The sequence below is a fragment of the Streptomyces olivoverticillatus genome (assembly GCF_014203555.1).
Lineage (GTDB): Bacteria > Actinomycetota > Actinomycetes > Streptomycetales > Streptomycetaceae > Streptomyces > Streptomyces olivoverticillatus.
Window position 1 is genome coordinate 1 of record NZ_JACHJH010000010.1, and the last position, 106,332, is coordinate 106,332.

General features: G+C 70.4%; 68 protein-coding genes, 1 tRNA gene and 4 pseudogenes. 44 read left to right on the plus strand and 29 right to left on the minus strand.

Annotation, left to right across the window (positions count from 1 at the left end; all coding sequences use genetic code 11):
• Together FHS39_RS24345 and FHS39_RS24350 are read right to left on the minus strand one after the other, a co-directional pair.
• The coding region (locus FHS39_RS24345) for a condensation domain-containing protein (protein ID WP_184351653.1) at positions 1-2,372 on the minus strand (2,372 nt) is incomplete at its 3' end.
• A 134-nt stretch (positions 2,373-2,506) separates the two neighbouring features.
• On the minus strand, positions 2,507-2,725 hold the full coding sequence (locus FHS39_RS24350) for an MbtH family protein (RefSeq protein ID WP_045934445.1): 219 nt from the start codon (positions 2,723-2,725) through the stop codon (positions 2,507-2,509).
• Positions 2,726-2,933: 208 nt separating this feature from the next.
• Here FHS39_RS24350 and FHS39_RS24355 point away from each other — a divergent pair, with 208 nt between their 5' ends.
• From FHS39_RS24355 to FHS39_RS24380, 6 genes are all read left to right on the plus strand, one after another.
• Positions 2,934-3,872: a TauD/TfdA family dioxygenase gene (locus FHS39_RS24355; RefSeq protein ID WP_045934444.1), complete on the plus strand. Its 939-nt coding sequence runs from the start codon at positions 2,934-2,936 to the stop codon at positions 3,870-3,872.
• A gap of 53 nt (positions 3,873-3,925) precedes the next feature.
• On the plus strand, positions 3,926-4,918 hold the full coding sequence (locus FHS39_RS24360) for a TauD/TfdA family dioxygenase (protein WP_343069723.1): 993 nt from the start codon (positions 3,926-3,928) through the stop codon (positions 4,916-4,918).
• 232 nt (positions 4,919-5,150) lie between these two features.
• Positions 5,151-6,818, plus strand: coding sequence for a poly(ethylene terephthalate) hydrolase family protein (locus FHS39_RS24365; RefSeq protein WP_184351654.1), 1,668 nt, complete (start codon positions 5,151-5,153; stop codon positions 6,816-6,818).
• Between the two features lie 25 nt (positions 6,819-6,843).
• Positions 6,844-16,890 carry an amino acid adenylation domain-containing protein gene (locus tag FHS39_RS24370; RefSeq protein WP_184351655.1) on the plus strand — a complete coding sequence of 3,349 codons (10,047 nt, stop codon included), beginning with the start codon at positions 6,844-6,846 and terminating at the stop codon, positions 16,888-16,890.
• Entirely contained in the window at positions 16,887-18,155 is a 1,269-nt protein-coding gene (locus FHS39_RS24375) for an MFS transporter (protein ID WP_343069724.1), read from the plus strand. Before FHS39_RS24370 ends, FHS39_RS24375 begins: the two co-directional genes overlap by 4 nt.
• Positions 18,156-18,356: 201 nt before the next feature.
• Positions 18,357-18,764: a cupredoxin domain-containing protein gene (locus tag FHS39_RS24380; RefSeq protein WP_343069725.1), complete on the plus strand. Its 408-nt coding sequence runs from the start codon at positions 18,357-18,359 to the stop codon at positions 18,762-18,764.
• A gap of 2 nt (positions 18,765-18,766) precedes the next feature.
• Here FHS39_RS24380 and FHS39_RS24385 read toward each other — a convergent pair whose 3' ends face one another.
• Both FHS39_RS24385 and FHS39_RS24390 read right to left on the minus strand, forming a co-directional pair.
• On the minus strand, positions 18,767-19,528 hold the full coding sequence (locus tag FHS39_RS24385) for a class I SAM-dependent methyltransferase (RefSeq protein WP_184351656.1): 762 nt from the start codon (positions 19,526-19,528) through the stop codon (positions 18,767-18,769).
• Between the two features lie 4 nt (positions 19,529-19,532).
• Positions 19,533-20,114, minus strand: coding sequence for a histidine phosphatase family protein (locus tag FHS39_RS24390; protein ID WP_184351657.1), 582 nt, complete (start codon positions 20,112-20,114; stop codon positions 19,533-19,535).
• A gap of 300 nt (positions 20,115-20,414) precedes the next feature.
• Here FHS39_RS24390 and FHS39_RS24395 point away from each other — a divergent pair, with 300 nt between their 5' ends.
• Both FHS39_RS24395 and FHS39_RS24400 read left to right on the plus strand, forming a co-directional pair.
• Positions 20,415-20,639, plus strand: a complete 225-nt coding sequence (locus tag FHS39_RS24395) for a CbtB domain-containing protein (protein WP_045933402.1) — start codon at positions 20,415-20,417, stop codon at positions 20,637-20,639.
• 21 nt (positions 20,640-20,660) lie between these two features.
• Positions 20,661-21,422 carry a CbtA family protein gene (locus FHS39_RS24400; RefSeq protein WP_184351658.1) on the plus strand — a complete coding sequence of 254 codons (762 nt, stop codon included), beginning with the start codon at positions 20,661-20,663 and terminating at the stop codon, positions 21,420-21,422.
• Positions 21,423-21,486: 64 nt separating this feature from the next.
• Here FHS39_RS24400 and FHS39_RS24405 read toward each other — a convergent pair whose 3' ends face one another.
• Both FHS39_RS24405 and FHS39_RS24410 read right to left on the minus strand, forming a co-directional pair.
• On the minus strand, positions 21,487-22,473 hold the full coding sequence (locus FHS39_RS24405; protein WP_184351659.1) for a DUF1259 domain-containing protein: 987 nt from the start codon (positions 22,471-22,473) through the stop codon (positions 21,487-21,489).
• Between the two features lie 138 nt (positions 22,474-22,611).
• Complete coding sequence (locus FHS39_RS24410) at positions 22,612-23,592, minus strand: helix-turn-helix transcriptional regulator (protein ID WP_184351660.1); 981 nt, start codon at positions 23,590-23,592, stop codon at positions 22,612-22,614.
• A 489-nt stretch (positions 23,593-24,081) separates the two neighbouring features.
• On the opposite strand from FHS39_RS24410, the gene FHS39_RS24415 reads away from it, so the two are divergent.
• From FHS39_RS24415 to FHS39_RS24460, 10 genes are all read left to right on the plus strand, one after another.
• Positions 24,082-29,406, plus strand: coding sequence for a type I polyketide synthase (locus FHS39_RS24415; RefSeq protein WP_184351661.1), 5,325 nt, complete (start codon positions 24,082-24,084; stop codon positions 29,404-29,406).
• Positions 29,407-32,715 carry a type I polyketide synthase gene (locus FHS39_RS24420; RefSeq protein WP_184351662.1) on the plus strand — a complete coding sequence of 1,103 codons (3,309 nt, stop codon included), beginning with the start codon at positions 29,407-29,409 and terminating at the stop codon, positions 32,713-32,715.
• Entirely contained in the window at positions 32,696-40,792 is an 8,097-nt protein-coding gene (locus FHS39_RS24425) for a hybrid non-ribosomal peptide synthetase/type I polyketide synthase (RefSeq protein WP_184351663.1), read from the plus strand. The genes FHS39_RS24420 and FHS39_RS24425 overlap by 20 nt, the downstream gene beginning before the upstream one ends.
• Positions 40,789-42,039 (plus strand): crotonyl-CoA carboxylase/reductase, encoded by a 1,251-nt coding sequence (gene ccrA, locus FHS39_RS24430; protein WP_343069726.1) that lies wholly within the window; start codon positions 40,789-40,791, stop codon positions 42,037-42,039. The genes FHS39_RS24425 and ccrA overlap by 4 nt, the downstream gene beginning before the upstream one ends.
• Positions 42,026-43,264, plus strand: a complete 1,239-nt coding sequence (locus FHS39_RS24435; protein ID WP_221463205.1) for a cytochrome P450 — start codon at positions 42,026-42,028, stop codon at positions 43,262-43,264. Before ccrA ends, FHS39_RS24435 begins: the two co-directional genes overlap by 14 nt.
• Positions 43,258-43,524: a ferredoxin gene (locus FHS39_RS24440; RefSeq protein ID WP_343069727.1), complete on the plus strand. Its 267-nt coding sequence runs from the start codon at positions 43,258-43,260 to the stop codon at positions 43,522-43,524. The genes FHS39_RS24435 and FHS39_RS24440 overlap by 7 nt, the downstream gene beginning before the upstream one ends.
• Positions 43,521-44,084, plus strand: a complete 564-nt coding sequence (locus tag FHS39_RS24445) for a carboxymuconolactone decarboxylase family protein (RefSeq protein ID WP_045933407.1) — start codon at positions 43,521-43,523, stop codon at positions 44,082-44,084. Before FHS39_RS24440 ends, FHS39_RS24445 begins: the two co-directional genes overlap by 4 nt.
• 78 nt (positions 44,085-44,162) lie before the next feature.
• Positions 44,163-45,137: a hypothetical protein gene (locus FHS39_RS24450; RefSeq protein ID WP_184351664.1), complete on the plus strand. Its 975-nt coding sequence runs from the start codon at positions 44,163-44,165 to the stop codon at positions 45,135-45,137.
• Positions 45,138-45,216: 79 nt separating this feature from the next.
• Positions 45,217-46,491, plus strand: a complete 1,275-nt coding sequence (locus FHS39_RS25910; protein ID WP_221463206.1) for an MFS transporter — start codon at positions 45,217-45,219, stop codon at positions 46,489-46,491.
• Positions 46,481-46,918, plus strand: coding sequence for a hypothetical protein (locus FHS39_RS24460; RefSeq protein ID WP_343069728.1), 438 nt, complete (start codon positions 46,481-46,483; stop codon positions 46,916-46,918). Before FHS39_RS25910 ends, FHS39_RS24460 begins: the two co-directional genes overlap by 11 nt.
• A 15-nt stretch (positions 46,919-46,933) precedes the next feature.
• On the opposite strand, the gene FHS39_RS24465 is transcribed toward FHS39_RS24460, so the two are convergent.
• Positions 46,934-47,269: a thioredoxin family protein gene (locus FHS39_RS24465; RefSeq protein ID WP_184351665.1), complete on the minus strand. Its 336-nt coding sequence runs from the start codon at positions 47,267-47,269 to the stop codon at positions 46,934-46,936.
• 219 nt (positions 47,270-47,488) lie between these two features.
• Here FHS39_RS24465 and FHS39_RS25190 point away from each other — a divergent pair.
• Both FHS39_RS25190 and FHS39_RS26100 read left to right on the plus strand, forming a co-directional pair.
• Positions 47,489-47,835, plus strand: a pseudogene (locus tag FHS39_RS25190) (ornithine decarboxylase); the annotation flags it as partial.
• Positions 47,836-47,883: 48 nt separating this feature from the next.
• A pseudogene (locus FHS39_RS26100) lies at positions 47,884-47,976 on the plus strand (fluoride efflux transporter CrcB); the annotation flags it as partial.
• Positions 47,977-48,645: 669 nt separating this feature from the next.
• Here the strand turns inward: FHS39_RS26100 and FHS39_RS24475 are convergent.
• Together FHS39_RS24475 and FHS39_RS24480 are read right to left on the minus strand one after the other, a co-directional pair.
• Positions 48,646-50,640, minus strand: coding sequence for a hypothetical protein (locus FHS39_RS24475; protein WP_184351666.1), 1,995 nt, complete (start codon positions 50,638-50,640; stop codon positions 48,646-48,648).
• Positions 50,641-51,213: 573 nt separating this feature from the next.
• Entirely contained in the window at positions 51,214-52,962 is a 1,749-nt protein-coding gene (locus tag FHS39_RS24480) for an eCIS core domain-containing protein (protein ID WP_246470467.1), read from the minus strand.
• Between the two features lie 713 nt (positions 52,963-53,675).
• Here FHS39_RS24480 and FHS39_RS24485 point away from each other — a divergent pair.
• The 14 genes from FHS39_RS24485 to FHS39_RS24550 all read left to right on the plus strand — a co-directional run bounded on the left by FHS39_RS24485 (position 53,676) and on the right by FHS39_RS24550 (position 74,683).
• Positions 53,676-54,941, plus strand: a complete 1,266-nt coding sequence (locus FHS39_RS24485; RefSeq protein WP_184351668.1) for an NHL repeat-containing protein — start codon at positions 53,676-53,678, stop codon at positions 54,939-54,941.
• Positions 54,942-54,993: 52 nt separating this feature from the next.
• Positions 54,994-56,538, plus strand: coding sequence for a hypothetical protein (locus tag FHS39_RS24490; RefSeq protein WP_184351669.1), 1,545 nt, complete (start codon positions 54,994-54,996; stop codon positions 56,536-56,538).
• A gap of 108 nt (positions 56,539-56,646) precedes the next feature.
• Entirely contained in the window at positions 56,647-57,042 is a 396-nt protein-coding gene (locus FHS39_RS24495; protein ID WP_184351670.1) for a hypothetical protein, read from the plus strand.
• Entirely contained in the window at positions 57,039-57,197 is a 159-nt protein-coding gene (locus tag FHS39_RS24500; RefSeq protein WP_184351671.1) for a DUF6760 family protein, read from the plus strand. Before FHS39_RS24495 ends, FHS39_RS24500 begins: the two co-directional genes overlap by 4 nt.
• A gap of 2,288 nt (positions 57,198-59,485) precedes the next feature.
• Positions 59,486-59,917, plus strand: coding sequence for a phage tail protein (locus FHS39_RS24505; RefSeq protein ID WP_184351672.1), 432 nt, complete (start codon positions 59,486-59,488; stop codon positions 59,915-59,917).
• Positions 59,918-59,942: 25 nt separating this feature from the next.
• Entirely contained in the window at positions 59,943-60,665 is a 723-nt protein-coding gene (locus FHS39_RS24510; RefSeq protein ID WP_184351673.1) for a CIS tube protein, read from the plus strand.
• A complete protein-coding gene (locus FHS39_RS24515) occupies positions 60,662-62,458 on the plus strand; it encodes a VgrG-related protein (RefSeq protein WP_184351674.1) in 1,797 nt (598 codons plus the stop codon). Before FHS39_RS24510 ends, FHS39_RS24515 begins: the two co-directional genes overlap by 4 nt.
• A 23-nt stretch (positions 62,459-62,481) precedes the next feature.
• Positions 62,482-62,883 carry a GPW/gp25 family protein gene (locus FHS39_RS24520; RefSeq protein WP_086570433.1) on the plus strand — a complete coding sequence of 134 codons (402 nt, stop codon included), beginning with the start codon at positions 62,482-62,484 and terminating at the stop codon, positions 62,881-62,883.
• A gap of 37 nt (positions 62,884-62,920) precedes the next feature.
• Entirely contained in the window at positions 62,921-65,068 is a 2,148-nt protein-coding gene (locus FHS39_RS24525; protein WP_184351675.1) for a baseplate J/gp47 family protein, read from the plus strand.
• Between the two features lie 17 nt (positions 65,069-65,085).
• Positions 65,086-65,646, plus strand: a complete 561-nt coding sequence (locus tag FHS39_RS24530; protein WP_184351676.1) for a phage tail protein — start codon at positions 65,086-65,088, stop codon at positions 65,644-65,646.
• Positions 65,643-68,939 (plus strand): putative baseplate assembly protein, encoded by a 3,297-nt coding sequence (locus FHS39_RS24535; RefSeq protein WP_184351677.1) that lies wholly within the window; start codon positions 65,643-65,645, stop codon positions 68,937-68,939. Before FHS39_RS24530 ends, FHS39_RS24535 begins: the two co-directional genes overlap by 4 nt.
• Complete coding sequence (locus tag FHS39_RS24540; RefSeq protein ID WP_184351678.1) at positions 68,936-71,887, plus strand: beta-propeller fold lactonase family protein; 2,952 nt, start codon at positions 68,936-68,938, stop codon at positions 71,885-71,887. Before FHS39_RS24535 ends, FHS39_RS24540 begins: the two co-directional genes overlap by 4 nt.
• A 46-nt stretch (positions 71,888-71,933) precedes the next feature.
• Positions 71,934-72,554, plus strand: a complete 621-nt coding sequence (locus FHS39_RS24545) for a Pvc16 family protein (RefSeq protein ID WP_184351679.1) — start codon at positions 71,934-71,936, stop codon at positions 72,552-72,554.
• Positions 72,551-74,683 (plus strand): AAA family ATPase, encoded by a 2,133-nt coding sequence (locus tag FHS39_RS24550; protein ID WP_184351680.1) that lies wholly within the window; start codon positions 72,551-72,553, stop codon positions 74,681-74,683. The genes FHS39_RS24545 and FHS39_RS24550 overlap by 4 nt, the downstream gene beginning before the upstream one ends.
• Before the next feature lie 38 nt (positions 74,684-74,721).
• Here the strand turns inward: FHS39_RS24550 and FHS39_RS24555 are convergent, their stop codons facing one another.
• The 6 genes from FHS39_RS24555 to FHS39_RS24580 all read right to left on the minus strand — a co-directional run bounded on the left by FHS39_RS24555 (position 74,722) and on the right by FHS39_RS24580 (position 81,083).
• Positions 74,722-75,153, minus strand: a complete 432-nt coding sequence (locus FHS39_RS24555) for a hypothetical protein (RefSeq protein WP_184351681.1) — start codon at positions 75,151-75,153, stop codon at positions 74,722-74,724.
• 6 nt (positions 75,154-75,159) lie between these two features.
• The gene (locus tag FHS39_RS24560; protein WP_184351682.1) at positions 75,160-76,485 is read right to left on the minus strand and encodes a phage tail sheath family protein; all 1,326 of its coding nucleotides are present in this window, start codon (positions 76,483-76,485) and stop codon (positions 75,160-75,162) included.
• A 35-nt stretch (positions 76,486-76,520) separates the two neighbouring features.
• Positions 76,521-76,961 carry a phage tail protein gene (locus FHS39_RS24565; RefSeq protein ID WP_184351683.1) on the minus strand — a complete coding sequence of 147 codons (441 nt, stop codon included), beginning with the start codon at positions 76,959-76,961 and terminating at the stop codon, positions 76,521-76,523.
• A gap of 26 nt (positions 76,962-76,987) precedes the next feature.
• Positions 76,988-78,445, minus strand: a complete 1,458-nt coding sequence (locus FHS39_RS25595) for a phage tail sheath C-terminal domain-containing protein (RefSeq protein WP_184351684.1) — start codon at positions 78,443-78,445, stop codon at positions 76,988-76,990.
• Between the two features lie 473 nt (positions 78,446-78,918).
• Entirely contained in the window at positions 78,919-79,548 is a 630-nt protein-coding gene (locus tag FHS39_RS24575; protein ID WP_184351685.1) for a LysE family translocator, read from the minus strand.
• Positions 79,545-81,083, minus strand: a complete 1,539-nt coding sequence (locus FHS39_RS24580; protein WP_184351686.1) for a DUF885 family protein — start codon at positions 81,081-81,083, stop codon at positions 79,545-79,547. Before FHS39_RS24580 ends, FHS39_RS24575 begins: the two co-directional genes overlap by 4 nt.
• Before the next feature lie 41 nt (positions 81,084-81,124).
• Between FHS39_RS24580 and FHS39_RS24585 the strand changes: the two are divergent.
• The 4 genes and pseudogenes from FHS39_RS24585 to FHS39_RS24595 form a co-directional block, all read left to right on the plus strand.
• Positions 81,125-81,958, plus strand: a pseudogene (locus tag FHS39_RS24585) (aminotransferase-like domain-containing protein); the annotation flags it as partial.
• A gap of 42 nt (positions 81,959-82,000) precedes the next feature.
• Positions 82,001-82,161 (plus strand): annotated as a pseudogene (locus FHS39_RS25600) (IS110 family transposase); the annotation flags it as partial.
• 249 nt (positions 82,162-82,410) lie between these two features.
• On the plus strand, positions 82,411-82,779 hold the full coding sequence (locus FHS39_RS24590) for a hypothetical protein (RefSeq protein WP_343069729.1): 369 nt from the start codon (positions 82,411-82,413) through the stop codon (positions 82,777-82,779).
• Between the two features lie 116 nt (positions 82,780-82,895).
• Positions 82,896-83,261 (plus strand): hypothetical protein, encoded by a 366-nt coding sequence (locus FHS39_RS24595; protein ID WP_184351688.1) that lies wholly within the window; start codon positions 82,896-82,898, stop codon positions 83,259-83,261.
• Positions 83,262-84,164: 903 nt separating this feature from the next.
• On the opposite strand, the gene FHS39_RS24600 is transcribed toward FHS39_RS24595, so the two are convergent.
• The 4 genes from FHS39_RS24600 to FHS39_RS24615 form a co-directional block, all read right to left on the minus strand.
• Positions 84,165-84,956, minus strand: coding sequence for an IS4 family transposase (locus FHS39_RS24600; RefSeq protein ID WP_184351689.1), 792 nt, complete (start codon positions 84,954-84,956; stop codon positions 84,165-84,167).
• Between the two features lie 102 nt (positions 84,957-85,058).
• Positions 85,059-86,546: a carboxylesterase/lipase family protein gene (locus FHS39_RS24605; protein ID WP_184351690.1), complete on the minus strand. Its 1,488-nt coding sequence runs from the start codon at positions 86,544-86,546 to the stop codon at positions 85,059-85,061.
• A 343-nt stretch (positions 86,547-86,889) separates the two neighbouring features.
• The gene (locus FHS39_RS24610; RefSeq protein WP_184351691.1) at positions 86,890-87,543 is read right to left on the minus strand and encodes a DUF2867 domain-containing protein; all 654 of its coding nucleotides are present in this window, start codon (positions 87,541-87,543) and stop codon (positions 86,890-86,892) included.
• Positions 87,544-87,556: 13 nt separating this feature from the next.
• Positions 87,557-87,844 carry an antibiotic biosynthesis monooxygenase family protein gene (locus FHS39_RS24615; RefSeq protein WP_184351692.1) on the minus strand — a complete coding sequence of 96 codons (288 nt, stop codon included), beginning with the start codon at positions 87,842-87,844 and terminating at the stop codon, positions 87,557-87,559.
• A 980-nt stretch (positions 87,845-88,824) separates the two neighbouring features.
• Here FHS39_RS24615 and FHS39_RS24620 point away from each other — a divergent pair.
• Positions 88,825-89,871, plus strand: coding sequence for an integrase core domain-containing protein (locus FHS39_RS24620; RefSeq protein ID WP_221463207.1), 1,047 nt, complete (start codon positions 88,825-88,827; stop codon positions 89,869-89,871).
• A gap of 986 nt (positions 89,872-90,857) precedes the next feature.
• Here the strand turns inward: FHS39_RS24620 and FHS39_RS24625 are convergent.
• Positions 90,858-90,931, minus strand: a tRNA-Pro gene (locus FHS39_RS24625).
• Between the two features lie 269 nt (positions 90,932-91,200).
• On the opposite strand from FHS39_RS24625, the gene FHS39_RS24630 reads away from it, so the two are divergent.
• Positions 91,201-94,440 carry an amidohydrolase family protein gene (locus FHS39_RS24630; RefSeq protein ID WP_246470468.1) on the plus strand — a complete coding sequence of 1,080 codons (3,240 nt, stop codon included), beginning with the start codon at positions 91,201-91,203 and terminating at the stop codon, positions 94,438-94,440.
• A gap of 124 nt (positions 94,441-94,564) precedes the next feature.
• Positions 94,565-95,209 carry a GNAT family N-acetyltransferase gene (locus FHS39_RS24635; RefSeq protein ID WP_184351694.1) on the plus strand — a complete coding sequence of 215 codons (645 nt, stop codon included), beginning with the start codon at positions 94,565-94,567 and terminating at the stop codon, positions 95,207-95,209.
• Here the strand turns inward: FHS39_RS24635 and FHS39_RS24640 are convergent.
• Complete coding sequence (locus FHS39_RS24640) at positions 95,206-96,369, minus strand: MBL fold metallo-hydrolase (RefSeq protein WP_184351695.1); 1,164 nt, start codon at positions 96,367-96,369, stop codon at positions 95,206-95,208. The genes FHS39_RS24635 and FHS39_RS24640 overlap by 4 nt on opposite strands.
• Before the next feature lie 205 nt (positions 96,370-96,574).
• Entirely contained in the window at positions 96,575-97,228 is a 654-nt protein-coding gene (locus FHS39_RS24645; RefSeq protein ID WP_184351696.1) for an alpha-ketoglutarate-dependent dioxygenase AlkB family protein, read from the minus strand.
• A gap of 155 nt (positions 97,229-97,383) precedes the next feature.
• On the opposite strand from FHS39_RS24645, the gene FHS39_RS24650 reads away from it, so the two are divergent.
• Entirely contained in the window at positions 97,384-97,944 is a 561-nt protein-coding gene (locus FHS39_RS24650) for a carboxymuconolactone decarboxylase family protein (protein ID WP_184351697.1), read from the plus strand.
• Between the two features lie 6 nt (positions 97,945-97,950).
• Here FHS39_RS24650 and FHS39_RS24655 read toward each other — a convergent pair whose 3' ends face one another.
• Genes FHS39_RS24655 through FHS39_RS24665 form a run of 3 tightly spaced genes read right to left on the minus strand, consistent with a single transcriptional unit; the run spans position 97,951 to position 99,976 of the window.
• On the minus strand, positions 97,951-98,784 hold the full coding sequence (locus FHS39_RS24655; RefSeq protein WP_184351708.1) for an SAM-dependent methyltransferase: 834 nt from the start codon (positions 98,782-98,784) through the stop codon (positions 97,951-97,953).
• 53 nt (positions 98,785-98,837) lie between these two features.
• Positions 98,838-99,104, minus strand: coding sequence for a DUF397 domain-containing protein (locus FHS39_RS24660; protein WP_045934435.1), 267 nt, complete (start codon positions 99,102-99,104; stop codon positions 98,838-98,840).
• Positions 99,105-99,109: 5 nt separating this feature from the next.
• The gene (locus tag FHS39_RS24665) at positions 99,110-99,976 is read right to left on the minus strand and encodes a helix-turn-helix domain-containing protein (protein WP_045934436.1); all 867 of its coding nucleotides are present in this window, start codon (positions 99,974-99,976) and stop codon (positions 99,110-99,112) included.
• A gap of 134 nt (positions 99,977-100,110) precedes the next feature.
• Between FHS39_RS24665 and FHS39_RS24670 the strand changes: the two genes are divergently transcribed.
• Positions 100,111-100,596, plus strand: coding sequence for an ATP-binding protein (locus tag FHS39_RS24670; RefSeq protein WP_045934437.1), 486 nt, complete (start codon positions 100,111-100,113; stop codon positions 100,594-100,596).
• A 23-nt stretch (positions 100,597-100,619) separates the two neighbouring features.
• Here the strand turns inward: FHS39_RS24670 and FHS39_RS24675 are convergent, their stop codons facing one another.
• Positions 100,620-101,420, minus strand: a complete 801-nt coding sequence (locus tag FHS39_RS24675; protein WP_184351698.1) for a GDSL-type esterase/lipase family protein — start codon at positions 101,418-101,420, stop codon at positions 100,620-100,622.
• 156 nt (positions 101,421-101,576) lie between these two features.
• Between FHS39_RS24675 and FHS39_RS24680 the strand changes: the two genes are divergently transcribed.
• Positions 101,577-102,365, plus strand: coding sequence for a tyrosine-protein phosphatase (locus tag FHS39_RS24680; RefSeq protein WP_184351709.1), 789 nt, complete (start codon positions 101,577-101,579; stop codon positions 102,363-102,365).
• A 49-nt stretch (positions 102,366-102,414) separates the two neighbouring features.
• On the opposite strand, the gene FHS39_RS24685 is transcribed toward FHS39_RS24680, so the two are convergent.
• The 3 genes from FHS39_RS24685 to FHS39_RS24695 form a co-directional block, all read right to left on the minus strand.
• Positions 102,415-103,812, minus strand: coding sequence for an aspartate aminotransferase family protein (locus tag FHS39_RS24685; protein ID WP_184351699.1), 1,398 nt, complete (start codon positions 103,810-103,812; stop codon positions 102,415-102,417).
• Positions 103,809-105,767, minus strand: a complete 1,959-nt coding sequence (dxs, locus tag FHS39_RS24690) for a 1-deoxy-D-xylulose-5-phosphate synthase (protein WP_184351700.1) — start codon at positions 105,765-105,767, stop codon at positions 103,809-103,811. The genes FHS39_RS24685 and dxs overlap by 4 nt, the downstream gene beginning before the upstream one ends.
• A 58-nt stretch (positions 105,768-105,825) precedes the next feature.
• Positions 105,826-106,332 (minus strand): flavodoxin-dependent (E)-4-hydroxy-3-methylbut-2-enyl-diphosphate synthase (locus FHS39_RS24695; protein WP_184351701.1); only part of this gene is annotated, 507 nt, incomplete at its 5' end.

Genomic DNA, 106,332 nt, shown 5'->3' on the forward strand with positions numbered 1-106,332 from the left:
CCCACACGGTCCGTCCACGGCCGCAGCTCGCTCAGCTCCAGCCGCTCACCCGCAAACACCACCGCGCGCAGACCCAGCCTGTCAATCCGCGGATCACCCTCACCCGCCAGGACCGACAGCGAACGGAACGCCGACGGCGTCTGGCACAGCACCGTCGCCCCGGACTCCACCAGCACATCCAGGAACTCCTCCGGCGAACGCGTCACCCCCGCCGGAACCACCACAAGCCGCCCACCATGCAGCAGCGCACCCCACATCTCCCACACCGACACGTCGAACGCATAGGAGTGGAACAACGGCCACACATCCTGCTCGCCAAACCCATAACGCTCCTGAGCACTGGCAAACAACCGCAGCACATTCGAATGCGTCAGGCTCACACCCTTGGGCTTACCGGTCGAACCAGACGTGTAGATCACATAGATCAAGTTGTCCGGACCCGTCAGCGGAGCCGGATCGGTGCCGGGCCGGGCCGCAATCGCAGCAGCATCCCGCTCACCGTCAATGACGACGAGCTCACCGTCGAAGAACCCGCCCACACGACCCGCCAGCCCGGTCTGCGTCACCACGATCAGCGCATCCGCGTCACCGACGATGTGCCCCAGACGCTCATCAGGGTTCACCGGGTCCAACGGCAGGTAGGCAGCACCGGACTTCAACACACCCAGCAACGTCGGAATCAGATCAATGCCCCGCTCCAGCGAAACACCAACCAACACCTCCGGACCCGCGCCCAGCGCACGCAGATGGTGGGCGAGACGGTTGGCCCGCTCATTCACCTCCGCATACGTCAGCGCACCATCGCCACACGTCACCGCGACGCTCTCCGGCGTCCGAGCCGCCTGCGCCGCGAACACCTCATGCACACACTCGCCCACAGGGAACTCGACCGTGGCATTCCACTCACCCACCAGCCGATCGAGCTCCGCACTGGACAGCGACTCCACCGTGGACAGCCGTGCCTCGGGCGTGGCGGTGAGGCCGTCGAGCAGGCGGACGTACTGGTCCGCCATGCGCTCGATGGTCTCCCGGTCGAACAGCGAGGTGGCGAAGATCAGCCGGGCGTTGAGCGCGCCGTCCCGCACGTCCTCCACGTCGAGCGTCAGGTCCGACTTGACGATCCGCTCGCCCGTCATAGCCTCCACTTCAAGGCCCGGCAGCTCCAGGCCGGCGCCCTGTCGCTCGCGCATGATGAAGTCGGCCTGGTAGAGGGGGCTGCGGGAAAGGTCGCGCTCGGGCTGCAGCTCGTCCACCAAGCGGGCGAAGGGGACCGCTTGGTGCTCGTACGCGTCGAGGATCGTGCCGCGTCCCGAGGCGAGCAGCTCGCCGAACGAGGGGTCGCCGCTCCATGTGGCGCGGGCGACCAGCACGTTGATGCCGTATCCGATGAGCCGCTGGAGTTCGGGGCGGCTGCGCCCGGACACGGTCGTGCCCACGGGGATGTCCGTGGTCCCGGTGTACCGCGACAGCAGGACCTGGAAGGCCGTGAGGAGCACGACGAAGCGGGTGACTCCGCGCTCCGTGGCCAGTTCCCCGACACGTTCGGCCAGGTGGGCCGGGATGTCGAAGGCGACGCCCTCGCCGCTCGGGTCGCGCAGGGCGGGCCGCTGCCGGTCGGTCGGCAGTTCCAGGACCGGCAGGTCGGCCAGCTGCCGCCGCCAGTAGGCCAGCTGGCGATCGAGGGTCTCGCCGGTGAGCTCACGGCGCTGCCAGGCCGCGTAGTCCGCGTACTGGAGGGGAAGAGGATCCAGCGCGGGCTCGTGCCCCTGGGTGTACGAGGTGTACAGGCTGCCCAGCTCGTCCGCGAAGACGCCCATCGACCAGGCGTCGCAGGCGATGTGGTGGAACGTCACGACAAGCAGGTGATCGTCGGCGGCCAGCGCGAACAGCTTGGCCCGCACCGGCCATTCCCGGGTCAGGTCGACGGGGGTGGCCGCCTCGTCCTCGGCCAGCGCCCTCGCCCGGTCCTCCAGCTCGGCGGCCGGGGTTCCGGAGAGCTCGACCACCGGCAGCTCCAGCGGCCGCGGAGCGTCCACCACCTGCACGGGCTCGTCTCCCGACAGGACGTACCTGGTCCGCAGGACCTCGTGCCGCGCCACGACCTGGTTCCAGGCCGTGCGCAGCGCCTCGACGTCCAGAGGGCCCCGCAGGCGTGCCGCCAGTGGTACGAGGTATTCAGGGCTGTCGGGCGCCATCTGGTTGAGGAACCACATCTGCTGCTGCCCGAACGACAGCAGCAGCGGCTGGTCGCGGTCGACTCGCGTCACCAGCGAACGACGGCCTCCCCGCTGGCCGGACAACCGGCGCCGCAGCAGCTTCTCCCGCAGCTCGTCCTTGCCCTGCCCGCTGGACGGCATGTCACCGGTGCTCATGCTTCCTCTTCCCCTCAACAGCCTTGTTCAGCAATCAGTTCGTGGACGGGCGGACGTGGTGGTGGCGCGCGTCGCGACGCAATCGTTTGCGCCGCGACGCAATCGGGACGCACGCCGGGTAACGGAACGGTTCGTCAGCCGGCCGCGGCTTCGGCCATCCGCCGGCGGAGGCTCAGGGGGCGCATGTCCGTCCACACCTCGTCGATGTGGGCCAGGCATTCCTCCTTGGTGCCGCGGGTGCCCTCCGCCCGCCAGCCGTTCGGCATCTCGCGGTCCGCCCACCAGATCGAGTACTGCTCCTCGTCGTTGAGGACGACGAGGTAGATCTGCGCGTCGGTGTTCTGCTCGGACATGTCACTCCCGGATTGAAATGAGTGTTGATCGGCCACACTTGATCGGCCACACTGTGCGGCGCGCTGCTATAGGCCGTCTATATCGCTCGCCGAAAGGCTCCGGGCCGGGCGTGTAGAGGGAATATAGGTACGGCTGCCAGGCTGTTTGCGTGGGTACTTTCGGGCACCACCGCAAGCAGGTGCAGGCAGAGGAAAGAGGTCGGGCTTGATGCAGAACGGTCACGAGTGGAGGCCGCTGGAGATAGGCCCGGCGGACGTACGGGCGGAGGCCAGCGCCGAAGGGCTTTCCGGATACCTGAAGTCGTCGGTCGATCTCGGCGACCTATTGGTCAAGGAGAAGGCCCTGGTATTCCGGGGGTTCGGCGTCGAGGAGGATTCCCTCGGTCCGATCATCGACGAGTTGCTGCCCAATCGCGCGGCCTATGTGCACGGAAATTCTCCGCGCACAAAGGTGGGGCAGAACGTGTACACCTCCACGGAGTATCCGGCGGAGTTCGTCATTTCCATGCACAACGAGCTCTCCTACGCGCACCGGTGGCCGACCCGGCTGCTTTTCTTCTGTGCCGTGGCGCCTGCCACGGGCGGCGCCACACCGGTGGTCGACGGAGTGAAGTGGCTGGCCTCCCTCGACGACGAGGTGCGGGAGGCTTTTGCCGGCGGTGTTCGCTACACCCAGAACCTGCACGGCGGCCGAGGCCTGGGCAAGAGCTGGCAGCAGACCTTCGAGACCGAGGACCGCGAGGAAGTGGAGCGGTTCCTCACGGAGGCCGAGGCGAGCTGGGAATGGCTTCGGGGCGACGCCCTGCGGGTCACGCACGAGCGGCAGTCCACGCTGCGGCACCCGGTCACAGGTGTCGAGGTCTGGTTCAACCAGTCGGATCAGTGGCATCCCGCGACGCTGGGCGAGGACGCGGCCGCCCTGGCCAAGGTGCTTCCCGCCGACGAACTTCCCCAGACGGTCAGCTTCGCCGACGGCAGTCCGATTCCCCCGGAGTACGTCCTCCAGGTGCGTGATCGCGGCCTGGCCGCCGCCGTCGACGTCGACTGGCGCGCCGGTGACCTGATGCTGATCGACAACGTGCTCGTCGGCCACGGCCGGCAGGCGTTCACCGGCGAGCGCCGGGTGCTCGTCGCGATGTCCAGCTGACCATCCAACGGAATCCCGGCCAGGGTTCAGGCCCGGAAGGAGAGACGTCCATCGTGGAATCAGTATCGGAGACGCCCCGCCCCGAGACCCGAGGAGAGTTCGACCTGACCCTCTCCGACCGGGAGCACCACGAGTTCCGGCTGCTGGCGGAGGAGCTGGCCGCGAGCGCGCCGACCGTCATCGACGACCCCAAGTGGGTGGCGACGGCCCGCGAGCTCTCCGCCGGCCTGCCCCTGCGGATCCGGCAGACCGTGCACGCCTACCGCCATGACCCCGGGGAGAGCGGCACCCTCGTCCTGCGGAACCTGCCGGTGGACGAGAGCACCCTGCCGCCGACGCCCACGGTCCCGGAGTCGGTGGAGCGGGAGGCGACCGTTCCTGCGGCCATCGCCGCACTGATCACCTCGCAGATCGGGGAGATGGCGGCCTACCGGGACGAAAAGTCCGGCGCCCTGGTGCAGAACGTGGTGCCCGTCCCGGGCCGGGAGGGCTCGCAGAGCAACGCGGGCTCCACTCCGCTGGAACTGCATGTGGAGAACGCCTTCCACCCGCACCGGCCGGACTTCGTCGGGCTGCTCTGCCTGCGCAGCGACCACACCAATGCGGCGGGCACCCCCGTGTCCTCCATTCGGCACACGCTGCGGCGGCTGGCACCCGGCGTCAGGGACGTGCTGTTCCAGGAGCGCTTCACCACGACTCCGCCGCCGTCCTTCCACGCCGGCGACGCGGCCGCCGCGCACGCGGTACTCACCGGGGACGCCGACGATCCGAACGTCAAGGTGGACTTCCACGCGACGACGGCCGTCGACCCTGAAGCCGCGAGGGCGCTGGATCGGCTGCGGGAGGCCTTCATCGAGGCAGCGACGACGCTGGTGCTGCGCTCCGGCGAAATGGCGTTCGTCGACAACCGCATAGCGATCCACGGACGCACGGCATTCACCCCCCGCTATGACGGCCGCGATCGCTGGCTGCACCGGACGTTCGCGCTGCTGGACAACCGCCGCACCAGAGGAAGCAGGCCGGGGAACGGCAGCGTCCTCGCCTGACCGGGGATGGCCGAGGTCTCTCTCCCGCCCGGGGCTGCTGCACGAGAAGCAATGACATCGTGAACGGAACAACAACCGCATGAGATCTGCCTTCCGGGCGCGCCCGCACCGCGGTATCGCCTTTCTGGCCTTCGCCATGCTTGTCCTGACGGGACTCATGGCGTTCCCCGCTTCGGCACGGCCCGTCGGCCCTCGGGCCGTGCCGAACCCCCTGGAAGCCGGCCCGTACGAGGTGCGGTCCCAGACCTATGACCTGGGCGACACCGCTTTTCAGCCGGACGGATTCCCGGGCAAGGTCGAACTGCGGGGTGTGGTGCATGCGCCACGCAATGCGCGGGGGCAGAGGCTTCCGGCAGTGTTGTTCCTGCACGGCAGACACGAGGCGTGCGGCGCGGCCGACGGCGAGGCGACCTACGGCCAGTGGCCGTGCCGCAAGCCGTTCACGGCCATCCCCAGCTACCGGGGCTACGACTACGCGGGCAAGCTCCTTGCGAGCCACGGATACGTCGTGATCTCCATTTCCGCCGACGGCATCGGCGCCGCGGACCATGCGGACGCCACCTTCGGCCAGACGGCCCGCGGCCGGCTCATCCAGAAGCATCTGGACCTGTGGAAGCAGTGGACGAGCCATGGCGACGGCCCCTTCGGCACGGAATTCCAGGATGCGATCGATTTCCGGCGCATCGGCACGATGGGCCACTCCCGGGGCGGGGAGGGAATCGTCAGCCAGTTGAAGGTCAATGCCGCGGCCGGAAGCCCCTACGGGATACAGGCGGTCCTCGCGCTCGCCCCGACGGACTTCCTGCGCCAGGTCGTGACCGGGGTGCCGATGGGGGTCCTGCTCTCGATGTGCGACGCGGACCAGCCGGACCTTCAAGGCGTGCACTACTACGACGACGCAAGTTATGCCGAGCGTGGGGACCCGGCCCCCAAGTACCAGGTCGCCATAGCGGGAGCCAATCACTACTTCTACAACACCGCCTGGTCGCCCGACAGTGGCGAACCCGGCGCGATGGACGACTGGGACCGTGCCGTCAAGATGGGCGGCAAGGGCGGGGCGTGCGCTTCCGGCAGTGGGGAACGCCTCACGCAGAAGCAGCAACAAGCGGTGGCCGCCTCCTACATCACCAGCTTCTTCCGGCTGCAGCTGGGCGGTGAAAGCCAGTTCGCCGGGCTCTGGGAGGGACGTGATGCCCTCCCGTCCTCCGCCTCCTTCGCCAAGGTGTCCACGACTTTCCATGCGCCCGATCGGCCCGGAAAGCGGCTCGACATCAACAGGCTGAGGTCGGACGACGATCTGCGCCGGAATGCGGCCGGTGGCGGGGTCACACTCGAGGGTTTCAGCGATCCCGGTTTCTGCGGGGGCGAGTCGCACGCCAAGAGGTGTCTGGGCGGCGACTACACGAAGGAGCCGTACAGGCTGGAGCCGCACGGCTACATGCAGATCCTGGACACGGAACCCCCGGGCACCAACCTCTTGCAGCTGCGCTGGGACCGTCCGGGTGCATTCCTGCGCAACGAGCTGTCCGAGGGCTCGCGCGATGTCGCCCCCTACCGCAACCTGACCTTCAGGTCTGTGGTCGACTTCTCGGATCCCAGAAACGCCGACGCGACGCGCATTCCCCTGCGCGTGGTCCTTGCCGACTCCAAGGGACGACAGGCATCGGTCCGCACCACCGGCTACGGCCAGGACCCGACCGTTCCCGATCTGCTCACCACGGTCACCGACCCGAAGTCGCACAGCACGCTGCCAATACGGCGGTTGCTGCTGAGCCAGGTGCGCATCCCCGTGCAAGCCTTCCGGTCGATCGACCTCGGCGACATCCGGTCGGTGACCGTGGTGTGCGACGGAACGGAGCGGGGCGCCCTGGACATCACCGATCTGTCTTTCAGTGAATGACCCCGAGCCGCAGAAAGGCGGACACGTGACGAACAAGGAACTTGCTCTGACCAGCGGCCAGCTGGGTGTCTGGTTCGGACAGCAACTCGGAGTACCGAGCCAGTCATACAACGTCAGTCAGTACACCGAAATTCGCGGCTCGGTCGACGAGACGTTCTTTGTCGCTGCGGTTCGCCAAGTGGTCCGTGAGGCCGAAGCCCTGCGCGTCGCCTTCCACGAATCCACCGAAGGGCCCCGGCAGGTTGTTCTGCCGATGGAGGACTGGAAACCCCCACAGCTGGACTTCAGCCGAGAGGCGGATCCGGAGGGCGCGGCACTCGGCTGGATGCGGGCCGAATTGGACGCCCCCGTCGAGCTGATCGGCGGCGAACTGTTCACCATGGCCCTGCTCACACTGGCCGAGGACCGCCACTGGTTCTTCCAGCGCGCCCATCACGCGGTGGCCGACGGCTACAGCGGCGCCCTCCTGCTCCAGCGGGTGGCCGACGTCTACAGCTCGTTCGTCGCCCGGCAAGCCCGCTGGGACCGACAGTTCGGCAGCCTGGACGAGCTGCTGACCGATGAGGCCGACTACCGCGCTTCCTCGACATTCGCAGCGGACCGGGAGCACTGGCTCACCCGATCGTCGGGACGCGAAGCGCCGGTCACCCTGGTCGAGCGCACCCACCAGGCCTCACCCCATCCCCTGCGTTGCTCGGCTCACGTCCGGGCCGAGGTGCTCGACCGGATCCGTGCCTTCGCCCGTACCGAACGCACCAGCTGGACCACGGCCGTCACCGCCGCCATCGCGGCGTATTTGCACCGGCTCACCGGAGCACATGAGCTGACCCTCGGATTCCCGGTCACGGGGCGTTCCACGGCGGTGGAACGACAGACGCCGGGGATGCTCACCAACGTCCTGCCGCTCTACTTCAACGTGTCGGGCGATATGCCGGCGGGCGACCTGGTACGGCAGGCATCCGTGGAAATGCGTCAGGCTCTGCGCCACCAGCGCTACCGCAATGAGGATCTGCGACGGGACCTCGGCACCCACACCGAAGGCCCCGGTGGATTCGGGCCGCTCGTCAACATTCTGGCCTTCGACCAGGAACCGAATTTCGGCGGGCACGTCGGGGTGGTGCACTACCTCAACAACGGTCCGGTGGAAGACCTGCAGATCGTGGTGCAGCCGGACTCGGACGGCGGCGGGCTGCTCCTCACGTTCAACGGCAACCCCGCGAGTTACGAGGCGGAAGAACTCTCCGCGCACCTCACCCGTTTCCTGGGATTCCTCGACGGGTTCTCGCGCGACCGTGACCGGCACATCGAATCGGTCGAACTGCTCTCTGCCGAGGAACAGGAGCAGATCCTGGGGTCCTGGGCCGGGCAGCCGGTCGAAGAGCCGGCCGGGACGCTGCCGGAAATGTTTGCGGCTGTGGCGGCCCGTACTCCTCGGGCAATTGCGCTGGAAACCTGCGACGAGACGCTCACCTACCGGGAGCTGAATGCGCGGGCCAACCGGCTGGCACACCACCTCATCGCCCAGGGCATCGGCCCCGAGTCGGTCGTGGCCGTCTCACTCCCCCGGTCCGTGGAGATGGTCATCGCCGTCCTCGCCATCGTCAAGGCCGGCGGCGCATACCTGCCCGTCGACCCCGACTACCCCCGGGACCGCGTGCGCCACATGCTCGACGATGCCGCACCCAAGGTCGTGATCGACTCGGCGCTCATGGCGTCGGACACCTTGGCGATAGAGCTCGAGCGGTATCCCGATACCGATCCCGAACTGCGGGGACGGCTCCACCCGCAGCATCCGGCCTACCTCATCTACACCTCCGGCTCCACCGGACGCCCCAAGGCAGTGGCCGTCACCCACCAGGGTCTCCCCAGCCTCGCCGCCGACCACCTCGACCGTTACGCCGTCACGCCGGATTCCCGCATCCTCCAGTTCGCCTCGCTCAGCTTCGACGCGGCGGTCGTCGACCTGATCAACGCGCTGCTCGGCGGTGCGACCCTGGTCCTTCCGCCGCCGGGCCGCCTGGTGGGGCACGAGCTCGGGGAATTCCTCGGCAAGCAGAAGATCACCCACGCGATGATGCCGCCGGCCGTCCTCGGCACCCTGCCGGCCGGCGAGTATCCCTCGCTGCAGGTCCTCATCACCGGTGGGGACGTCCTTCCGCCGAGCCTGGCGGCACAGTGGGCGCCGGGCCTGCGCATGTTCAACGTCTACGGGCCGACCGAGTCGACGGTCGACGCGGTGGTCAGCGAGGTGACGCCGGACGGGACGGGGTCCGTGCCGATCGGGCGACCGATCCGGAACACCCAGGTCTATGTGCTGGACCAGGCCCTGCGCCCGGTGCCGCCCGGCGTCCCCGGCGAGCTCTGCCTGGCGGGTCCGGGCCTGGCGCGCGGCTACGTCAACCGTCCCGGCCTGACCGCCGAGCGCTTCGTGGCCAACCCGTTCGGTGCCCCGGGCGGCCGTATGTACCGGACCGGGGACATGGTCCGCTGGCGCACCGACGGCGTGCTGGAATTCCTCGGCCGGACGGACGACCAGATCAAACTCCGCGGCTTCCGAGTGGAGCTCGGCGAGGTCCAGACGGCTCTGGCAAATTGCCCGGGAGTGTCGCAGGCCGCGGTGATGCTGCGCGAGGACCGGCCCGGGGATCGACGCCTCGTCGGATACGTCGTGGCGGACGACAACGAAACGATGGACATCGGAAATCTGCACCGGCAATTGCCCGAGTACATGGTGCCTTCGGCGATCGTCACCCTCGAAGCCCTGCCGCTGACCCCGAACGGCAAGCTCGACCGCCGCGCACTTCCTGCACCCCAAGCCACAACGCAGGGGGGAACCGCACCTCGCACCGGGCACGAAGAAACCCTCGCCGCCCTCTACCGCGACGTCCTCGGGCTGCCCGCCGTAAGCATCGAGGACAACTTCTTCGAGCTCGGCGGTCACTCGCTCCTCGCGACCCGCCTCACCAGCCGAATCCGCACCACCCTCGGCATCGAACTCCCCCTGCGGACCATCTTCGAAGCACCCACCATCGCCCAACTCGCACAACACCTCGACACCGCCGACCACGCCCGCCCCGCCCTCACCACCCAGCCCCGCCCCAACCCCCTCCCCCTCTCCCACGCCCAGAACCGACTCTGGCTCCTCCATCAGGTCGAAGGGCCGAGTGCCACTTACAACCTCGCCCAGGCCATACGCCTGACCGGTCCGCTCGACACGGGCGCTCTGGAGGCTGCGCTCGGCGACGTCGTGGCCCGTCATGAGGCCCTGCGCACGGTCTACCGCACGGTGGCCGACGACCCGAGTCAGCTGATCCTGGACACCGACCAAGCGAAGCCGGTTCTGGAACGGGCGCAGGAAGGGCAGACGGTGGAATCCGTAGCCGCCCTGCCTTTCGACTTGGCGGTGGCCCCGCCGGTGCGGGCCGTGCTGTTTGCGATGGACACCGACGAGCACGTATTGCTCCTCGTCATCCACCACATAGCTGCCGACGGCTGGTCCCTGGAACCACTGGGACGAGACCTCTCATCGGCGTACACGGCACGGATTCACGGTGAAATGCCCAGCTGGGAGCCACTCCCGGTGCAGTACGCCGACTACACCCTCTGGCAACGGGACTTGCTGGACGGCGAGCGGGGTGAAGCGGTCGCACAGCTGGACTTCTGGCGCAGTGAACTGGCGGGGATTCCCGACGAGCTGGCATTGCCGACGGACCGGGTTCGGCCTGCGGTGACAAGTCACCGTGGTGCGCTGGCCCATTGGCAGCTGGAGCCCGAAGTGTCCGAGGCACTCGGAGCGCTCGCACGCGAGACCGGCGCCAGCCTCTTCATGGTCCTCCAAACCGCACTGGCAGCACTGCTCACGCGACTCGGCGCAGGAAACGACATCCCCATCGGCACACCCATAGCCGGACGAACCGACGCCGCACTCGACAACCTCATCGGCTTCTTCGTCAACACCCTCGTCCTGCGCACCGACACCACCGGAAACCCCACCTTCCGAGAACTCCTCACCCGCACCCGCGAAACAGACCTCCGCGCCTACGCACACCAAGACCTCCCCTTCGAACGCCTCGTCGAAGAACTCAACCCCACCCGCTCACTCGCCCGACACCCCCTCTTCCAAGTCATGCTCAACCTCCAGAGCGAGACTTCCCACCCCATCGAGCTTCCCGGAATCAGTGCGGAGATCGAGCCGATCAACGCCATTGCGGCGAAGTTCGACCTTTCCTTCACTGTGGTCGAGTCCGGACGTGAAGGGCTTCTCGGCGCGATCGAGTACGCGACCGACCTTTTCGACGCACCCACCGCACAGGCCCTGGGCGAACGCCTCGTACGCCTGCTGAAGCACGCGGCCACCGACCCGGACGCGCCCCTTTACACCCTCGAATTGCTCGCTCCCGAGGAACGTGAGCACATTCTGTGGGGCTGGGCCGGACAGTCGACCGAGACCCCGGCCGGGACACTGCCCGAACTGTTCGCGGCCGCGGCGGCTCGCCGGCCGGAGAACACGGCAGTGGTGTTCGGAGACGAGACCGTCTCCTATGAGGAGTTGAACGCGCGGGCCAACCGCCTCGCCCACTACCTCATCGCCCAGGGCATCCGCCCCGAATCGGTCGTGGCCGTCTCACTCCCGCGCTCCGTGGAGATGGTCATCGCCATCCTGGCCATCGTCAAAGCCGGCGGCGCATACCTGCCCATCGACCCCGACTACCCCCAAGACCGCGCGCACTACATGCTCCACGACTCCCACGCGGCCCTCACCATCGATATCAACACCTTCGACCTGGACCTCACGCAATACCCCGACCACAACCCCGACCTGCGGGACCGGCTGGCGCCGGACCACCCGGCCTATGTGATCTACACTTCCGGGTCCACCGGCCGGCCCAAGGGCGTGGCGGTGCCGCACCGCGGCATCGTCAATCGATTGGCCTGGATGCAGGGGCAGTACGGCCTCACGACCGAGGACCGGGTCCTCCAGAAGACACCGTTCACCTTCGACGTCTCGGTGTGGGAATTCTTCTGGCCGATTCTCCAGGGCGCCACTCTCGTGGTCGCACGTCCGGAAGGTCACAAGGACCCCGCCTACCTGGCTCGACTCATCCGCGAGGAGCGGGTGACCACCGCGCACTTCGTGCCCTCCATGCTCCAGGTCTTCCTGCGTGAGCCCGAGGTGACAGCCGGCCGCCACGCTTTGCAACGCGTCATCTGCAGTGGTGAGGCACTTCCCATCGAGGTCCAGAACGAGTTCCTGACCGTCCTCGACGGCGTCCAGCTGCACAACCTCTACGGCCCCACCGAGGCTTCCGTCGACGTCACATTCTGGGAATGCCTTCCGGAATCCGGCGCAACCTCCGTGCCGATCGGGCGGCCGATCTGGAACACCCAGGTCTACGTGCTGGACCAGGCCGTGTGCCCGGTGCCGCCCGGCATCCCCGGCGAGCTCTACCTGGCGGGCGTCGGCCTGGCACGCGGCTACGTCAACCGCCCCGGCCTGACCGCCGAGCGCTTCGTACCCAACCCGTTCGGCACCCCCGGCAGCCGAATGTACCGGACCGGCGACATGGTCCGCCGGCGCACCGACGGCGTACTGGAATTCCTCGGCCGAGCGGACGACCAAGTGAAACTCCGCGGCTTCCGTATCGAGCCCGGCGAAATCCAGGCTGTACTCGCCGCCTGCCCGGGCGTGGCCCAAGCCGCCGTCGTCGTACGCGAGGACCGGCCCGGAGATCAGCGTCTGATCGGCTATGTCGTTCCGGACCATGTCGACGCGGTCGACACCGGAAATCTGCGCCGTCAATTGCCCGAGTACATGGTGCCCTCGGCGATCGTCACCCTCGACGCACTGCCGCTGACCTCCAACGGCAAACTCGACCGCCGCGCACTCCCCGCACCCCAAGCCACGACGCAGGCAGGCACCGCACCCCGCACCGGGCACGAGGAAACCCTGGCCGCCCTCTACCGCGACATCCTCGGACTGCCCGCCGTGAACATCGAAGACAACTTCTTCGAACTCGGCGGACACTCGCTCCTCGCAACCCGCCTCACCAGCCGAATCCGCACTACCTTCGGCATCGAGCTCCCCTTGCGGACCATCTTCGAGGCACCCACCATCGCCCAACTCGCACAACACCTCGACACCGCCGACCACGCCCGCCCCGCCCTCACCACCCAGCCCCGCCCCAACCCGCTCCCCCTCTCCTACGCCCAGAACCGACTCTGGCTTCTGAACGAGATCGAGGGGCCGAACGCGGCCTACACCATTCCGGTCGCGATCAGGATCTCCGGTTCGGTCGACGTACCGGCGCTCCAGGGTGCGCTCGAGGATCTCGTCGCCCGTCATGAAAGTCTGCGCACGGTATTCGGTCGTGCCGACGACCAGCCGTTCCAGCTGGTTCGCGATCTCGACGACGCGCGTCCGGTGCTGGAATGCGTCGAGGCCACCGAGACCGGCCTGGACCTCCTGCTGACCGAGTACCGCAACCGGCCTTTCGATTTGACAGTTGATCTGCCGGTGCGAGCCGTGCTGTTCACGGTGGACGCGAACGAGCATGTACTGCTCCTCGTCATCCACCACATCGCCGCCGACGGCTGGTCCCTGGCACCACTGGGACGAGACCTCTCATCGGCGTACACGGCACGGATTCACGGTGAAATGCCCAGCTGGGAGCCACTCCCGGTGCAGTACGCCGACTACACCCTCTGGCAACGGGACCTATTGGAAGGCGAGCGGGCGGAGGCCGAGGCCCAGCTGGCCTTCTGGCGGGGCGAGCTGGCAGACCTGCCGGACGAATTGACGCTGCCCGTGGACCGTATGCGTTCAGCGGTGGCAAGTCATCGTGGTGCGCTGGCCCATTGGCAGCTGGAGCCCGAAGTGTCCGAGGCACTCGGAGCGCTCGCACGCGAGACCGGCGCCAGCCTCTTCATGGTCCTCCAAACCGCACTGGCAGCACTGCTCACGCGACTCGGCGCAGGAAACGACATCCCCATCGGCACACCCATAGCCGGACGAACCGACGCCGCACTCGACAACCTCATCGGCTTCTTCGTCAACACCCTCGTCCTGCGCACCGACACCACCGGAAACCCCACCTTCCGAGAACTCCTCACCCGCACCCGAGAAACAGACCTCCGCGCCTACGCACACCAAGACCTCCCCTTCGAACGCCTCGTCGAAGAACTCAACCCCACCCGCTCACTCGCCCGACACCCCCTCTTCCAAGTCATGCTCAACCTCCAGAACAATGCCGAGGCGACTCTGGACCTGCCCGGGGCGGACGTGACGACGCTGCCGCTCACCGGCGGAGCGGCGAAATTCGACCTTTCCTTCACCGTCGTCGAATCCGGGCGACAGGGCCTGCTCGGCACCATCGAGTACGCGACCGACCTTTTCGACGCACCCACCGCACAGGCCCTGGGCGAACGCCTCGTACGCCTGCTGAAGCACGCGGCTGCCGCCCCCGACACGGCCATCGACGCCATCGAACTGCTCGCTTCGGAGGAACGGAGCCGCATTCTCGACGCATGGAGCGGTCCGGTCGGTGAAACGCCGGAGGGTACGCTGCCCGACCTCGTCGAGGCCGCGGTGGCTCGTACCCCTCAGGCGGTCGCGCTGGAAATCGGCGATGTGGCGCTCACTTACCAGGAGTTGAACGCGCGGGCCAACCGCCTCGCCCACCACCTCATCGCCCAGGGCATCCGCCCCGAATCGGTCGTGGCCGTCTCACTCCCCCGGTCCGCCGAAATGGTCATCGCCATCCTGGCCATCCTCAAAGCCGGCGGCGCATACCTCCCCATCGACCCCGACTACCCCCAAGACCGTGTGCACTACATGCTCCACGACTCCCACGCGGTCCTCACACTGGACACCGACACCCTCGACCTGGACCTCACGCACTACCCCGATCACAACCCCGATCGGACCGGCCTGCTGACGCCGGACCACCTCGCGTACGTGATCTACACCTCCGGGTCCACCGGCCGGCCCAAGGGCGTGGCGATCCGGCATCGTGGGGTCGTCAGCTATCTCGCCTACCTGCACGGCCTGACCGGGCTCGGGGCGGACGACCGTGTGCTGAACCTGGCCTCGCTCTCCTTCGACCCCTCCGTCCGCGACATCTTCGGCACGCTCACGGCAGGCGCCCGGCTCGTCCTCGTCCCGCCGCAGGCCGCAAAGGATCCGTACGCCCTGCTGACGGCGCTGGCCCGGTACCGGGTGACCGTGCTGTTGTCCCTGGTCCCCACCATGCTCAGCGCGCTGGCCGACGCGGCCGAGGACAGGACCGCCGTGCCGCTGGAGACCCTGCGGCTCGGCCTCGTCAGCGGTGAGGCGCTGACCGGTGCGCACATCTCCCGGGCTGCGTTGGTCGGGGCGGACTGGCAGCTGGTCAACATGTACGGACCCACCGAGTCCACCATGACCGCGACCTACCAGCCCGTCGACCTCGGGACGGCCCGGAATGCCCGGGTGCCCATCGGACGGCCGATCGTGAACGCCCGCTGCTACGTGCTCGACGCCGGGCTGAGGCCCGTGCCGCCGGGCGTGCCGGGTGAACTCCACCTGGCCGGCGAGGACCTCGCGCGCGGCTACGCCAACCGGCCCGGACTGACGGCGGATCACTTCGTCCCCGACCCGTTCGGTGCGCCGGGCGGCCGTATGTACCGGACGGGCGACGTGGTGCGCTGGCGCCGCGACGGAGTGCTGGAGTTCATCGGACGCGCGGACGACCAGGTGAAGATCCGTGGCATCCGCGTGGAACTCGGTGAGATCCAGGCCGTGTTGGCGAGCTGTCCGGGAGTGTCCCAGGCCGCGGTGGTCCTGCGCGAGGACCGGCCCGGGGACCGCCGGCTGGTCGGCTACGTGGTGCCGGACGGCAACGAGCCGGTCGACACCGGCAGGCTCCGCCGCGAACTGCCGCCGCACATGGTGCCGTCGCCGATCCTCACGCTGGACGCGCTGCCGCTGTCCCCCAACGGCAAGCTGGACCGCCGCGCACTGCCCGCCCCCGCGCTCGTCGCCGGTACGGGACGCGAACCGGCCACCGAGCGCGAAGCGGCCCTGTGCGGCATCTTCGCCGAGGTGCTCGGTCTGTCCGAGGTCGGCGTGGACGACGGCTTCTTCGACCTGGGCGGCCACTCCCTCCTCGCCACTCGCCTGGTGAACCGGGTGCACGGCGCGCTGGGCGTGGAGCTCCCGATCCGTGCAGTGTTCGAGGCGCCGACCGTGGCCGGGCTGGCCGAGTGGATCGACAGCGAGGGTGCTCGGAGCAACGCGCTGAACGTGCTGCTCCCCATCCGTACCTCCGGCAGCGCCACCCCGCTGTTCTGTGTGCACCCCGTGGGCGGCCTCGGCTGGTGCTACGCGCGGTTCGTCCCGTACCTGGGGGCCGACCAGCCCGTCTACGCGCTCCAGGCCCGTGGCATCACCGAGCCCGACGCGCTGCCGAAGAACATCGAGCAGCTGGTCGACGACTACATCGAGCAGCTGCGCGAGGTCCAGGCGTCCGGTCCGTATCAGTTGCTGGGCTGGTCGTTCGGCGGCAACGTCGCGCACGCGATGGCCGTGCGGCTGCAAGCGCTCGGGGAGCAGGTCTCGTTGCTGGCCATGCTCGACTCCTGCCCGAGCGACCTGCTGGAGCGGCTCGATCCGGATGCCGAGCGGGACCGGATGAACGCGCTGATGGCCGAGTTCGGCGGCGGGGTCGAGTCCATGGAACAGAGGCTGGCCGAGGACTCGGAGCTGGCGGGGGTGATGCGGCGGGAGCTGAGCGTCCTCCAGGGGCTGACCGACGCCGAGATCGAGGCAATGCGGGACTCTTCCGTCAACAGCAGCCTGATCCTGCGGGAGTACCGCACCCAGCGGTTCGACGGCGACCTCCTGTACTTCACCGCGCTGCTGGAGCGCCCCGAAGGCTCCCCCGACTCCAGGGCCTGGGAGCCGTACGTCACCGGCTCGATCGAGGACCATCCCGTCGAGGCCAGCCACGCGGGAATGATGGACCTTGCTCCGGTCGCCGAGGTCGCCCGCGTGGTCGCCGAGGTGCTCCGCCGCTCGGACAGGAGCGGCACGTGAGCGGGGGCAGCACGAATCTGGTCGGCACAGGCACACCGGCCCCGGAAGTGCGCCCGTTGCGCAAGAACCGCGAATTCCGGCTGCTGTGGACGGGCGTCGGCATCTCGCTGCTCGGGTCCCGGGCCGGCGCGGTCGGCTACGGGCTGCTCCTGCTCCGGCAGACCGGGTCGGCCGCCCAGGCCGGCCTGGTGGCCTCGGCGGCGCTCCTGCCCAGTCTGCTCGTCCAGCTGCCGGCGGGTGTGCTGGTCGACCGCTGGGACCGTCGCACGCTGATGATCGGCTGTGACGTCGGGCGCGTCCTCGCGCTCGTCAGCGTCCTGGTGGCGGTGGCCACCGGCCACATCTGGCCGGCCCATCTGGCGGCGGTGGCCTTCGCCGAGGGCAGTCTGGCCCTGGTCCACCAGCTCGCGGAGCGGGGTGCCGTCCGCAACGTGGTCGCCGCCGAGCACCTCGGGGCCGCCTTCGCCCAGAACGAGGCGCGCGGGCGGGCCGCCGGGCTGCTCGGCGGGCCGCTCGGGACCGTCCTGTTCACGGTGGACCGGTGGTGGCCCTTCCTGTTCGCGGCCCTCAGCTACGTGCTGTCGCTGGCCGCTCTGCTGGCCATCAGGACGGACTTCCAGGAGCGGCGCGGCGCCGCGGAGGCCCGCACGATCAGGACGGAGCTGGCGCAGGGCGTCGAATGGCTGTGGCGGCAGCGCTTCCTGCGGATCGCGCTGGCCACCGTGGCCGGCTCCAACGTCCTGTTCCAGGTCCTCATCCTGACCGTCCCCTTCATCCTGCTGGAGGAGCACGGGCGCTCGCCGGGGACGGTGGGTGTGGTGCTGGCCGTCAGCGGGGTCGGGGGCATGCTCGGGGCGCTCAGCGCCCGCTGGTGGATGCCGAAGCTGAGTCTGCGGGCCGTCCTGATCGGCAGCACCGCGCTGTGGACGGCCCTGATGCCGTGCATGGCGTTCGCGCACGACCCGCTCGCGCTGGGCGCGCTCTTCGCGGTGATGAACTACGTCGGCGGAGTGCTCAACGTGCTGGCCGCCGTCTACCAGATCCGCATCACGCCCGACGCCCTGCAGGGCCGGGCAGGAGCCACCGCCGGCCTGCTGGTCAGCGGCGCGAGCGCCCTGGGTGCGCTGCTGGGCGGCTTCCTCCTGGACGCCTGGGGCTCCCAGCGGGTCTCGCTCGCGGTGGGCCTGGCGATGGCGGCCATCACCGCGGCGGCAGCGGCCGCACCGAGCGTACGGAGCGCTACCTACGGCGCCGCGACGGACTGAGACCCGCCCCGTACACCGGGGCTTCGGGCGGGCTGCGCACTCCACGGATTGCACGGCGTATCCTCGGAATTGTCTGGATGCGCGACCCGCGTCCTGGCGGGTGCGCGTAGATCCTCTGGACCCGCTGGACCCGCACAAGAATTGGATTGGGTCGACATCATGACTCGCGCAGACACAAGGATGTGGGCGCGTAGGCGCCCTGTGACCACCTTGCTGGTGGCTGCCGGTACTGCTGCTGCGATGTCCGCCCTGGGCGGATGGTGCGGTGGCGGAGACGGTGATCACGCCGACGGGCATGCGTATGCAAAGGCTCCTGCCGCCGTCGCGATGGCGCCCGCGGCGCCTAACGTGTCAGCGGCTGCCAATCACGTGACGATCGCCGGCTTCGCGTTCGCGCCGTCGACACTGACCATCAGCCGTGGCACGACAGTGACCTGGACCAACGACGACTCGGCTCCGCACACGGTGACCAGCAGCGCCTCCGGCCCGCTGCACTCGTCGACGCTCCACCGTGGCGACACCTACAGCTACACGTTCAACTCCACTGGGACGTTCGGCTACTACTGCATGATCCACCCGGACATGCACGGCACAGTCGTAGTGAAGTGAGGTCAGGGACGAGCAGCCACCAGAAGGTCGACCACATAGACCTCTTCCACCGCCTCGTCAGGGAAAGCATCACGCAGCCGCCGACGTTCATCGGCTAGAAAGGCCCGCACGTGGGCCGCGTCGTGGACGAGGAACGCCGAGCGGCTGGTGATGTTGGCGAGGTGTGTGTCGAGGGAGACCACACGGCTCCAACGCATCTGACGGCGCATGACCCGCAGTCCTGTCAGGCCCGCCAGTCGTACGGCCTCGCTGTCGTTGGGGCGGACCGCAGGGGCCGGCTTCACTCCGCAGTGGTCCGCGATGCGCTCGTGCTGCGCATGGATCCACGGCACGTCGAAGGCAGTGGTGTTCCACCAGATCGCCAGCGCGCCGCCGGGACGGAGGACGCGCAGCGCCTCCGGGACGGAGCGGTCGGTGTCGGTCCACCGCCAGGACTGCGCGTAGGTGACGAAGTCGTGGGAGCCATCGGCGAGTGGGAGGGCGTTGCCGTCGCCTCGCACGATCGGCAGATCCGGGAGTGCCTCGTGGAATTCGGCGGCCATGGCCTCACCAGGCTCGACGGCCATCACATCGGCGCCGCGCTCACTCAGGAGCGCAGTGGCGATTCCGGCGCCCGCGCCGACGTCGGCGACGCGGGCACCGGCCAGGGGACGGCCCGTGAACTCCTCGATGCAGTCGAAGAGGTCGGGGGGACAGGAAGGCCGACTTGCCGCGTACTGGGCGGCGGCCGCATCGAACGACTGGGCGCGCGGACGGGAGGACATCTCTTCAGGCTCCCCCGCCTCGGGCCAAAGGCAGCCCGCACTGCAGGTTCCACCGTCTGGAGCGCCCACTGAGCTTGGTCAGTGACAGCGGCTGTACGTCGAGCCGCCAGAAGGCGGTCACCGGCAGGTCGAGCGCGTGCACAACCGCCGCCCGGATCACAGCGGGTTCCGCTACGGCGAGTACGTGGCCCGCGTCGGCGCCTTGGGCTTCGAGCCAGGTGCCGATGCGGTCGATCAGGGCTGCCACGGATTCGCCACCGTGAGGGGCAGCGGTGCAGTCCGAAAGCCAGGTGGCGACGGCCTCGGGGGCCGTTGCGGTCACCTCGTCCAGGGTCAGGCCCTGCCATGCCCCGACGTCCAGGTCGTGCAGCTCGGACGCCGGGCGGGCGTCCAGGCCGAGTGCGGCAGCCGTTTCGCGACTGCGTGCCGTCGGTGCGCACAGGTGCCGGTCGGCTCGGGGCAGCGAGTGCGCGGCGGCGCGTGCCTGTCGCAGTCCGGCCGGGTCGAGGGACGCGCCGTCGTCGAACCGGTGCTCTCGTGCGGCCTGGTTCATCGCCGGTGACACGAGCATCACGCGCACGGTCATGCCGATTCCTCCCCGTTGTTCCGTCAGGCGTTGGATTTAAGTCGGATTCAAGCAGACCGTGCTGCTCATCAGGGGCGTGCGCGGGCATGACGTACGCCGTAGTCAGACCGGCCAGTACGCGGTACGGTCACGTGGACATTGACGACGGGGGACGGAAGCCGGTGGAAATCCGGCACGGTCGCGCCACTGTGTAACCGGCTGTCGTCGCGCGAACGCGCGGTGAGGTCAGGGGAGTCAGACCCGCTCTTCGTCGTCCAGGACCCGAGTAATGGGACGCGATTTTCCCCAGGAGGTTTCGCCATGGCGCAGTCCGCTGCCCCCGCATCCATCTCTTCCGCCGCACCGGCGGTCGCCCCGATATCGCTGAAGGCGATCGCCCCGTGGGCGGTCTTCTTCGGCATCCTTATGCTGATCCTGCTCTATTTCGTCGGCGCCGAGCAGGGCGCCACCTCGCTGCTGTCCGGTGAGAACGTGCACGAGTGGGTGCACGACGGTCGCCACCTGCTCGGCTTCCCCTGCCACTGACACCCGCAGGGGGTACACCCGATGAATCCCGTTTCCGTACGGGCGTTGCTCGTGCGCGGCATGCTCGCCGGGCTCGGTGCCGGAATCCTCGCGCTGGTCGTGGCGTATCTGCTGGGCGAGCCCCATGTGGACGCGGCCATCGCCTTCGAGGAGACCCACAGCCACGACCACGGCCCGGAAGTGGTCAGCCGCACCCTGCAGTCGACCGCCGGCCTCGCCACCGGCGTTCTCGTCTACGGGGTGGCGCTGGGCGGCATCGCGGCCCTGGCGTTCTGCGTGGCGCTGGGCCGCATCGGCCGGTTCGGTGCACGGGCCACGGCGGCTCTGGTGTCCGCGGGCGCCCTGGTGTCCGTCTATATGGTGCCGTTCCTGAAGTACCCCGCCAACCCGCCGTCGGTCGGTGAGCCGGACACCATCGGCAAGCGGACCACGCTCTACTTCCTGATGATCGCGCTCAGCGTGCTGCTGAGCGTCGCCGCGGTCGTCCTCGGCAGGAGACTGGCTCCGCGCCTGGGCAACTGGTACGCCGCGGTGGCGGCTTCGGCCGCCTTCGTCGTCGCGGTGGGCCTGGCGTATGCGTTCCTGCCCGCGATCAACGAGGTGCCGCCGGACTTCCCGGCCGTCGTGCTGTGGCGCTTCCGCCTCGCGGCCCTGGCCGTCCAGTGCACCCTTTGGGCCGGCTTCGGCCTGCTCTTCGGGTATCTGGCCGAGCGGCTTCTGCTGCCTCGGGCTGCTTCGGAACGGCAGACCGAGGCAGTGGCGCGAACGGCGGCCGCGAGCTGATCCGGCACCCGTCCCATGGGCCCGTCGTGCGTCATGCAGAGGCGACGGGCCCATAGGCGTCGGATCAGGACTTGGGCGGTGCGGGGTGGGCGGCGTCGACTGCCGGGCGCAGGGCCTTGGCGAGGGTTGCACCGTCTCCGGTGGCGAAGAAGTGCATGTAGAACAGCCGGGGCTGCTCGTTCAGCGTGTGGTGGTGCAGTTCGACGATGTCGATGCCGCCCTTGCGCAGGGCCTGGATGACGTGCTGGATCTCGTCGGCCGTCATGGCGAAGTCGCCGTTGATGGCAGCCTTTTTGTCGCCCATGGGCTGGAAGTTGACGCCGGTGGTGACGCCCAGCCCGGGCGCGAGGATGTGGGTACCGTCCGTGACGGAGTCCTTGCGGGACATCGTGAACTTGTAAATGCCGCCGTCCGCCGTGCCCTTGCGGCCGAGCGCGGAGTCGATGGCGGCGGTGTCCAGGTCGATGGGCGGCTGGCTGGACGGCGGCGGTGAGGCAGGCGGCAGGGCAGTGGTCGCGAGGGCCGTGTTCAGCTTGCCTGCGAGATCTGCCGGGTCGCCCATGGCATGGATGTGGGTCCACCAGACGGCCGGGGACTGCTCCAGCAGGTGCTTGTGAACGGCGGTCTGCTCAATGCCTGCTTTCTGCAGGGCGTCGGTGATCTTGGGGAGCTCGTCCTCCGTCACCACCAGGTCGCCCATGAGCAGAGTGCCGTCGTGGTACTTGGCGAAGGCCGCATAGCCCCCGAGCGCCAGGCCGGGCTTGATGTCGACGCCGTGACTGTTGACGTTCAGATCCTTACGCGGCAGGGGCACCCGGTAGACGGTCTTGTCCATCAGAGTCCCGCTGCGGTCCAGCGCGTCGGCCACCGGCTTCCAGTCCTTCTCGCTGGTGGTCTCCGGAGCACTGCCACCACCGCCACCGCCACTGGACTGCGTGCTGCTCGGCTGCGCGTCCACAGCGGCAGGCTCCTTGCCCTCGGCGCTGCACCCGGCCAGCGTGAGCGCGGAAAGCGCGGTGAAAACAGCCACTGCGAGCCTGGCAGGGGGCATGGCGAGACTCCTCCTCGGGGGCGGACTCGGGGGCGGACACCCACGTGCCCCTCCACGTAACCGTGCCCACAGAACGAGGTCCACCGGAGGCGGCCCATTCGGGCGCAAGGGGCTCTGCGTGCCCCTGTGCGCAGGCCGCTACCGCCGTCGGGACTGGGTCTCCCGGTAGAGGTAGCCGGCCTGGAACCTGCTCGTCGCTCCCAGGATCGTCATCACCTCGGCCACGTGCCGCTGACAGGTGCGTTGCGAGATGCCGAGCCGCTTGGCGATCGACCGGTCGTCGAGCCCGGCGGCGAGCAGGGACATGATGGTGGCCCGGACTCCGTCGATCGTGTCCTTCGCGGCGTCGTCCGGTGCGGGTCTGGAGAAGGGTTCCGCGGCCAGCCAGGTGCGTTCGAAGACCTGCGTCATGAAGTTGAGTACGTGGCGGTCCCCGACGATCAACGCGGCGCTGCTGTTGTCCTGGACTTCGAGCAGCCCGCAGCTGTCGTCGAAGATGATCATCCGAGTGAGCTCGCCCGGGACGATACGAACCTGTGCGCCCTGCGCCGTTAATCGCTCGGCATATGCGGCAGTCGGCCGGCTGTAGCGCGCCGAGTGCTGATAGAGCATGCGCAGCGACACCCCGCGCCGTATCAGCGACTCATCGCGGCCCACGGCCTCGGCGAGGGATTCCTCGGGTCGGCCGCCCCCCGGCTGGGCGGTCAGCACCTGGGTGGTCGCTCTGCCTGCCAGCTGGCCGATGACTTCGAGCACCGTCGTCAGATCGGTCACCAGCTCAATCGAACGTGAACCGCGGCCGGTCGTCGCACGGTTCACGAACCAGTCGGACAGCTCCTTGAACCCGGCACGCAACTCGTCGACCGCCACTCGCTGTTCGTGCGCCTGCTGCTCCAGCGGCGCCAGCACCCTTGCCGCCGCCCGCTCCGGATCGACACAGGTCAGGGCAGTCCCGCAGTTGACGCACGGCTGGAGCAGCTGCAGCGCGACCAGTTCCCTGACGGCGGACTTGACCCGCTCCGGCGCGATGCCGAGTTCGACGTGAACGTGGTTCGGGTCGATCTCCACCTGGGCAGAGGCGTGCACGTAGAGAAGAAGTGCATCCTCACTGGCGATCATGTGCGGCATCCGGAGAATCCAACTGGTCGTCGAGTTCAAGGCGGTGAGTTCAAGGAGGTTGAACGAGCAGGTATTTCGCCTGGATCAATTGAGCAGGGGGTTGTCGCATATCCGACAGTCGGGGATACGACACTACCAGGCGAGGGTTATCCCGAGCTAGCCTCGCACGTGGCAGTGTGCGGCGCAGCTGTCGATGCCTGCGACAAGCCCTGCCCGGTGCGGAACGCGTCCACGACCGGAATGCCGGCCGCCGCATCTTCGACACTGATGAAGCGTCCTGCGGGCAGGTCTGCTCAATATCAAGAGCGTTGGCCGTCCTGCTGGACGGATCACGATACGGGGGTAAACGTGACAGGTTTGACAGCGATATGTCCCTCTCTTGGCTGCGGCAATGAAGACACCGGTTGGGGAGGAAAGCTAGCCGGCACCGAGAAGTCCTGAGCCGTCGTACGGCCGTACTTTCGATGCCGGTTAGTCACGGGGGAGTTCGTGTTCAGAGGTGAGGAATTAGCCGACCGTATTCGGTCGGAGGTAGCCGGTCTGCTGAACGTCGACCCGGCAACAATTGGTGACGACGACCGGTTTGCGCAGCGCGGGTTGGATTCGCTTCGTGCTGCGAGCCTGGTCAAAGTGCTGTCGGACGAACTGGGCAGGAAGTTGTCCCCAGTGCTGCTGTGGCGGTACCCGACCGTCGCGGCGTTGGCAGCATGCCTGGCATCCGGCGCCGACCTGGTGCCTTCAGAACCGGTTGCCGGCAAAGAACGCGGCAGACCCGGCGTGGCGGTCAACGAGCCGATCGCTGTTGTCGGGCTGGCCTGCCGGCTGCCCTCGGCGCCGGATGCCGCTGCCTTCTGGCGTTTGCTGGAGACCGGCGGCGATGCCATTCGCGGCGTTCCCTCCGGCCGGTGGAACGTCGACGAGCTGTCCGACCCGCGGCTGGCTTCGGTGGCGTCAGCGGTGACCGGTGAGGCCGGCTTCCTGGACCACCCGGTCGACGGGTTCGATCCGCTCTTCTTCGGCATATCGCCGCGCGAGGCACAGGAGATGGACCCGAACCAGCGGATGTTCCTCGAAGTCGCGTGGGAAGCGCTGGAAGACGCCGGCTTGGCCAACGAATCGCTTGAGGGCAGTCGCACCGGTGTCTTCGCCGGTGCGATCTGGAACGACTACGCCGGCCTGGCCGAGGAGGGCCGGCAGCCGCTTTCGTTCTATTCCGGAACCGGCCGGGCGCTGAACATGGTGGCGAACCGGCTCTCGTACGTCCTCGGACTGCGCGGGCCGAGCGTCCTGGTGGACAGCGCTTGCTCGGCGTCGCTGCTCGCGGTGCACCTGGCCTGCCAGAGTCTGTGGACTGGCGACTCGACGACGGCACTGGCCGGCGGCGTGAACCTCATGCTGAGCCCGGTGACCACGGCGGCGCTGGCGAACATGGGTGGGCTCTCCCCGAATGCGCGGTGCAAGGCGTTCGACGCGGCGGCCGACGGGATCGCCCGCGGCGAAGGCTGCGGCGTCGTCGTGCTGAAGCCGCTGTCGCGCGCGCTCGCCGACGGCGACCACGTCTGGTGCACGATCCGCGGGTCGGCGGCGAACAACGACGGGAGCAGCAACGGGCTGACCGCGCCGAGTCCGGTCGCGCAGGAGGAGGTGCTGCGTGCCGCGTACGCGCGTGCCGGCGTGTCACCCGCCGACGTGCACTTCGTCGAGGCGCACGGCACCGGGACCAAGCTCGGCGACCCGATCGAGGCGGCCGCGCTCGGCGCGGTCTTCTCGCCCGGTCGCCCGGCGGACAGCCCGTTGCGGATCGGCTCGGTCAAGACGAACATGGGGCATCTGGAAGCCGCCGCCGGCGTCGCCGGACTGATCAAGACGATTCTCGCCCTGCGGCACCGGGCGCTGCCGGCAAACCTGCACTTCCGCACCCCCAATCCGCACATCCCGTTCCGGGACTGGGGCCTGCGCGTGCCCACCGCCATGGAGCCATGGCCCAAGGACCGTCCGCTGCTGGCCGGTGTGAACTCCTTCGGCTGGGGCGGCACCAACGTGCACGTCGTGCTGGAGGGCCGGCAGGAACCCGCCGCGCCTGCCCCGAGTCGGCCTGATTTCGGTGATGCGATCGCAGATGATTCCAAAGTTGCGTTCGTCTGTTCGCCGCACGGTCATCAATGGACCGGCATGGGGCGGAATCTCTTCCGCACGGAACCGGCCTTCAGGGCCGCCGTGCAGCGGATCGACGCCGAGTTCTCGCCGCTGGCCGGATGGTCGATAGCCGACGAGCTGTTCGCCGCGGACGCCGCAGACCGCGTTCACCAGGTCGCCGTCGCGCAACCCGTGCTGTTCGCCGTTCAGCTGGGGCTCGCCGCTGTGCTCCGGGCGCGCGGAGTGGAGCCGGACATGGTGGTCGGCGCGTGCTTCGGCGAGATATCCGCCGCGGCGATCGCCGGAATCCTCGACACTTCCGACGCCATCCGGCTCATTCACCACTACAGCCAGGCACAGCATCGGCTGGCCGGCCAGGGCGGCGGAATGGCGGTCGTGGAACTGCCGGCGGCCGAACTCGCCGAATTCCTCACGGAGCAGGTCGTCGTCGCGGCCGAGTACGGTCCCCGGTCGACCGGGCTGTCCGGCGATGCATCCGCGCTGGAAGCCGTCCTCGCCCAGTTGAAGGAACGGGGCGTGCTGTGCGGGATGGTGCGTATCGACGTCGCCGTGCACAGCCCGGCGGTCGATGCAGTGACCGCAGACTTCGAGAACGCGACAGCCGGTATCACCCCGAGACCGGGCCGCATACCGCTGACGTCCACGATGACCGGCCGACAGGTGCCCTGGCATGACGTGGACGCCGCCTATTTCGCCCGTACTCTGCGTGCGCCGATTCGGCTGTGGGATGCCACCAGGGCGCTCCTCACCGATGGGGCCGACGTACTGCTGGAACTCAGCGCGCATCCGGTGCTCGGCTCCGCACTGCGCCAGACGGTGGCGGATTCCGGCCGGGACGCGGTGGTGCTCGGCAGCATGTGCCGCGGTGAGGACGACCGCGTCGGCGTGCTCGACACGCTCGCCGCCTTCGGACGGCTCGACAGCCCGCAGGCTCCCCGGCCCGAACTGGTCACCCTGTCCGCCAAGTCGCCATCGGCGCTGCGGGAGCTGGCCGACCGGGTCGCTCGGGCCGCCGAAGCCGGCGAGAACGGGCTGGACGCGAACGGGCTGGAACCGCGCGACCTGGCCGGTGCGCTGGCCCGCCGTGCCGATCAGCCGCACCGGTTCGCGGCGGTGGCGACCACGATGAACGATCTCGTGACCGAATTACGCGAGTTCGCGGACGGCACACGTGCCCACGGTGCGGTGTCCGGACGAGCCGCCGAGGCGCGGGAGAAGCTCGCCTTCATCTGCTCCGGGCACGGCTCGCAATGGCTCGGCATGGGGACCGAACTGCTCCGCAGCGAACCGGCCTTCGAGTCGGCGGTGCGCACGTGCGACGCGGCGATCCGGCGCTACGCCGACTGGTCGGTGCTCGCGGAGCTGACCGCCGGCCCGGAGGGCTCGCACCTGAACCGGGTCGATGTGGTGCAGCCGGTCGTCTTCACCGTCCAGGTCGCGCTGGCGGCACTGTGGCGCTCCTGGGGAATCGAGCCGGACGCGATCGTGGGCCACAGCATGGGGGAGGTCGCGGCCGCGCACATCGCCGGTGCGCTGTCCCTGGACGACGCGGCCCGGATCATCTGCCACCGCAGCCGGCTGCTGCAGCGCGCCACCGGGCAGGGAGGCGCGATGCTGGTCGCCGAACTCGGCCTCCAGCAGACGGCCCGGGTCCTGACCGGCCATGAAGAGGCCGTCTCCGTCGCGGTGAGCAACAGCCCGCAGTCGACGGTGCTGTCCGGGGACCGGGCGGCACTCGCACGGATCGGGCGGCTGCTCGACGCCGACGACGTGTTCTGGCGGTGGATCAAGGCAGCGGACGCCGCCGGACACAGCCCGCAGATGGATCCGCTGTGCACCGAGCTCCAGCCGCTGCTCAAGGGCATCACCCCGAAGGCCGCCCGCATTCCGTTCTACTCCACGGTGACCGGCGAGCCGGTCGACGGCACCGAGCTGGACGAGCGGTACTGGGCGCGCAACCTCCGCGAGCCGGTGCTGTTCTCCGGCCAACTCATCCGGATGATGACGGACAGGGTGCGCACCTTCGTCGAGGTGAGCCCGCATCCGGTGCTCCTGCCTTCGGTGCTGCAGACGGCCGCGCATGCCGGCGTGGAGGTGACCACCCTGGCGTCGCTGCGCCGGGACCACCCGGAGCGTGCCGCGCTGCTCTCCTCGTTGGGCAGCCTCTACGTGCTCGGCCGTTCGCCGTCGAAGCTCCGGGTGGTGACCCCTGGGCGGCATGCGGCCCTGCCCACCTATCCGTGGCAGCGGGAGCGGTACTGGCTCGCCCCTTCCGGCGACGGCGCGATGCGACCGCGCACGTCCAATGGCGCCCTGCTGGGCGAACGGGTCGACTCGGCGATCGAGCCGGGCACCCACTACTGGCAGATGGACTTCGACGAGAACACCGCGGCCGCAACGGACTACCGTGTTGCCCGCACGGCGGTGCTGCCGGGTGCGGCCTATGCCGAGATGGCGCTCAGCGCCGCCGCACAGACCGTTCCCGCGGCGCGGCACACCGTGAGGGATCTGCGTTTCCTCAGGCCGCTCGCCCTTTCCGGCGACGGCCGGCGCCGGGTGCAAGCGGTGCTCGTCTCCGGGCAACAGCACGTCTTCCGGGTGTTCGAGCAGCGCGACGCGGACATGGATGAGGTCGCCTCCGCGGTACTCGTGGCCGGACCACCCCACGAGGCACCCGACGCCCTTTCCGTGGAGCAGATCAGCACGCGTTTGACGGACACCATCAGCGGCGCCGACTACTACCGGAACCTTGCTGCCCGCGGCCTCGAATACGGCTCCTCGTACCAGGGAATCGAGCACATCGCGGCCTCCGACCGGGAAGCGCTGGCACGATTCGATCTGACTGCTGCCCGTGCTCGTGCGGCAATCCCCGGGGCGCCGCATCCCCCGGCATTGCTCGACATCGCGTTGCAGGCGGCCGTCGCGCTCGCCCTGGGTGAGCGGTGGGGCGCCGGGCATTCGCTTGCGCCCATGGTCTCCCACATCGACGAGCTCGACTGGTGGCGGACGTCGGTCACCGCCGGATGGGTGCACGCTGTGGTGACGCCGCTTCCCGGCGATCCGGACCGTCTGCACGCCGGCCTTCGGGTCTTCGCCGACGACGGCACGGCCGTCCTCACCGCGACCGGTGTGCTGCTCACCCGTGTCGCACAGCTCAGTCAGCCGGCGACAGCGGACACCGTCGGTGAGCAACCGGCGCAGGGTGACGGCGCAGTGCCGGTTCGCGAGATGCTCTCCGGGCTGCACAAAGCGGACGAGCGCCGCGCGGTGCTGCAGTCGATGCTCTGCGAACACGTCGCGCGCATCGTGAAGATCGCGGCGGCCCGGATCGAGCCGGAAATCCCCTTGAGGGAACTCGGATTCGACTCGGTGATGGCGCTGGAACTGCGCAGCGCTCTTCAAGGAGCTTTCGGGATGCAGCTGCCCGCGACGACGTTCTGGAACTATCCGACCGTTGTCGAGCTGGCCGCGTTCCTGGCCCGGAAGATGGGGATCCCGATCGACGGCGAAATCTCCGCCGGTCCGGTCGATGCCCCCGACGTGAAAGCCGATTCATCGTCAGTCGGCGGTGTGAGCGAAAGTGTCGATTCCATGACCGAGGAAGAGCTGCTCGAACGGGAAACCGCGGAGCTGATGAGCCGAGTGGATGCCATATAGATGTCCACGGCACCCGGTACTACCGAAACGGAAAGTTCCAGCCTGTCCAAGGCCTTGGCCGCGCTCAAGGAGTTGCGGGGCAGGATCGACACGCTGGAGCAGGCCAAGCGAGAAGGCATCGCCATCGTCGGAATGGGTTGCCGCTTTCCCGGTGGTGTCACCTCACCGGAGGAATTCTGGCGGCTGCTGGAGAACGGGGTGGACGCCATCACCGAGGTCCCCGCGTCGCGGTGGAACCTCGACGACTTCTACGATGCAGATCCCGAAGTGCCCGGCCGCATGCGCATGCGGTTCGGCGGGTTCATCGGCGACGTCGACCGGTTCGACCCGTACTTCTTCGGCATCTCGCCGCGCGAGGCCGCGCGCATGGACCCGCAGCAGCGGCTGTTCCTCCAGGTCGCCTGGGAGGCACTGGAGGATGCCGGGCAGACGCGGGACGGTCTCAAGGGCAGCGTGACCGGGGTCTACCTCGGCACAAACTGCCTGGACTACCTGCAGATGCAGATGGCGGAGCCCGAGGACATCGACGGCTACACCATCACCGGCGGCCTCAACTGCGTGATCCCCAACCGGCTGTCCTATCTGTTCGACCTGCGCGGTCCGAGCATCACCGTCGACACGGCCTGCTCGTCATCGCTGGTGGCCGCGCACCTGGCCTGCCAGAGTCTGCGCAGCCGGGAATGCGACATGGCAGTGGTCGGCGGGATCAACCTGATCATGTCGCCGGTCACCACGATGACGCACGTCAAAGGCCTGCCGATGGCGGAGGACGGACGGTGCAAGACCTTCGACGCGCGCGCCGACGGCTATGTGCGCGGCGAGGGCGTCGGCGCGGTCGTACTCAAGCGGCTCTCCGACGCGCAGGCGGCGGGCGACCGGGTGGTGGCCGTCATTCGCGGGACGGCCGTCAACCAGGACGGACTGACCAACGGGCTCACCGCGCCGAACGGCCGGGCGCAGCAACTGGTGATCAGGAGGGCACTGGATAACGCCCGCCTGTCGCCGGCGCAGGTGACGTTGATCGAGGCGCACGGCACCGGCACGGAGCTCGGCGACCCGATCGAGGTCGAGGCCCTGGACGAGGTCTACGGCCGGCGGACCGAGGCCGGGGACGCGTGTGCGCTCGGCGCGGTCAAGACGAACATCGGTCACACCGAGGCGGGTGCGGGGATCGCCGGCCTGATGAAGGTCGCGTTGAGCGTGCAGCACCGTGCGATCGCGCCCAACCTGCACTTCGAGAACCTCAACCCGCACATCTCGCTGGACGACAGCAGGCTGTTCGTACCGACCGCGCGGCTGCCCTGGCACGTCGACGACGAGCGCAGGCACGGTGCGGTCAGCTCCTTCGGCGCGGGCGGGACCAATGTCCATGCGCTGGTCGGACCGGCGCCCGCCGTCGCCGCCGGGTCACCGGACGAGGCGGGCACGGGTCCGGTGGTGATACCGATCTCCGCGCGTACGGCCGGGGCGTTGCCGCCGATGATCGAGGCGTATCGCGACTACCTCGCCTCACCCGCGGGCACGGTGCACTCGCTCCGTGACATCGCCTTCTCGGCTGCGCGCCGCCGGACCCCGCACGAGCACCGGGCCGCTGTGGTGGCGCGGTCGGCCGAGGAGGCGGCGGAGCGGCTCACCCGGTGGCTCGCGGACGGCGCAAGCCCGGGGGTGGTGACCGGCCGCACGTCGAGCGAGGTCGGTTCGGGGACCGTGTTCGCGTTCCCGGGTCAGGGGTCGCAGTGGCCCGGCATGGGGCGCGAGCTGATGGAGCAGTGCCAGGTCTTCCGTACGGCGGTCACCGCATGCGACGAAGCGATGCGCCGGTGGCGGGCAGGCTCGGTGATCGACGAGATCCATCGGCTCGGAGCCGGCAAGGAGCCGGACCGGATCGATGTCATCCAGCCGGCGCTGTTCGCCATCGCGGTCGGACTGGCCGCCCGGTGGCGGTCGCTCGGCGTGCACCCGACCGCGGTGGTCGGACACAGCATGGGCGAGGTGGCCGCCGCACACGTCGCCGGTGCGCTGAGCCTCGACGACGCGGCGCGCATCATCTGCCGGCGCAGTGCGCTGCTGCGCAAGGTCAGCGGGCAAGGCGCGATGCTGGTCGTGGGGCTCTCCATGGACGAGGCCGACGAGGCGATCTCCGACTGCCGCGACCGGGTGTCCGTCGCGGTGAGCAACAGCCCCATGTCGACCGTTCTCTCCGGCGATCCGGTCACCCTGAGCACCCTGGCGGAACTGCTTCGGGAACGGAATGTGTTCTGCCGCCACGTGAGTGTGGACGTCGCGTCGCACAGCCCGCAGATGGATCCGCTGCGCGACGAGCTCTCGGCGGAACTGGCCGGGCTGAAACCGATGAAATCGACCATTCCGATCCTGTCCACCGTCACCGGCGAACTGTGCGACGGAAGCAGCTTCGACACCGATTACTGGATTCGGAATCTGCGGGCACCGGTGCTCTTCTGGCCGGCGGTGCGGTCACTGGCCGAGCAGGGCAGCGGCGTGTTCGTGGAACTGAGCCCGCATCCCATTCTGCTGCCGGCCGTCGAGCAGGGGCTGGAACGGCTGGGCCGCGAAGGCGTGCTGCTGCCGTCCATGCGGCGCGACGAGCCGGAGAACCACGCCATGCTGGAGGGCCGTGCGGCGCTGTACGCCCATGGCGGCCCACTGCCGGACGATCTCGCGCCGACCACCGGACAGCTGGTGCCGCTGCCGGCCTACACCTGGCAGCAGGAGCGGTTCTGGTTCCGTGCGCGGGCCAATGCAAAGGCCGCACCCGCCGGCCCGGTACGAGCGGCCCTCCCGGCATCTGCGCCGGCACCCGCCGAACAGCCGGGCAACAGCTTGATCGCGCGGCTGCGGACCGAGCCTGCCGCGGTGCGGCGCGAGACGATGTTCGCGTTCGTGCTCGGCGCTGTGGCCGAGATCCTCGAGTACGAGCCGGACCGCCTCGATCCCCGGTCGGGGTTCTTCCAGCTCGGCATGAACTCCGCCATGGCGACGCAGGTCCGCGCCAGGCTGGAGGCCGGACTGGAGCACAGACTGCCCGCTCCGGTGATCTTCGAATATCCCACGGTGGAAGCGCTGGCGGACTACCTGCTCACGCTCGTCCACCCGGCGAACGACCCTGCGCCGTATTCCGGCCGATCGCCCGAAAGCAAGACCCTGGACCGGACGCGCAGCCTCGCGGAAACGGCATCGGACGCGGACATAGAAAACATGCCGGAAGAGGAACTCATTGCGTTTCTGGCCGAGGAAATCGGAGCGCCGCTCGCAGGGCAGGAAGGACGCGATGACCAGCAGGAGCGATGACACGAGGCAGTCGGTCCTGGCGCAAAGCCTGCTGGAGATCCGGCGGTTGCGGGCCGAGCTCAAGAAGGCCGAGCAGGCGACCGGCGCACCGATCGCCATCGTCGGAATGGCCTGCCGCATGCCGGGCGGGGCGCAGAACCCGGACGAGTTCTGGGAGTTCCTCCGCGCCGGTCGCGACGGCATCTCGGACATTCCGGCGGAACGCTTCGATGCGGATGCCTACTACGACCCGACGCCGGGCACGCCCGGGAAGATGGCAACCCGGCGTGCGGGTCTCCTGCCCGCAGTCGACCGGTTCGACGCCGGCTTCTTCGGGGTTGCGCCCCGCGAGGCCGCATGGCTCGACCCCCAGCAGCGCCTGGTGCTCGAAGTCGGCTGGGAGGCGCTCGAACATGCGGGGACGAACGCGGCAGCGCTGCGGAGCAGCGCCACCGGCGTGTTCCTCGGCATCACCAACAGCGACTACGGCCAGCTGCTGATGCAGCAGATGGACCCGCCCGACCTGGAGGCGTACGGGCTGACCAGCAGCGCGTCGACGTTCGCCGCGGGGCGGCTGTCGTACTGGCTGGGCCTGTCCGGGCCGAGCATGTCGGTCGACACCGCGTGCTCGTCGTCGCTGGTCGCCGTGCACCTCGCCTGTCAGAGCCTGCGTTCCGGCGACTGCACGACCGCGTTGGCCGGAGGGGTGAACGTGCTGCTGTCACCCGAGTGGTTCGTCGTCCTGTCCAAGGCGAACATGCTGGCGCCGGACGGACGGTGCAAGACCTTCGACGCCGCCGCCGACGGCTATGTGCGCGGCGAGGGCGCCGGGATGCTCGTACTGAAGCGGCTGTCCGACGCGGTCGCCGACGGCGACCGGATCCACGCGGTGATCCGCGGCTCCGCGGTCAACCAGGACGGGCGGAGCAGCGGGATCACCGTACCCAACGGCAAGGCCCAGCAGGACGTCGTGCGCCGCGCACTGCGCGCCGCATCGGTCACCGCCGCCGAGGTCGACTACGTGGAAGCCCATGGCACCGGCACGCCGCTCGGCGATCCGATCGAGCTGCGGGCGCTTGAGGCGGTGCTCGGCGAGCGCGGCGACAGGGGGCCGCTGCGGGTCGGCTCGGTGAAGACGAACGTCGGCCACCTCGAACCGGCCTCCGGCATCGCCGGGTTGATCAAGCTGGTGCTCGCGCTGGAGCACGAGGAGATCCCGCCCCACCGCAACCTCGGCATGCTCAACCCGGAGATCTCGCTCGACGAGCCGGCCATCGAGATTCCGACCGATGTGACACCGTGGCCGCGCACGGGCAAACCCCGTATCGCGGGCGTGAGTTCCTTCGGCGCGAGCGGCACGAACGCGCACGTGATCGTCGCGGAGGCACCGGAGACCCGCCCGGGGGCGGCGCCGACCCGGCCGATGCACCTGCTCACCCTGTCGGCGAAGAGCCCAGCAGCGCTCACCGACCTGGCGGCGCGCTATCAGCGCACGCTGGCCCGGGCGGCGGAGGGTGCGGCATCGGACACGGCTGTGGCGGACATCTGCTTCACCGCGAACACCGGCCGCGAGCACTTCCCGCACCGGCTCGGAATCGTCGGCGCGACGGCGGCCGAGCTGGCGGACTCGCTCACCACAGCCGCCGGCGAGGACTGGGCCGCCGCCGGCGTACGGCGCGGCCACGCGTCGTACGGCAGCCGCCCCAAGGCGGTGTTCCTGTTCACCGGGCAGGGAGCGCAGTACCCGGCCATGGCCAGGACGCTCTATGAGACCGAGCCGGTGTACGCCCGGGTGATCGACCGATGCGACGAGGTACTGACACCGGTGCTGGGGCGTTCGCTGCGCTCGGTGCTGGACGGTGAGGACGGCGACAGCGCGCTCATCCACCGGACCGAGTACACCCAGCCGGCGTTGTTCGCGGTGGAATACGCGCTCGCGCAGTTGTGGAAGTCGTGGGGGATCGAGCCCGCGGCCGTGCTCGGGCACAGCGTCGGCGAGCTGGTCGCGGCCTGTGTCGCCGGCGTGCTGCCCGCGGAGGACGGGCTGGTGCTCGCGGCCCGCCGTGGCCGGCTGATGGCGGAACTGACCGAGCCGGGGTCCATGGCCACCGTCTTCGCCCCGGCCGAGGTGGTCGGCGAGGCGGTCCGGCCGTTTGCCGCCGAGGTGTCGATCGCTGCGGTCAACGGGCCGCAGAGCGTGGTCGTCTCCGGGGCGGGCGGAGCGGTCGGCGAGCTGCTGGCCGAGCTCGCCGGGCAAGGCATCAAGTCCAAGCTGCTGGCCGTTTCGCGCGCGTTCCACTCGCCGCTGATGGAGCCGATGCTGGACCGGTTCGAGCGCGAAGCGGCCACGATCGCGTACGCGGCTCCGCGCATTCCGCTCATCTCCAACGTCACCGGCAAGCCACTGACCGGCGAGGGGGCATTCACCGCGCAGTACTTGCGCGAGCACGTGCGCGCCCCGGTTCAGTTCCTCGCCGGTATGAACGAGCTGTACGGGCAGAGCTACCGGACGTTCGTGGAGGTGGGACCGGCGCCGACGCTGCTCGGCATGGCGAAACGGTTCGCCCCGGACCCCGGCGCGCATGCCGAAGCCGCCGCGTTCCTGCCGTCGCTGCGTCCCGGCCGTCCCGACTCGCGGGTGCTGCTGGACAGCCTCGGCGAGCTCTACGTCCGTGGCTTCGCGGTGAACTGGACCGGCCTGGCCGGCGGCGAGGACCGCCGGAAGGTGGCCTTGCCGACCTATCCGTTCCAGCGAAGCAGGCATTGGTTCCGGCCGAGCAGCCGGACTCCGGCGTCCGCCGCGACGGCGCCCGCCGGGCCGTCTACGCTGCTCGGCCGGCGCATCCCTTCACCGCTGGACAGCATCCAGTTCGCGTCGCGCCTGGACGCCGACGTGCACCCCTGTCTCGCCGACTGCGTGGTGGACGGCCTCACCGTGGTCAACATCGGCGTCTACCTGGACGCGGCTCTGGCAGCAGCGCGCGAGATCGGCCGCTGCGGGCCGCTGGTGCTGACCGACTGTCTCGTACCGCAGAGCCTGATTCTCGACCCGGAACAACGACGGCCGGTGCAGCTGGTGCTCCAGCCGCAGGACGACGGGAGCGCCGCGTACCGCTACTACGCGGCGGACCAGGCCGACGGCGAGGACCGGTGGGTGCTGCACGCACAGGGCAGAGTCGCCCCCGCCGCAGCCCTTGGTGCGTCCGCCACTCGCGCGCCGGATCCGCGATCGGTGGCGGCGCGGCTCGCCGACGAATTGCCGGGAGTGGACTTCTACCGGCAGTTGTGGCAGCGCAAGAGCCATCTCGGACCGTCGGTGCAGTGGATCGACCACGTCTGGCACACGCCGGGTGAAGCCGTGGCCCGGATGCGGGCGCCGCAGCCCGGGGAGACCGATCCGTACCAGCTGCACCCCGGCCTCACCGACGCGTCGTTCCAGCTGCTCTTCGCCTGTCTGCCGCCGGACACTCCGGCGGACGCGGTGTTCATGCTGGTCGGAATCGACCGGTTCGCCTTCCACGGATACGACGGCGCCCGCGAGTTGTTCTGCCACGCGAGACTACTGCCCACCTCGGATCCGGCCGGGATGCTGATCGCCGAGGTGCGGCTGCTGGATGCCGACGGGCGACTGACCGCGGAGATCGGCGGGGTGTGTCTCAAGCGGGCCGACCGGTCCTCCCTGCTGCGCACCGCACCGGTGCCGACCGCCGGGCGGCCGGCGGCGGACGAGCCTGTCGTGACCAGAGGCATCTCCACCGCCGAGCCGGACGTGCAGGCGCTGGTGACCAGTACGGTGGCCGGTGCGTTGCGTGCGCCGGAGGCCGAGCTCGACCTGCACGAACCGCTGCCGAACCTCGGGCTCGACTCGCTGATGGCGCTGGAGGTCAAGAACGCGCTCTCCATGCGGCTGGGCATCTCGCTGCCGCTGGCAGCCTTCCTGGAGGGCCGCAGCATCGCCGAGCTGGGCGCGTACGTACGCTCCCTGGTCGACGGTGCGGACACGGGATCCGAGGAAGCGACGCAGGACGGGCCGCCCGACACGAGCGGCCGGGTGCTCGTGCACGACCACGCGGCCCGGTTCGAGCCGTTCGCCATGACCGACCTGCAGCAGGCCTACCTGGTCGGGCGGTCGGGCGCGTTCGAACTCGGCAACGTGTCGACCTACTTCTTCATCGAGGTCGACGTCGACGATCTCGATCTCGACCGGCTGACCGCCGCTTTTCAGCGCATGGTCGGCAGACACGACATGCTGCGCGCGGTCGTCGACCCGGATGGAACGCAACGGGTGCTCGCGGACGTGCCGCCCTACCAGCCGCACGTCGTCGATCTCACGGGATGCACCGAGCAGGAGCGCGAGCAGCGGCTGGCGGAGATCCACCGCGAGATGAAGCACCAGGTGTTCGACACCGCCGTGTGGCCGCTGTTCGACATCCGCGCGACACGCGTCGACGGCTGTCGGACCCGGCTGCACGTCGGGCTGGACGCATTGATCATCGATGCCTGGAGCACGTCACTGCTGTTCCGGGAGTGGGCGGCCGCGTACCGGGATCCGGACCGGCAGCTTCCCGAGCCGGCGATCACCTACCGGGATTACGTCCTCGCGACCAGGGAGCTGCAGCAGTCGCCGGACCATGCGGCGTCGCTGGAGTACTGGCGGGAACGCGTGAAGACGCTGCCGCCCGCGCCGGAACTGCCGCTGGCGACGAATCCGTCGTCGCTCGCCGAGCCCGAGTTCACGCACCGTTCCGCACGCATCGAGGAAGACGGCTGGGTGCGCTTCAAGCACCATGCGGCGAACGCGGGAGTGACCCCATCGGCCGCACTGTGCACCGCGTATGCACAGGTGCTCGCCGCGTGGAGCAAGTCGAGCCATTTCACGCTCAACCTGTTGGTGTTCAACCGCATGCCTCTGCACCCTGATGTGGAGAGCGTGGTGGGCAACTTCAGTGCGACGACCTTGCTGGAGGTGCGCCACTCCCCCGCCGAGGCCTTCACCGCACGTGCCGAGAAGCTGCAGAAGCAGCTGTGGCAGGACCTGGAACACAGCCGGGTCAGCGGAGTGCAGGTGCTCCGCGAGCTGAACCGGGCCCGCGGGAACGCGGCGGCGGCCGGCATGCCGGTGGTGTTCGCCAGCACCGTCAACTTCGCCGCGCGGGACGGAGCGACCTCGGCCGGAGGCTTCGCGCAGCATCTGCTGGACATGGGGGTGAACGGACGGGAGGTGTCCAGCCAGATCCGCACCCCGCAGGTGTGGCTGGACCACCAGGTCGTCGAGGACTCCGGGGGCCTGCTGCTCAACTGGGACTTCGTCGCGGAGTTGTTCCCCGTCGGCATGATCGACGCGATGTTCGACGCCTACGTCGATGTGCTGACGAGTCTGTGCGAGGACGAGAGCGCCTGGCAGCGACCGGCCGCGGTGCTCGTCCCCAGCGGCCAGCTGGAGGTCCGGCGGCAGGTCAATGCGTCGGCCGCGCCCATGACCGACGCCTTGCTGCATGAGGCTTTCGCCGAGCACGCGGCGAGCGATCCGGACCGGACCGCGGTCATCGCACCGGGCCGGACCCTGAGCTACGGCGAGCTGGACGGGCTGTCCAACCAGCTGGCCCGCCGGCTGCGGGCCAGCGGTGCGGCACCGGGTGTCCTGGTCGGTGTGGTCATGGAGAAGGGCTGGGAGCAGGTCGCCGCGGTCCTCGGCGTCACCAAGTCCGGTGCGGCTTACGTACCGATCGACGCCGCCGTACCGGCCGAGCGACTGCGGCTGCTGCTCGCCGACGCCGGAATCGCCCTCGTACTGACCCAATCGTGGGTCGCCGAGCGCTCCGACTGGCCGGACGGCATCACGCGGCTGTCGGTGGACGGTCCGGGTGCACTGGCCGAGAGCGACGAGCCGCTCGCGCCGCCGGCGACCACGGCGACCGACCTGGCGTATGTGATCTACACGTCCGGTTCCACCGGTGTGCCCAAGGGCGTGATGATCGAGCACGCCGGCGCGGTGAACACCATCCGGGACGTCAACGAGCGGTTCGGGATCACGAGCCGGGACCGGGTGCTCGCGCTGTCCGCGCTGAACTTCGACCTGTCCGTGTACGACGTCTTCGGCATCCTGTCCGCCGGCGGTGCACTGGTGCTCCCCGCCGCGGACGCGCACCGCGAACCGGCGGCCTGGGCACGGCTCGTCGAGGATCACCAGGTCACGGTGTGGAACACCGTGCCGGCGCTGATGGAGATGTACACCGAGCACGTGCTGGCCGGTGCGCGTGATGTGGCGCCGCCCCTGCGCGTGGTCATGATGAGCGGGGACTGGATCCCGGTGGCACTGCCCGGCCGCATTCGCCGGCTGCTGCCGGATGCCGGGATCTGGAGCCTGGGCGGGGCCACCGAGGCGTCCATCTGGTCGATCGTCCACAAGATCGAGCGGGTGGACCCGGCCTGGGCGAGCATCCCGTACGGCGTACCAATGCGCAATCAGCAGTTCCACGTGCTGAACGAGGCGTTGCAGCCGTGCCCGGACTGGGTGCCCGGCCACCTCCACATCGCGGGCGCCGGCCTGGCCCGCGGCTACTTCGGCGACCAGCGGAGGACCAGGGCCGCCTTCATCCGGCACCCGGCCACCGGGGAGCGGCTGTACCGCACCGGCGACCTCGGCAGATACCTGCCCGACGGCACCATCGAGTTCCTCGGGCGCGAGGACTTCCAGGTCAAGATCGGGGGCTACCGGATCGAACTGGGCGAGGTCGAGGCCGCGCTCACCCAGCAGCCCGGCGTCCGTGCCGCGGTCGCCGTCGCGGCCGGCGCACCCAGGGGCGCCAAGCGCTTGGTCGGATATGTCGTCGCCGACCGCGACTCGGAGCTGACCGAGTCCGGCCTCCGGCACGTGCTCGGGCAGGTGCTGCCCGAGTACCTGGTGCCCCAGCGCATCGTGCTGCTCGACGAGCTTCCGCTCAGCGCCAACGGGAAGGTCGACCGGGCGGCACTCCCCCATCCGGACGGCCAGGTCGGCGCAGAACGGCGCACGCAGCCGCGCAACGATATCGAGGAGCAACTGGCGGCGATCTGGGCCGAGTTCTTCACGACGGAGTCGGTCGGCGTCACCGACGACTTCTTCGACCTCGGCGGCGACTCGATGCTCGCCGTGCGACTGATGGCGCGGATCAAACAACACTTCGGCCGCTCGCTGCCGCTGGCCGTCCTGTTCACGCACCCGACGATCGAGCTGCTGGCCACGACGCTCGGCGAGACCGACGGGGAACACCGCCGCAGCGCCTTGGTGCCGATCCGGACCGGCGGCACCGAGGCCCCGCTGGTGCTCGTGCATCCGGTCGGCGGCGATGTGCTCTGCTACGCGGAGCTGGCCGGGCTGCTGGGCGCCGACCAGCCGGTCTACGCGCTGCAGGTGCCGGACACCGGGACGCCACTGGCCACCGTTGCCGACCTCGCCGCGCACTACGTGGAGGCGGTCACCACGGCCCTCCCGGACGGCCCGTACCGGCTCGGCGGCTGGTCCATGGGCGGCGTGATCGCGCTGGAGGTCGCCCGCCGGCTCTCCGCGGCCGGCGCGCAGGTCGGCCTGGTGGCGGTGATCGATCTCCTGGAACCGCCGGGGCCGGCGCCCGGCGAGGTCACCGAGGCCGGGCTGCTGTCCTGGTTCGCGGGGGACCTGGCCGGGCTCGCGGACAGCGGCTGGAACCTGCCGCCGGAGGCCTTCGGCGCGTCGCACGGCACCGATGCGCTGGCCGTGCTGCACGAGCGGGCCCGGGCCGCGGACGTCCTGCCGCACGACATCGACGCGGAGACCCTCGGCCGGGTGGTGCAGCGCTTCTGCACCAACGCCCGGGCCCTGCGGGCACATCGGCCGCAGCCGTACGAGGGAACGGTCCGGTTCTTCCGGGCCAAGGACGGCGGTGCGTCGGTGGAGACCGCGAAGCGGTGGCTGGGCCTGCTGCCCGGCGACGCCGAGGTGGTGGACGTGCCCGGCGACCACTACAGCGTGATGCGCACCCCGCAGCTGGCCGTGCTGGCCGACGAGCTCGGTCACGCCATGACCGTTCCCGAAGGTAGCCCGAATCCGATCACGTCATCCGGGCTGGAGGCCCTGTGAGCAAGCGGCTGTACGAGTTGGGGGAAGACCTGCGGCTGGGCGAAGTCCCGGAGCAGATGTACGCGTCGGTCATCCGTCCGGAGCGGTACGGCCGACCGGCGGACGCGTTTCGTACCGAGGTCGTGGACATGCCGCCGGTAGGCCGAGGTCAGGTCGTGGTGCGCATGATGGCGGCGGGGGTGAACTACAACAACGTGTGGGCGGCGCTGGGCGAACCGGTTGACGTCATCGCGGCCAGACGGCACGCCGGTGACACCGAGGACTTCCACATCGGCGGGTCCGAAGGCTCCGGCGTGGTGTGGGCGGTCGGCGAGGGCGTACGGCAGGTCCGGGCCGGCGATCACGTGGTGCTCTCCGGCTGCCGCTGGGACGAGTCGGCGCCGGACATCCGGGCCGGTGCCGACCCGATGACCTCGTCCACCCAGCGGGTGTGGGGGTACGAGGAGAGCTGGGGCGCGTTCGCGCAGTTCGCCGTGGTCGACGAGTACCAGTGCCACCCGAAACCCGAGCGGCTGACCTGGGAGGAGGCCGCCTGCTACCTGCTCGCCGGCGCCACCGCGTACCGGCAGCTGCTCGGCTGGCAGCCCCATGTGGTGAAGCCGGGCGATCCGGTGCTCATCTGGGGCGGTGCCGGCGGCCTCGGCACCATGGCGATCCAGATCGTCAAGGCCTACGGAGGTGTTCCGGTCGCCGTCGTCTCCTCCCCCGAACGCGCCGACTACTGCATGCGGTTGGGCGCCAAGGGCGTGATCAACCGGCGCGAATTCAGCCACTGGGGGCGGCTGCCGGACATCGGCGATACCGCGGCAACCGCCGCCTGGCTGAAAGAGGTCCGGCGGTTCGGCAAGAAGATCTGGGAGATCCTCGGCGAGAAACGCGCGCCGAAGATCGTGCTGGAGCACAGCGGCCAGGACACCATTCCCACCTCGATGTATCTGTGCGACACCGCGGGCATGGTGGTGATCTGCGGCGGCACGACCGGCTTTCACGCCGATGTGGACCTCCGGTACCTGTGGATGCGGCAGAAGCGGCTGCAAGGCTCGCATTTCGCCAACTTCGCGCAGTGCCGGGCTATCACCGAACTGGTGTCGGCCGGACTCGTCGAACCGTGCCTGTCCTGGACCGGGAACTTCGACGACCTCGGCAAGGCACACCAGATGATGTACGACAACACGCATGCGATGGGCAGCATGGCCGTTCTCGTCAACGCGCCGCGGCCGAACATGACCTCCATTGACGTGGCATGAGGCAGGAGCGGAGTTTCTGATGACAGATGCGGAAACCGGTGCAGGGGCGTTTCCCATCGGCCGGTCATGCCCGTTCGATCCGCCGAAGGAATACGCGGCACTGCGTGCCGACCGGCCCATCACCCGGGCGCCGCTGCGCACCGGCGGCAACACCTGGGTGCTCACCAGTCACGAACTGGTGCGCCGAATTCTCACCGACTCCCGGCTGACCGCCTACCGGCCGCCGGGAGCGCTGCGCATGCAGGACCCGGACGAGCTTCCGCCGCCGGAGAAGATCCCGCTGGTCGCATTGGACCCGCCGGAGCACACCGTGCACCGCCGCATGGTGGCCAACGAGTTCACGGTCAAGCGCATCCGGGGCATGCGCCCGTTCATCCAGCAGGTGGTGGACAACTGCATCGACGCGATGCTCGCCAACGGCCGTTGCTCCGCGGACCTGTTCACCGCACTGGCCGTTCCGGTACCGTCCCAGGTGATCTGCGAGCTGCTCGGCGTGCCCTACGCGGACCGCGAGCGCTTCCTGCGCATCGCCGACGTGCTGGTCGACGGGGGCAGCACCGAACAACAGGTGGCCACGGCCATTGACGAGCTGCGCGAGTTCCTCGCCGAACTGGTCGCCGGCAAGGCGCGGGCTCCGGAGCAGGACCTTCTCAGCCGGCTCATCGTCAAGTACCAGGAGGCGGATACGTATCAGCCGGACCAGGTGATCAGCACCGCCCAGGTGCTGCTCAACGCCGGACACGAAACCACCACCAGCATGATCGGCCTGGGCACGCTCGCGCTGCTCGACAACCCGGACCAGCTGGCCGCGTTCAAGGCGAACCCGTCGCTGGCCCCTCAACTGGTCGAGGAACTGATGCGGTTCCTCACCATCACCGACACGGTGTGCTTTCGCACCGCCACCGCCCGGATCGACATCGGCGGCGTGACCATCGAACGGGGCGATGCGATTCTGCCGTTGTCCGCCGCGGCCAACCGCGATCCCGCGGTGTACGAGAATCCCGATGCGCTGGACATCCACCGCAGTGCGCGCAAACACATCGCATTCGGCTATGGAATCCATCAGTGCCTCGGGCAGAACCTGGCGAGGCTGGAACTGGAGATTGTGTTCACCACGCTCTTCGCCAGGATTCCGGACCTGCGACTGGACGCGCCGCTGGCCGGTCTCCCGTACAAGAGCGACGGGATGATCTACGGCGTGACCAGGGTGCCGGTGGCGTGGTGAGCGCCGGCCGCCGGACCGTGCGGGTCACCGCCGACCTCGATCGGTGCATCGGCTCCGGACAGTGCGTTCTCACCGAGCCGAGGGTGTTCGACCAGAACGATCACGATGGGCGGGTGGTGCTGCTGACCGACGACCTCGACGCGGAAACCGCGCCCACGGCCTCCCTGGCGGTGGAGACCTGCCCGGTACAGGCACTCTCGGTGGTGCCGACAAATGAAGACACGACGTACACACGACGTACAACGGAAAGGGAATCATGACGGAGTCGAAGTTCGTCTCGCACACCCCGGAATCCGCACCGGAAGGCAGCAGTCGGATGCTTGCCGGTGCCCAGCAGAAGTTCGGGTTCGTCCCGGCACCGGTGGCCAAAATGGCGTCCTCGCCGGAGCTGCTCGCCACCTTCCAGCAGAACCTCGGGGCGTTCGACAAGACCTCGCTGACGGCGATGGAGCGCGAGGTGGTGGTGCTCACCATGGCCACCTTCGTGGAGTGCCACTACTGCGTCGCCATGCACTCGACCATGCTGGCCGGGCAGCAGGCCCCGGAGGAGCTGATCGAGGCGCTGCGTGCGGGCGAGCCGCTTCAGGACGCCCGGCTGGAGGCCATACGGAAGTTCGCGCTGGCCGTGCTGGAGACCAAGGGTGGCGTGGCCGACCAGGACATCGACGCGTTCTTCGCGGCCGGCTACACCCAGCAGAACGCCCTCGAAGTGGTGCTGGGTATCGGCACGTACACCATGTCGACCTTCGCCAACCGGCTGACCCGCGCCGAACTGGACGCGCCGTTCGAGAAGTACCGCTGGGAGGGCAACTCCAACTGATCGGCCGACGCACGGCGTAGACGCGGTGGGGCGGCCGGCAGCGGCCGCCCCACCGGAGACTCACGGGGGATTGTTGAATTGCTGAAGAAGTCGATAGTGGTGCGGGCCGTGATGTCCGCAGTGTTGTTCGTTTCGGCTGTGGCGTGCGCCCAGGCGGGCGCGGCGCCCGCCACTCATGGCGCGGGCGACGATGACGTCATCGTCGAGAACCGGCTTTCGCTGGGCAACGGCTATGTGCAGTCGGTGTATTCACGCGGTGCGCACGGCGCGCCCAGAACGATCGGGATCACCGTCGACGAGGCGGCGATGAAATCTCTGCCGACCACTCCCACGCACGACGGCAACACCTGCTTCGACACCGACGGGAACGGCAGCATCGACCCGGCCACCGAATGCAAGGGCGGGCACGAACGGGTGCTGTGGTTCCCCAAGCTGGAGGGGCTGCCGTTCCAATGGATGATGTTCAACTGGCAGCCGATGGGGCACGGTCCGACGCACGTCTTCGACAAGCCGCACTTCGATCTGCACTTCTTCATCCAGGACTACTCCGCGCGCAATGCCATCCGTACCGGACCGTGCGGTGCGTTGCTGGTGAACTGTGACGACCATAAGAAGGCGATACTGCCGGTGCCGGATCCCTTCTCCCCGCCCGGGTTCGGTATGCCCGGGGACGCCGGCCGCATGGGCAATCACCTCGCCGACCTGAACGCGCCGCCGGTCAATGGCGGCCCGTTCACGCAGGCGTTCGTCTATGGCACCTACAACGCGCACATCTCCTTCTGGGAAACGGTCTTCAACAAGGAATGGCTTGCCCCGACCAAGCCGAAGCGTGACTGCATCGACCTCAGGCAGGCACCGCAGGTCGAGCAGAGCGGCTACTACCCGCGCAAGTCGTGCGTGTCCTACCGGCAGGGCCCGCGTGACTACCTGATGACGCTGGAGGACTTCGTCTACCGCAGCGCACCGGCGGGCACCCCGGCGCCGCAGTGGGGGGCCACGAAGGGGACCGGCACCGCGCAGCCCGAAGACGGTCACAGTCATTCGGCGCACTAGCTCCGCGTCGAGACGGCGCCGGCCCACGGAGTCCGGACCGCCGTCCTCTCGTCACGCCGACCCGGAGCTGATCGCTTCCGTGCAGCGCAGGACGATCGCCGGACTGTTCGCCGCGCAGCTCGTCGGCGGTATCGGCGTCGGCATCGGCGTCGCGGTCGGAGTGCTGTTCGCGGCGCGGCTGGCCGGCGAGTCCGTCGCCGGTCTGGCCGGTGCCACGCTGGCCGTCGGCTCGGCGCTGCTCGCCCTTCCGGTCGCCGCCTGGATGCGGATGCGGGGCAGGCGGTTCGGCCTGGCGATGGGCTATCTGATCGCCGCGGCCGGTGCGGCGATGCTGGTGGTCACCGCGTGGCTTCGCCCGGTGCCGTTGCTGTTCCCGGCGATGTTCCTGTTCGGCTGCGCCACCACCGCCAATTTCCAGGCCCGGTTCGCCGCGGTCGATCTGGCACCGCCGGCATCACGCGGGCGCAGTCTGTCGGTCGTCATCTGGGCGACCACCGTCGGGGCGGTCGGCGGCCCGCTGGTCGCCGTGCCCGCCGACCGGCTCTGCCGGCACCTCGGCGGCCCGCCGATGGCCGGCTCGTTCCTGCTCAGCGCGAGCGCGCTGGCGTTGGCGGCGGCGATCGTCACGCTGGTCCTGCGGCCGGATCCGCTGCTGTTGGCCAGGAAGGCCGGGCTGGCCGGGCTGGCCGGGGCACCACCGCGGGCCGGCGGCCAACGTTCCGCATTCGGCGAGGCCGGCCGGCAGGCACTGGCCAACCGCGGTGCCCGCCTCGGCTTCGCCGCGGTGGTCAGCGGGCACCTGGTCATGCTCGTCGTGATGTCCATGACCCCGGTCCACCTCGACCACGTGGGGCGCCCCGGCGTGATCAGCGTGGTGATGAGCGTGCACCTGGCCGGCATGTTCGGCTTCGCGCCGCTGGTCGGGTCGGCAGGTGACCGGTTCGGCGGGCGGGTCGTCATCGGCGGGGCCACGCTGCTGCTGATGTTCTCCTGTGCGCTCGCCGCATCGGCCGGTCGTGATCCCCTGCTGCTCGGCCTCGGCATCGGGCTGCTCGGGCTCGGCTGGTCCGGCACGATGATCGCGGGCTCGACGGCCTTGACCGAGTCCGTTCCGGAGGAGAGCAGGCCGGCCGTGCAGGGCCTGCTCGATCTGGTGATGGGGCTGGCCGGTGCCGGCGGAACCGCGCTCGCCGGCGCGGTCGTCGCGACCGTCGGCTACCCGGCCCTGGCCTGGTCCGCCATCGCGGTGCTGCTGCCACTGCTGGTCCTCGTCATGCCTCGGCAGCAGCTCACTTCCCGCCGAAGAGACCAGCGGTGTACGGGAGTCCGCGGTCCACGCGCTGATGATGACTGAAGCCGGCCTGCCCGTCGCCGTCGGCCTCACCGCGAAAATCAACCCCCTGGTCCTGTCCCTGATGGGCGGCGCGGCCGTCGCCCACGGCGCCACAGCCCTGTGGGACGTCACGCTCGCCACGCGCGAACGGGAAGTCCGCCCGGTGGAACAACACATCCACAGCTTCCTCGAAGTGCTGCCCCTCACGGCGGCCGCCTTCACCGCCTGCCTGCACTGGGAGGCGGTCCGCGACGGCCTGCGCGGCGGCAAGGGTGCCACGGACGACTGGAGGATCTTCCCGAAGGAACGTCTTCTCCCCACCGGCTATCTCGCATCGGTCGCCGCGGCGGTGGGGCTCTTCGTCGCCCTGCCCTACAGCGAGGAGATGCTGCGCTGTTTGCGGGCCCGGAGGCGGAAATCGCTCGCAGGCGGAGGGGAGGCACTCTGACGCGGCGCAGAGCGCTCACCGAGTCGTCGTGCTCGCCTTGTCGATCAGCTCGTGCAGCGCATCCGGACCGGGCGCGACCACTTCACCGGTCTTGACGCCGTTGCGAAAGATCATGAAGACGGGCACAGGCCCGACACCGGCCTTCTGGGCGACTTCGAATGCTTCATCCAGATCCACCGAGCAGAAGTCGACGCCAACGGCGAATTCGGAGAGCTCGGAGAACCTCTCGAAGACCGGACCGATGACCCGGCACCGGCCGGCCCACGTCGCGCAGAACTCCACCACCACGGTCTTGTCCTGCGCGATGGCCACTTCGAAATCCTCCAAGCACGTCAACGGCGTGACCGTCATACTTTTCGACTCCTCGGATCCTCGGAAGCGAACGGCACCCGTGGCGAGCCGCGGCTCACGGAGACCACCGTTCCACACCCCCTGCGGACACGCACGCCAACGAGTCGGCAGCCTCTTGCCCGGTCCTGCCGCCTCCGCACGTTTCGCCGGGGCGGCGACACCGGGTTACCCGTCGGTTCCAAAAGGCCGCCCGAGACCCGGCGAGGAGCTGTAACCCCCATGGACCATGCTCAGGCGCCCGTGCTGGAGGCCCTGGCCGCGTACCGCCGGCGGGGCACCCGCCCGTTCACACCACCCCGCCCCAAACAGGGAGCCGGTGCCGACCCGCGGGTCGTCGAGGTGCTCGGGCCGACGTCTTCCCCTCCGACATCCTCGCCATGAAGGGTCTGGACGACCGTCGGATGGCCCACGGCGTGCTGGAGCACGCCCAGCGCCTGATGGCCGACGCCGTCCATGCCGAGCACGCCTTCTTCTCCACCTGCGGCAGCTCGCTCTCGGTGAAGTCCGCGATGCCGGCGGTCGCCGGGCCGCACGAAAAGCTGCTGGTCGCCCGGAACGCCCACAAGTACTGGCAGAGGGCATGGCGGCGCCTCCTGCCGCACCAAGCCGACGCCGCGCAAAGGGCCTACTCGACGTTCTCCTACGAGACCCTGCGCCCAGCCGAGGACGGCGCGCGCTTCTTCGCCGTGACGAACGCGATCGGGAACGGGCGCGGGTTCGCGGTGCAGGAGGCGATGGACCAGGTCGGCGCACTGATCGGCCCGCTGGCGGTCGCCGGGATGTTGGCGGCGGCAGGGGGCGACTACGCGCCCTCCCTGGGCATGCTGGCGGTTCCCGGTGTGGCGGCGCTGGGGTGCCGGCCTGTACCCGGGTCCACCGAACCACAACGGTCGGGTAGGGACGGTCCGCACACACCGCCAGACACCCCCATCGCACCTGCACCAGGTGCGTCCTGCCCCCTTCGGCTCACTGCGATCGATGCGGCGTGGCCGATTTCCCCTGAATCACCGGAGATCTCTCCCCCGATGGATGCGTCCGGCGCGCTACGGACGGGGGCCGGTTCCATGGCAGGTCGAACTCGCGCGCGATCCTGGCGGCGGTGGCGTGCGATTCCGCCTTCGCCGGCAGTACGCGCTCGTCGGTGACGCCGAAGCGGACGTGAGCGAACGGGAGCGCCAGCATCGCCAGGAAGAAGACCGCGCAGCCACCCGCCAGCGCCGGCCGGGTCGTCGCGAGCCGGGCCGTGCGGTGCCGCCCGCAGCCTCTGCACCTGCCGGCATGACCGGCGCCGGCCGAGCCGCCGCTGCCACCGGCCGCATGTACCGCTCCGGGTCCGCCGGGCGGGCCGGCGTAACCGCCGCCGTGAGCCGAACCGGCTACAACTCCCCTGCCGAACTCGGCGAGCCCGCGCGCCGGGCCGCCAGTTCCTTCTCCACCTCGCGCAGCAGGAGTGCGAAGTCCACGCGTTCCATGTAGAACGGGCCTGCGGCTGCCGCGAGTTCCGGTAGATGTGCGGCCATACCTTTCAGAATGTTGACGTGAACACGGCCGAGACCCTGCGGGTGATCTCCCTTCACCCGCATCAGGAGATTGTCCACGACCTGCAGTAGCCGAGCCCTGTTTCCGAGGGCTGCGACCACACGGTCGGCGGCTTCCTCGTACTCCTGGCCGAGGATGCCGCGGAAGTCGTGGTCGCGGAAGATCTTCCGGTCGGCTTCGGCGCGGGCGGTACGGTCGGCGTACTCCGGCGACTCGTAGAGGGAGATCAGCCGGGCGTACTCGGCGGAGAGGGCGTGCGCCTCGGCCACCTGGGCCGCCAACTGCTCCACCTGCGCCGAACGGGCCGGATCGGGCTCACGCAAACCCGCCCACTCCAGCCAGCCCGGTGCGCGCTCCGACAGCTCGGCGCCGAAGACCCCGGCCAGACGGTCCATCCGTTCCTTGAGCGCGTACAGCTCGCCGACGCCCCGAGCGCGGACCATGTTCAGCATCGACCGTGCGTCCGGTTCCCTACGGACCCGGTCGAGGAGGGCACTCAGGCCGGCGGGGTCGCCGTACCCTTCGACGTCGGCGAGCGCCTCTTGCAGCAGTTGTTCGCACGCGGCGAGTTCGTGGGGTTTGAGTGCTTCCATGTTCGTTGCACTGGGGCCCTGGACGTGATGTATGAGGGTCTGCAGAACGCCGATCTCCCGGCTGCTGCGCACGAGCGTTTCCCGCAGCACATCGATCTCCGCCAACCGGGCATGTGCTGCCGTGAGTTCGGCCTCCTGCAGTGCGTGCTTGTCGCGGTAGCGTGCCGGCAGCACCGCATCCGGAAGGACGCGGGACGGAGTGAGCTTGTCCTGCTTTCGCCGCAACCTGCTGATCTTTTCCTCTAATTGCGTGCGCTCAGCGTCGGAGTCGCGCAGATACGCGTCGGCGCCTCCGGCGACAGCAGCCAGTCGGAGACTCAGGAACTCCCGCGCCACCGCCAGTCGATCCGCATCGAGAGGGTCCGTTCCAGCAACCAGCCAGCCGATGAGTTCTTCGACGTCCTCGAGGCCGATACCGAACAGCGTGGCCCGGAAGGCCCGCAAGTCGGCCTGGCGCTGCTGTTCCGCGGTCAGTGCCGGCGCAGCGGCGGGTCCGGCGGCCGAGTCCTGCTCGGCCGGAGCGCATATCTGGCGCAACTCCCGATCCACCACGTCCATCATCCTCATGGCCTCCGCACCGAGTTCGCCCGCGATCGTGGCCGCGGTCTGCCCGGCCTGGCGGGCCGCTCCGTAGATGTGCGCGGCGGCGTACGAGGCGGCCCAGCGCAGCGCCAGTCGTGTGCACCACTGCGGGAGCGGAACGGCTTCGACCAAGGCCTGCTGGGCGGCGGAGGGGACCCGGGCCAACGCGCCGCCCGCCCAGCGGGAGGCTTCCACAAGGGAGGTGCCGGCGCACTGCGCGCCGGCCACCGGGCCCTCACTGGCGAGAGTGACCAGCACACGGCCCAAGGCGCCGTGCACTGCTTCCTCCGCCGTGGCGGCACCATCCTGTACCACCTCGGCGGCCCGGGTGGCCGCTGCGGGGACCTCGCGCAGCAGCTCGGCGACGGTGTGCCGCGGCAGCAGGGCGGACAGCTCGTTGGGGAGCGGCAGCAGCTCGGCGACCCGGCGGCCGGGCAGTTCCGTGACCCACGCGGCGGCCTGCGTGGCGACCTGGGCCGTCGCGGTGCCGACGCGCTGCGCTGAGGCTATCGGGCCTTCGTCGGCGAGAGTCACCAGCGCGCGGCTCAGGGCGCCATGCACGGCTTCCTCTATCTCCGCGGCGTGGTCCCCGGCCAGCCCGACGGTGTTGTCGAGTCCTTCCGCGACCTGGTTCAGAGCATGGCTGAGGGTCGGCATGCGGTCCGCGCGGGACGGGCCCGCCGCCCCCCGGGCTTCTGTCCGGTCACGCAGCGCCGGATCCGGGGGGCGGCCAGGCGAATGACGGATGTCCTGGACATTCGAGCGCTGCCGCATCGCGGCGACTGCGGCATTTCCCGCGGAATGCTGGAGAGCCGTGATCTGCGCCGAGCTCCCCGGAGACGGGGCACGGCTTGGGAGAGAACGAGGGTTCGCGCGGGGAGCAAGTGCTGTCCCTGCCGACTCGCCGCCACGCCGAGCCGCACTCTCACCGGTCTTCCCTTGTACCCGCATCTACCGCTCCTTGCCCGCCTGTTGACACCTCATCCCGGCATCTTCATCACAGGCCGCACAACGATTCGGAGTGCTCGCCGAAGCGCTCTCCAGCGAGCTTCCAGCACCGTACAGGCAAGGCAGGGCTGCCACCATGGTGCCGGTGCACCGGGTCCGGGAGATCATCCGGGCCCCGTCAGGACGAATGACCAGGGGAGAGGCGGCGTTGGGCAGCGTTCAGGTCGATGCCGAAGCGGGCGCCGTGGCCGGTGGCGGCAGTGACCGACCGAGGCCTTGTCTTCAGCCGGGCTCATACAGCCCGCGGGTGGCGTCGACGTTGCGCTTCGTGATTTCGCCGGCGAGGCGATCGACGATCCTGCCGTGGAGCGGATCGAACTCCGCCAGGACCAGCCCAGGCAGGGTGCCCAGGTCCCGGTGGTCGTCGCTCTTGATGGAAAGCCTGATCCTGTCCGGGAACAGCGTCCCCCCGGGGGTCACTTCGAACCGGGCCCAGAAACGGTGGGCATCCGTTCTGGCCCACTTGGCGATCATGTCCTCGTAGGGGATCATCGCGGAGTTGGTGACGTAGGTGCCGGCCACCAGGTTGGTCGCGTCGGTCGAGCCGCCGATCTGCGCACCCTGCACGTGCAGCCATTCCCAGTTCTGCTCCAGTTCGTACGGAGCGCCCAGGAAGCGCTTGGCGTAGGCCACCACTCCGAGAGCGTTCCAACCGTTCATCGCGCTGTCCTGGCCGGCTCCGCGGTCCACCGCGGTCAGCTCCGTGCCCGCCACCCAGCCGGTGTCCGGGCGGGGGGCGGTCAGACGGGCGTACTCGCTGTGCAGTGCGCGCTGCGTTTCCCCATCCATGTCCGGATCGAAGAACTCGGCGTCGCCGAACCGTCGGTTCGCGATGCGAATGCGGTGCGCGGCGGCGCGGACCGTGCCGGCCGTTGAGACATACATGAGCCGCGTCCGGTCTCCCGGGAAGCGGCCTTCGTATTCGAAGAAGTTGGCACCGTTGTCCTCGTTCTTGAAGAGCAGGTGCCGTTGTTCGTACTGGCGCTCGGCGAGACTCTCGTATCGCACGCCGTCGAAATGGCGGGCCGTGTCCTCGTCGATGCCGAGCACGTGCCGGGCCTGGTCGCCGGACAGGTCCAGGCCGTACAGATATCCTTCCGCCCGCGGTACACGCGAGCCGCCGGAGTTGTTCCAGATTTGCGGACCGTGCCTGATGATCGCGGCGACGAGGCCGGGCGTAGCGCGGCCCAGGGCTTCTTCGTCGACAGGGTTGGTGGTCTTGGCGACGCTGTCGTAGTGGAAGAGGCCACCGAGCTCGTGCCAGAGGCGGCGCCATGCGGAGCCCCTCTCCCGGTAGGCGCCCTTGATGAAATCGTCGAGGGCACTCGACCGCACGTCGCCGGCGAAGCCGACGGCACCAAGTGCGGCCGTCAGCCTGTCGACGCCGCCGTACTCCGCGAAGAGCAGCCTGCCGTCGGTCTTCTTCACGAAGGCGTACTCGGCGCCCGGGTTGTGCGAGTCCTGGTAGATCCGCTCGTCGTAATTCGCCAGGTGCATCGCGCGCTGCACGACCGGAGTGCTCACGGGCGGTGCGGGAATGGTGCCGAGAGGCCGCTGCTCTGTCGCTCCCACCGACCCCACCGACGCGCTCATGACCCGTGACGCGTTGGCCTCGGCCTCCCGTTCGAAGCGGTCGTCCGGGTCACTCACCGCGAACCCGTGATCGGTGTCGGTGCCCGCCACTTGGCCCCTGCGCTGCTGGATGACGTGCGTGAGCTCGTGCGCCAAGGTGGCCTTGTCCGCTCCGTCGCGGCCGATGACGACATGATTGCCGGCGGTGTAGGCGCGCGCGCCGATTTCCCTGGCCGAACGCTGTGCGGCGGCGTCGGTATGGACGCGCACGCCGGACAGATCGGCACCGAGCCGCGCTTCCATGTCGTTCCGGGTGGCGGCGTCGAGCGGATGGCCGCCCCCGCGCAACGCCTCGGGCACGGCGGACTGCTCACGGGACGCGCCGCCCGCTTGCAGCATCCTGAGGACCGCGCCGTTTCCTGCTGTCCGTTGGAGAGCCAGGAGCGACGGGGCACTCCCCGGGGGCGCCAGGGCCGACGGCGGTCCGGCCTGCTTGGACTTGGGCGAGATCTGCGCCGGGCGCTGCGACCGATCCGATACCGGAACCCGACTGGGCATGGCCCTCCTCAAGGCGAGACCACCAACAGTGGCCCGCGCCGTTGAGCAGCGTCAAGGACGGGCCACCTCACGCCCGTAAGGCCGTTTCTCGCCATCGGCCTGATTATCCCGTGTGCAGAAACGGTTCTTGAAGGAAATCCGGCCACGCCGCTCGGCCACACCGGCCGCGCCTGGACCACCTTGACAACAGTCAGGCGGCGTCAGCCGTAAGGGGACTCACACGGAATGACGGACACGGGACACCCCTGTTCGCAGCCGAAACGCCTTCCGGCCCTCGGAATCGGAGCCGCACCATCCGGATGCCCGGGGCCGCACTCCCATGGTGGCCGGTTTGCCCCGGTGTGGTGGTGAGTGCTGGCGGCATACTCTCGACCGGTCGGACGTCGTCCCCGCGTGAATCATCACCTTGCGCCCCATTCAGGGTGCTCACTGTCGCGCGCCTTCTTGATGTTTCACGCGTCACATAAGGGCTGGAGGGGATTGTTGTGCCGGATGTCGCCAGCATCCAGGAAGTTCCCATCGGAAATGGACCTACGGTCTCGACACCGCATTCGGTGGCAGTCGGCAACTTCGGATACGTGTGGGTGACCACCAGCAACAAGAGGGTGTTCCGCATCCACCCCGGCACCCCCACGTCCCAGACGGCGATCGGCCATGCCGGTATCCACGACCTCACCGCCGGCGTCATGAAGGACCCGGGACCGGATCAGAAGAAGATCTGGTTCGCGGCTCCGGTACGCCAGGACCCCATCGTCTCCATGGTGACCGAGGGCAGTTTCCCGACCACCGTCTTCCCCCTGGAGCCCAACGCCAAAGCGGAGAGCATCAAGCTCAGGACGACCAACATCGGCACCCCAGGCACGCCCGTCAACGCCTACAGCCTCCTGTTCGCCGAACCTGAGAACAAGTACATCGGGGCTATCGCCATTCCCTCCGTGGCCGGGGAGATCGTCCGGATGCCCGTCGCCCAGGAAACCTGGCTGTGGGACGTGGCGGTCACGACGGCCGCGGACGGCAAGACACACACCTACTGGGCCACCGGCCAGAAGCGGACCAGCAATCCCGTCAGGCCGGAGAACGGCCTGTACCGGCGCTCCCCCGGCCAGATGGCCTGGGAGCGGATCGAGGTGCTCCGCGGGCCGGATCACAAGCCCTGCTACATCATCGCGGACACGGAAGCGGTGTGGCTTACCACGCAGAACCCGAACATGGTGATCCGCATCTCCCTCGCCGACATGACGGTCAAGAACGAGGAGCTGGGTACCGCGGCTCCGGAGCAGCTGGCGTTCGGCAAAGAGGGCCAGGTATGGGTGGCCTCCAGCGCGGGCCTGCACGAATTCGACGCCCGTCTGTCGGGGCCGGGTTCACTGCAGGGCCTGCCGCACGGCGGCGGAGCGAAGGGGCTCTGTGTCGGCACGAACGGAGAGCTCTGGTACACGAATCCCACGCGAAAGAGCCTGGGCTGCTACACCCCTCCCCCGCCCCCGTTCGGCGCGGCCACGCTCAGCGGCCGGACCCAGGTGGTGTCGCACGGGGCCACCCAGGTCCAGATGAAGGATGTCGTCGAGCGTCCGCTGGTCGCGGAGTACGTGGCCAACGGCAGGCCGATTCCGGGTATTCCGCTGACCTGCCGCGTCGAAGCGCAGGGAGCGAGGTTCGACGACGGAGCCCAGGAACGCGTGTTGCTCACCGATCAGCGCGGACAGGTCGTTCTCCCCGACGTGGTCGCCGGGGACGTCGAGGAAACAGCGGTGCTGAGTGTCGGGCTCGGCTCCAGTGAGCCGCACGCCGCCACCACACTGGAGATCACCCCGGCCTAGCGCGACGCAGCACCCTGATCCGCCCCTTTCACCCCTACGGAGGGAGCACCGCATGACGTCCGCAGCGCCGCCGGCCGGTGACACCGGCAAGTACCCCATCAACGCCGCCGCCGTCGATCTGACGTGGAACGGCGACGACCGGAACGTATGGTTCGTGACCGCCGAGGGCATCGTCGGCGTCTTCGAACCCCGCAGCCCGTGGAGCAACAGTCTCTTCACCCCGGGCTCGGGTGCCACCGGCAGCGCGTCCTCCATCGTCGCCTGGCCCGGCCACGGCGTGTGGACCTTCATCACCGGGCAGGACAACTGCGCCTTCGTCAAGTGTGACCTCAACGGCCTCTATCAGACGCACCCGCTGAGCGGCCGGACGGACTGCCGGTCCCTGGCCCTCGCCCAAGGCCCCGGCGGAAACACGTGCGTCGTCGCGGCACTGACCGACTGGAAGATGCTCGCCTTCGTCGAGCCCGGGGGCGGCATCACCTACTCACAGGGGTACCCGGCGGGCCTGTACGCGGTCGCGGCCGCGCAACAGGACCCGGCACTCCTGTGGATCAGCTCCCCGGGCGGCCGGTCACTGGCCACCTACGACGTACACACCGGTCAGTTCTCCCAGCCGATCAGCATCGGCGCGGAGGCCCGGGACATCGCCGTCACGCCGTCGGGCGACGCCGTGTGGGCGGCCACTCCCGACAACGTGCTCTTCAAGTACACCGCCCAGGGCGGCGTGGTGCACCGCGTCGAGACCCAGTACCCGGCCCACCGCCTGACCGCGACGGCGGACGGGACACTGTGGTTCGCCAGCACAGAGGGCAACGCCATCGGGTATGTCCTTCCGGGGCAGACCAGGGCGGCCATGATTCCCACGGGCGACGGCAGCCGGCCTGCGGGGGTCACCGTCTCCGGGGACGGTCAGCTGTGGGTCGCCCTGTCCGGTGAGAGGGCCCTGCAGCGGGTCTCCCGGTACCGGCTCGCCGTGGAGTCGGGGGACGGGCAGTCGGCCGTGGCCGGCCAGCGCTTCCCCGAACCCCTCGTGGTCAAGGCCACACAGCTCGACGGCACGCCGGTCGGAGGGCAGAAGATCGAGTTCCGTGTGGAAGGCGGGTCGGCGGTCTTCCAGAACGGCGAGCCTGTCGAGATCAGGCACACCGAGGCCGACGGGGTGGCGACCAGCTCGCTGCTCAAGGCGCTCAAGGAAGGCCCCTGCGTCGTCACCGCACGCTGGACGGAGACCGAGGCCGTCGCCTCCTTCTCCCGACTGACCGTCACCCCGCCGGTGGGCGCCGCGCACCACGTCCGCTATGTCTCGGGTGCCGGACAGACCGTGCCCCCGGGGAAGTCCTTCGACGAACCGATGAAGGTCATCGTGGAGGACAAGAACGGCATCCCCGTCCCGGGCACCAAGGTCACCTTCAAGGTCCGTGACGAGGGAGCGGCGACCTTCCCCGGCGGAGTGGACACGGCCAAGGTGACCAGCGAGGCCGACGGTTCGGCCACGTCTCCTGTCCTGACGGCCGGTGACAAGGCCGATGTGTTCGCCGTACGGGTCTGGGTGGCGAAGACCCCGGTGAGTCTGCTGCTCGACCAGTACATCCAGTGACGGCCGCGTACTGACCGGCCCTCCCGGCTCCCGCCCTGAGGCGGGGGCCGGGATCCGCCGGCCATATGCCCGCATCTCTCGGTACAGACGGAGGAACGCGCCCCCACCATGCCCGAGAACGATTCACCGCTGCGCACCGAGTACGACTTCCAACTCCCTCACGGCTATGTGGATGCCGCGGGCACCGTGCACCGCCAGGGCGCCATGCGGCTCGCCACAGCCCGCGACGAGCTGTCTCCCCTGATCGACCAACGGGTCAGGGAGAACCCCGCCTATCTGGGGGTGGTCCTCCTCAGCCTCGTCATCACGCGGCTGGGGACCGTGAGCGACATCCACGCGGGCGTGGTGGAGCAGTTCTTCGCCAGGGATCTCGCCTATCTCCAGGACCTCTACCGGCGCATCAACGGCCTGGACTCCGGCCACGGCGCCGTCGCCTGTCCTTCCTGCGGGACCAGCTTCGCCCTGCCCGGACCGGCCTCGGGCGGCCGCCTGGGGGAAGCATGACGCACCCGGAGCGCCTGCTCCGTGAAGAGAGCGCCTACATCGCCTACCACTTCCACTGGGCGTACGAGGACATCCTCACCTTGCCGCACGCGGAGCGGCGCGCATGGGTGCGTGAGATCGCGCGGATCGACTCCTCTGTCAGTGAGGGGCGGTGAGCGTGGTGGGCGTGATGAAGGGGTTGAGCCCTTTCAAGCCGGGGCGGTGGCGGCGGGGACGGCGTACGGGCCCGGCGCCCGCCCCGGCCCCGGCCTCCCCGGCGGCGGGGGCTCCGCCCGGGCCTCCGCCGCGTGGGGACTGGCGCGTGGTCGCGCCCGTCGGGCTGCTACGGATGCCGGTGCCGCTCTCCTGCGGGCTCGGCACCTTCCGGCAGGACCTCGCGGCCTGGCGCCCGGCGCCGCTCGTCACGGCCGACGGCCGGCTGCTGCCACGCGGGGTGCCGTTGGCACTGGCACCGGCCGATCGTGGTGCTCCACTGATGGGGGTGGCGGTGGTGACGGAAGTGCCGCCGGTCGCCGGGGCGCTGTCGCGGTCCGAGGTGCCGGGGGTGGACCCTTCCCCGACCCCGTCCCTTCCCGAAACCGGGGGCTTCGCCCCCGTTCCCCCAGTCGGCGCGAGGCACGTCGACCGACGGTCCGGCGAGTACGGGGTGGGCACCCGGCATGAGGGCGGGGTCGTCGGGGACCCCCGCCTCCCCTCGGGACAGGGAAGTGGTGCGGACCGGCGAGCCCGGAGCGGGCCCGACGACCGGCCCGGCGCCTCGGAGGGTGCGGGACGTCCCGAGCCCCGCGCGCCTGGGCCCGCCAGCGACCCAGGGCGTCACCGGGACCAACGGGCCCGGGGCGAAGCCCACGAAGCCGGTGCCTCGGGGAGCCCGGGGCGCGGCCGGCGCAAGGCCGCCCGACGGCCCGGCCGTCCTGTGAGCCCTGGGCGCGACGTGGACGGTGGAGTCCGGAGCGAGCCGTTCGTCACCGGCTCTCCGGACAGTTCGGTACGCACCGAGGGCCCGCGGGGACCGGGCGAGGTCTCCGTGCCCGGGCCGCTCAGGCACCCGGGTCGCGACGGAGACGACCTCGGCCACCACGAAGCTCACAGCGTGGGCTCACTCGGAGAGCCGGGACGCGACGGGGACCGATGGGAACCGGGCGGGGCTTCCGACTCCCACCTGCCATGGAGCCTTGGGCACCGTCACGGACCGTCGTCCCGGGACGGAGACCTCGACTTCACCCCTCAACGGGGTCCCAGGCACCGCCAAGGCCAACCGGACGCAGGCGGAGCGGACGGCCCCGGCCCGGCAAAGAACCCGGAACAGCACCGTGCCCAACCGGACCAAGACGAAAAACCAAGCACCCCATGGACTCCCGGACACCGCCAAGACCAACCGGACCGGCGCGGCACCGGCAATCCCCGCCCACCAGAGGCCCTGGGACACCACCTGGACCGACCGAGCCAAGGCGAGCCCCCCGGTCTCCGTCTTCCTTGGAGCCGCAGGCACCGCCGGCACCGATCCGACCAGGACGCGGCCTACGGCCCCGGCGCATCAAGGGGCCCGTGGTGCCATCAGGGCCAGCCCAGCCAGGGCGAAGCCCCCGGCTTTGGCCTTCCTCGGAACCCCGAGCGCCCCCAGCGCCAACCGGACCGAGCCGCAGCAGACAACCCCAGCCCCTCAAAGGACACCGGACACCGCCAAGGCCGGCCGGGACCAGGCGATGTCCCCGGTCCCGGCTCCCCGAGGAGCCCTGGCCTCGCCGAGCCTCGGGGCGGCCACAGCGAGGCCCGGGCTACGCCTTTGCAAGGTTCCGGTCGCCCCCCGGGCCGACAGGACCACGACGCGTTCCCCCTCACGGCGTCGCCGGGGGTCCCGGAGCATCTCGGCGGCCGACAAGCCCCCGGCGAACCGCCCGGCCCCAACCCTCCGTGGGGTCCGGGGCGGAGCCCCGGTTCGGAGAAGGGGCGGGATCGAGGCGCCCTCCCCACCACCGGCTCCCTCCCCCCGGCCGGCCCCCGGCACCGGCTCGGCGTCGGGCAGCCGCTCCCCCGCGTACCCGGCACCGCCATGCCGTTCGTCACCCCGCCCCTCGCCGGGAACGCACGGCCGCCCGGCACAGCGGCCGGCGAACCGTCAACCACCGCCCCCTCGTTCACATCCACCCCGGCCCCGCAGACCGCGCGCAGCCCGGCCCCACCGGACACCGCGGCCATCGCCCGGGAGGTCGCCGAGGAGGTCGCCCGGCAGCATGCCGGGCTCCTGGCCGAGGCCGTGGTCCCGGCCCTCGGATTCTCTCGACGGACGCGCCGGGCGGCGACGCGGTGGCAGTCGCCGCCGGCTCAACCGCCGGCGGAAGACAGCTCCTGGGGTACCTACCCACCCCGCTGACGCCCCGCAGACGCCCCACGCGTCACCCCCGAAGCAGCCGCACCGCCCGACCCCACGGAGTGCTCGCACATGCCGGACCAGCCCTTCGCCGTCAGTTCCCACTTCCAGCTCTCCATAGGCATGCACGCCCTCGGCTCCTTCACGGCCTGTGACGGGCTCGGCTGCACCATGGACGTCGAGGAGCGCGTCGAGGGCGGGACGAACGGGCACGTGTGGCAGCTGCCGACGCGGCTGCGCTACACGAACGTGGTACTCAGCCGGCCGCTGACGCAGGAGACCGTGCTCGTCTGGGCCTGGATGCGCGCGCAGGTGATCGAACCGGTGCGGCTGCCGGGGCAGCTCGTCGCCCTCGGCCCGGATCGGCAGCCGCTGGTGCGGTGGCTCCTCGACGGTGTGCTGCCGGTGCGCTGGAGCGGGCCGACGTTCGATGTGGACCAGTCGCAGCCGGCCCGGGAGACCTTGGAGATCACCCACAACGGCTTCCTGGGCATCACCATCTGACCCGTCCGACCGTCGAGAGGACCACATGCTGTCCGAGCTCCTGGGGGGCGCGCCGGTACGGGCCGCCCTCGTGATCTACGACCCGCCGGCGGGAACCGGCCACGCCCCGGGGCCGGAACGCGGCCGCGTCCGCTTCCACTTCAACCCCGACCGGGTCCAGGTCGGCAAGCGGGCCCGCTGGGACCGCAGCCCCGCGCCCTCCAGCGAGGAGGCGCCACGGGCACAGTTCGTGGGGGCCCAGCCGCGCACCATGACACTGGAAGTGTTCCTCGACGCGGGCGACTTCCGCTCCAGCGTGCAGGACCAGGTGGAGAAGCTGCTCGGCTGCTGCGCCCCGACCGCGCGGAGCGCCACGGCGAAGCCCGCGTCGGCGCCCTGGGTGCGGCTGGAGTGGGGGCGTTCGCGCACGACCGCGTTCCTCGCGCTGGTGACGCAGGTCGACGCGGCGTACACCCGGTTCGGGCACGACGGGACACCGCTGCGCGCCACCTGCACCGTCTCCCTGGAGGAGGTGGGCGGCGCGACGCCCCGGCAGAACCCGACGTCGGGTGCCGACGGGCCGGTGGACACCCATCTCGTGGTGGCGGGCGACACCCTGGCCGGAATGGCGTGGCAGGCGTACGGCGATCCGACGAGGTGGCGGGCGATCGCCGAGGCCAACGGCGTCGACGATCCGGCCCGGGTGCCCGTGGGCACGGTGCTGGTCCTGCCGGTCCTGGAGGAGCGCCCCGCGGGAGGTGCCGGGTGACGGAGAGGCTCTACGCGGCGGAGCCGGTCGTCGCCTTCGGCTCCCCGCTGCAGGAGCTATGGGCGGAACGGCTGGTGGAGGCTTCCGTGGACACGTCGGTGGGTCTGCCGGCCCGCACGACCTTACGGTTCCGCGATCCCGAGCACCGCCTCCTGGCGGCGGCGCGGATCACCGTCGGGGCGCCGCTGACCGTAGCGGTGGCCGCCGCACGCAGCCGCACCCGGGTGGTGATCTTCGACGGCGAGGTCACGGCGCTGGAGACCGAGGTGGATGCCGACGGGACGTTCACGACCGTGCGGGCCATGGACCGGGGGCACCGGCTGACGCGGGGGCGGCGGGTGGCCGCCTACGTCGACACCACGGTGGCCGAGGTAGCCCGGCAGGCCGCCTCCCGGCACGGGCTGACGACGGGCCGGATCGACGCCGAGCGCACCCGCATCCCGCACGTGGCCCAGCCCAACCTGACCGACTGGGAGTTGCTGAACCATCTCGCCGACCAGCACGGCCTGCGCCTGACGGTCGAGGGGAGCACCCTCCACATGCTCCGCCCGGCCGCCGCCGACGCGGCGCCCGCGCCCGGCACGGGGGCGGACCGCAGCCCGTTCGTCCTGGAGCACGGGGTGAACCTGCTGGCGCTGCGCGCCGCCGTGTCCTCCGAGAACCAGGTCGCCGAGGTGGAGGTCCGCGGCTGGGATCCCGACGGCAAGGCCGCGCTGTCCGCGAAGGCCGGTGCGGGCGACAGCGAACGGCTGCGCCTGGGCGTCACACCCGCGCGGCTCGGCAAGGCCTTCCCCGGGCCGGCGCCGGAACTGCTCGTGGGCGGCCGGGCCCACACCACCGCCCCGCAGGTGGACGCGGCGGCCCGCGCCATCGCGGCGGAGTCGGCGGCCGCGATGGCCACGCTGGCCGCCGAGGTCGCGGGCGCCCCCGAGCTGCGGGCGGGCGTGCCGGTGACCCTGGCCGGAGTGGGCGAGCCGTTCACCGGCAAGTACACCGTCACCTCCTGCGGTCACGTCTTCGACGGGGACCAGGGCTACCGGACCCTGGTCCGGGTGGGCCCGCTTCCCCCGCCCGTCGTGCCCTACCCACCGCCACTGTGCGCGCCGGGCGTGGCGGTGGGCATCGTCACGGACATCAAGGAACCGGGGAAGGGCCAGCGCGGTGCCGTACGGCTGCGTCTGCCGTGGCTCTCCCAGGACTATGTGACCGACTGGGTCCGTACCGTCCAGTGGGGCGGGGCCGGTGGCGGCGGCGTCTTCGCTCCGGAGGCCGGGGACGAGGTACTGGTCGGCTTCGAGCACGGGCGGCTGGACCGGCCCTACGTCCTCGGCGGGCTCTACAACGGCCTCGACGCCCCCACCGACCACGGCCTGCCGCTGGTCGACGCCGGTACGGGCCGGGCCAACAGGAGTTCCCTGGCGTCCCGTTCGGGCGATCGCCTCGAACTGCTCAGCGCGACTGACGGCCCTCAGGGCGTCCGGCTTCTGAGCGGCGACGGCAAGCTCGTCACCCACCTCGACCGGAAGGACACCACCATCGCCTTCGCGGCGGGGGAAGGGGGGAAGACCGTACGGGTCTCGCTCGACGGCCGCGGCGAGGGCACCCTGACCATCGACGCGGGAGAGACGGGCACCCTGATCCTCAAGGCCGGCTCGGTGACCGTCACCGCGGCCGGAAGCGGCGGCGGGCAGCTGACGCTGGAGGGCGCCACCGTCACGGTGAAGAGCGGGGGCGAGCTCAAGCTCGAAGGGCAGCGCACCACCATCACCGGCAACACCGTCGACATCAACTGACCTGGCACGGACGGGAGACGACCGTGGACATCATCGGCGCGGGGTGGGCGTTCCCCGCCGTCATCACCGGCACCGGCCGCGTGGGCCTGGCGACCGGCAGCGACGACGTGGAGCAGGCCGTGCGGATCATCCTGTCCACCGCGCCGGGCGAGCGGCCGATGCGGCCGGAGTTCGGTTGCGGTATCCACGGCCTCGTCTTCGACTCGCTCGACGCCACGACCGTCGCCCGCGCCGATGTGGAGGTGCGCCGGGCACTCGACCGGTGGGAGCCGCGGATCGAGGTCGACGACCTGCTGTTCAGCACGGACACCGTGGACATCGGCGTGCTCTACATCGACATCCGCTACCGGCTGCGCGCCACCAACGAACCCCGCAACCTCGTCTTCCCCTTCTACACCCTGCCCGGAGACTCCCCGAGTGAGTGACCTCCCCATGGCCGATCTGCCGCCCGAGCGATCCGCTTTGTCTGATACGACCGACTCATCCGGCGTTCCCGTTCCCGACCTGGACGACCTGCGCTTCCAGCCGCTCGTGGACGCCGCCAAGCGAGCCCTGCCGCAGCGCGCGCCCGAGTGGACCGACCACAACGTCTCCGACCCCGGCGTCACTCTGATCGAGGCCTGCGCCGAGCGGACCGACCAGCTGCTCTACCGTGTCCATCGCATGACGGACCGTCAGCGATTCGCTGTGCTTCGCCTCATGGGCATCACACCGCTCCCCGCCTCCCCCGCCCGGATCACCGTCGTGTTCGCACGCACCGACGGTACGACCGGGCGCCGCGAGATCCCTGAGGGCACCGAGGTCAGCACCGAGGGCAGTACCGAGAGCGAGCAGCCGGTCGTCCTGGCGACCACCGCACCGCTCACTCTCGCCGAGAACCAGTCCACGGGAGTGGTGGAGGCGCTCGAGCAACTCGTTCCGGTCACCGAGGTGCTGGGCACGTCCGACGGCCTTCCCGGCGGTCGGTTCCCGACGCGCAACCGGCCGTGGCGGTCCGGCGCTCCGGTCGCGGAGCCCGCGTTCGGCCCGCCGATGACGGTCCGGGTCGGGGGCGTCGTCTGGCCGGCGGTGCGTACCTTCGCCGATGCCGGGCCGGACGACGGCCCCGTCCACTGGTGGGACGACGCCTCGTGCGAGGTCGTCCTCGGGCCTCTGGTCCCCGCCGAGGGCGGGCCCGAGCAGCACGGGAACGTGCCGACGAAAGGCACCAGGATCAGCGCGGAGTACCACGTGTACCGAGGCCGGAAGGGCAGTCTTCCCCTCGGCACACCGCTGACGGTGGTGTCACAGGCCGGGCTGAGCGCCACCGTCCACGGCGTGCTCGCCCCCGCAGAGGACGCGGAGGACTGGCGGCAGGCGCTGGAACGCGCGGGGCTGGGCCTCGCCCCGCTGCGCCGCGCAGTCACCGCCGCCGACCACGAGCAGATCATCGAGGAACACGTGGCCGGGCTGGCCCGGGTCCGGGTCACGGCGCTCACCCGGCCCACCGACTCGCACGTGCCCACCGCCCTCACGCAACCGCCGCGCCCGGCCGAGGTCCTCGCCTGCGCCGTCGCCGCCCGGGACCCACTGCGGGCCGTGCACTACTTCGACGACGGCGGAACCATCACCGCTCTCCCCCTGCCCCTGGGAGGGCCGGGCGAGCCCGACGACGGTGATGCGGTGCCCCGGCCCGTCGCGGACGCCAAGTGCCTCGACGCCGTCATCCGCACCGGCGAGGGCCGGCCCAGACTGTGGTTCTACGGGACCCAGTGCCTCTGGGACGGTGAGGACAGTGAGGACGCGTCACCCCAGGACATCAGCAGCGCGTTCCCCGACCTGCCGGACGACTTCTCGTCGGAGCTCGACGAGGTCGCCGTCCTCGCCGACCCCACCTCGGCCGACGCGTACGAACTGTTCTTCTTCAAGGGCGAGACCTTCTACCACCGCGCCTACACCTCCACCGACCGGGCCTTCGTACCGCAGGCGGACAGCCGGGGGGTGCGGTCCCTGATCTCGGAGGCGTTCCCCGGCCTCTCCCCGCAGTGCCAGGAGTCCCCGGACGCCGTGGCCGTCATCGGCGGCGTCTTCTTCTTCATGAAGGGGACGAGGACCGAGCCCGCCCTCTGGCGCCGCGAGGACGACCCGCTCCACGTCCTCCTGGTGCCCCTCTTCGAAGGAGACCCGGCGCAGGCCCCGCCCGGTGACGCGTTCGACGTCCCCCCGGACGTCCTGAACTCGGTGGTGGGCGTCGTCGACGCCTCCCGGCTGCTGGGCGAACGGCTGCGGGTCGGGAAACCCCAGTACCACCGCTTCGGGATCGCGGCGACTGTTCGCCCCTGGAGCAGCACGACGGCGGACCAGGAGCGGACCCGGCGGGCGGCCGAACGGGCCCTGCGCCGCTTCTTCCACCCCACGGCCGGCGGACCGGACGGGCGGGGCTGGCCGTGGGGCCGGCGCGTCCACACGGGCGACGTCTTCACCGTGCTGGAGGCGGTGCCGGAGGTCCGGGCCACGACCGACGTGAGCCTGCTCGTCGGCGACGGGGCTGTGCCGTCCGTCGAGGTCTCGGACGGCGGACTGGTCCTCCTGGGCGACACGGCCATCGACGTCGACATCACCGAAGGCTGAGGAAGAGAGGACCGCGCATGTCCGCGTACTCCGCACGTCCCCTCCCCCTGCCGGCCGTCTACGGGCACGACACGGTCGCGCTCGCGTTCGCGGCCGCGATCGGCGAGGCCATGGCCCCCGCAGAGGAACGGATCGACGGTCTCGACGCGGTGCTCGACCCCTGGCGCGCGCCACCGGCCTTCCTGGACTGGCTGATCCGCATCACCGGCGCCCGGGTGGAGCCGGGGTGGCCGGAGGCCCTGCGGCGCAAGGCCGTCGACCTCGCGCCCCGCCTGGCCGCTCATCGCGGGACGCCGTACGGGCTGCTGCTGGAGGCCCGGGAGATCCACGGCTGGGTGCCGCCCGGCTTCGCGCTCGTCGTCGACGACCCCGGCCGCGTCTTCACCCACGACGACCCGGCACCCCGTGCCGGACGCATGCTCACCGTCACCCTGACCGCCCCGGCCGGGGAGGACCAGCGGGCCCTGGAGAGCCGCCTGACGCGCCTGGTACGGGCGCACTGCCCCGCCCACCTCCCCTTCAAGGTCACGGTCACCCTCGCGCACAAGGCTCCTGACGAGAGGTCACAGCAGGGATGAGTCTGCCGACACCCGAGTACGACGGACGCACCCGCGACGAGGTCGTCGCCGGCACCGTCGCCGCCGTACGGCGGAAGGTGGGGACCTGGACCGGTCAGGACCGGACGGACCCCGGCCGGGGCCTGATCGAGACGTGCACCGACATGGTCATGGCCCTGCGCGACCGGCTCAACCTGGCCCCCGACCAGCGCCGGCTGCAGATGCTGCGGCTCCTGGGCGTACGGCCCTACCGGCCCGCGCCCGCGCAGACCGAGGTCGTCCTCCAGCTCGCCGCGCCGTCGCCCGAGCCGGTGGTCGTCCCCGCGGGCCAGGAGGTCGCCACACGACCGGTGGGGGAAGCGGAACCGGTCGTCTTCAGCACGCTGACGGAGGCGGTGCTCAACCCCTGTGTCCTCGTCGCCGCCGGAGACTTCGCGGAATTCAGGAAGGCCGACGGCGCCCTGGAGGGCACGCTGACCGAGTTCGGCTCCGCGTCGGGCCGGACCGTCGAGCCGGGCGGCCCGGCCTTCGCGGGGCCGGCCTTCCACCTCAACCTCCCCTACCTCGGCGACTTCCCACCGCCCGGGGACGCCTTCGCGAACACCGGCCCGGTGAGCACGGGCAGTGGCGACTCCGCATTCTCGTCGTACGCCCTGGTCGTCCTGTCGGTGCCCGTACCGAGTACGCGCGTGACGCTGGACGTGAGCCTGGGCGTCGATCCCCCACCCGAGGTGGGCACGGGCGTCACCCGGGGGCACTGGGAAGCCTGGCAGGGCACGCACTGGACCGGCTGCCGGGTCGTCACGGACACCGTGACCGCCCAGGGCCGGCCGGGCAAGGTCACGCTCGACCTTCCCCCCGCCCACGCGCCCGCCCAGCTCCTGCTCCACCGGGCGGCCGGCGAGGGCGGCAGCGACTCCGTGCAGCGCCTGAGGGACGTCGGGCTGATCCGCTACCACGCCGATGCGGGCCGGAGCCCGCTGACCCGGGTCGCGCTCGACCCGGTGCTCGCCGTCTCCGTCCCCGTCGTCCAGGCCGGGCTGGTACGGAACGAGACCCTGGGCACCGCGACGGGCACCCCCGGCGAACGCCTCCGCTTCACCCATCCGCCGCTGCCCCGCAGCACCGACCCCCTCGTCGTCGAAGCCGTGCTCGGCGGGCGGACCGCACAGTGGACGTATGTCGCCTCGCTCGCCGGATCGGGCCCCGACGACCGGCACTTCACCCTCGACCCGCGCACCGGTGAAGCCGTCTTCGCGCCCGTGGTGGCCGGTGCCCGGGGACCGCGACAGCACGGGGCGCCGCTGCCGGCGGGAGCGGTCGTACGGATCCGGCGCTATCTGACCGGCGGCGGTGCCCGGGGCAACGTACCCGCCCGCACCGTCACCGTGCTGCGCACACCGCTGCCGTACGTCTCCTCCGTGACCAACCCGGCACCGGCGGTCGGCGGCACGGAACGCGAGAGCGCCGCCGCCTGCGCGACGCGCCTGCCCCTGGGCGCCCCGGTGCCGGAGCGGGCGGTCGTCCCCGTCGACTACGAACAGCTCGCGCTGGCCGCGTCGGCGGGCATGGCCCGTATCCACCACGTCCGGGACGCACCCGACGACGCGCTCGACCCGGCCCGCAACTACCTGCCGTGGCGGCCCGCCAGGACGGACGTCGCCTTCACCCTGGCGCCCGGCACGCTGACGCTTCCCGCGGGGATACAGGTCACCACGGAGGACGGCGAGACGGTCTTCACAACGACAAAGGAGGCCACGCGCGTACCGCCGGACGCGATGGGCGCGGCACGCCTCGGGCTCGTCCCCGGCGTCACTTCCGCCGTCGGGATGTTCGAGGCGGGTGACTACCAGGCGGGCGGGGAGTTCTCCGGGCCCTTCAAGGAGGGCGGCGGGCTCGTCCTGGCGCTGGTGGAGATCAAGGAGCCGCATGATCCGGGCCGCCTCACGCTCTGGGTGACGGCGGGAGAGCACCGCGAGCCGGAGGACTACATCGCGGTGTCCGTGTTCGCGCCGAGGAAGGCGGCGCCGTGGTGGGACACCGCCGCTCCCCTCGCCTACGCCTCCACGCCCGCGCAAGAGATCACTCTGGCGGACGGAACGACGGTCTCCGCCCACCCCGTCCACGTGAGCAAGTCCGCGCGGTGGCAGGCGGCCGTCGCACGCGGCGACCTCGCCCGCACGGCAAAGGACGCCGTCGACAGCCACGACCACGACTTCCCGACCGAGGAAGCCGCATGGTGGATCGCCGTCCAGATCCTCGACCCGAAAGGCACACCCACCACGCCGTACACGGTCTACGCCGACTCCGGGACGACGGACAAGGTTCCCGCCGAGCAGTACGAGGAGCACGACCGGGCACGAGAGCCGTTCTCGTCCACGGACAAGCCCGGTCAGGTCTACCCCCTGCTGTACTCCCCGGTGTACGTCCCGGAGAACAAGGAGCTCCCCAAGGTCTGCGTCGGCGACGAGAGCTGGCGCACCGTCACGTCCTTCCACGATTCCCTTGCGGACAGCAAGGATGTGGTCATCAACGCCAGTACGGGCCAGGTCCACTTCGGCCCGGAGGTGACCGGCCCCTCGGGCACCCGGCAGTACGGCGCCATTCCGCTGCCCGAGAACACGCCCATCACCGTGGACGGCCCGTACAAGACCACGCTCGGCTCGGCGGGCAACGACATCCCTGCGGGCAGGATCAGCCGGCTGAAGACCCCGGACGACCGCATCGTCGGCGTGCGTAACGTCTCCACATCGCGCGACGGCAAGAACGGCTACACCGACACCAGTGGCGGCAGTACCCAGGCCGGCGTGACGCTGATGGTCGTCCCCTTCGTGACCGCCGACGAACGGGGCTGGTTCCCGTTCCACATGCTCACCCCCACCCGCGACGCCTGCGACACCTTGCGCCGCTCCCTGCGCGCCTGCCAGCCGGAGGGCGTTCCGGTGTGGCTGAAGCAGCCCGTCTACCACGGCATCCGTGTCGATGCCCGGATCGTTCCCGCGGACTACCGCACCGCCGACGAACGCGCCGAGCTCCGCGCCGCCGCGGAACGCGCCTTGTACCGGTACTTCAGCCCCGTCGGCGGCGGCCCGGACGGCACCGGATGGCCGCTGGGGCGCCCGGTGTACGCGGGCGAGGCGTTCCGGGTCCTGGAACAGGTGCCGGGGGTGGGCCGCGTCGCCACGGCCGAGCTCGTCCCGGTCGATCCGCTCGACGGCTCGGCGTCGGACCCCGTCGTACGGATCCGCTGCGGGCCCGGCGAGACCGTGTACTCCGTCGAACACCGAGTCACCGTCGCGGAGGTGCCCTCATGAGCGATCCGAACGAGCCCTTGCTGGTGGCCCCGGACTGGGGTGCGGACGCTCTGGCCGTCGTGGATCTCGCGGCACCGGAGCGTCCCGAGGTCCATTTCCCTTCTGTGGGGAGCAACCCACGCGCCGTCGCCGTCAGTACGGACGGCACCCGGGCCTACGTCGTGAACCACGACGACGGAACGCTGTCCGTGGTGGACCTCACGGTCCCGGAACACCCGGTGCTGCGTACCGTTCCCGCCGGGAACAGCCCGTGCGCCGTCGTGGCGGGGCTGGTGGACGACCAGGTCTGCGTGGCCGCGTGGGCGGACGGCGAGGTCGTGGTGTTCGACAAGGAGGGGTTGCAGGGAGGACCGCCCCTGCGGGTCGGTAGCGGCCCCTGCGCGCTGGCGGTGGCCCCGGGCGGCGGGGCGCGACGGGTCTGCGTGATTGACGAGACGGACGCCACGGTGTCGGTGGTCAACGTGAGCCAGGCGGGCGTGCCGTCCGTGAGCAGGACCGTCTGCGTACTCGGGGTCACGAGGGCGGTCGCGGTGGCGCCGGGCGGTCGGTTCGCATACGTCGCGAGTCGGGGGGAGGGCACAGCGGATGGCTGGGTGACGGTGCTGGACCTGGACGCGGACGGCGCGGTAGTGGGTGACCCCGTGCCCGTCGGGGCCGAGCCCCGTGCCCTCGCGCTCAGCCCCGCCGGCAATCGCCTGTGCGTGGCGAACTACGGCTCCGCGTCCGTCTCCCTCGCCACCGTGGACGTGGAGAGCGGGCGGGTCGGCACCCCCGACACCGTTCCGGCCGGCGCGCATCCTGTGGCTGTGGCCTTCGCCCCGGACGGCGGAGTGATCCATGTCGTGGGCCAGACCTCGGGCGTTCTCACGGCCATCCGCACGGACCCCCTCGACCACACGGCCGTTGCGCTGAAAGGCGTGCCCGCGGGGGTGGTGTTCGGCCCGGACGGGCACCACTCCTATGTCACCGACCAGGCCACCGGACAGCTGACCGTCGTGCGGGCCGCCCCGCGCAAGACGGCCGGCATCCCGGCCGGAGAGGGGTCGAAGCCGGTCAACGTCGCCGTTTCCCCGGACGGCACCTGGGCCTACGCGGCCGACTCCGCATCGAACAAGGTCGCGGTGCTGGACCTCAGTAGCCCCGCCCCGCCCGCCCCGGTCCCCCTCCGGGGCACGCACAAACCGTGGGACGTCGCCATCGCGCCCGACCTGGGGTTCGCCTGCGCGACCAGTCCGGATTCGTCGCATCTCCTCGTCCTCACCCCGGCCCCGGGGAAGGAGCTCGGCAGCGACGTCACGGTGACGCCGGTGCCCCTGGCGCCCGGCGCCCGCCCGTACGGAGTGGCCGTCACCCCCGACAGCCGGTACGCGGTGACCGCCGACTCCGGTACGGCGACGGTCTCGCTCGTCGACCCGAAGGGCGGCATGCACACGATCGGCGCTGGTGTCGTGGGGTGTCAGCAGCCCACCGGCGCCGCCGTCTCCAAGGACGGCAAGACCTTGTACGTGGCCGACTTCGCCAACACGGGAGAGGGCCTGGAAGGGGGACAGATCGCCGTGCTGAGCAGGATCGAGCCGGGTCAGTGGCAGCAGCGGACGGTCATCAACGCCGCGACGGGCCATCTGTCGGGCCCCCACGAGATGGCCTTGTCGCCCGACGAGCTACGCCTCTACGTGGCCAACTACCGGAACGGCAAGGTCTCGGTCCTCCGGCGCGCGTCACCCGAGGGCGCCTGGGCCTGGCACATGGACATCGACAAGGACCCTCGCATGGTACGGCCCTACGGGCTGGCCCTGTCACCGCAGGGAACCACCCTCTACGTCTCCAGCGCCGCCGGGGACAAGGGCACAGTGGAAGTGTTCGCCGTCTCCGCCGACGCGGCCACGCATCGGCGGACGATCGCGGTCAAGGACGAGGCCCTCGTCCCTCCCGGGCTCGCGCTCTCCCCGGACGGACGTTTCCTGTACGCGGCTGTCTCGGAAAAATCGCGCGATGATGACCAGGCGCTGGGCACGGTGTACGGCATCGAGTTGGATGCAGAAGGCTCCGCGATGCGAGCCATCGCGACGGCCCCCGAAGCGTACACCGACAGGCCCACCGGGCTCGTCTGCCCGGACGACCGCACCGTGTGCGTCGTCAACCAGGGGCGGAAGGATGCCCCCGTTCGCGAAGCGTGCCGGGCCATCATCACCCTCGACACGACGCGCCTCTCGGTGTCGGGTACCAAGAAGCTGCCTCTCGACAAGAACGACGAGCCGTACTCGGCGGCGGTCTCCGACGATGGCACCCTCTGTGTCGCCAACTTCACCAGCGGGACGGTCACGGTCTTCGGGTCCCAAGTGACTCCGGTCCCGGTCGGCGAGCCGGGCGCGTCGCAGCCATGGGACGTGGCCGTCACCGACGACGGCGCCTACGCCTACGTCACCGACCGCACCGCCGATTCCCTGCGATGCGTCCGCCTCTCCGACCGCCAGGTGACCTCCCTGGACGTGGGACGGGACCCCATGGGCGTGACGAGCGCCCCAGGGGGCGGCCTCCGCGCCTATGTCGCCAACCACGGGAGCAACAGCATTTCGGTCATCGGCCCCGACGACACCTCACCGGGCACGCCCAAGGTCGTCGTCACCTGGCCGCTTCCAGGGATCACCAAGCCCGAATCGGTGTCGGTATCCGCGGACGGCGCCTGGCTCTTCGTGACCACCGAGAACAGCGGAGAGCTGCTGATGCTCGACACCCGGACCGGAACGCCCCGCTTCACCGTACCGGCCGGCGAACGGCTCACCGGCAGCGCACCTCACCCGCAGTCCGCGAAGCACCTGGTGTACCTCGCCGACGAGGCGGGCGCGGCCGTATCGGTGGTCGACACCACGACGCTCGCTCCCCTGGACACGACGACCCCGCTGGGGCTCGACGTACGGCAGGCGGTCGGCCTGCCGACGACGAACTGACCGTACCGACTGCACCCACCCCTCCGGCGCGGACAGAGGCACACAAATGATCGAACTGGTCGACCAGGCATTGAAGTCACGCGTACAGCAGGATGTGACATGGCTGCCACCGGGCATCCCCGTCACCTTCCAGCCGCCCGGACGCGACGGAGCGCTGGGTGAGACCGCCGGCTCCGAGACGGTCGGCATCTATCTGTACGACATCCGCGAGGACCTGGACCGGCGGCAGACCGGCACCGTCTACCAGTACGACAGGGGAACCATGGGGTTGCCGGACCGGAAGTCGGCGGAGTTCGACCCGCCGCGCTACGCCCGGCTGTCGTATCTGGTCACCGCCTGGGCCCCGGACGCCCTCACCTCCCACCGCATACTCGGCGAACTCTTCGTCGGCTTCGCCAGGAGCCGGGACTTCCCCGTGCCCCTGCCCCCGGAACTGCAGGAGATGGAGCTGTCCGCTCTCCTCGACATCGGCCACCCGCCCGCCGAGGACCGTGCCCTGACGGAACTGTGGAGCACGGCGAGCCACTCTCTCATCCCCGCCCTGAACGTGACCGTGACCATCCCCCTGCTGTCCTTCCTCCCGGACAGCTACACCCACTGGGTGACCGGGCCCCCTGTCGTCCGCGTGCGCAAGCCCGAGCCGGTGAAGGACGAGGAGGCGCAGTGACCGCCACCGCGCACCCCGGAGCGCCCACCGCCACGGCCGCGGACTGGCTGCTCGCCCGGCTGGCCGTCATCGAGGCCCGGGTGCGACGCGCGATCGCTCTCCGTACGGGCTGCGAGGAGTCCGTACCCGCGGAGCTCCTGGAACCGCCCTTCGACCCGTTCCAAGGGCTCTACATCTCCGACGACATGGCCTCGCACCTCCTGGACGCACCGGCCGGCCCGCTGCCTTCCGCCACCGCGGACGACGCTCTCGCCGCCGCTCTGCGCGCCCGGGAGGACGCGGCCGCGGTGGCCGGGGCCGCGCCGCCCCCGCGCCGCCTCGCCGAGGAGTTCGGGCTGGACGCGCTCGCCCTCGACATGGTGGTGATCGCGCTCGCCCCCGACATCGATGCCCGCTTCGAGCGCTGCTACGGCTACCTCAACGACGACATCACCTGCCGCCATGCCACCATCGGCCTGGCCCTCGCCCTCTGCAACGTCCCGAGTGCGTCAGCGACCGCCCGCCGGGCCTTCGCGGCCGACGCGCCCCTGCGCGCCGGTGGCCTCGTGGAGATCCCGGATATCTCCCGGCCCTTTCTGACCCGGTCCCTACGCGTCCCCGACCGGGTCACCGCGCACCTGCTGGGGGACGACTCCCCGCCGTCCTCCCTGTGTCACCTGCTGGCCCTGCCCGAACGCGGCCGGCCCTTGGGCGAGGGCCCGGTGGCCGAAGCCGTGCGGCACCTGACCCGGCTGCTCGCCCACCGCCACTCGGTCCACCTGCGCGACAGCCCGGACGGTACGGCCGAAGCCGTCGCCGAGGCGGCACTGCGCGCGTGCGGACGGCCCGCGCTCCGTCTTAACCTCGCGGGCCTGGCCCACGAGACGGACCCGGCCGGGTTCGTCCGCGCGGCGCTCCTCGAAGCACGGCTGCGCGGCCATGGGCTGATCGTCGGCCCCGTAGATTCCCCCGACGCCCGGCACATACAGGACCTGCTCGCCCCGCTCGACGGCGCCCCGGTTCCCCTGGTCCTCACCGGGAGGCAGCCGTGGGACGCCCGCTGGACGGCTACTCCCCCGGTGCTCGCCGACTGCCCGCCCCTGACGGAGCCCGAACGCACCGCGCTGTGGCGGTACGAACTCGGCGCCCACGCCGGCACCGTGACCGACGAGGCGGTGGCCGTCGGCGCCCGGTACCGCCTCGGCCCCGGCCGGATCCGCGCCGTGGCCGCGGCGGCCGGCCGGCAGGCCGCCGCGCACGGCACCCCCGTCGACGCCGCCGCGGTCCGGGACGCCGCCCGCTCGTGGAACGGCGGCGCGCTCGACCGCCTCGCCAGGACCGTACGCCCCGCTGTCGGCTGGAACGATCTGGTGCTGCCCGAGCGGACGCACGAGCAGCTACGGGACCTCGCCCGGCGCGTACGCCACCGCGACCGGGTCCTGGGAGAGTGGCGGATGCGGCCGGGCGGGGGGCGCGGACGTGGCATCACCGCCCTGTTCAGCGGCGGCTCCGGGACCGGCAAGACCCTGGCGGCGGAGGTCGTGGCCGCCGATCTCGGCCTCGACCTGTATGCCGTCGACCTCGCCACGGTCGTCGACAAGTACATCGGCGAGACCGAGAAGCACCTCGAACGGATCTTCACCGAGGCCGAAGCCGTCGACGCCGTCCTCCTCTTCGACGAGGCCGACGCCGTCTTCGGCAAGCGCACGGCCACCCACGACGCCCACGACCGCTACGCCAACACCGGGACCTCCTACCTCCTCCAGCGCCTGGAGTCCTTCGACGGTCTGGCCCTGCTGACCACCAATATGCACGCCAACATCGACGCGGCGTTTCTGCGCCGTCTCGACCTCGTCGTCCACTTCCCCGCGCCCGACGATGCCCGGCGCCAAGCCCTGTGGGACCGCTGTCTGGGCCCCGCCGCGCCCCGGGCCGACGACATCGACCAGGCCGGCCTGGCGGCCCTCGCCTCGGCCTTTGACCTGTCCGGCGGCGCGATCCGCTGCTGCGTCGTCACCGCCGCCTACCGGGCCGCCGACGAGGACCGCCCGCTCACCATGGCGGATCTGCTGGCGGCCGTCCGCGAGGAGTTCGCCAAACTCGGCCGCTATGTGGACGAGTCCCGCTTCCCCGCCGGGGGACGCGCCTGAGCCCTTGAACCCTTGGTGGGTTCAAGGGCTCAGGCGGGTCAGCCGGCCGTCACGGGTCGTACGCGGGGACAGGTGAGGGTCGCCGTGCCCCGGTACGTGGCCCCTGGGGTGTCCGTGCCGGAGGGGTTGCTCGCCGGTCCCACCACGGTGAAAATCACGTCCAACGGGCCACCGTTGACGACGACTTCCGTCGCTCCCTGACTCGCTCTGGCGTACTTGGCGCGGTTCGCCGGGGGAACCTTCAACTCGACACGTCCGGTTCCCGCAGTCGGAAAGGTCAGTGTCGAGTAGCCGACGGACGGGATGACCCACGACTCGATGTCGTCGGGCACACAGGCGACGTGCTGTTCGATCCGAAAGCCCGCCGTTCCCAGCGGCAGGGGAAGGGTTGGCGGCGGCGGTGTGAGCATTGCTGGAGGGTTCAGGCTGAGCGTGACCGTATCGCCCTGCCTCACCACGATCTTCTGCACGGGGTCTCAGCCGCCCTGACCGGGCTGGCCGGCGATCTGGGTGATGGTGAACTGGACGAACTCGGCGGGACGCACCGGCGCGATACCGATGTCACAGATCACCTGACCGGCATCGATCGTCGACGACGTGTTGTTCGTACGGTCACAGATCACATAGAAGGCTTCATCGGGAGTGCGGCCGAGCAGCGCACCTTGGCGCCACTGATCGGTCAGGAAGCTGGTGACCGAGTGCCGGAGGGCGGCCCACAGGCGGTCGTCGTTGGGCTCGAAAACAGCCCAGGTCGAGGACTGGCGGATGGAATCCGACAGGAACGACACCAGCCGACGCACATTGAGATATCGCCAGTCCCGACTGCTGGAGCGCGTACGCGCACCCCACACCAACAGACCCCGGCCGGGGAAGACCCGCAGGCAGTTGACCCCCTTGTCGTTGAGTTCGCCGTTCTGATCGTCGGTCAGCAGGGTGGGAAGGTCGAGCACGCCGCGCAGGTTCTGGTTGGCGGGGGCCTTGAAGACACCGCGCTCGGCATCCGTACGGGCCCACACACCGGCCAGATGACCGGACGGCGGCACCGTACGCGGAACACCGTCCACGCCTGGCACCTTGACCCAGGGGTAGTACAGCGCCGTGAACGCCGCGGCATCCGAGTCCGGCGAGTCGAGCGTGCCGACGAACGTCTTGAGTGGCTCGACTAGTTGCTTGGGTGGCGCGTCGACCACCGCGAGACGGTTGCGCTGGGCGGTGCAGTGGGCGACGACCTTGCCGATGAGCGACTTTCCGGTCGGCAGAACCGGGGCCGGCGGGTCCGCGGCGTCGGTGGCCGCGACGGTCATGTCCCAGAGACTGGGCACGGCGACCATGGTCACTTCCGGCACGGTCTCCAGCCCCCCGAGTCCCGTGCGCTCCTCCGCGTTTCCGCCGAGACCGGATTCCGACACGGCCGCGTCGGGGTTCAGGAAGCCGACGACATAACAGGACGTGCCGCCATTGGCGAAGAACCCGTAGACCGCCTCCGCCAGGGTGAAGCAGCGCTGGAGTACCTGGACCCTCTTCAGGTCCCCGGTTTCCGGCGTTGCCTTCTTCTGGAGGGCCGCCAGCTCTGTCCCCAGCGCTGGAATGCTGTAGCGGTCGGCGAACTCCTGCCAGCCGCGGATCGGCTGGGGGACCCTGCGTTCGTCCGGTGTGAACGGAGGGGTCCCCGTCTCACCGGCATTCCCGGTCGGTGTGGTGGTGTATCCGAGGAAGGCTGGGGTGGAGGTGCCCACTCCGACGATCATGCGCACGCCGCTGGACTTCTCCGTGACGTAGACACCCGGAGGCTTCGTCGTCATCGCTGTTGTTCCCCTCTCGTCTGTTCGGCTCCGGGCTATTCGACGGTGATGTCCTCGTAGGTGATCGTCACCTGTTCCGTCGCGTTCGCGGAGTTGGCCGCGCCGAGCTGGGGGCCTTCCCAGCGTGACGCCCAGGCGTTGGTGAGGTGGATGCGGCGGACGGTCTGCTTCTGTGCGTCCTTCAAGGCGATGGTGATGTTCTGCCGGGCGCTGTCGAGATCGGCGTTGACCAGAGTGGTCTTGATCCAGTCGGTGAATGCGGTGCTCTTGTCCATGCCCCGGGTGATCGTGATCTCACCGGTCTTACGCGCACCCGGCTGTTTGCGCACGATCAGCTCGCCTGTCGCGGACACTTGCCGGACTTCGACGACGTCCTGTTCCAGGGTCAGTCCGGACACGTCCTGGACGGTCTCGACCTGGAACTTGCCCAGTTCGACGGCGAAGGTGCTGCTGCTGAAGGTGTCACCGGTCAACACGTGCGTTGCCTCCTGGGTTCCGGGCGTCAGCTGGTGGCGCCGGGCTGGCCGGCGATCTGGGTGATGGTGAAGTGAACGAACTCGGCGGGACGCACGGGCGCGATACCGATGTCACAGATCACCTGACCGGCGTCGATCGTCGCCGAGGTGTTGTTCGTGCGGTCACAGATCACATAGAAGGCCTCGTCGGGCGTACGTCCGAGCAGCGCACCTTGGCGCCACTGGTCGGTCAGGAAACTGCTGACCGAATGCCGAAGGGTGGCCCAGAGACGGTCGTCGTTGGGCTCGAAGACAGCCCAGGTGGAGGACTGGCGGATGGAATCCGACAGGAACGACACCAGACGACGCACATTGAGGTAGCGCCAGTCACGACTACTCGAGCGCGTACGGGCACCCCACACCAACAGGCCTCGGTCGGGGAAGACGCGGAGGCAGTTGACCCCCTTGTCGTTCAGCTCGCCGTGGCGTTGGTCGGTGAGCAGCGTGGGGAGGGACAGCACGCCGCGCAGGTTCTGGTTGGCGGGGGCCTTGAAGACACCGCGCTCGGCATCCGTACGGGCCCACACACCGGCCAGATGGCCGGACGGGACGACGGTGCGCGGGATGCCGTCCACGCCGGGCACATTGACCCAGGGGTAGTACAGCGCCGTGAACGCCGCATCCTCTACGTCCGGGCTCGCCAGATGCCCGAAGAATTGCGGCACATCGGCCGGTGCGGTGTCGGGCGGTGGTTCGAGGAGGGCAAGCCGGTTGCGCATGGTCACGCAGTGGGCGACCACCTTGCCCATGATGTCGGCGCCGACATCTGCCTCGGTGCCCTCGCGCCATACGTCCGGGACGGCGACCATGCTCACGTCCGGCACCGACTTGAGTCCGGCCAGACCCGTGCGTTTGTCGGGGTTGCCGTCGACCTCGTCTGCGAGGGTCTTGTCGGGGTCGAGCCGGAGGACGTAGCAGGATGTTCCTCCGTTCGCGAAGAAACCGTAGACCGCTTCGGGCAGCTGGATCATTCCGGACTGCTCGAAGTATTCGGCGAGGACGGTCAGTTCGCCCTTACGCCGTTTGAGGTCGGCAAGTGCGTTCCCGGCCGTGATCCAGAGCCCGTACGGCCCGGGAAGGGCTTCCGCCACCTTCTGCGCCGCGGCTTCGGCCTCTTTCCTGTCCTCCCCGTCGACGGCTTCGCCGGCCCAGTCGGCGGCCTGTACCACGACGAGGAAGGTGAGTTCTTGCTGGGTGAGGACGGGGGGCTCGCCCGTGGTGGCCTTCTCCGCGAGGTCCCTTCCCAGGCGCTCGAGCTCCGCCTCGGCCTCCGTGATGGCCTCGGACAGCCTCGTCAGCTCCCGCCCTAACGCCTCCACCCCCATCGGGGAGCGGAAGTGGAAGGTGTCCACGAACTCGGACCAGCTGTTGATCCGTACCGGCGGCGTGGGCGCCTGTGGGCCGCGCACGGTGTAGCCGAGGAATGCGGGGGTGGACGTCCCCACCCCGGTGATTGTCCGGACTCCGCTCGAACGCTCCTTGATGAACACTCCGGGTGCCAACGGACCTGAAACCATGCCCTGTTTGCCCCTCTCATCGGGGAATGCGACCCTTCAGCCAACCACTCCCGCGGGGTACGCGCATGCAAACGGAGGAAGGTACGACAGATGACGTAGCGGAATCTCCCTCACACCCCGCCAAGGGAGACCTCCGCTTCCGGCCGCCGACGGCGTCCAGAGCCGCCGCAAGGCGGCGCGCAGCGCGCATTCGCCAACATCCGGCTCTCGCCGCGCCTGGTCATGCACGACGCTCGTGACGTCCATCAGTGGCTGGCCGATCACCGCGTCGACCCCGCGCAGGCAGCCTGGTGGTGCACGTCGAGCAGCTGCCCATCGGAACAGCCTTGCCGTGCTCTGAAAGTCCGACTGGCCCCTGTCGTCTTGACACGGGCCCAGCCGTGCGGGCTTCCGTGCAGGCTCTAGATGAACACCAGGGCGGCCAGACCGAGGTAGACGCCACTGGTCAGGTAGGACAGACGGCGGGCGCGGCGAGGAGTCCCACGGAGTCGACCGGTGAGTGCGGCGCCGATGAGGGCGTAGCAGAGGTCCAGGGCGAGGGCGATGGACAGGAAGACCGCGCCGAGTACAAGCATGCGGGTCCGGGTGTCCGCAGGGGGCAGGCCGGTGGGCAGGAACTGCGGGAGGAAGGCCAGGAAGAAGAGGACGACCTTGGGGTTGAACAGGTTGACGAGGACGGCGTCGCAGTAGAGCCGGAGCAACCGGCGTCGTGCGGGACGGCCGGCGGCGTCGGCGACGCCGACAGCGGGGGGAGGACGGCGGAGCAGCGCACGTACGCCCAGGTGGGCGAGGTAGCCGGCGCCCGCGTAGCGCAGGGCGGTGAAGGCGAGCGGGTGGTCGGCGATGAGCGTCGCCGATCCGCAGACGGCGGCGACGACGTGGAGGAACGTGCCGGTCTCCACGCCGAGGGCCGAGATGATGCCGGCCCGCCGTCCATCCTGCACGCTTCGCGTCACGATGTAGATCAGGTTGGGTCCGGGCACGGCGACCAGGATCAGCGAGGCCAGGACGAAGGCGGCGAGTGAGGTCATCCGCGTTCCAGAGCCGTGCGCATCAGGCCGAGGGGCGGGGCACCGAGATCGAGCAGGGCGTTGTGGAAACGACGGAGCGAGAAGCCGCCGCCCCAGCGTGCCGCGGCCTGCTCGCGCAAGTCGAGGATGGCGAACTTGCCCCAGGTGTAACGGCCGTAGGTGGGGTCGAGCAACCCGCGCCGGGCCTCGTGCAGGGCTGCAGGACCGGTGAGCGAGACGTCCTCGGCGAACCGCGCCGTCGCATCCGACAGGGTCATGGTTCCGGTGTGCAGTCCGATCGCGCAGGCGAAGCGGGTGACTCTGCGCAGCGCGTCCTGGGCGACCGCGACGGCGACGCGTGGGTCGCCGTCACGGAAGCCCTGTTCCAGTGCCAACTCCTCGCAGTAGTGGGCCCAACCCTCGATGAAGGCTTCGGAGTGGAGTGTGCGGCGGACATCGGTCGCCGCCCGGCGCAGCGCCCTGCCGTGGCTGGCATGCCCGGGTGCCACCTCGTGGATAGCCATATTGGGCATCAGGGTCCGGTTGAAGCCGGTCGACAGCCACTGGTCGCTCTCCGCCCTTGACCAGTCGGCGTCCGGGAGAGTGATACGAAAGCTGCTGGGTGCGTCGACCTCGTGGGGCGCGGACGCGAAGAGGCCGGCCAGCGCCCGGCGCTGGGATTCGGGCATCGGCTGGACGTCCACCTCGACATCGTGGTGGGGCACCAGATCGTGCCGCGCGGTCCAGGCGACCGTCTCGTCGACAAGCACCGCGAACTCGTCCAACAGGTTGTCGGCGTCGGGGTGGTCGGCTTGGAGGGCCCGTACGGTGTCGGCGGGCGCAGCCTCGGGGTTGACGCGGCGCAGCGACTCGTAGAGAAGCGCACGCTGACGGTCCCGTCCCGCGTCCACCCTGGCGGACGTCGCGGCGAGGTCGACGGTGCAGGCCTCGGCCGCGCCGAGGAGCCGAGCGAGGGCGGGGCCGCCGAGTGCCGCTGACCGCGGCCCTTCGGCAGCGGCCCGCTCCAGGTGGGCCAGGAGCCGGGCGTGCGCCCGGCCGGCAGCGACGTGGAGGGGGCCGCCCCGGGGATCGAGAAAGGCGGCCAGACCACGTGCGAGCGGCAGCGTGGCGTCGGCCAGCGCCGCAGGCACGCGATCCAGTGCCTCGATGGCCGCGTCCACGGCGTCCGGCCAATGGCGCAACTGGGCCGACCGCGCGGCGTCCCGCTCGGGCTGAGGCGCGTAGGGGCGGTCGTAGCCGGACAGGTCCAGGTTCTCGATGTGCCACAGGGGGTTGCTCCGGTGCAGTTCGAGCTCGCCGAAGCGGACTCGGAGGGCTTCCTCGGCAGCTACTGCGTGCGCCTCGTCGTGCGGGTCCGGGTAGGACTCGGTGCCGGCGGGGCCGCCGAGGGCGGCGAGGCCGCGGCGCACTCCGTCCGGAGACAGGTCCTGAACGGTTCCGTCGTACTCGTGCTTTCCCGCGCTGTCTCTCGCGGCGAAGACGGACAGGTCACAGATCGCTGCCAGCCGGGGGTCAAGGGTCGAGGTGGATGTCATGCCGTTAGCCTCTGACGGCGGCGGCTCGTACTCCCGTGCCAATGGAGGGGAAAGTGGACCGGAATCGTGAGACGTCCGAGCCGGCCGGGCTGATCGACCTGCTGGGCGACTGGAGTTCGGCCGAGGGACCGCTGTACCAGCGGCTCACCGAAGCGTTCGTCCGAGCCGTACGGTCCGGGGACCTGTGCACCGGTGACCGCCTTCCATCTGAGCGGCGGCTCGCCGACGCTCTCTCGGTCAGCCGGGCGACGGTGGTCGCCGCCTACGACGCACTGCGCGGGTCGGGCCTGGTCGAGACCCGTCGGGGCAGCGGCACGCGGGTGTCGGGAGGAGCCGTCGTCCACCGGATTCCGGCGGACGGGCGGGTGCTCGGCGGCCAGGCCACCACGGTGATCCAGCGGCTGGTGGAACAGCCGCCGAACCTCATCTCGCTGGGGCAGGCGGCCGAGGCCGGCGGTCCGGATCTGGCCCAGGCGCTGCTCCACTTGGTCCGCGAGGACCTGCCCGGGCTGATCCTCGACGCGGGCTACCACCCGGCCGGACTTCCCGCGCTGCGAGCAGCGATCGCCGCCCACCACACCGCGCACGGCCTGCCGACCGTGCCCGACCAGGTGGTGGTGACCACCGGTGCCACGCAGGCCGTTACCCTGAGCGCCCAGCTGTACCTCGGACGCGGGTCGACCACGATCGTGGAATCCCCCGGGTGGCCGGGCTGCCAGGACGTCCTCAGAGCGGCCGGCTCACGGCTGGTCGGCGTCGAACTCGACTCCGACGGCATCCGGATCGACCGGCTCGCCACCGCGCTCGCCGAGCACAGGCCCGCGCTGCTCTACCTCATGCCGACCTACCACAACCCCACCGGCACCCTGATGTCCGCCGGACGCCGTCGCCGGGTGACCGAGCTCGCCTCGCTCAGCGACCTCGCGTCCCGCGCCTACTACGACGAGAAGATCAGCCGGGAAGCAAGCGCCACAGCCGGGCACTGCTCTGCCTGGCCAGACGCCGGGTCGACGTCCTGTTCGCCATGCTCCGCGACGACACGTTCCACGAGTCACGACCGGTGGCAGCCGCCGGCTGACAAGGAGCTTCGAACGAGATCTGAGCCCGGACCTCCCCCGGCGGGGGGATGCCTGCGACCGTCCAGGAGGATGTGACGCCGCCGCGCATCGGCAAGCCTGGACGCATGTCCACTGTCCCGAACACCCCTGCTGCTCCGGCTCCCCGTTGGGCGGTCCGAGCCGCACATGCCGCGGCCCTTACCACCGTGCCCTCAGGCCTGTGGCGGATCGCGCTGGCCCTCGGCCTTCCGGTGGGTTACAGCGACTAGGTGCTCCGCCACAACTTCCACATCCCCGGCTGGGGCGTGGTCTACGTGATCGGGCTCAGCGTGGTTTCGGAGGCCTTCGCCCTGCTGACGCTCGGCCTGGTCCGACCCTGGGGCGAGGTGGTACCGCGCTGGATCCCGATCATCGGCGGCCGGCGCGTCCACCCGCTCGCCGCCGTCATCCCCGCTGCCCTCGGCTCACTGGCCCTCGTCTACCTCTGGAGCGACTTCGTGTTCTGGTGGAACACCGAGGAGCATCCAGCGATGCTCACGCCCTGGCACACCATCGTCGGCATCCTCTACCAACCCCTGGTCCTCTGGGGCCCGCTGCTTGCCGCCGTGACCGTCTCCTACTACCGCCGCCACCACTGACCACCGAAGGGCGCCAATCATCAGCCGGCATCCTTCAGCAGTCACAGCTCTCAGACCGATTTCGGGTGGTGATCATGCATAGGGGGAGAGCCGCGCTGGTCGGCATAGTGAGTCTCATGGCCCTGGCCACCGGATGCGCAGGATCCGGTCAGGAGGGGTCCGGCGCCCGGGCCCTACCGACGCCGACCTTGCTACCGCAGAAACTGGACAAGCCCGCCGGCCCGTATCCGGACCTGACCCTGTCGCCGTCGCCGTCGGATGACGCGACCTTCAGCGAGAACCTCGAGTTCGAGCTGCGCTGCAAGACCCTTGAGATGGCCCAGGTACCAGGCAAGACGTCTGCCCAGTGCCCCAAGGACCTTGACTCCGAGGCCGGTACGACGGTGTCGTGTACTGTCACCTACGAGGACCTCAACGTCGTGTGGGACGTGAGGCTTGGGGACAAGACCGAACGCAGTCAAAGGGTCTGCTGCTCACCTTGACCGGCCAGCGCCGCCTTGGCCAAGCGGGGCAGCAGCAGGGTGGAGCGTCGCTGCTGCTACCCGGGCAGCAGGGTGCAGCACGGTACGAGCAGCGGGCAGCGGGCAGCGGGCAGCGGGCAGCAGCAGCGGGGCGGAGTGCAGCACGGCACTGTGGCCGCCGGGCGTTCTGCAGCGGTCGGACGGGAGCCGCTGTGCAGGTGCGATAGGCGGCGCCCACCGGCGATGGCCCGGTGTGCGTCTCGGGCCCGAAGGGCGCCGGGAAGCAACGTAGCCAGGTGCGGCGCCCGGTCAGCGCCGGGCCGGTTTGGCTCCCGTGGGAGCCAAACCGTTCGAGATGTTCGAGCGGCAGCGCGTGTCTCAACGTCCCAGCTGGCGAGGCGAAACGCGCTTGCCCGGGGAAAGGGCTGGGACTGTCCCAGCAAATCGGACAGATCGGGCGTGATGGGGCACGGCTGGGACAGGCGTTGTCCCAGCCCCGTCCCACCCTGCGCAGCCGATCTCTCAGCTTGACGTTTAACGTCAATGCCGTTGATTTAAGGGTCTGATGTAGCTTCGGCGGCTTGGATGATCTTGACGGCCCGGGGTGGTGTCCTGGTCGGCTGGACGGGCGGTGTCCTGATGGGGTTCCAGGCCAGGAACTTCGACATCTTGCGTTTGACCTGCCGGAGAACGGTGCGGAGCCAGCGGGGCGGGTTGATCTCCTGCCAGATCTCGGTGCAGAAGTGGGCGACCTCGACTGACAGGTGGTCAGGGGGAAAAATCGCCGGTCAGCGCGGTGGCGCTGCGGTGTGTGGCTCTCAGGGCGGCGGCGAAGGACAGCCGGTCGGGATCGATCGGGCTGGTATGGCGAAGAGCGGCGGTGTACATCAGGGACCGCAGTGCGGTGTGGACGGCCAGGTGCGCTTAGATCTCCTGCTCGACGAGGTCGGGGCTCTTGCTGGTCAGCACGTTGCCGGAACCGATCTGGGTGGCCTTCCACTCCGCCAGGGTGGTCTCCACTTCCCATCGCTCGGTGTAGAGGGCGGCCAGTTCCCGGGCCGGGGCCGCGGTCGGGTCCAGGAGTGTGGTGGCGAGCCGGTAGTGCTCGTCCGGGTCCCGGCCGGGGTCGTCGAGGACGTACTCCACGACCCGTACGGGCACGTCCTCGACGGGTTGTTTGCTGCGTCCGCGTCCGCCGTGCACGGTGGCGATCCACGAGCCGTCCGCGAGAACCTCCCCGGGTTGGAGCTTCCAGAGCCTCGACACCCGCCACAACAAGGCGGCGCCGGTGGCGGCGAGTTGCTTCCACAGGTGCACCCCTGGCAGCCCCCGGTCGGCCAGGACGAGCATCCCCGGCCGCAGGCCGCGTGCGAGTTCGGCGGCCAGGTCCCGTTCCGAGGTCCGGAAGCCTCCGATCTCGGCGTCGATGACCACGTGGGTGCCCGACTCGATGAGCACCACGACCCGCGCGAGCGGATACCCCGACGGACCGTGGCCCGTCCGGGCTTTGGGCCGGCCGAACCGCTCCTCGTTCGCCGGCGTGTCGGCGATCTCCAGCATGGTCCCGTCGACGGCCATCAGCCGCAGGCCCTGCCAGTACGCTCCTGGCGTCGCCTCGGTTGCCACGCCCGACCCGACCTGCGCGAGCAGCTCCCGAAAGGGCTCGGCGCCCGGGTTCTTGCGCCCCCGGAAGACCGCCGCCTCTGTCAACGGCATTGTGCTTAAAAATCAAGCCAGTGAGGTCGACTGCCGACAAGGGTGGTCGCGCGTTGGCGAACGTACCCCGCGACCGTTGCACGGCTCATTCCACTGCACCGCTCATTCCGCGGCGGGGACGCGGATTCCTTCCCAGACCAGCCGGCGTTCCCGCTGCGGGTCCACCTCGATCCGCAACGGATGGTCGATGATGCGCGTGTTCCGTTGCGCCACCGTGTATTCCGGCCAGGAGGCGAGCGGCCGGCCGGTACGGGCGAAGGCCAGCCAGTTGTCCTGGACCTCGTCCTGTACGGCGCGAAATCCCTGCCGCCCGCCGGCCAGCGTCAACAGCCGCACTGGCACACTGTCGACGCCACCGAACACCGGCAGCAGTTCGATCCCGTGAACGGCCCCCAAACCGGCACGGCGCAACGCGCGCGGTGCGAAGTCGAAGCGGTAGCAGAACGTGGGAGCCCGGCCGCTGTGCCCTTCGAGCACCGCCTGCACCGGTCGCCACAGCACGAAGTCCGTGCTGACCCCGACCGCGGCCGCCCGCTTCGGATAACCGGGGTAGGCGGCGACCACCCGCTCGTGGTCGGCGCCGCAGCGCTCCAGCGCGGCGCGCAGCACGGGCGCGGTGGTCGGCACGGTCGCGTCGAACCGGGACAGGGCGCATTCATCGCGATTGGTGCCGACGATCAGCGGCACCGCCTGCGCGCTGCCCGCGGTGATGGCGTCCAGCGGGTCCAGCGGCAGAAAGCCGCCGTCGACCACCGGTGCGATCGGGTAGCTGCCGGGAAAGGCCCGCACCACATCCCGCAGCGCCCGTTCGGCGGCCCGGCAGAGGTCCTTCGCAGCCACCGTGGTCAATGCCTGCGTCGCGGAGTCCGGGGCGACGCCGAGCCGGCCGAGGAGCCGACGGGCGAACCGCCGGGCCTCCTCGACATCCACGGCCGCCCAGTCCGCGGCCGGGCTCTGCGCGATCGCGCGGTGGAACAGCCCGGCCGCGGCCGGGGTCACCATCAGCGTCAGCACCGCGTCCGCGCCCGACGACTCGCCGAAGACGGTGACGTTGTCCGGATCGCCACCGAAAGCGGCAATGTTGCGACGCACCCACCGCAACGCCGCCACCTGGTCCCGCAAGCCGAGACTCGACTCGAAAGGCCGGTCAGCCGTGGAGAACTCGGTGAAGTCGACATAACCGAGTGCGCCCAGCCGGTAGTTGAGCGTCACCACCACCGCATCGCCGCGCGCCGCCAGCGAGTCACCCGGATACCGGGCCGCGGTGTCGAAGACGTAACCACCACCGTGGACGAAGACCAGCACGGGCCGCGACCGCGCCGAGGGATCCGGGGGCGCGGTCACGTTCAGAGTCAGGCAGTCCTCGCCGGTCCGGCGCAACCCCACCATCGGGTTGCGGCGCTGTACGGCCGCGCACCCGAACCGAGTGGCGTCGCGTACGCCCACCCACGGCTGTACCGGTTGCGGTGCCCGCAACCGCAACTCCCCGACCGGTGCCGCCGCGTAGGGAATCGACCGCCACTGCAACGCGCGCGGAGCCCGGCGACCGCGGACGACGCCGTCCGCGGTCTCGACATCAGTCGCGAACATCGTGCCTCTCCTCGTCCAAAACACTGAGGGACCCCGCGCTTGTTGATGACACGTTGACAAACTCGGCCGCTCCGGCCGGCCCCGCACGCAGGACACACTGGAACTCATCGGCGAAGCCGGCCGCGAACTCCGCGGGAAACCGATCCGCCCACACCCACACGTTCAACCGCACTCCGCCATCGGCGGCTTACCACGCCTCGGTCTTCGTGCGTGCCGTGCCTGGATGTCCGCGCGCGCGGCGGCGCCCCCTGTTCTCCGGGACCGCTCCACCGGCCGAGGAGGTCTGCGATGTGCACGAGCTCGTCCAGGCCGAGGGGTGCGTCCACGTGATGAGCCGACCGGCTCATTTGATCGTTTGGCTCTCTCCGTTCTCGTCGCGGGGCCGCGCGGTCCCGTCGGGGCTGTCCACGCGGCTCCGGTCGTGCCAGGCGTGCTCCCATTGGCGGGTCAGCGCCGGGTAGACGACCAGGTGACGGAAGGGCGCGATGGCTGCCATGTAGAGCCGGCCGAAGGTTCCGTTGGGCTTGACCAGGACGGCCATGCGCAGCTCGTGCTCGCCGTTGTCGGCCGGGACCCACCCGAGGTGCATGATGGTGTGCACGGTCTTGTTCGCCAGCTCGCGGGCGCTCTCGGCGTCCAGCTCGTAAACCGCTTTGAGCGGCATGTCGGCGCTGTCCGGGCCGCGTGGAGCGTCGCGGAGGTCCTGGGGCATGCGGTCCCGCAGCGAGGCGACCCTCGCACCGATACACGTTGACGGCCTGTCCCAGCCGAGAAGCGCGCCGAGCTTCCACCGGGCAGCGAACAGCGCCCGCACCGGCCAGGGCGCCTTCTTCGGCCCCCCGGCCGCCCACAGCGCGGCGAGCACCACCGGGAAGTCGTGGGGTCCGGCCCCGGGGGTGCGGAACGCCCACACGTCCTCCACCCGGAAGTCGGGCGCGATCTCGTGGATCCGCCACGGCTGCCCCGTGTGCGCGGCGACGGGGAGCTTCCTGGACATCACAACCTCCCCGTCACCGCGACACCAGGAAGTGGACCAGGCGGGGCTTGACCTCCAGATCGCTCAAGCCGTCGGGCGTCGCGCCCAGCTCGCGGGCGGCGTCGGACGTCGCCCGGAACGCCTCCTCGGACTCGAACGCGCCGGTGGTGACGACCGCGTCGCCGTCGGGCGTGGCCCAGACCCCGACGGACAGGAAGCCCGGCTGCGTCCGCATGACGTCGGCGACCTGGTGGCAGAGGCCGACGAACTCCTCGAAGTGCTCAGGGGTCGGGTAGTGGTAGGCGACGAATCCGTATGCCATGACGCTGTCTCCTCTGCCTCATCTGCCTTATGCGGTGGCGTACAAGACTGACGCTAACGCCCTGTTACGCGGTGGCTTATAGGTCTTAGGTATGAGACGCCTAGCTCTCGGGAGGGAGAGGACCCACCCCTGCGGGAGCACCCCGCACGCCACGCGAGAAGTGGGTCGAGGAGGACCTGCGGGCGACGGCCCCAGGATCGGTCCTCGTGCTTGTACGGATGCTCTACCTGGTCGCCACGCGGGTCTTCGCGTGGCTGGTCCTGCTAGCCCGGTCCTCCGCGGCCAAGGACACGGAGATACTGATCCTGCGGCACGAGATCGCGGTGCTGCGCCGTCAGGTCGCCAGGCCCAAGCCCGGCTGGGCGGACCGAGCGCTGCTGGCCGCGATGGCCCGCGTGCTGCCGCGAGCCCTGCGCGCGCAGGGGATCGTCTCCCCGCTCACCCTGCTGGCCTGGCACCAGCGCCTGGTCAAGAAGAAGTGGACGCAGCCGCCGTCACCGGGACGCCCACCGCTGGCGGCAGAGCTGCGCGACCTGATCACCCGGCTCGGCGTGGAGAACCCCCGCTGGGGATTCCGCCACGTGTACGGCGAGCTGCGCCGCCTCGGGCACCGCGTCAGCGACCGTACGCAGGGTGCTCCGCGGTGCCGGGCTCGGGCCGGCACCGCGGCACCGTGCCGCTCGCGGCGAGTGGCGCGCATTCCTCCAAGCCCGGAGCAGCGGGGTGCTGGCCACGGACTTCTTCCACGTGGACACGATCGCACTCAAGCGCCTCTACGCGCTGTTCGTCATGGAGGTACGCATACGCACCCGCCGGGTGCACATCCTGGGCGTGACTGCCGATGGGTGCCGACAACCCTGTCACCTACGCTGAGCTGCAGCTTGAGGGTCACGGTGTGATCACATCGAGAGTGCTCGTGACCCCATCGGCCCACGCTTGGGATCGTGACGTTCCGTCTGGTCCACTGATTCGGCTGCCTCTTGTTCAGCTGGCTGCGGCTGCTGGCGCGATCCTCCGCGGCCAAGGATGTGGAGATACTGGTGCTCCGGCGCCAGCTGGCCGTCCTGCAGCGCAGCAGCCCCAAGCCCGCTTTCAGCTGCGGAGACCGCGCGGTGCTCGCTGCCCTGCTCAGGCTCCTGAGCAAGCGTCGCCGGTCGGCGCTGAAGTTGCTGGTCACCCCGCGTACCGTGCTGTGTTGGCACGCGAGGTTGGTCGCGAGGAAGTGGACCTATCGGCACCGAGACCCGGGTCGCCCCGCCAAGCCCGAGGCACTGCGGGCTCTGGTGCTGCGCCTGGCCCGCGAGAACGACGGATGGGGGTATCGCCGGATCCACGGCGAACTGCTCAACCTGGGCTGGAAGGTCGCCGCCTCCACCGTCTGGGAGATCTTGAAGCAGGCCGGGGTCGACCCGGCGCCCCAGCGCGCCGACCGCTCCTGGTCCCGATTCCTCGCCGCCCAGGCCCAAGGGATCATCGCCGTCGACGTCCTCCACGTGGACACCGTATGTCTGAGACGCGTGTTCGTCCTGTTCTTCATCGAGCACGGCACCCGGCGCGTGCACATCGCCGGCGTCACCCGCAACGTCACCGCCGAGTGGGCCACCCAACAGGCCCGCAACCTGCTGATGGCCCCGGACGACGTGGGCGCCGCCGGCATCCAGTACCTGATCCGCGACAACGCTGGCTACTTCACCGAGGGCTTCGACGCGGTCTTCACCGCCATTGGCGCCCGCGTGGTGCCGATCCTTGCGGGCGTGCCCCGGATGAACGCAATCGCCGAGCGCTGGGTCGGATCATGCCGCCGCGAGGCCACCGACCGGATCCTGATCACGGGAGAGCGACACCTGCGCCTCGTCGTCACCGAGTACGCCAGCCACCACAACGAACATCGGCCTCACCGATCACTCGGACAACGCCCCCCCGACAACGTCGGCACGCCCGAACCGCCCTCCGCCAATGACCAATCGCGTGTCATCCGGCGCGACCGCCTCGGCGGCCTCATCCATGAATACGCCCAGGTCGCATAGGGTGACAGGGGTTGTCGGCACGCACAGGAGTCCGGATGGAATACCGGGTCCACACGAATTCCCAGATGCCTGGCCACAAGCGCCTGGGCGACCCGGTCGGCGACCGTGGGAATGCCGAGCATTCTCATGCCGCCGCCATGCTGTTTCGGAATTTCCACCGCGCGTACCGGAGGCGGGAAGTACGTCCCCGACGACATTCGGTTCCAGATCTTGTAGAGGTTGCTCTGCAAATCGGCCTCGAAATCGGCGATTGACTGCCCGTCCACGCCGGCGCGCCCTTGTTTCCCTTCACCTCACACCAGGACTCCCAAACCTCCCGCTTCGAGATATCGAACGGCTTGCCTCGTACTTTCAGCTCGTTCACCCAGCTCCTCCCGGGCACTCCGGTTGACTGACCGAACAACAGCCACGGATGACCCGGCCCCTTCGCTCCACCCCCATTACAGGGGCCTCAGCGCTACTACGAGCCGGTCCGCCGGCGCACCCCGCGACGGTACTCACGCCCTACGGGGAACTCCCGACTCGGGCTCTCCCTCTTGCCGTCCTCGGGGACGGGCGGTGTCGGGGCACGCCTTCTCACGTTCCACGTAGGAGCAACAGACCAGGATCGCGTCGCCTTCATGCCGGACACCGCCTGGCCAATAGGCGGGCTCCCGCCAGGCTTATCCCGGGACCGTTCCAACACCCCGGTTTCGATGTCGTCCTACCCAATTTCGACACGTCAGCAGCGATTCGCTTGCGCTCGCCTTCCTGGCCCCCACCTGACGCCTCGAAGACGCCTTTTCCTCGATCGCTCACCACGACGGTCTTCAGCCAACGCGGCCACATACAGTCACCAGCTCCCGACGCCGAGCAGCCTCCGGCCCCGGCGTCTAACCATGAAACCGTGAGACGAATGTGAGAAGCAGGCCCGGAAGCACGCCGAAGGCCGCTCCCTCGCGAACGAGAAAACGGCCTCTGACCTGCGACAATGGGGCGAACCCTTGTCGGGACGGCGGGATTTGAACCCACGACCCCTTGACCCCCAGTCAAGTGCGCTACCAAACTGCGCCACGTCCCGGTGCTTGTCCGGCCCGGGGTTTTCGCCCTGGCCGACCGCGCACGAGAACAATACCGCACTTCACGCGGTGCTCGCGCGCGGTTCCCGGGCAGGGGGCCGGGGGCGGCGGGGGCCTGAGGCCGGTCCGGTCGACGAGCAACTGTTCGATCATGGAGGCCGCGGTGTTGACCGTGGGCGTGTGCGGCATGCAACCATCTACCCCTTCGGCCGGCGATCACCGCCCGCCGAAGCCTGTCGAACCGCGCAACTCCACCACAGCTGGAGGACAGTTGGACATCACCGGCCCCGCCCCCACCCCCGCCTCCGGCTCCGACCTCTCCCGACGCCGGTTTCTGCAGGCGGCTGCCGGTACCGCCGCCGTGGCCGGGGCGGGGGTCGCCCTGCCCGTGGAGACGGCAAGCGCCGCGGGCGGCGGTGCGCGGTCGGTGGTGCTGTCGTTCACCGGGGCCACCAACGGGGCGGGCAGCCTCTCCCCCGCCGGGGACCGGCTGATCGCCGAGGTGCAGAACGTCCTGTGGTCCGTCCCCCGGAAGGGTGGCGACGCGGTGGCGATCACCCCGGCCGACCTCGAGCCCACCCGGCCCGTCCACTCCCCCGACGGCAGACAGCTCGCGGTGTGCGCCTACCGCGGCGGCGGCTTCCACATCTGGACGCTGCGCACCGACGGGTCGGGGCTTCGGCAGCTCACCGACGGGCCCTGGGACGACCGGGGCCCTTCCTGGTCGCCGGACGGCACGCGGATCGCCTTCGCCTCCGAGCGGGGCGGCGACCCGGTGGCCGGGAGCCCGTACCGGGTGTGGGTGGTGGACGTGCGCAGCCGGGCGTTGACGCAGGTCACCGGGGTGCAGGGGCAGGAGGGCCCGGCGCAGGACGGGGCGTGGGAGGACTTCGACCCCGTCTGGTCGGCTGACGGCACACGGCTGCTGTTCGTACGCGCCCGCCTCGCGGGGACCGCTCTGGAGGCCCGTACGGTGGCGTCCGCGCCGGCCGACGGGCGGGGGCCGGTGCGCGTCGAGCACACCGAGAGCGCCGCCGCGCAGGTGATGACGCCGGCGGTCTCGCCCGGCGGGCGGCTGGCCTATCTGCGGACGACCGCCTCGCCCGCCGCCTCCTGCACGCTCGTCGTGGACGGTGCGGTGGTGCGCGTCGAGGGGGACGTGGAGCCCGTGCCGCCGCGGTGGGTCTCCCGCGAGGAGCTGCTGCTGACCGTGAGCGGGGAGTTCCGGATCATCCGTCCGGAGGTCGCCTCCGGACAGACGTCCGGCATCGCGACGGCCACCGCCACCATCCCCTTCGCCGCCAAGCTGCCGCTCGACCGGCCCCGATACCGGGTCAAGCAGTACGACTTCGGCACCGGCGGCCGGGCCCGCCCGGTACGGTCCCTGCACCTTCCGGCGCTCTCCCCCGACGCCCGGCAGGTGGCCTTCGCCGCGCTGAACGCGCTCTGGATCGCCGACGTCTCCGGCGGCCGGGCGCCCCGCCAGGTCGTACGGGCCGAGCCGACCCGCTATCTGCTGGGTCCGTCCTGGTCGCGCGACGGGCGGGCGCTGATCTACGCCGACGACCGCGACGGGCTGCTCGCCGTGCGCCGCCGCGATCTCGCTTCCGGCGAGGAGACCGTGCTGGCGGACGGCGGGCGCGTCAGCCCTGCGCTGTCGCCGGACGGCACCCGGCTGGCCTGCCTGGACATGTCCGGGCGTCTCGTCGTGCGCGATCTGGCCGCCGGCACCGAGCGGGTCCTGGCCACACCGCTGGGCGGCGGCGGGCTGCCCGGCAGGCCGAGCTGGTCCCCAGACGGCCGCTTCGTCGCCTTCTGCGACCGCAACCGTCTCAACCAGCGCTTCCGCGAGGGCTACAACCTCATCCGCATCGTCGACGTGGCGAGCGGCGCCGCCCGGCTGCACGCGATCGCCCCGCACGCCTCGGTCTCCGACCGCTACGACTCCGGCCCCGCCTGGTCCCCCGACGGCCGCTCGATGGCGGTGATCAGCGAGTCCGCGCTGTGGCTGCTGCCGGTACGGGGCGATGGAACCCCCGCCGGGGAGCCGCGCCGCCTGACGGACGAGGCGGCCGACCATCCGTCCTGGTCCGGCGACTCGCGCCACATCCTCTATCTGTCCGCGGGCAAGCTGCGCCTGCTGGACACCTCCGGCGGCACCGCCCGCACGCTGCCCGTCACCCTCGACTACCGCCGCCCCGCCCCCGCCGACACGGTCGTGCACGCCGGGCGGCTGTGGGACGGCACCGGTAAGGCGGTGCGGGAGGACGTCGACCTGGTGGTCCGGGACGGCCGGATCTCGGCCGTCGAGCCGCACCGCGCACGCCGCGCGGCACTGCGCACCGTCGACGCCTCCGGCAAGACCGTGATCCCGGGGCTTTGGGACGCACACACACATCCCTGGCAAATCACCTACGGCGGCCGCCAGACCGCCCTGCAGCTGGCCTACGGCATCACCACCGCCGTCTCCTTCGGCGGAGCGGCCTACGAGCAAGCGCGGATCCGCGAGGCGGTGGCCGCCGGGGCACTGGCCGGGCCGCGTCTGCTCACCGCCGGCGAACTGCTGGACGGCTCCCGGGTCGCGTACAGCATGGGCCGGGCGCACCGCACCCGCGAGGGGCTGCGCCGCTCGCTGGCCCGCGCCTCGGCCCTGGACTGGGACTTCGTCAAGACGTACGTGCGCGCGCCCGGCTGGGTGATGGAGGAGGCGGCGCGCTTCGCGCACGAGCGCCTCGGGGTGCGCTCCGGGAGCCATCTGTGCTCGCCGGGCGTGCAGCTCGGCCAGGATCTGACGACCCATCTCCAGGCCACGCAGCGACTGGAGTTCGGGCACGCCACGACGGCGACGGGCCGGGCGTGCCAGGACCTGACGGAGATCTACACGGCCGCCGACTTCCATCTGATCGCCACGATCTTCACTTCGGTGCCCCTGCTCGGCTCGGATCCGGAGCTCGCCCGGGACGCGCGGGTCACCGCGCTGATGCCGCCGTGGGACGTGGAGCTCGTGAGGCAGACCGCCGCCGCGGCGCCCACGGAGGAGCAGCTGTCCACGCTGCAGCGGGAGATCGAGGTCTACCGGCGGGTGCTGGCGGGCGGCGGACTCGTCGCGCTCGGCACGGACGCGCCGCTGGTGCCGGTCGGGCTCTCCCTGCACCTGGGGCTGCGCGCCCTGCACCAGTACGGGCTGTCGGCGGCCCAGGCCCTGCACACGGCGACGGTGCTGCCCGCGCGGGTGTTCGGCGCGGAGAAGGATCTGGGCACGCTGGAGGCCGGGAAGCTGGCCGATGCCACGATCGTCGACGGCGATCCGTTCGCCGATTTCTCCACGCTGATCCGCACCGAATCCGTGCTGCGGGGCGGGACGCCGGTGCGGCAGAGCGAGCTCGTGGGCGCGTACGAGCGGACGTGCCGCCCGGCCGTGCGGCACGGGGACGAGCACCCGGACTGGCTGGAGGTCGGGCGGCAGCTGCGGCGCGATTCGTGCTGCGACATGGAGGTCCACGCGCACTGACGGCCGTCCCGTCCGCTCGCGCGGGCGGGCCCGTAACTCCGCCGCCGGATAAAGGAGATGCCGGACACCCCTCACCGAAGTAATGTCTGCTCGCGGTGGTTGGCTATTACTTCGGGAGGGCTCGATGGTTCCGGAACTGACGAGGATCTGGGTGGACGGCTGGGCCTTGTCGCGGCGCAGGCCCCGGGCGGCCCGGACGCCCTGGGGGTTCTACATCGAGGTGGACAGCCCGGGCCAGGTGGGGCGGCACGTGCTGCCCGACGCCCAGGGGCCGTTGGTGCGCGCGGCCGCGTCTTCGGTGACCGTGCCGGACACCTGGATCAAGGTGCCCATGGATCCGGACGAGGCCGCGCAGTGGCTCCCCGAGGGCTGGGTGGCGGACAAGGCGGAGACGGGCCATCTGATGGCCGTGGACCTGTCGCCCACCCACCCGGTGGCGCCCGCGGGGTACACCGCCTCCGTGGAGACCGGCGACGGCGTCACCCACGTCCGGGTGCTCGACGCGGCGGGCGCCTTGGCGGCCAAGGGTCAGGTGGCCCACCTCGGCCGGGCCGCGGTCGTCGACCGCGTCGAGACCGGGCAGGCCCACCGCCGCCGCGGGCTCGGCGGATTCGTGATGCGCACGCTCACCGACCGCGCCGTGGCGGAGGGCGCGGACCTCGCCGTCCTGGGGGCCACCGACGAGGGGCGCGCGCTGTACGAGACCCTGGGCTGGAAGGCACACGCTCCGCTGGCGGCGTGCATCTACCGCCCCCAGGGCACCTCTTAGGCCTGGAGCACGACCTTCGGTTCCTCGGGCAGCTTCGGCCACTCGCACGCGGGGGCCGCCGCGACCGCGCGCCACCAGGGGTCCAGCGGCAGGCCCGCGGCGGGCTCGAACGGCCGGCCCGGGCACGGCACGGCGATCCGGGCGCCCAGCTGCGCGGCCGCCGCGACCGAGCCCTCCGCAGGTTCCTCCCACGGGTGCGGCGCGAGGTTGAAGGTGCCCCAGTGGATGGGCAGCATGACCCCGGCCCCGGCGTCGCCGCCCTGGAGGTCGACGTGCGCCCGCATACCCTCTTCCGGCGTCATGTGGATGTCCGGCCAGAACTCGCTGTACGCGCCGATCTGCACCATCGTGGCGTCGAACGGGCCGTACTGCTCGCCGATGTCCGCGAAGCCGGGGAAGTAGCCGGTGTCACCGCTGTGGAAGATGCGGTGCTCGGGACCGGCGACCACCCACGAAGCCCACAGCGTGTGCTGGGTGTTGCGCAGCGCCCGGCCGCAGAAGTGGCGGGCCGGGGTGGCGGTGAGGGTGAGCCCCGCGACGTGGGTCGACTCGTGCCAGTCGAGTTCGGCGATGCGGTCGGCGGCCACACCCCAGTGCTCCAGGTGGGCGCCGACGCCCAGCGGGACGACGAAGGCCGTGCCCGTCCGGGCCAGCGCGCGGACGGTCGGCATGTCCAGGTGGTCGTAGTGGTCGTGCGAGATCACCACCGCGTCCAGCGGGCCGGTCTCGGCCAGCGGCATCGGCACCGGGTGCAGCCGCCGGGGGCCGGCGAAGGCGAACGGCGAGCAGCGCTCGCCCCAGACCGGGTCGAACAGCACGCGGGCACCGTCGATTTCGGCCAGCACGCTGGAGTGGCCCAGCCAGGTGAGCCGCAGTCCCGAGGCGGCGGGCACGGCCAGGTCGGCGACCGTGGTCGGGTGGACGGGCACGGCGTGCGCGGGGGCGCGGCGGACGCGCTCCTCCTTGCGGAAGTAGGTGGGCAGGAACGCCAGCATGGAGGCGCTCGGAGTCCGCCGTGCGCCCTCGGGGTTGACGAACACGCCGTTCGCGAAGTGCGGCGACCGCCTGATGCGTGCCATCCGCTCCCCCGCCGGGTCCGCTCCGAACGCGGCCGGGCGCAGGGCGTCGAGCGGTGAACTGGTCGGGCGGAAGCCGGTCACGGCACCTCCAGGAAGGGGAGAGCGGGTCACCTCATTATCCGCGCCGCGCCCGGGGAGCCTTGCCGCGGCCCGGGCGCCGCCCGGGCCCACCCCCGTTGTGCCGGGGCCCGGACGGCGCCGTACCTCCCCCGTACGGCCGAGGCCACTGTGCAGGCACACCGGCCCCCGGCGCATCCGAATTTCCGTGCGCGCCCGGCCGCCCGGCCTACAGCCCGCTCACCCGCAGCGTGACGTTCAGCCTTCCGGACAGGCCCAGGGCGGGCGGCGAGGTGCCGGGACGGGTGCGCGGCACCCCGTGGTAGGCCAGGCGGGACGGGCCGCCGAAGACGAAGAGGTCGCCGCTGCGCAGCTCGACGTCGCGCCAGGGGCGGCCGCGGCCGGCGCTGTTGCCGAGCCGGAAGACGCACGCGTCGCCGAGGCTGAGCGAGACGACGGGCGCACCGGACTTCTCGTCGCTGTCGCGGTGCAGGCCCATCGTGGCCCCGCCGGCCGCGTCGTAGAAGTTGACGAGCGCGATGTCGTACGGCTCGGGGCCCGCCTGCCGTCCGAACGCCCTGGCCACCGCCTCCCGGGCCAGCTCGCCCAGCCACTGCGGGAACGGCTTGACCGGGGCGCCGTCGCCGTCGACGACGGTACGGGCGTAGCCGTAGGGGAACCAGTGCCATCCCAGGCAGACCGTCCGCACCGACATCTCGCCGCCGCTGGGCATCCGTACCGTCCGCAGGCCCGCGGGCGGCTTGGCCCACTCCCGGCAGGCGTCCAGCAGCCGGCGCTGCGCCGCGAGGTCCAGCCAGCCGGGGACGTGGACGGCGCCCGGAGCGATCTCGGCGGGCGGGCGCGGGAAGAGCTCGTCGTCCATGCCGGCCAGCCTAGGCGCGGGGTCCGACACTCGGCCGGGATGCCCTCTGACCTGCGGTTTCAAATTTCTTCCGGCGGGATGTCACAAACGGGCCGGGCCGCACCGTCGTAGGGGTGACAGCAACCGCACCACCCATTCGCGAAAGGCGTCCGGCCATGGCCCGCATCTCCCTCGACCCGCCCCGCACCCTCCTCGTCCGCCTCGTGCGGTGGTACAGCAAGCGCACGTACGGCAAGGTCCTCGACCCGCTGATGGCGCTCGCCCACCACCGCAAGGTGATGATGACGACGTCGCGCTTCGAGATGTCGATCGCGCGCTGGAAGAAGGTCGACCCCGGCTTGAAGAACCTCGCCGAGATGGCGTCCGCCGCGGCCATCGGCTGCACGTGGTGCATGGACTTCGGCTACTGGCTGAGCCACAGCCACGGCATGGCGCAGGAGAAGCTGCGAGACGTGCCGCGGTGGCGGGACAGCGACGTCTATACGCCGCTGGAGCGCGACGTCCTGGAGTACTCCGAGGCGATGACCGCCACGCCGCCCACCGTGGAGGACGAGCTGGTGGAGCGGCTGCGGCGGCAGCTCGGCGACGCCGGGCTCGTGGAGCTGACCGCGATGATCGCGGTGGAGAACCACCGCTCGCGCATCAACGCGGCCCTGGGGCTGCACAGCCAGGGGTTCAAGGACAGCTGTGACGTCCCGGCCCGCCCGGGCGCATGACGCCCGTCACTTCTTGCAGCCCACACCGCCGTAGAAAATGGTGTTGTTGAGCTCCTCCGCATCGGGCACCGGGCCGTCCGGGCGCCACAGCGGCACGCGGACCAGCCCGGGGTCGAGGAGTTCGAAGTCGCCGAAGAGCGGCTCGACGGCCGCGCGGCCGCGCAGGCTGAGGGCCGCGGTGGCGTTCTTGTAGACATTCACCACGCCGTCCCGGGCCTGGACGTCGGTGCGCCCGGCCGCGTAGCCCTCGTAGGGCTCCTCGGTCGCGTGGGAGAGGACGAGCCGGCTGCCGGAGGGCAGCGCCCGGCCCAGGGCGGCGACGATGCCGGCCGGGTCCTCCTCGTCCTTGACGAAATGCAGGACGGCGACGAGCAGCAGCGCCACCGGCTCCCGGAAGTCGATCAGATCCTGGACGACGGGGCTGTCCAGGATCGTCTCCGGCTCCCGGACGTCCGCGTGGACGAATCCGGTGCCGCCCGCGTGCGTGAGCTTCGCCCCGGCGTGGGTGGCCACGATCGGGTCGTTGTCGACGTAGGCGACGCGGACGCCGGGCGCCGCCTCCCGTGCCACCTCGTGGGTGTTGGGGGAGGTGGGAATGCCGGTGCCGATGTCGATGATCTGGCGGATGCCGCTGTCCACCGCCTCGCGCACGGCCCGGTGCAGGAAGGCGCGGTTGGCGCGGGCGGAGAGCCGGACCTGGGGGTGGACCTCGATGACGCGCTCCGCGGCGGCGCGGTCGACCTCGTAGTTGTCCCAGCCGCCGAGGTAGTAGTCGTACATCCGGGCCGGGTGCGGCCTGCTGGTGTCGATCTCCTCGGCCGAGAAGCCCTGCCCCGACATGCTGTGCTCGATCACGCCCTGTTCCCTTCGGTACGCATCTGGTGCGGGCCCGCCTACTCGGCGGCGCTCACGCTCGGGCCGGCCAGCAGGAAGTCGGCCTCGCCCGCCTTGGCACCCCGGATGAAGCTCTCCATCTCGTGGTGTGTGTAGATCAGCGCCGGCCCCGCCGGGTCCGTGGACTGTCTCAGCGCCACCCGGCCGTCCCCCAGCCGCATCACCTCGACGCAGCTTCCGCCGTTGCCGCCGCTCCACGGCTTGCTCCAGCCCTCGGTGCCGAGGTCGGTCGCGGGCATGCCGTTGTATATGTGGTCCAGATCCATGGCTTTTACATTTCCTTACGAATGCCACCCAGGATTGCCTTGGTGGTGTGTGCCGGCGCGGCCTGCGCGCACATGCGGTCCAGCGCCTCGAGGAAGGCCGAGACGTCGTCGCGCTGGTCGAAGTACGAGGCGCCGACGAGGTTTTCGGCGTAGGCGATGTCCGGAAGCTCCTGGATGGGGAACCGGAAGATGTGGAAGGGGCCGTACATCGCCGGATGCGGCCCGGCGGCGAACGGCATGAACTGCAGCCGTACGTTGGGCAGGTCGCTGACCTCGATGAGCCGGTCGACCTGGGCGCGCATGACGTCCGGGCCGCCGATGGGCCGCCGCAGCACGGTCTCGTCCATCACCACCCACAGCAACGGCGCCCGGTCCCGGGTGAGCAGGGCCTGGCGTTCGCGGCGGACGGCCACGGCGCGGGCGACGTCGGCCTCCGGGGCGTGCGGCATGCCGGCGCGGAGCACCGCCCGCGCGTAGTCCTCGGTCTGCAACAGACCGGGGATGTAGTGCGGTTCGTAGGCCCGGATGAGGTTGGCCTCCTGCTCCAGGCTCACGAACGCGCTGAACCACTCGGGCAGCACGTCGCGGAAGCGGTGCCACCAGCCGGGGCGGTTGGCCTCGCGGGTCAGGGCGAGGAAGCCCTCGACCTCCTGCGGGTCGGTGACCCCGTAGACATGGAGCAGCTTCTCCACATACGGGATCTTCAGTCCCACTTCGGCCTTTTCCATGCGCCGGACGGTGGCGTGCGTGACGTCCAGGGCACGGCCCGCCTCCTCGAAGGAGAGCCCGGCCTTCTCCCGGAGGTCCTGGAGCCGCTTGCCGAGCACGACCCTCAGGACGGTCGGGGCGCCTGCCGGCCGCGCGTCCGCCACTGTCCATCCCCTCCAACTGCCGTGCCGGGCACCGGCCTACACCCCGTGCATATGCCAGCAGTGTGCCACGCGGGGCGTGGAGCCGACAGACTGTCCTTGCGATTCTGCAATTTACAGATTGAACCTTGCCACAGATGAGCCACATCGCACATAGTTGCGGAGTGGTCCCCTCCCAAGACGCACCCTCGCTCGGGCACCGCGGCGGTTTCCTTGCCGTTCGCCTGCAGGACGCCTTCCACTTCCCGGCCCTCAACACCTCGGTGGCGGAGGCGCGAAGACGAGTTCTCGCGCGGCTGCGGGAGTGGGGAATAGACGAAGTGGCGTGCGATGACGCCCAGTTGGTGGTGTCGGAGCTGTTCACCAACGCCGTGCGCCACACCGACAGCGACAAGGTCAGCTGCCAGCTGCGGATCAATGGCGCACGGCTGCGGATAGAGGTCGCCGACCAGGGGCACACCCCGACGGAGCCGAGGGCGCGGTGCAGCGGCGCGGACGAGGAGAGCGGGCGGGGCCTGCTGCTCGTCGGCGCGCTGTCCCAGGCCTGGGGGGTCCGGCCCGACGACAGCGGCCGCGGCCGTGTCGTCTGGGCCGATCTGCCGCACGGGCCGCTCCCCCACTGACCCCTCTGGCCCCGATCGCCGCGTCAGAGCGGCAGCAGGTCCGGGCGCTTGGGCTCCACGTTGTCCCCCGAGGACTCACCGCGCAGGCGGCGTCCGATCCACGGCACCAAGTGCTCGCGCGCCCAGTGGATGTTGTCGCGGCGCACCTCGGCGGCCGACCGCTGATCCTCCCCGGGCCACTCCTGATCGGGGTCGGCCGGCACCTGGAGGCCGAGGACCTGGGCCGCGCGCAGGGCCACGCGCGTGTGCCCGTCCGCCGACAGGTGCAGCCGGTCCTCGCTCCAGGCCCGCCGGTCCTGCACCGAGCGCAGCGACCACAGGTCGAGGACGGGACAGCCATGGCGGTCGGCGATGGCGCGCACGTGCGCGGTGTACGTCGCGATCTTGCCGCGCAGATGCCGCAGGACCGGCATGCCGCGGGTGTCGAAGCCGGTGCACAGCAGCACCGTGCCGACGGACGCAGCCAACTCGGCCACGGCCCGCTCGTACCGCTCGGCCACGTCGTCCGGGTCGCTGCCCGGCCGCAGGATGTCGTTGCCCCCCGCGCAGAACGTGACGAGATCCGGCCCTAGCTCCTTGGCCCGGGGGATCTGCTCCTCGACGATCTGGTCCAGGAGCCGCCCGCGGACGGCGAGATTGGCGTACCGGAAGGTGTGTTCTTCCTGTTGGTCGGAGAGGAGTACGGCCAGCCGGTCGGCCCAGCCGATGAAGCTTCCGTCGGGCCCCGGATCGCCGACGCCCTCGGTGAAGCTGTCCCCGACGGCCGCGTACGACCCGATTGCGCCGATCGCGCTCTTGCTGAATGAATGCGAATCGTCTGCCACGTCAGTACATCTTTCACCTTCCCAAGTGACCTACGCCACCGTAACCAGGGGTTGACGTGCCGTGATGTATCCCACCCCTACAAAATCAGACAGCGCGGAATACGATGCAGCAACTGCCGATTTCCCCAGGAGTTACCCGTGACCCAGACGCCGCAGATGCCGTCCACCGAGCCCGAACTCGCGGGAGTGCGCAACTTCCGTGACCTGGGCGGTCTGCCGACCGCCGACGGGCGGCGGGTGCGGCCCGGCGTCCTCTTCCGCAGCGGCCACCTCGCCCACGCCACCGAGGCGGACGCGGTCTTCCTGGGCTCCCTCGGCCTGCACACCGTCTTCGACTTCCGCAACGCCGCCGACATCGAGCTGGACGGCGCGGACGTGGCGCTCGCCGGGGTGCGCAACGTCAACATCCCGCTCAACGACCCTGCGGCGGGCGCCGAGTTCTGGCAGATGATCCGCGCCCGCGACCTCGCCCAGGTGCGGGCCGTGCTGGCCGAGGGCCGGGCCGCGGGACGGATGATGCAGACGTACCGCGAGATCATCACCACCCGCACCGCCGAGCAGAGCCGGGTGCTGCACGCCCTGGCCGACGCGTCCGTCCCCGCCCTGATGCACTGTGCGGCCGGGAAGGACCGCGCGGGGCTGACCGTCGCCGTCACGCTGCTGGCCCTCGGCGTCGACGCCGAAGCCATCGAGGCCGACTACCTGGAGTCCAACGCGCTGCACCGCCGTTACCGGGTGCAGCGCGCCGAGGGCCTCGACGCGACGACGTCCGACGAGATCACGCAGCTGCTCTCGCCGCTGTTCGAGGCCCGCGCGGAGTACCTGGCCGCCGCCTTCGCGGCCATCGAGGAGACATGGGGCACGACCGAGCGCTACCTCACCGAGGGCCTGTCGCTGGCCCCCGAGGCCCGTGAGCGGCTGCGCGGGCACCTGCTCACGGACTGACCGGCTGCACGGGCGGGGGCCGCCGCACGGCCCGCCCCCGCCGGCGCCGTCAGCGCCCGGCCACCGCCTGCTTGACCAGGGTGCGCCCGAAGTCCCACATCAGCCCGCCACCGTTGTGCGCATCGTCCATGACGGCCGTGAAGGCGTCCACGAAGCGGTCCACCTCCCGCTCTCCGATGATCAGCGGCGGGATCAGCTTGATCACTTCCAGGTGGTCGCCGGAGACCTGGGTGAGGATGCGGTGCTTCTGCAGCAGCGGCACCACCACCATCTGCGCGAACAGGCCCTTGCGGGCCGCCTGGAGCATCGCCCAGCGGCTGCGCAGGCCCAGCGACTTGGGCCTGCCGAACTCGATGCCGATCATCAGGCCGCGCCCGCGCACCTCGTGCAGCAGCTCGTACTTCCCGGTGAGCGCCGCCAGCCGGGACGTCAGCAGCTCCCCGGTGGTGCGGGCGCGCTCGGTGACGCGCTCCTCCTCCATCACCGACAGCACCGCCAGCCCCGCCGCCATGGCCTGCGCGTTGGAGCCGAAGCTCGCCGAGTGGACGAGGACCCGGTCCATGGAGGAGTAGACCTTCTTGAAGATCCAGTCCTTGCCGAGCGTCGCGCCCACGGGCACATAGCCGCCCGAGAGCGCCTTGGCCACGCACACCAGGTCCGGCTCGACCCCGGCGTCGTGCTGGTAGGCGAAGAACTCGCCCGTCCGCCCGATGCCCGTCTGTACCTCGTCCGCGATGAGCAGCGCCTTGTGCCGGTGCAGCAGCCGCTGGGCGGCGAGCAGATAGCCGGACGGCGCGACCGTGACGCCCTTGCCCTGCACCGGCTCGATCACCAGGCCCGCCACGTCACCGCGGGCCAACTCCCGCTCCAGGCGCTCCAGGTCGCCCATCGGCACCGCGGTGTCGGGCAGCAGGGGCGCGAAGCCGTCCCGGAAGCCGTCCTCACCGTTGACCGAGAGCGAGCCCGCCGTCAGGCCGTGGAAGGCGTGCGTGCAGTACAGGATCCTGGGCTTGCCGGTGGCGTACCGGGCGAACTTCAGCGCGGTCTCGACCGCCTCGGTGCCGCTGTTGCCGAAGAACACCCGGTCCAGGTGCGGGGCGTACGCCAGCAGCTTCTCGGCGAGCAGCCCCGGCAGCGGCGGGCAGTCGAAGCGGGTGAGGTCGGCGAGCGAGGCGTCGAGGACGTCGTGCAGCGCCTTGCGGATGACCGGGTGGTGGCGGCCGAGGCCCATCACCCCGAAGCCCGCGAGCATGTCGAGGTAGTCCTGGCCGTCGGCGTCCCAGAAGTAGGCGCCTTCGGCCCGCTCGTAGACCTTGTCGAAGCCGATGGTGCGCAGCATGCGCGGCAGCTGGTGGTTGAGGTGCCGGGCGTGCAGGTCGTACCGTTCACCGCCGCGCTCGGCCAGCAGCCGTGCCAGGTCGAATCTCGTGGTGCCGTCGGCGGTCATGTGCTGCCATTCCCCTTACTGGTCAAAGCGGCCTCCTTACCGACCAGGGCGGCCTCCTTACGGGCCGGGCCGGGCTCCTTGCGGACGAGTGCCGCACTGATCCGCCCCGCGATCTCCGCAGGGGTCAGCCCCAGGTCCGCCAGCACCTCGGAGCGCTTGGCGTGGGCCAGGAACTGCTCGGGGATGCCGAAGGTCCGCACCGGCAGGTCCGTCCCGGCGTCCCGCAGCGCCTGGGCCACGGCCCAGCCGACGCCGCCGGTACGGCTGTTGTCCTCGATGACGGCCACCATGCGGTGCCGCTGGGCGAGCACGGGCAGCGCCTCGTCGACCGGCTTGACCCAGCGCGGATCCACCACGGTGCAGCCGGTGCCGCGCGCCTGCAGCAGCCCGGCGGCGTCCAGCGCCACCCGGGCCATGGGCCCGACGGCGACGAGCAGCACGTCGGCGTCCTCCTCGCCGTCCGGCCGCGCGAGCACGTCCATGCCGCCGGCCCGGCCGACGGCGGGGATGTCCTCGCCGACGTTCTCCTTCGGGAAGCGCACGACGGTCGGGGCGTCCGCCACCTCGACGGCCTCGCGCAGCTGGAGGCGGAGCTGCCCGGCGTCGCGCGGGGCGGCGATGCGCAGGCCGGGCACGACCTGGAGCACCGACATGTCCCACATGCCGTTGTGGGAGGCGCCGTCGGTGCCGGTGACGCCGGCCCGGTCCAGGACGAAGGTGACGCCGCACTTGTGCAGGGCGACGTCCATCAGCACCTGGTCGAAGGCGCGGTTGAGGAAGGTGGCGTAGACAGCGAAGACCGGGTGCAGACCACCGGTGGCCAGGCCCGCCGCGGAGGTCGCCGCGTGCTGCTCGGCGATGCCCACGTCCCAGACCCGGTCCGGGTAGGCGTCGGCGAACTTGGTGAGCCCCACCGGGTGGAGCATGGCCGCCGTGATCGCCACCACGTCGGGCCGCTCGGCGCCGATCTTCACCATTTCGTCGCCGAACACCGAGGTCCAGGACGTGCCGCCGGAGGGCGACAGCGGCTCACAGGTCAGCGGGTTCATCACCCCGACCGTGTGGAAGCGGTCCGCCTCGTCCTCCAGGGCGGGCTGGTAGCCGCGGCCCTTCTCGGTGCGGCAGTGGACGAGCACGGGCCCGTGGAACCGTTTGGCCCGGCGCAGCGCCGACTCGACGGCGGCGATGTCGTGCCCGTCTATGGGGCCGAGGTACTTGAGCCCCAGGTCCTCGAACATGCCCTGCGGCGCGAAGGCGTCCTTGAACCCCTTCTTGGCGCCGTGCAGCGACTCGTACAGCGGCTTGCCGACCAGCGGCAGGCCCTGGACGGCGTCCTTGCCCCAGGACAGGACGCGTTCGTAGCCGTCGGTGGTGCGCAGGGTGGCGAGGTGGTTGGCGAGGCCGCCGATGGTGGGCGCGTAGCTGCGTTCGTTGTCGTTGACGACGATGATCAGCGGCCGGTCCTTGGCGGCGGCGATGTTGTTGAGCGCCTCCCAGGCCATGCCCCCGGTGAGCGCTCCGTCGCCGATGACGGCGACGACGTGGCGGTTCCAGCGCCCGAGCACCTGGTTGGCCTTGGCCAGCCCGTCCGCCCAGCCCAGGACGGTGGAGGCGTGGCTGTTCTCGATGACGTCGTGCTCGGACTCCTCGCGCGAGGGGTAGCCGGACAGGCCCCCCTTGCCGCGCAGCTTGGAGAAGTCCTGGCGCCCGGTCAGCAGCTTGTGGACGTAGCTCTGGTGGCCGGTGTCCCACAGGATGCGGTCGGCGGGCGAGTCGAACGAGCGGTGCAGGGCGATGGTCAGCTCCACCACGCCGAGGTTGGGCCCCAGATGGCCGCCGGTCCTGGCCACAGCGTGGACCAGGAAGTGGCGGATCTCCTCGGCGAGTTCGGTCAGCTCTTCTCCGTCCAGTGACTTCAGGTCGCGCGGACTGCGGATGTTCTCCAGCAACGACACGCCGGCCCCCTCCTCCTTAGTCGGCCTTGTCTGTCAGGCTCGTGTCTCGGATGACCGGTCAGACGACGGTGACGTCGGGCGTCCCCGGCAGGGCGCCCTCCGCCTCCATTCGGCCGGCGAGTGCTATCGCTTCTTCGATGAGGGTCTCGACGATCTTCGATTCGGGGACGGTCTTGATGACCTCGCCCTTGACGAAGATCTGCCCCTTGCCATTGCCGGAGGCCACACCGAGATCCGCCTCGCGGGCCTCGCCGGGACCGTTGACGACACAGCCCATGACGGCCACCCGCAGCGGCACCTCCATGCCCTCCAGGCCGGCGGTCACCTCTTCGGCCAGCTTGTAGACATCGACCTGGGCGCGGCCACAGGACGGGCAGGAGACGATCTCCAGGCGGCGCTGGCGCAGGCCCAGCGACTCCAGGATCTGGATGCCGACCTTGATCTCCTCGGCCGGCGGGGCGGAGAGGGAGACGCGGATGGTGTCGCCGATGCCCTCGGAGAGCAGGGCACCGAAGGCGACGGCGGACTTGATGGTGCCCTGGAAGGCCGGGCCCGCCTCGGTGAC

Coding starts and splice junctions, on each gene's coding strand:
- FHS39_RS24635 (WP_184351694.1), top strand. CDS start 94,565: ATGGTTCCGGAACTGACGAGGATCTGGGTGGACGGCTGGGCCTTGTCG.
- FHS39_RS24670 (WP_045934437.1), top strand. CDS start 100,111: ATGAGCCACATCGCACATAGTTGCGGAGTGGTCCCCTCCCAAGACGCA.
- FHS39_RS24505 (WP_184351672.1), top strand. CDS start 59,486: ATGCCGGACCAGCCCTTCGCCGTCAGTTCCCACTTCCAGCTCTCCATA.
- FHS39_RS24500 (WP_184351671.1), top strand. CDS start 57,039: ATGACGCACCCGGAGCGCCTGCTCCGTGAAGAGAGCGCCTACATCGCC.
- FHS39_RS24600 (WP_184351689.1), bottom strand. CDS start 84,956: ATGCCGTTGACAGAGGCGGCGGTCTTCCGGGGGCGCAAGAACCCGGGC.
- FHS39_RS24595 (WP_184351688.1), top strand. CDS start 82,896: ATGGCCCTGGCCACCGGATGCGCAGGATCCGGTCAGGAGGGGTCCGGC.
- FHS39_RS24425 (WP_184351663.1), top strand. CDS start 32,696: ATGACCAGCAGGAGCGATGACACGAGGCAGTCGGTCCTGGCGCAAAGC.
- FHS39_RS24495 (WP_184351670.1), top strand. CDS start 56,647: ATGCCCGAGAACGATTCACCGCTGCGCACCGAGTACGACTTCCAACTC.
- FHS39_RS24545 (WP_184351679.1), top strand. CDS start 71,934: ATGATCGAACTGGTCGACCAGGCATTGAAGTCACGCGTACAGCAGGAT.
- FHS39_RS24575 (WP_184351685.1), bottom strand. CDS start 79,548: ATGACCTCACTCGCCGCCTTCGTCCTGGCCTCGCTGATCCTGGTCGCC.
- FHS39_RS24680 (WP_184351709.1), top strand. CDS start 101,577: ATGCCGTCCACCGAGCCCGAACTCGCGGGAGTGCGCAACTTCCGTGAC.
- FHS39_RS24490 (WP_184351669.1), top strand. CDS start 54,994: ATGACGTCCGCAGCGCCGCCGGCCGGTGACACCGGCAAGTACCCCATC.
- FHS39_RS24410 (WP_184351660.1), bottom strand. CDS start 23,592: ATGATCGCCAGTGAGGATGCACTTCTTCTCTACGTGCACGCCTCTGCC.
- FHS39_RS24540 (WP_184351678.1), top strand. CDS start 68,936: ATGAGCGATCCGAACGAGCCCTTGCTGGTGGCCCCGGACTGGGGTGCG.
- FHS39_RS24480 (WP_246470467.1), bottom strand. CDS start 52,962: ATGCTGCAAGCGGGCGGCGCGTCCCGTGAGCAGTCCGCCGTGCCCGAG.
- FHS39_RS24645 (WP_184351696.1), bottom strand. CDS start 97,228: ATGGACGACGAGCTCTTCCCGCGCCCGCCCGCCGAGATCGCTCCGGGC.
- FHS39_RS24685 (WP_184351699.1), bottom strand. CDS start 103,812: ATGACCGCCGACGGCACCACGAGATTCGACCTGGCACGGCTGCTGGCC.
- FHS39_RS24465 (WP_184351665.1), bottom strand. CDS start 47,269: ATGACGGTCACGCCGTTGACGTGCTTGGAGGATTTCGAAGTGGCCATC.
- FHS39_RS24615 (WP_184351692.1), bottom strand. CDS start 87,844: ATGGCATACGGATTCGTCGCCTACCACTACCCGACCCCTGAGCACTTC.
- FHS39_RS24350 (WP_045934445.1), bottom strand. CDS start 2,725: ATGTCCGAGCAGAACACCGACGCGCAGATCTACCTCGTCGTCCTCAAC.
- FHS39_RS24580 (WP_184351686.1), bottom strand. CDS start 81,083: ATGACATCCACCTCGACCCTTGACCCCCGGCTGGCAGCGATCTGTGAC.
- FHS39_RS24400 (WP_184351658.1), top strand. CDS start 20,661: ATGAATCCCGTTTCCGTACGGGCGTTGCTCGTGCGCGGCATGCTCGCC.
- FHS39_RS24560 (WP_184351682.1), bottom strand. CDS start 76,485: ATGACGACGAAGCCTCCGGGTGTCTACGTCACGGAGAAGTCCAGCGGC.
- FHS39_RS24395 (WP_045933402.1), top strand. CDS start 20,415: ATGGCGCAGTCCGCTGCCCCCGCATCCATCTCTTCCGCCGCACCGGCG.
- FHS39_RS24660 (WP_045934435.1), bottom strand. CDS start 99,104: ATGGATCTGGACCACATATACAACGGCATGCCCGCGACCGACCTCGGC.
- FHS39_RS24655 (WP_184351708.1), bottom strand. CDS start 98,784: ATGTCGGGGCAGGGCTTCTCGGCCGAGGAGATCGACACCAGCAGGCCG.
- FHS39_RS24475 (WP_184351666.1), bottom strand. CDS start 50,640: ATGCCGACCCTCAGCCATGCTCTGAACCAGGTCGCGGAAGGACTCGAC.
- FHS39_RS24610 (WP_184351691.1), bottom strand. CDS start 87,543: ATGTCCAGGAAGCTCCCCGTCGCCGCGCACACGGGGCAGCCGTGGCGG.
- FHS39_RS24530 (WP_184351676.1), top strand. CDS start 65,086: ATGTCCGCGTACTCCGCACGTCCCCTCCCCCTGCCGGCCGTCTACGGG.
- FHS39_RS24535 (WP_184351677.1), top strand. CDS start 65,643: ATGAGTCTGCCGACACCCGAGTACGACGGACGCACCCGCGACGAGGTC.
- FHS39_RS24420 (WP_184351662.1), top strand. CDS start 29,407: ATGTCCACGGCACCCGGTACTACCGAAACGGAAAGTTCCAGCCTGTCC.
- FHS39_RS24510 (WP_184351673.1), top strand. CDS start 59,943: ATGCTGTCCGAGCTCCTGGGGGGCGCGCCGGTACGGGCCGCCCTCGTG.
- FHS39_RS24460 (WP_343069728.1), top strand. CDS start 46,481: ATGATGACTGAAGCCGGCCTGCCCGTCGCCGTCGGCCTCACCGCGAAA.
- FHS39_RS24650 (WP_184351697.1), top strand. CDS start 97,384: ATGGCCCGCATCTCCCTCGACCCGCCCCGCACCCTCCTCGTCCGCCTC.
- FHS39_RS24390 (WP_184351657.1), bottom strand. CDS start 20,114: ATGACCGTGCGCGTGATGCTCGTGTCACCGGCGATGAACCAGGCCGCA.
- FHS39_RS24445 (WP_045933407.1), top strand. CDS start 43,521: ATGACGGAGTCGAAGTTCGTCTCGCACACCCCGGAATCCGCACCGGAA.
- FHS39_RS24605 (WP_184351690.1), bottom strand. CDS start 86,546: ATGTTCGCGACTGATGTCGAGACCGCGGACGGCGTCGTCCGCGGTCGC.
- FHS39_RS24355 (WP_045934444.1), top strand. CDS start 2,934: ATGCAGAACGGTCACGAGTGGAGGCCGCTGGAGATAGGCCCGGCGGAC.
- FHS39_RS24385 (WP_184351656.1), bottom strand. CDS start 19,528: ATGTCCTCCCGTCCGCGCGCCCAGTCGTTCGATGCGGCCGCCGCCCAG.
- FHS39_RS24405 (WP_184351659.1), bottom strand. CDS start 22,473: ATGCCCCCTGCCAGGCTCGCAGTGGCTGTTTTCACCGCGCTTTCCGCG.